Consider the following 115,343-nt stretch of genomic DNA (forward strand, 5'->3'; position numbering starts at 1 on the left):
TTTGTTATTATACTTCTATTATATCAAATTAACGCGGTGAATTGTTAAAGTTTATGCAAAAAAATCAGGCTGCCGAGACTTTCTCGACAGCCTGAAGCTGGCTTAAGCCAGCTTTTTTCATGATAGTATTTGACGACTTAGCTCATTTCGTAGGTGTAACATCAAAATTAATAGAGCCATTTCCATTATGATTGTGCGCTTTAATTGATTTCGTTCGCCGATATTTTCATTATATCAGCGCTTTACCTGGCTTGGTCGCCGTTAAATATCGCATATCAGCGACCTACAAAATATATCGACGACTCAGCATTTTTATCGATGACGTACAATAGTCTGTGTAAAGGATCCCTTCCGGTATAAAAAAAGAAGGTAAGGTACAACCTTTTAGTAACCAAAACCAAAAAAAGGATGTGCCTTACCTATGTCTAATAGTATGTCAGAAAATAATTATTTTAAACCCCTAGAAGAGCTTGTATTAAATTTTGTGAAAGATCACTTAGAAGAGATTATGAAAGAAGAGATGAAAAACTTCTTTGACGTTGAACACCCTGAATTAAAAAATAGTAAAAATGGATTTTATGAACGATTATTAGATACGCGTTATGGTCGCATAGATGATTTGTCAGTTCCCCGTGATCGCGAAGGTTGTTTTCAAACCGCTTTATTTGACCCTTATCAACGACGAGAAAGATGGTTAGGTGAGACGATCATTGAAATGTACAGTAAAGGGGTTAGCACACGTGAAATCGCTCAGTTTATTGAGCGAATGCTTGGCGATTCGTATTCCGCATCAACGATAAGCAATATCACAGATGTTGTCGTAGAAGATATTCAAAAGTGGCAGAAGCGCCCATTGAGTAAACGGTATTCTGTATTATATCTGGATGGAACGTACCTTAAATTGCGACGACATGATGTCGCGAGTGAAGTGATTTATGTCGTTGTTGGTATAACAGAAGAAGGATATAAAGAAATCATTAGCTTTCAAGTAGGAGGACAAGAAAGTTCTTTGGGTTGGAAAGAAGTCTTAGCGGATTTACGTGATCGTGGTGTTGAAGAAGTATTATTAGGGGTTTTTGACGGTTTAACAGGCTTAGACGCCAGTTTTAAAGAAATGTTTCCTAAGGCGGATGTTCAACGTTGTGTGACACATAAGGTGCGCAATACGCTACACAATGTTCGTAAGACAGATCGTGAAACACTCGTTGAGGACTTGAAAAAAGTTTATCGTGCTGATACGACAAAAGAAGCGCTAGCTTATTTTGATGATTTCAAAGGTTCTTGGCAATCCATTTACCCTAAAGTCATTGAATCTTGGGAAGACGATTTAAATGAGCTACTGACATTTATGAAATACCCTAAAGAAATACAGCCCCAAATCTATACAACCAATACGATAGAACGCACCATGAAAGAAATCAAAAAACGAACACGATCCATGAATAGTTTACCTAGTGAACAAGCAGTCGAAAAGATCATTTATCTAGTGACTCAAAATTTCAACGAACGATGGGCCAAACGTGTTATTACAGAGTTTGCGTCGGCAAGAGAAAAGTTATCTAAGATGTTCAAAAAACGTTACGAAGCTTAATAAAAGAGGTTGACCTTAACCTAGCTCGGCTCCTTATTCGTTGGTTTGACATGGAGCCTCTGTGGGCATGAGTTTGAAGCCAAACCGCCAGATTTTAAAAAACTTGGCTACACCAATCAAGGCTATCATGCCCACCACTCCATATAAAACCAACTATGAGGAATGATCAACGTGTGGGTGCTCCTTACACAGACTTATTGACACTACCTTTTTATCGGCGCCATCTGGAATATAACGGCGCCATTTTAATTTTTTCGGCGCGCGCTGATATATAACGGCAAGCGCCGTAATATCAGTTATATCGGCGACCCACAGCAATTTTATCGGCGACCCGTTCTCAATCACTCAACCAAATTCTACAACAAGCTCTCCCGATTTCCTTCTTTATAACCACGCTTAAATATCTCCTGCACATTACTAGTCGTCACATACGCGTCTTCATCGATTTTTTCGATAATCCGACGCAACTGAACGATTTCGCGCTTGTTAATCACGACATATAGAATATCGCGGTCATCTCGAACGAAGCCGCCTTTTCCGTTCAAAATCGTCACTCCGCGTCCTAGTCGGCCCATTAAATCATCAAGCAACTCATCCGAATTTTTCGAGATAATCATGACTGCAGTCCGTTCATCTGCGCCTTCCACAATTTTATCGATAATCTTTGCTCCGACATATACCGCGATTAACGTGTACATCGCTTTTTCCATGCCGATGACGAAGGATGATGCTGCGACAACAGTAATATCAATAACGAGCATCGCCTTGCCCACGCTCCAACCGAGCAGCTGATTGAGCAAGCGAGCCAAAGTCGTCGCACCGCCTGAAGTTCCGCCTGCTCGGAAAATGATCCCCAAACCAACGCCAACTAGCAAGCCAGAAAATAGCGCCGCTAATAACGTATCGCCTAACACACGGCCAAACGGATACGTCACTTCAAGTGCGACTGACATAAACACAATCGTGAGCAATGTATAAATCGTCGTTTTTAACGAGAAAAATTTATAACCAATCGCGACCAAACTCATATTCAGAATGAAGTTCATCAAACCAGGCGACCAGTCGAATAAATAGTAAAGAACAACGGTGATCCCGATGACACCACCTTCTGACAATGTGTTCGGAATCGCGAAATAGTTAATGCCTAACGCGAAAATAATCGAGCCAGTCAACAAAATCCCAATATCTAAACTAATTCTTTTCAAAGCACCGCCCCTTTCGCACGCTGATCATTAAAACAAACCTCTTTTAATTGCAACATGATGCGAAGAGATTTGCAATGTGGATCAGGTTATGACGACTAATCCAATACATCAGCTCTATCCTCACGTCCAACGATCACTAGATCCGTCATATTCAAAAATAATCCCGTCTCAACAACACCGACTAATGATTTCAACTGATTATGCAACCACTCAGAATCCTCAATTCTCTCAAAATGACAATCCAATATATAAAGCCCATTATCCGTCACAAAAGGCTCACCACCTGTCTCTCGTAACACCGCTTCACAGCCAAACGCTTCAATCTTTCCCTGCGTCTGTTCCCAGCCAAACGGCACGACTTCCACTGGCAAAGGAAAAGCTCCTAACTGCTCCACTTGCTTCGACTCATCTGCCACTACAATAAACCGATCAGCAGCGACATCCACAATTTTCTCCCTCAATAAAGAACCGCCGCCACCTTTCAACAGTTGAAAATTAGGATCCACTTCATCTGCCCCATCGATCGCTAAATCTAAGTTGGATACCTCTGAGAAATCCGTCAACTCAACACCATACTCCCGTGCCAGTTTCTCCGTTTTAACCGAAGTTGGCACACCTTTTATATCTAAACCATCTCGAACTCGCTCACCTAATGCTTCAAGCACGACATTCATCGTTGATCCAGTACCAAGCCCTAAAACCATTCCATCTTCAATATACTCAACTGCTTTTAGTGCAGCTTGTGTTTTTGGGTTCATCATTACCGCCTCCTTCAGATAATTCTATTTTATCAACTTTATAAAGAAAAAACATACTATATTCTTCCATTAGGGATAGTACCGATATTATCAGCATATCAGCGCCTCACGAGATTTATCGGCGCCATCCAAAATATTTCAGCGCCTCAACAAATATAACGGTGCCCGCTGATATATATCGACGACCTTGAACATTTTAACGGCGACTTAGGTTTAGGAACAAAAAACGCCTGCCCCATTAATAACAGAGCAGACGTTCATCATTATCTTGACCTAATCACGAGAGTTCTCGCGATCATATCATGCAACGCTTGTTTTTTCGCAGTTAAACCAGCCATGATAAAGCCGATATACAGAATAAAAGCTGATAAATTCAAGGCTAATCCACGACCAAATCCGCGTGCAAATGAAATTCGGTCTCCATTCATGTCGGTTACTCTAATTCCAATCATTTTCTTACCAGGTGTTGCTTGCCATTTCGATGAGTGGAAAATACCCGTATATAATGCATTAAACACAAGGCCGATCAAAAAGGTGAATCCTTGAAAAGATGCAAATGCTTCTTCAGTTTGCATTGCATTAGGTTCGCTTGCCATAACAATAAAAGCTAAAAAAGTTCCGATAAAAAACAACGGAACCGCTAAAATGACACCATCTAATATATACGCAACTGCTCTTAACCAAAAACCTGCATAGTAATGAATTCCTGATTGGGCTTGTTGTAAACGCACACCGCACTGAACGCACATTTCCTGTTTTTCGGAAGTCTCTGAACCACAACTCTGACAATAATGATGACTATTTAATGGACGCACACCACAATTCGGGCAAATCTCTGTCTTATCCGATACGTGATGCCCACATTCTCGACAATACATAAGCTTATCCCCTTATTAGAAAAATTCCCATTCTTCAATACTCTTACCATCAGCTACTTTCTTCGACACTAAATACGCATCTATAATAGCAAAAGGTGTCGTGATAATAGCTGATAATCCAAACGTCATAAAACCTAATACCATGCTAATAGCTAAAACAGCAAAACCTTTCTTAATCTGACCAATCACCATTTGACCTAGGCCAGCGACAAAGAAAGACACCAACGCCATTAACCATGGTGGCTTGCTATCGTCACCTGTTGAAATAGATGTTGACACTTTCTTATGTACTCGAACTCCACAATTCACACACATTTCCTGATTAGCATTAATCGATTCACTACAATTATAGCAATAGTTCACTTCACGAAATGGGCGCACACCACAATTCGGACATAATTCCGCCTTATCCGAAATTGATGAAGCGCAATTTGGACAATACATTTTAACACCTCCTTTTTTACTAGTTTATACCAAAAATTATTTTGTTGGAAGGTGCTTCAAAAAGAATTTGTTGAATATTGTAGAATTCATCTCCCCACCCACTATCTTAAGACCCTTTCCGATATTAACAATCTACTACTCTTTTAATTAGCAATCTCAAAAAACTACCGTTCCAATTCGACTTATAACAACTAAAATCCTATATTTGTGTTAAAATTCTATGTCAAATAGCTTATAATGATATTAATCATATTGATTTGGAATAGTTTTGAAAAGGAGGGTGTTGAATGGCATATAGAGTTTTATTAACCATATTCGTGATAATTACTCTAATAATCGCTAACCCTGTCCAAGCTGAAGAACAAGATGACGAATCAACTAATGAAACCGATACAGAAAAAGAAGACAATTCTACTAAAGACGACACCTCAACAGAAGATGGTACAACTCAAGATGAAGAATCACCTAACAACAATAATGGTGAAGAAGAATCTCCTGACCAAACTGAAAGCGATGAAAATGACCAAGAGTCCAGCGATGATGAAGAAAATAGCTCATCAGATGAACAAGGAAACACTTCAGAGCAAGACTCATCTGATTCAGATGAATCTAATGACTCAACTAATGAATCCTCAAATGAAGATTCTACAGCTGAAGAAGACGATTCTTCGGATACAGAGACATCCACTGATGACAATTCGACCGAGACCGATACAAATACATCCAATCAAAATGACTCCAATGACACCCAAGATTCGAATGACCAGCATAATGAATGGAATAACGACAACAATGATTCAACTAGCGATTATTCAAATTCAACAAATAACTCAAACGATACAAACGAAACTTATGAAAGCACCGAAGAGAATACATACGAACAAACCGAGGAACTAGAAGAATCAGATGACATCACAGATGAGGAACTACCTGATGAAACTGACAATTCCAACCGAGAAGAACACTATAACAAAGACCTTGATGATCTAGCTCTGCAAGATCAAAACATCGAAGACCATTCACGCCCTATATCGAATCAAATGACAAAGATGCATGCCTACTCTCAAAACAAAACGGCTGTAAGTGGTGTTTTTGCACAGCGACAAGCCTCAAGCCCTGGATCAACCCACACCATGATGCTAGTCTTTAGCTTAGCCATTATCCTTACTATATCAGCATTATTCCTTGTCGTTCGTCAACATAGATATAATAAATGACCTGCTACTTCTTAGCAGGTCATTTATTATTAAAACAGTTTAAATAGAAACGTTTAAGACTTTTTTATCAGTTTAATTTCTGTCATGTTCAATTTAAAAAAATTGTTAAAAAAACATAGATTTTAGTGATTTACCGTGATAGAATGTCATTTGTTAGAAATTATTTAAGGGGGTCTCTAAATGAACAAGAAAATGTTAAGCGCTTTCATATTATTCGTAACGATGTCCTTTATGTTAGTAGCATGTGGTGGCGGAGATAGCGAATCAGAAGGCGGAGAAGGAAATGGTGAAGGTTTAGACACTGATATTGCAACAATTGCAACAGGTGGTTCATCAGGTCCGTACAACATTATCGCAACAACATTAAGTGAAGTTTACACAGAAGAACTTGGTGTCAATTCACGTACACAGACAACTGGTGCTTCAGTTGAAAACATGAATCTATTAAAAGAAGAAAAAGTAGAAATGGCTTTTGTTATGAGTGACGTATTAAGCCAAGCAGTTGAAGGTGTAGAAAACTTCGAAGGTGAAGCGATTGACAATGTTCAACAAATCGCAACGCTATATCCTAACTATGTTCAGGTTGTTACAACAGCTGACACTGGCATTGAAACATTAGGTGATTTAGAAGGTAAACGTGTCGCAGTCGGTGACCAAAACTCAGGTGTTGAAGTTAATGCGAAAACACTACTTGAAGGCCACGACATTACGTATGATGATATCGAAGAGGATTACTTAGGTTATGCAGAAGCTGCTGATGGACTACGTTCTGGACAAATTGATGCGGCATTCCTAACAAGTGGTCTACCTAACTCTTCTGTCCTAGAATTAGCTGAATCAGTTGATTTAAAGATCGTTACAATTGAACAAGATCGTGTTGAACAAATCGCTGAGGACAAAGATTACTTTGTACCGATGGAAATTCCAGCCGATACATACGGTAACGACGAACCGATTGAAACGGCTGCAATTATGAACGCACTTGTTGCACGTTCAGATTTAAGTGAAGATGATGTATACAAGTTTTCAAATCAACTTTTCAACAACTTAGATCAACTAGTCAACTCACACCAAGCAGCATCTGACATTAGTGTTGAAGGTGCTCAAGAAGGTATGGTCGCACCTATTCACCCTGGAGCAGAACGCTTCTACAATGAACAATAAGGTGTTACTAGGGAGCGCTTTAATACTAGCGCTCCTCTTTTTAACCTTTTATCATCAGAATGTGACCGTGATTGAAACAGATGACGACACCTATTATCTCAACGATAAATCATTCACTTTAACATGGATTCATTCAGTTGAAAACGAACCGTGGTATGAGGTGTATGAACGTCAAGATAATCATTTTGTTCTTACAGAAACCTACTTCAAAACATTTGGTGCAGGTGTTCCATCAGATGGAGAAATCATTGAATCGGATGACGATTTTATACATATGAAAATAAACCGTTCAATGGATGAAGTAAATATTATTGTTTCAGAAAATGCTGAAACGACCTTAATAACAGGTGATAAAGAAATCCCTTTATACAACCTTGTCGATCACAACCATGAAGTGTCAATTAATACACGTCATCTTTACTTTTGGAATATGTGGGGAGGTACATTTATATGAGTCAAGTAGATGAGAAAGTCACCAATGATAAGCAAAGCCAACAGCCCGAAAACGATCAACAAGAAGTTCTTGAAAAGTATGATCGTCAATCAAAGGTAAGAGATTTCGATAAAAGTAGATTTATACTTTGGACTTTCTTTATCATTGCTGCCTTTTATTCGATTTATCATTTATGGGTTCAATTCAATCCAATGCCGGCATTGCAACAACGATCAATTCACGTTGCGATAGGTTTAGCTTTAATATTCTTATTATATCCGACGTTTGCCAAACAAAACCGTGAACGTGTTCCTTTCTATGATTGGATCCTTGTTGGACTTAGTTTCTATACATCGGTCTACATTCTAACGGAATATACAGCAATCGTTACAGAGCGTGGCGGTATTCCGAATACGATGGATACCATTGTCGGTATACTTGCTGTACTTCTTGTATTAGAGGCAGCACGACGAGTTACAGGTCTTATCTTACCAATCGTGGCACTCGTTTTCCTAGCTTATCCATTCTTAAGCCATATGGATTTCATGCCAATGCGCTTAACGACAAGAGAATTTGATCTTGGTGATATCTTTGGTCAAATGTTCTTGAAAACAGAAGGACTTTATTCCACTGCGATCGGTGCTTCGGTTAACTTCATCTTTCTATTTATCTTATTCGGTGCTTTCTTGACGAAATCTGGATTAGGACAATTCTTTAACGATATTGCGATGGCTTTAGCAGGTCACAGACAAGGTGGTCCCGCGAAAGTCGCCACCATATCCAGTGGTTTTATGGGAAGCATTAATGGAGCTGCCGTTGCCAATGTCGTCAGTACAGGATCATTTACGATCCCATTGATGAAGAAAATCGGCTACAATAAAAATTTCTCAGCCGCTGTTGAAGCTAGTTCATCCGTTGGTGGTCAGGTCCTACCTCCAATCATGGGTGCTAGTGCCTTTATTATGGCAGAGACGACTGGCGTGAACTACGGAACCATTGCGCTCGCTGCTTTAATTCCTGCCGTTTTATATTACTTGGCTGTTATTATGCAGATTCACTACCGAGCTGGTAAGAATGATCTAAGAGGGATTCCTAAAGCTGACCTCCCTCGAGTCAAAGAAGTCATGAAGGAACGCGGACATCTATTAATCCCGATTGTAGCCTTAATCGTGATGCTTTTCCAAAACTTCCCTGTTGGTCATGCTGCTTTTTGGACAATCGTGACAACAATAGTTGTCGCATCTTTACGTAAGAAAACACGCATGAACTTTTCAGATATTATGGAAGCCCTTGTCTTAGGTGCTAGACAATCATTAGCCGTTATGATCGCCTGTGCGGTTGTCGGTATTATCATTGGTGTCGTTAGCTTAACAAGTTTCGGAACCATCATGACATCATCGATCCAAAGCCTTGGGGCAGGATCATTATTCTTTACACTATTCTTTACGATGTTAGCATCCATGCTATTAGGTATGGGGCTTCCATCAATTCCAGCGTACATTATTACAGCGACAATGGCTGCACCAGCCCTATCAGAGTTTGGTGTCCCTGTTCTAATCGCGCACATGTTTGTATTCTATTTCGGTATTTTCGCAAACGTCACACCACCTGTTGCCTTAGCAGCATTTGCAGGAGCCGGCGTTTCGGGTGGAAATCCAATGGTCACAGGGTTCCAAGCCTTGAAATTATCACTGGCTGGGTTCATCATCCCGTACCTATTTGTCTATGAGCCAACGCTCTTAATGATTGATACGACAGGTGTTGCGACAAACGCTACCGAATTCGGACTACCACCAGTGTTCGATATCCTACTCGTAACAGGTACAGCCATCATCGGGATCATTGCTCTCAGCGCTGGACTTGAAGGATTCTATAAAACTAAGATTAATCCGATATTACGTATTCTATTACTAGGTGGCGCAATTTTATCCGTTGTACCAGGCATCATGACAGACGTTATTGGTCTTTCCTTAGTTGTCATAATCATGGCCATCAATTATGTCAGCTTTAAGAAACAACAAGTGCAGACAACTTAGTGACTGGTCAATGATGATTGATTCCAAAACTTTACTCCTCATATAAATGAAGCCCTTATTCGGTATAACAGGCCGAATAGGGGCTTCTGTTATGAGGAAATGAATATAAAATTTTTTTCCTGAAGTTTCTTCTCTCATATTGAAAAATATTTAAATTTATTTGTCAGTATTCAAAAAAGTCGCCGATATTTCAAGCATATCGACGACTCAGAAATTTTATCGACGCCATCTGAAATTTAACGGCGCCTCAGCGCATATATCAGCGCCCGCTGATATATATCGGCGAGCGTGGGTAATTTATCGGCGACTTAGCTAAAATCATATAATATAATCCGACATTACCTGAATGTTATGTTGCAATTACTCAAGCAATCCTATTAGAGAATCAATTCCAACAAATACATTCTCTCCTTTTATCAATCTATTAGTATAAGTAGTGCGTGACCTAATAATCTGTTGTCGTTAATGAACTCTGGTCAGTTAGTTAGGCTGTATAATCTTATTTATAGAAATTGTTTAATTCTATTGGATGGTTACAGAAGTTCCTATTATTTCTCGACACAAAATGTTAAAATTTCTTATAACAATCCAATATGTTAAACACTGCAAAATGATAGGTGATTAGATGCCCTTAAATTATGTCAATTCAATTCCACTGCATTATCAACTAGCAAAAGAGATTGAGGATAAGATATACAGTGGTCAATATAATGAGAAAATTCCAAGTGAACGTGAATTAATGGATGAATTCCATGTCAGTAGAAGTACTGTTAGACAGAGTGTTTCGCAATTAGTGCAGGCTGGTGTCTTGGAAAGAAAAAGAGGAATGGGAACCTTCGTTAAGATTAAGCCTATTCATGATTGGCTTGGAAATTTAAAAAGTACAACTGAAACAATTGAAGAAATGGATATGATTCCAGGTGCCAAATTAATAGAATCAAGATTAGTAGAGTTAGATGATGAATTACAATCGATCACTGGTTTAAAGAAAGCCTACTATTTCAAAAGATTACGTTATGCCAATCATCTGCCATTAGGAATTGAATCTCATTATTATCCGATTGAACTAGGTAAGAAACTCATCCAATATGATTTAAATAAAGAGTCCTTTTATCACTTAATTGAGGAAAAGCTCGGTGTTAAATCTTTCAATGCTGATCAGAATATTACTGCTAATATTATTAGCGATGAAGATGCAAAGCTTATGAATGTGTCAAACAAGCTATGTATGCTTCATACTAATCGTAAAATTATTGATATTAATGGACAATTTGTCGAGTATGAGGACGCTGTCTATCGTTCAGACATGTATTCCTTTAATATTAGCCTGACTCGCGGTTTTAATATTGAATAATAGAAAGGCCATCTCCTCCCGGGAAGATGGCCTTCAACTTTAGCTCAAACGATTATACACTTCTTCTCCATCAATAATCGTTCGAGTTACTTCAATATCTTTTATTTCACTTAATTCTACATCATAAGGATTATGAGATAGTGTGACTAAGTCAGCCTGTTTACCTACCTCGATACTTCCCGTTAAATCTTCTTCAAAGTTTAACTTCGCTCCTTCAGTGATCATCGTCCGTAATGCTGTTTCCAAATCAATGATTTGACCTTCTCCTAACACATAACCATTCCGCGTTAAGCGATTAACCGCTGCCCAGACTGAAAACAATGGTGATATTGGTGTGATTGGACAGTCAGAGTGCAATGTATAAAGTAAACCTTTATCACTTGCCTCTTTTAATGGATTAATCCGTTTTGCACGATCTGGACCTAAGAAAATATCGCGATGACGGTCACCCCAATAATACACATGATTAATAAAGAATGAAGCTGCTACGCCTAGACGTTTCATTCGATCAAGGTCCTCAGGTTTTGCCGTTTGTACATGCTCAATTCGATGACGATGATCTTCTCTTGGATATTGGTTAAGAGCGTATTCATAAGCATCGAGTATCGAACGAATAGCCCGATCTCCATTACCATGTGTGGTGATTCTGAATCCACGTTTATGATATTCTAATACTTCTTCCTTAAAATCATCTTCATCATGAATGAAATCACCTATTACTGAAGAATCGTTATAATAAGGTTCTCTAAGTGCACCTGTCATGCCCTGGATGGATCCATCCTGAAACATTTTAACACTATCTAATGAAACTAAACCATCAGACTTGTCCAATAAATACTGATTTAATTCTTCTGGTGTATAGTTGCCAAAAGGAGTACCTTCTTGCATTAAATAATGCATAATCATGACCCGTGTTTTAATAGGATTCACTCTATCTCTGGCTGCTTTTAAATGAACCTCTAGTTCTTCCATATTGAATATGGCCGCATCTGAGTTGGTTGTAATCCCTTTAGTTAAGTATTCATCAGAAGCTTGTTTTAAAATATTGACTGATTCATCAGTGCTTCTTTCAGGTAATGCGTCTAAAAATGGCTGCATAGCACCTGGTTCATATAACACACCATTCAATAATCCTTCTTCGTCTCTTCCAAAGTGACCCCCTGGAAAATCTTCCACTTGGTCATCTAAACCTACCATTTCAATCGCTTTCGAGTTCACATAAGCCAGATGTCCTGAGATATGTCTGATATAAAGTGGATGATGAGGCGCAACATCATCTAATTCTTTACGATTCAGATGACGCTTATCAGCAATCATCGTGTCATCATACCCAAACCCTTCAATCCATGAACCTGATTCCACTTGTTTAGTTTGTTCACTGATCGCATTTAACACATCACTAACTGTTTCATTTGGAGGTACATTACAATCTATTTGTTCCTTTGTTTTTGCATACATGAAGATATGGTTATGTGTATCGATAAACCCTGGAATCATCGTTACTTGATCTAAATCGACAACAGCTGCATCGCTATTAGACTCCACTTCATCTTGTGGAGGTTCAGAACTTTCCCAAACGCCTGTTATCACACCATCAGCTACTGTGAGCGAGCCATACATATGATTAGAAGAATCAAACGAGTAGATTCTACCATTCTTATAAATTGTATCTGCTTTCACCATTTAATCACCTTCTTAAACATCATTTTATTCAGTTTTTTCATTCTTATAAGCAAAATAATAAGCTGTTGGATCCTCATCTTCTGAGTGGTCAGTCATTAAACTCACAACCACTAAAATAATTAAAGACACTACTAGTCCTGGGACAATCTCATGTAAGCCAAACGGTTTTCCTGCTAAATTCCAAATTAGTGCAAAAATTAAGGAACCAACCACACTTGCAATCATGCCTGTCTTCGTTGCACCACGCCAATACATCGCTGCTAAAACAGGGAACACCATTGAAACCGCTGAAAGTGATAAAGCATACGTGTAAATCGCGATAATGTCAGAGATTAATAGAGCAATTAATAAACCACCCACAGCCATAACAGCTACGGAAAGACGAGATACTTTTAAGATTTTCTCACCACTAGCATCAGGATTCATCCATTTTTCATAAATGTCTTTCGAGATATTCATTGCACCACTTAACAAGAATGACGTTGCCCCTGTTAAGACAGCAGCAAATAACGACACCATAAAGAAACCACCAATAGCAGGGTGAAAGACAGTCGCAAGAAAATCTGTATAAACGGAATCAGGATGCGTATCTAACGGAATAGATTGACGAGCAATCACACCAATTCCAACTGCAAAGAAACCAACAACTGATGTCATAATAAACCCAACTGTCACAGCACTAACAGCTGTCTTCTCCGATTTAGCAGCTGAAATACGTTGCCACGACGTTTGCCATACTAGATAGAATGGCCCGAAGATAATGAGATAGTTAAGCAATTCTGTACCACTTAATCCTGTGAAGTTAAGTAATTCGCTTGGCGTATTTTGTACAACCGTATCAAATCCACCAACATAATTTAGACCAACGATAAACATTAAAATCAACCCAACAATGATTAAAACAGACTGTACCGCATCAGTCCAGGCAACACTCGGTAGACCTCCCATTAGAGTGAAGGACACACAGACTAAAAAGCCAATAATCATGGCCCAGAATAGTGGAATATCGACAATCGTCGTGAAAATGGAACCCATTCCAACAATCTGCATACCAAATGTTGGTGTCATATAAAGAATACTGATGACCAACGCAGGGATTAACCCTGCTGCTTTACCGAAACGTCTTACGAATAGATCAGGTATCGTATACAACTTCAACTTTCGAATCGTTTTACCAAGTAAGAATACGAGTAAAATTGAGAACCCAGCGACAGGTAAGGTAGTTAAAAACCAAGCCGTACCGACCTGGAATCCTTCTCCAGCTGCACCTATGACGGCGGCAGACCCCATAGAAGTCGCAATAATGCTACCACTGATTGGGAAAAAACCCAGGCTGAAGTTCGCCATTGTATAATCATCACTACTTTTAATTCTACGAGAATAATAAAATCCTAACCCCATAATTCCGGTTAAGAAAACAATTAACCATATTAAATACCACGACACAAATAACAACACCTTTCGACTATGATTGCTAAAATTATTAGAATATTTACATAGTCATTATTATAAAGAATGCATTTTTCGTGGTTCAATGAAGTAGGAATGTCCGAACCAGTAGACCAACTGGTTCGGACGTCTTAAAGTGTTATTTAATAAAAAAGAATCGGACTACCCAATTGTTAGCCCGATTCAAAATTAATCTCTCGCAAATATATCTCTAGTGTAAACCTTATCATAAACATCATTTAATTGATTAGATAAACGATTCGCCACAATCACATCCGCATAATCTTTAAACGTCTCAAAATCATTCATCACTTTTAGCCCTTCGAATTTATCCATCCCAAGAGAAGGTTCATAAACGACAAGTTCAACTTCATTAGACATCAATCGTTTAATCACTCCATGAATGGCTGATTGGCGAAAGTTATCAGAATCCGTCTTCATGGTGAGACGATAAATTCCCACTACTTTCGGGCCTCTTGATAAAATCCGTTCTGCAATATGATCCTTACGGGTACGATTTGATTCAACGATGGCTTTAATGAGGTTATTCGGAACACCTTCGAAACTTGCACGTAATTGTTTCGTATCTTTTGGCAGACAATAACCACCATAACCGAATGATGGATTATTATAATGATCACCAATACGTGGGTCTAGCCCTACTCCTTCAATAATTTGTCGCGTATCTAAATCATTAATCTCAGCGTAGTTATCAAGTTCATTAAAGAATGACACCCGCATCGCGAGATATGTATTGGCAAACAACTTAATCGCCTCAGCTTCAGTTGAGTTCGTAAATAATGTTGGGATATCTTCTTTGATAGCCCCTTCAACAAGCAGACTCGCAAATGTTTCTGCTCGTTCAGACTGTTCACCTACAATAATTCGAGATGGATAAAGATTATCATAAAGTGCCTTTCCTTCCCGTAAAAACTCTGGTGAAAAAATAATGTTATTGGTATTGTATTTCTGTCGTAATTCTTCAGTATAGCCAACTGGTATAGTCGATTTAATAATCATCAACGCTTGCTCATTTATGGACAGAACAGTTTCAACAACCGTTTCAACTGAAGACGTGTCAAAGTAATTCTGTTCAGGGTCATAGTTTGTTGGTGTTGAGATCACAACAAAATCAGCATCCTGAATAGCTGTTTGTTGATCAGTCGTTGCATTTAAGCGCAAGTCTTTAGTTGATAAAAACTCTTCGATCTCATGATCTGCGATTGGTGATTGTTGATTGTTAATTAAATCAACCTTCTCTTGAACGATATCAAGTGCTGTGACATTGTTATGTTGAGCTAATAGAACGGCGTTCGATAGCCCGACATAGCCTGTACCTGCTATTGTGATGTTATGCATAGTTTCACCCTTTTAATAGTAAATTTAACTATTTTGATTACATTAGTACCAATATAGAAATGGACTATTTATGAATAGTTAAAGTTAAATTGAATCCAGCCTCTTTCTAGCGTCTCATTAAATATGAAGCTTTTTATATTATACAAAAATTCATTGTAAACATAAAAAGAAACACATAATTATTCTAATCAATGAAATATGCAGAGTCTGCGATTAAAAGCTTAATAAGTTACTTATAACTAAGTATTCTCATAAGATACAAATCAACAACTTTAATTTAATGTTTACGATATAACATAACGTGACTAATGCTATTCATTGAAAATCCATTCGAAATATTCAATCTAGATTGATAAAACGAGGGGCAAGACTTCTATTTCACCAAAAACCAACCATTAGTTAGATCTTCTCGATTATAATAAAAACGCTCTCCATCATCATATCTCACAACCTTCTTACCAACGGATTCAACAATGGCTTGTCCTGCACCTGTATCCCATTCCATTGTTGGTGCATATCGTGGATAATAATCGGCTTCGCCTTCAGCAACTAAACAGAACTTCAGTGAACTACCTGAAGAAACAGTCTCAACCTCACCATGTTCTGCTTTCAGTTCTTCAATAAACGCTTCCGTTTCTTCTGACATATGAGAACGGCTCGCTACAACGTCCACAGCGTCTTTTGATTGCTCTAAAGGTAGCTTATGACTTAGCTCTTTAACATCCTCGTCTGTTTTAAGCTTGGCTTGAGAAGCATCATTCAGTTTAAAAGCACCTTCACCAACAACTCCAACATAAAGAATATCTAACGCAGGAGCATAAATAACGCCAACAGAAGGATAACCACCATCAACAAGCGCTATATTAACGGTAAATTCACCGTTTTTCTTAATGAATTCCTTCGTCCCATCAAGTGGATCGACTAAAAAGAATTGTTTCCAATTCTTGCGTTCTTCATATGAAATGTCATCGCCTTCTTCACTTAAAATCGGAATCGAAGGAAAGCTTTCTTTAAGCTCTTTTTCAATCACTGCATGAGCTTGCTCATCCGCAATTGTTAAAGGTGATTCGTCTTCCTTATAAGCAACATCAAAGTCTTTCTTATAAATCTCCATAATCTCTTCACCAGCATCAAGTGCAATATTTGCTAACTCTTTAATCATCTTTTACGCCTCAAAGTGTCCGTTTTGTTTTAAGTAATCAACGACTTGCTGAACGCATTCTTCTAATGAATTTTGATCAGAATGAACGACTAATTCAGGATTCTTAGGTTCTTCATATGGATCATCGATACCAGTAAATCCTTTGATTTCACCTGCTCGCGCTTTTTGATATAGACCTTTAGGATCGCGTGATTCACATACTTCTAAATCGCAAGCGACATAAACTTCAATAAATTCGTCGGCATCCATGATTCCGCGTACTTTATCACGGTCTCTACGATAAGGTGAAATGAAAGCTGTTAACGTTAATAGTCCAGCATCAGCCATTAACTTAGCAACTTCCCCAACTCGACGGATGTTTTCTGTGCGGTCTTCCGCACTAAATCCTAAATTATTATTAAGTCCATGACGAACATTATCACCGTCTAACCGAAATGTATGTAAACCTTGTCGATACAGTTCATTTTCAACTTCAACTGATATAGTTGATTTCCCTGCACCAGACAATCCAGTAAACCATACGACAGCACTTTTTTGTCCTTTTTGTTTTTGGCGTTCTTCTTTGACTACTTTTGAATCATGCCAAACGATATTTTCTGATTTTGTCATTATAATCCTCCTAAATCCACACTTGTGAAATAATCGTTGTTGTCACAATCATCACAATGATTGAGAGTGGTAGTCCCACTTTAATATAGTCATGAAATTTATAACCACCCGGACCATAAACGATTAAATTCGTTTGATAACCAATTGGTGTTATAAAACTAGCAGATGCTGCAATTGCTACAGTCACAGCTAACCCAATAGGGTCAATATTCAGCTGCCCAGCCATCTCAATAGCAATGGGAAGCATTAGCACAGCTGCTGCTGCATTGGTAATGAGTTCAGTAAATAGATTCGTTAATAGATAGACTAACACAACTATCGCCACTAAACCTAAAGGTTCGACTAGATTCAACGTTTGTTGTGCTATGTAATCCGCTAGACCAGTCTTGGTCATGGCGGTTCCGACACCAATCGCACTGGCAATTAACAGAAGCACATGGAATTGTATATACCTTTTGGCTTCTTCTGGTGTTACAACTCTACCGATAAATAGTAGTAAAACAGCCAACAACATAGCCTTAAACATACTCAATAAGCCTACCGCAACTAACATAACCATCGCAATTAACACGATGATCGAGAACCAGCCTTTAACAGGATCTTCATTTAATTTCTTCGGAGTACCTAAACTCGAAATGACGTAAAAATCATCGGAATGCTGATGATTATCGATAAAATGATCACCTGTGAGTAACAGCAATGTATCCCCAGGCTTTAAAACAATATCACCGATTTTACTCTGAATACGTTCATTATTACGGTGAACAGCAATCACACCAGCATCATACCGTGAACGAAATTGCGATTGTTTAATTGTTTTATGAAGTAATGATGAATCATGTGAGACGACAGCTTCTAACAACTGCGTCTGACCATCACCATTTTTAAGATCCTCTAATTTCAGATCTGTCCCTGTCTCCAGATACAGCCCTTTCATTTTCTCTAAATCAGCAATCGTTGAGATTAAGCCTGTGAAGATTAATCGGTCATTAGCACGAATTACCGTATGTGAACTAACGGGGGATATAATCTCGTTATCACGCAGGATCTCGATTAAAAACAATCCTTCTAAATCACGCAAGCCAGCTTCAGCAACTGACTGATTCGTATAAGGAAAATCATTACCTACCGTTAATTCAGCTATGTATTCCCGAGTATTTTCCCGCATTTTATCTTGAAAACTCTTATACGAAGGCAAAATCTTAGGAGCGATCAAAGTCACATATACTAATCCAATCAATGTCACAGGTACACCGACAATCGCTAACTGTAAAAATGAAAACCCTGCAAATCCGTAGTCCTTTAACATGCCGTGAACTACTAAGTTCGTCGATGTCCCCATCAAGGTAATCGTTCCACCAAGAATCGTCACATAAGACAATGGTATTAACAGCTTAGAAGGAGCAATCCCTTTATCCTGACACCACTTACGTAATACAGGCGTGAACGTCACCACAATCGGTGTATTATTAAGGAAAGCTGAAAACAGTGATAGCGGAGCGAAAAATTTCCCCGTCACACCTGTCATCGACCGTGTATTTTGAAGCCACTTACTAACCAACCGATCGGTAATGCCACTTTTCTGAACAGCACCAGCCACAATAAACAATAAGGCAATCGTTAACATTCCTTCATTCGAGAAGCCTCTAAGCGCTTCGTCAGGTGTTAAGATTCCGGTTAACAACAAAATACCTAATGCTGTAAAAACAACCATGTCTGGCCGAGCTACTTCAAAAAGTAACCCGACAAACATGGCTATAATAATCAATAAAACAAAGACCATTTCAATAGTCATTGGGAACGTTCCCCTTTACACTTGCTTCATGCCTTTAATCAATACATCAGCTACTTCAGGTCTTGAGAATTCTTTCGGTGGACGTTCGCCATTACGAAGCAACTCACGAACTTTCGTACCACTTAAATGAGCATGGTTTTCTTTATCGTGAGGGCATGTCTTAGCTGACGCCATGTTCTCACAAACCATACAATAGAAAGCATGTTCAAATTTAAAAATCGTCATGCCCAATTCGTCTTCGAATTGTTCAATGAAACGTTGTGCGTCATAAGTACCATAGTAATCGCCGACACCAGCGTGGTCACGTCCAACAATGAAGTGCGTACAACCATAATTTTTACGCACAATTGCGTGAAGTACAGCTTCTCGAGGGCCTGCATAACGCATCGCTGCTGGATAAATAACTAAGCGAACACGATCTGCAACATAATAATTATCAAGAATCACTTGGTAACTTTCCATGCGTACATCCGCAGGAATATCATCAGACTTCGTTTCACCGACTAATGGATTTAATAGTAGGCCATCAACAGCTTCTAAAGCCGTTTTTTGAATATGCTCATGCGCACGGTGTACAGGATTACGTGTTTGGAATCCAACAACCGTCTTCCAACCTAATTCCTTGAACATTTGACGTGTTTCAGCCGGCTTCATATAATGTCCTTCAAAATCACCGTGATCAGGGCGATTTAATAAAGTGATCGGACCACCTATGTAAACATCACCACGTTCGAATAGTTTCTTTACGCCTGGATGCTCTTCATCAGTTGTCCCATATACATTTTTAGCTTCTTTCTCTTTATCAGCCTCGAACTTTTCCTCAACTTTTAGCGTTGCATAGATCACACCGTCAGCACCTTTAAGTGCGATGTTTTCGCCAACTAGATACTTGTCAGCTTCTTCTTTCGTAACCGACAATGTAATCGGAATACTCCAAACAGTGCCATTAGCTAAACGAGTATCACGGACAACATTTTCGTAATCTTCTTTGCCCATAAATCCAGTTAATGGGCTAAAACCACCAATACCTATTAATTCGATATCCGATACTTCCCAATCATTAACTTCTAATACCTTTAAGTTAGCTGCTTCTTTTAAAGCTTGTTCACGCTTATTAGCAGCTAATTCACGATTCACTAATTCGCCACCATGAGCTGCGATTAATTGTGTCATAGTAACCTCCAGATTATTGTTGAATAATATTGTTGTTATTACCAATATTGATTATAACATAGAATATTTGATTGACATTAACACTATATTACAAATTAAACTATTCATGTAATCATTTTTGAACTTATTTCTTGTGTAGACCTTAAGATAGACATCATCTAATTATTCTGATATAAAATTGACCACAATGACATCTGTGTAATCTTTAAAAACGTCAAAATCATTCAAGACCCTTTACCTTCAAACTCATCTTTACAATCTTCTATTTATACCCGTATTTTTTCATATGTTTTTCACAAATGGAATTAATTAGTTCTAAATTATTTTTCCCAAAAAAATCTTCATGACTCATATCATTGTTTCCTTTTGGTTGAAACTGGTGATCTAATTTACTACTTATATCATTAATCTCTGGTAAATCTAATTTTTTTGCTAGATTTTTTATTTCTTTATTCTTATCCATTTTAAATTCTTCATATCTTAACAAAACAAATTCATCCTGATATTGTTCATAAACTTCAATTGCTTTCACCCAACGTTCAGCCATTTTTCCTATATCATTAGAGCTTTTAACATGTAAAAAATTATTTGTAATCGTTAGTTTCCAATCTTCACTAACAGTTTCCCATAACTCAGGTGTATCATATTCAAAATTTTCAACATGTCCAGGGAGGTTTAGGCGGTTTAAAATACTTCTTATATTATCGCGTGGATCTCGTACAATAAAAACATTTTTTCTTGAATTGAAAATATTTCTTATATCTTTATATAGAAAGGTAAAACTAGGTTCTTTTATTAAAGAAGGGGAAAAATCATATTTATTCTTCTTTACAAATGTTGAAAATGAGGTGTTTCCTGAATGAATATTAGACTGAATTGGCTCATATATTCCTTTAGTATCTATAGTGACAGATTTATCACTCAACCCGGCAAGTAAACCTACTATTGCAGAAGTACCACTTTTTTGATTACCTAAAACAAATATTGCATCTTTATTTATTTCTGAAGTCATGTTTTTATAGTTTTTTAAAACTAAATTATAAGCTTTTAATACTATTTTTTTTAGCATTATATCACCCTCTTACTATGAATTCATTAGAACCTGTTTATTTGAAATTATGTATTTAATTTCCTTTTGGTATACTAAAGTAAGTACTATACCCATTGCTATACCTAGAAAAATATTTTCCCAAAAAGATATCCCTATTACAGCTAAACTACTATAGACGAATAATAAACCAATCATAAAATACATTCTCCCAGCGGTATACGGTACACGATAATAATAATAAGAAATAAAGGTTCTTAACGAAAAGAAAATAATGATTGATATAGCGGTTGCAATAGCCGCACCTATCGCTCCGTATTCGGGTACCAGTAACCAATTTAATGTTATATTACTTCCACAAGCAAGTGTTGAAATTAAAATATGCCAATAAGTCTTTTTTACAAAATTAATTCCCATTACAGTGGTTTCAGATATAGTGAAAAAAACAGGCATAAAGATCAAAAAAGGCACGATTATTGCAGCTTCTTGAAATTGTTCCCCTAATAGCATAGCTATTACTTCTCTAAATGCGATGCTGATTATACCGACTAAAAGCATAATATATGCCACTAAAGAATTAATCAATCTAAAGAACTTTCTATTCTCTGGCTCATTCTCATATTTTTCAAATGCAACTGGAGTCCAAAAATTACTGAATGTAGTCCTAAGTATCATTACTAGAGCAACTAATTTCATAGCTGCAGAATAGATTCCTAGCTCGTCAAAATCACTCCATTGACGCAAAGCTATTTTATCAAATGATTGAAACAATAATGAAATAAATACCGTAAAAACAAAAGGGGACCCATATTTGAATATGCTCATTTTAGTATGTCTAACTTGTTTGGTAGTTTCACTTTGATAAAACCAAAAATCTTTTGTTGAGTAAATAGCTACTATAATTAATAATAATATCGTTACTATTCTAGCACTTACTAAAGTTTGAAAGTTATCCCCTATTAAATAGAAAAAAGATAAAATCAGAACAAAATCAAATGCTCTTTGAAGCATTTGTAGAACCGAGTAAATGTTTCCTTTTTGTTGCATTCGTACAACTAGTTGAGCGTAACGAAAAATTAGTTGAGTTATAATCCCTATATTCAAGTACCATACATAGCTTATATTCGCTTCTCCAAAGACAAAAGAGGTAATAGGTTTATAAAATAAAAATGTTCCTATTAATATTATGATAGTTGTTAGAATCGGTATCTTCATTGAATTATATAAAAGATCTGTTCTTTTTTCTTTTTCTTCTTCGTAAAAGAATCTAATAAAGGCCTGGTCACTCCCGAATATAGCAAAAACCATACTCATTTGAACAAATAATTCATACATAGAAAATTTACCAAATGATTCTGGTGTAAGAAGACGAGTTATAACCATTGTAGTCACTAATCCAATAATCATCCCTATCCAGCTACCGTATGAAAACTTCAAAAAATTTTTAAGCAAGTTGTCTTTCATGATTATCCTTCTATCCTTTTATAATATAGTATTCTAGTATGCAACTAAAAATATGAGTTCAAAACTAATTAAATACTACCAGTTCATCAATTTAGAAATTATTCTCAAGACTATAGTATCGATGCTAGCCGACATCTTTTGTAATTTTTAGTTTTATCAATTACACTACTATAGTAGAATTTGTATCATAAACGATTAATTCTACACTTCCGCGCACCAAGGAATTTTAATTTTTTGACTGGTACGAAAATAACTCATCAGTAAATTTAGGTCTATGTTGATTCTCAAAATGTTAGTTAGACTTTAATAATACTGTCTAAGACTAAATGCATCAACCTATCAACGTTCAAAGGTTAGCTATAAGTCTATATTTCATGATTAATCAGTGGTAATATTTTCAGCTTTGTGATTCTTTATACTATTCCAAAACCAGTTCTTACCTTATGTCATAATTGTCTCTCACATGTACTGACTAACATTAGTAATAACCTTATTTCCCTAATGTCATTTTTCATCTAACTATACCACTTAGATCAATTTATCGTATATTTTTTTCATTCTCTCTAAATATTTATCTTCGGAAAAGTTTTTTATAACGTTATTACGGATTTCTATTCTTTTATAATTTCTATAATTATTAAGCATATACTCAATACTCTTAGCAATATCCTCAGAAGAATGTTGAGCAAGTACTCCTACTTGTTCACCAACAAAGGTTTCAGGACCACCAGAATAAGTTGCAACTATCGGCAAACCACAACTCATTGCTTCAACAATAGCTACTCCGAATGTTTCTATTTTGCTAGTTGAAACAAAAAAGTCTGACTCATTAAACAACTGAACTAAGTCTTCATTATTTATTGTTCCAATAAATTCAACATTATCAATTAATTTTAACTCGTTACGTTTATTAATTAAGTTATCTTTATTAGGTCCATTTCCTGCAATTTTAAGCTTAAAATCGTATCCTTTTTGTTTTAGTATAGCTAGATTCTCTAATAAATCTACATATCCTTTTTTATCATTTAAGTCTAAACTACCTACAGTCACTAATTGAGGAGTTTCATTATCAACTCTATCGTTCATAATTTTAAATTTATCAGTAGATACAATGTTGGGTACGACTTCTATATCTGTATTAACATATTTATTCATTGTTTCTTTTAATGGTTGGCTTACAGCTACTACCTTAGCCGCATTAAGCAAAGCCTTTTTGATTTTAGGACCATAATATAAGCTTTTTACCTTTCTTTCAAAAAAGGTGGCATGTTCTACAATAATATATGGTATATTGTATATTTTAGATATCTTGCGAACTAACCAACTGCGATAACTAGAAAAATGAACTTCTATTAATGAAGGAGCATATTCTTCAATAATATAAGATAACAATTTTAATGCATGCTTATCTAATATAACACTTCTTATTTTGGGGATTCGTGAATTCAGTTTTATGACGTAGTGCTTAAAATTCTCTTCTTCATAACAAGTCACTTCACTTTCATCCTTAGTTACTTCAACTGAAACGACTATTATATTATATTTTTTCTTTAAAATTTCTGTTCTGTGTTTAACAAACATAAAATTTGCAGGTTTGTTTTCTGTCGGAAAATCCGAAAAAAGGAGGATCGTTTTTTCATTATTCATAATTTCACTTCCACTTATCATAATAATGTTCTTCATTTACCAAAACGCTATTTAATATATTGATATAGTTATCCTTAACAGTCTGAAATATTTTGACTTCATATAATATTATCACCTGGTAATATTAAAGTTAATACACTTATGGACAGAGGATTTCCTTATAAAAAACTATATTCGATTAACAACATAACATGATGATGTACAATAATTAGGTAAAAAACTTTGCTCTATAGAAATGGGTAGAGTATTTTCGTAGTTATTATATAAATCAACTCGTAATAGGAGACCTTCTATCCTATGTCTATAAGAATTGATCAAACATCTTTAAAATAATCTAGATAATTCAGCCTGTTCTTTAATCCAAAAATTGAATCCAAAGTGAAGAGAAAAATGAACCAATTCTCCAAAAAACCATACTGAAAATTATAAGATCGTAGTTATGGTTATCAACTCGGTTTGTAATTCGTATTATGGACGGAAATGTTCCAACTTTAATAAAAAATTAGCTCTTTAAAACCATTACAGTATATCAGAAAAATTTAAATCGAAAACTTCATTGAGCGCAAGCCAAGTCACGTCTATACTCTTTATATTATTTATAACTTGACTAATTTGATTTCAGAAGACATTATATTTGTACATAGCAGAAGTGTTAACTCAAGAAAATAGGCTATTCTTTATATTGATGGCAAATAACCCTTGAAGATAATATCTGCGATATTGTCTACGTTGTAATCGGTGTTATAAAAAGAAAGTATCTTTAGAATATCGGTTTCTTAAATTAAATGTTAGAAGCCGCCTTTAATTCAGGAAAAGTACCCCTTGGAATATTTAACGGCACCCCAAACCTGGTTGAAATAACTTGAATCATCCATTCTGTCAACTATAGGTGAGAAGATAAAATAAACAGCTGAATTTCTGTTATAATACCTATCAATAGAATCATTCTAAATTCGTCCAGATGTAGAAGTGATTTTCATGTCTTAATCATCTTCTATCTGAAGAGGTAACAGAGATACTAATCTATATGGATTCAAAAGAGTATAATAACAGGTTTCTTCATAATTCAAAATTGTGGAGTTTTAAAAAGCAAGTCCTTAGTTACACATGTGTTGGAAAAGCGATAAGTATCACGAGCTGATCCTTAAAGTGGCTACCCCTTCTCGGAAAATCTTTTCTACTGTTTTATACATTGTTTTATGACTGCCACCACAGTTACTCTCACAATATATTGAATAGATATAAACTTAGCTCATTAAATTTAAAATAATTTGAATAACTCTCTCTTGATCTTCTTCAACTAGATTAGATCCTGATGGTAAACAAAGTCCCTTCTCAAATAATTCATCTGATACACTTTTACTATTATAGAAAGGGTAATAGGTATATGCTTGATATAAAGGCTGTAAATGCATTGGTTTCCATACCGGACGTGCCTCAATATTCTCTTCATTAAGGGCTTCAATTATATCATCACGTGACACTCCTGTTTGGTAGGGGTCAATCGTTAAAGCAGTGAGCCATCTATTAGACATACTCTCTTCAAGCTCAGGTTGAAATTCAATACCCTCTAACTGATGAAAAGCTTCAAAATAACGTTTAAACACAGCACGTCTTTGTTTCACACGTTGATCTAATACTTCTAATTGTCCTCTTCCAACGCCTGCAACTATATTACTCATACGGTAGTTATATCCCAGTTGACTGTGTTCATAATGTACAGCAGGGTCACGAGCTTGAGTCGATAAAAACCGGGCTTTTTGAATAGAATATTCATCATCAGAAACCAGAGCCCCACCGCCTGAAGTTGTAATGATTTTATTACCATTGAATGAATAGATACCATAGTGACCAAAGGTGCCACTTTTATAATTCTTGTATTCACTGCCTAGTGACTCGGCAGCATCTTCAATAACTGGGACATTATAAGAATTACATACCGACATAATTTCATCCATTTTTGCGCTCTGACCATATAAGTTCACAACAATTACCGCTTTAGGCAATTGATTAGATCGATCGTAATCTTGTAACGCTCTTTCTAATGCCAACGGCGACATATTCCAACTATCTGGTTCAGAATCAATAAAAACAGGTGTAGCATGTTCATATAGTACTGGATTTGCAGTTGCTACAAAAGTTAAAGAAGATAAAAATACATGGTCTTGTGGTTCAACTTCTATAATTTTCAATGCCAAATGAATGGCTGCAGTTCCAGATGACATAACTGTTGTATGTTTAATCTTATTATAATCGGACAACGCTTCTTCAAAACCATTCACGTTGTTGCCAAGAGGAGCTATCCAATTTAAATCAAATGCTTCTTTAATATATTTTTGTTCATTCCCTGACATATGTGGGCTAGATAAAAATATTTTGTTCATTTTTTCCTCTTTTCTGCAAAAATTTTAGACAATTTTTATGCACATATTATTTCAATATAGGAAAAGGAGTATTAATAAGTAATATATTTATATATACTTCAATTACAACTCAAAACTTCGGTTTCTGTTCAAATCTCCTTAGAAATAGTTCATACCATTTATAAAACTACTGAAAACATTAGAGATGACTATCACTTCTTCTCAATCAATCTAATAATTTAAAGAGTCAATTTTAATAGTAGTACCTTCGCACATTACTCTATAGTAATTTAATAACAGATCAACACTATGGTGAAATAGTAAATTAATATGAATTTCTTTATATACTATTTTTCATGTTTAAACATTCTACGAATAATGTATTCTTTAAAATTTAAAATTCCTTTGATTAAAGAATATTTCCATGGCAAAACTGAATTAAAATCTAGATCTTTTTTTATGTCAATTTTCCCTTTTATAATAGTCGGGACTTCTTCTCCAAGATCATATAGATAAATATCATCTCCAGTTTCATCAAATATAATATTAACATCATGTGGTTTAAAACTTAGTGAATATCTTTTTATTACATTATAATTCATCCTCTTTTTAGTTAAGACATACCTTTTATAGAAATTATGATTTTTTGTTCCATACAAATCTACACATAAATTTGAATTATTAATCCCTAAGTAACACTCACCTATCTCCATATTTTCAAAAAAAACATCATATTTTATTCCATTCTCGAAATCAGTAAATTTATAATCTTTAATTCCATGAAGTAGAGGTACTTGATACATATTGCTTTGTTGTTTTGCATGTTCACCTATTTCAGAAGCATTTGTAGATAATGATATATAAGGATATACAAAAAACTTATTGGTTTCAACTATATATTTCATGTAAAATTTCTTCCAAGAAGTTTCAGGCCAACTATATATTTTGGAAGGCATATCATAACCTGTCTTCAATGTATTATTGTTTTCATACCACGACCTAAAATCATTCCACATTTCTTTTGACCAACATTGCCCCCAAGATTGGGCGCTTTGTATAAAATATACATCGGAATGATCTTGCATTGGAGCAAATGGCTTTTCTGCCATTTCGTTAATTAGTGGTGAATACAATGATATACCAGCTATTTTTGAATCATTTTTATAATAATTCAAAGCTTCTTTCGAGAATTTGTAAAAATTCTCTGCAGGAACAATGTCGTCTTCAAATATAATTACAGCTTCATAGCTATTTGTTAGATCACCACACTTTAAAATATGATTTCGTAATCCTTGTCTTTCCTTGAAGGTTCTTACGTATTTGTTACCAACATTCCAGTTATAATTATCTGCAATTTCCTTTACTACTTTTTCTTTATCACTTTTATCAATACTTATTATTAAATCAACATTATCATTGCCATAGTATGAATTTTTTAAAGCCTTAAGTAACCGTTCTAATGAAGAAGGTCTATTATAAGTTACGACCACCACTGCTATGTCTGAAATAAAGATAACCTCCTTTATACTAGATTTAAGATTTTATTTACAAATTCAAAGTACTATTTTTTTACCTATGGTCTTTTCCCACAATAGTATGAGTATTACAACTAAAACAATTAACTTCGTAGCACTTGTTGTTAATATCAATTTACCAATCGGCAATGAAAACATTTGTAATACTATTAAAAAATTTATTATATAAACAACACTCCTAGAGTGCATTGATTGATATGTATATTTAGATAAAAATCCTAATAGAAAGCAAAAAAGCAATAGACCAATATAACCATAATTCTCAATTAATTTCATAGAATCTGGTGTCCATTTGACACCAACATCTATCAAACTTCTAACAGATTGAGTTAAATTAAGATTTGAATTTAACATACCAGGAAAGAAACCCGAAATAAGGTTAGTTGAAGAGCTAAACCATATTTCTTGTATATAAGTGGAAGTGTAGAAAAAACCGAATCCTAAGTAATTAAAAATAGAAAGAATAAATATCGATAATTCTTGTGAAATTTTTGGTAAAATTTCATTTGAATTATATTGAATATCATTTGTGATATGTTGGTTAAATTCTACTCCTCTGAGTCCTAACATAAAATTAAAGATAAAAATCATTATCAATATAACAAAAGTTATTTTTAAATAATTTGATAAGTTTAGTTTTTTTGTGGCATATATTTTTTGTCTAACAAAAATTATGAAAATTATCAAAATTACTATCTCAAACAATTCGAAATTCGTGCCTCTTGCTTGTCCAAAATAAATATGTGGGATGGAGATCATTATAATAAAAAATAAATTGAATTTACTTATTTTTTTATTATGTGTAAAAACTGTAATGTAACTGTAAATTAAAACGAATTTTATTATAAAAAGCATGAGAACGTAAGGTATCTTAGACAGATTAAACTGTGATAAGTTATTCGTTCTGAAATATTCTTGATATTGATTATATTGTGAACCACCATCTAAGAATAACTGCATCAAACTGATTGGAGTTTGCCCTGTATAATAATTAGTAGCCAGTATTGAAAAAACGTTTACAATAATTATTACAAACATTAGCTTCATTTTACTTAAACGAAACAATAAAGGCTGAGTGTTTTGTGCTTTCCTATTAAAGTTTGTCTGTTTAAGATTAAATGATCTTATCCCTAAATTAAAAAAAATGTAGTTTAACCACAACATTATTATTGAGGGAATAATATAAAATAATGATAATGTTGTTGAAAATATAGCAAGTAATATGTATATCGAAAATAAAATGTATAAGAATTTCACTATTTTTAATGTGTTCATATATAACTCTTCCTATTTAAAATTAAAATAAACAAACTTAACTTTTTGATTTATTGTCTTAGTTTTTGTATTTCTGTAAGAAACTTCTTTGATATTCTATCTTGATTATGATTGGATAGAAACCTTTCTCTAGATTTTCGTATTAATTTTTTTTGTAGTGTATCATTATTTAAAAAATTCCTTAGGTTTTCTTCTATATTGTTAATGTTTGTGATGCAATAGCCAACATCTTTTAAATATTCAACTGAAGCTATATCATTTGGACCTACAGCTAAAATAGGCTTTTCGAACGATAAATATTCTGGAATTTTGGTAGACATCGAAAGTCTTGTATCTTCTATATCCTTCACCTCAAATGATTCTACATGAACTAATATATCTGAATTATTCAAAACTTTTGTTAATTCATCCCTATTTAATGATCCACAAAACTCACTAGAATCTTCTCTATTCAATTTACTTAAAATCTTCTTATTAGGTTCATTATTAGAATAAATATACAATTTGACTGGTTTGTTTAATCGTTTATTAATTAATTCAATTGCTTTCGCTATTTCTATTAAACTCTTATGTCTGTTGTGTTGTAGTCCGCCAGCGTAAACTAGTGACATTTCAGATTTATCTTTTTGATTATAATTTGCTTTTTTAAAACTTGTAGTTGAATTCATAAATACTACACTATCTTTATCAAAAATTTCGTGATATTTATACCTCATTTTTTCTGAGATAGTGATAAACTTATCAGATGAGTATATTACTTCATTTAATTGTTTTCTGATTTTCTTCCTTCTAATATTTTCAAGCCAAGATGAATTGGTTCTAGGTAAAATATAATCATCAGTTACATAGGTTATTAATTTTGCATTAAATTTATTTCTTACAAAATTAGTAATGTCATAAGCGAATGAACTATCTCCTGCACAAAACAAAATTACTTCAGGAGAAACTTCTTCAAGCCAATCATTCAGTCTTTTACTATTCCATTTATTTTTTAGCCAAAAACTTTCTCTCAATAATCTAAAAGATTCTTTTGTTTTAATTAAATTTTTAAGATTATTTGAATCAGTTTTTTCTTCTCGTTTTTCACTTTCGATTTTTCCCACTATTTTTCCGACATCATTTCTTTTTAAAAAGAAACTCTGAAACATTTCTTCATCAGTTATCCTAAAGAAATTGTTACAATTATCACTCTGAGGAACTTCTTTACTTAGGTATAATTGTGAGATATTCTCCTCCGGAATATCTTTGATGAGCGAGTTCAAAGTTTTCCCATTATTGCGTGTGAAACTTAATGCATTATTACTTATTATAAGCAGATTAGGAAAGTCATTACTCATTATTTTGCCATACCTTTCTATTAACATAATCAGTATAAGATAAAATGATTCTTACAACTTTCTCAGAAACGTTAGGCATACTATAATCATTTACCAACCTTAAAGTAGTACTATCTTGATCATTCAAAACTGTTAACCCTTGTAGGATTCTTTCTTTCTTTAACCCTATCATCATAACTGATGTTTCTTCCATTGCCTCTGGTCTTTCATGTGCCTCTCTAATATTTAACGCTCTAAACCCTAATATAGAAGATTCTTCACTAATTGTACCGCTATCACTTAACACAGCACGCGAACTTATTTGTAATTTATTATAATCATTAAACCCTAATGGCTTTAATGTTTGAATTAGTGAATGTAATGGAACATCATTAGATTCAATCATTTTCATAGTCCGAGGATGAGTACTGATTATTACCGGTATTTTAAAATGTTCAGCGATATAATTTAAGCTTTCCATTAAGTCATTAAAATTTCGCTCTGAATTAATATTTTCTTCTCGGTGAGCTGATACAAGGAAATAGTTACCCTCTTCAAGCTCAAGTTCCTGTAATACATCAGAATTCTTTATATCGTCTTGTCTTGAGTTTAAAACTTCATACATAGGGCTACCTGTTTTAATAACTCGATCTGCTGATAATCCCTCATTAATCAAATATTCTCTAGCAATACTACTATAAGTCAAATTAATATCAGCAGTATGATCCACAATTTTTCGGTTTGTTTCTTCAGGCACACGTTGGTCAAAACAACGATTTCCTGCTTCCATATGAAAAATCGGGATTTTCTTGCGTTTGGCTGCAATGGCCGTTAAACAACTATTTGTATCACCCAACACCAATAGTGCATCTGGATTAACTTCATCCAAAACGGGGTCAATAGCGATAAATATATTTCCTATTGTTTCTATCGCTGAACCTTGTGCTGAATTCAAAAAGAAATCTGGTTTTCTTAAATGGAAATCTTTAAAAAACACTTCATTCAATTCATAATCATAGTTTTGACCTGTATGGACAAGTGTATGATCAATTGCATCTGATTGTTCCAGTTTATTAATAACAGTTGACAATCGAATAATTTCAGGGCGAGTACCTACTACCGTCATGACTTTCAACATTTCCATTTTATTAAACCTCCAAATAGTGCGTATCAGGGTTATCAGGGTCAAATAGTTCATTCGCCCACATTAATGTTACCATTTCTGTGTCTCCTAAATTCTCGATATTATGCGTATAACCGACTGGAATATCAATCACTTCAAGTTGTTCACCTGAAACATGATATTCAATTATCTTGTCGCTTCCATATTGACGGAATCGGATAACACCTTCACCTGAAACTACTAAAAATTTCTCGTTTTTTGTATGATGCCAATGATTCCCTTTAGTTATGCCTGGTTTGCTAACATTCACTGAAACTTGTCCTCGATCAGGCGTCTTCAAAATCTCAGTGAAAGAACCACGATGATCAACATTCTTCTTCAATGGGTAACTAAAATTATCAGTATCTAAATAACTTAAATAAGTACTATAGAGTTTCTTTGTAAATTCATCAGACAAGTCGGGAACAAAATAATTATTTCTGCTATCTTTAAATGACTGTATTAATTCAACTATATTTCCTAAAGTAACACGATGAACAGTAGGCACTTCACAAAAATAATCAATTTTGTTCGGACTGTTATTTAAAGCTTGAAGAAATTCTTTAACGACATCGTCAATGTAAACAAGTTGCATAACTACATTGGGATCATTTACTTGAATAGGTATATCGTTAGCAATGTTATAACAAAAAGTAGCCACAGCACTATTATAATTCGGTTCACTCCATTTACCGAACACATTAGGTAATCGATAGATATATGTACTAACTTGGTGTCGCTCACCATAATCAAACACTAAATCTTCTCCTGCTTTTTTACTTTTTCCATAAAGATTATCCTGTTCAGCCTGTATAGAAGAGGTGATTAAAATTGGGCTACGGTTATTATGTTTCTTTAACTTATTAAGCAACTCATTAGTTAAATCATAATTACCTTCCATGAACTCCTCGTCACGTTCAGGACGATTTACTCCAGCTAAATGAAAAATAAAATCAGCATTATGACAATAGTCTTCAAGATCATCTAGTGAACTATTACGATTAAACAATAATAATTCATCATGACCTTGACTTTCCAATTCAGCTATCAAGTTTTTAGCAATAAAGCCATTTGATCCTGTTATCAAGATTTTCATGATTTATGCCATCCTTTCAATGCCTCTTGTACAACATCTAGAGTTAATAGTTTTTCTTTAACCTGGTCTATAGACAATCGTTCTGTATTATGAGAATTATACTCATCATCAGTAGATAATTCTTCACTACCTTCAACAAAATACTTATCATAATTAAGGTCTCTAGTATCTGCAGGAACACGATAGAATCCACCTAAATCTTCAGCTACAACATGTTCTTCTTTAGTTAGTAGTGTTTCGTATAATTTCTCGCCATGCCTTGTACCTATAACTTTTATTTCATTATCAGCATTAAACAACTCTTTTAATGCTTTTGCTAAATCTCCAATCGTTGAAGCTGGAGCTTTTTGAACCATGATATCTCCAGATTCAGCATTTTCGTATGCAAAAATCACTAACTCAACCGCTTCTTCTAATGTCATGAGAAACCTTGTCATTTCGGGATCTGTAATTGTAATAGGTTGATCATTTTTGATTTGATCAATAAATAACGGTATCACTGAACCACGAGAAGCCATCACATTACCATACCTAGTACCACTAATCAAAGTTCTTTCCGGATCAACTGTTTTGGATTTCGCAACAAACACTTTCTCCATCATCGCTTTCGAAATCCCCATAGCGTTTATAGGATAAGCTGCTTTATCCGTAGATAAACAAATAACCTTTTCAATTCCTGCTTCGATGGCTGCTTGTAATACATTTTCAGTTCCTTCAACATTTGTTTTAACGGCTTCCATTGGGAAAAATTCACACGAAGGCACTTGTTTCAAAGCTGCAGCATGAAATATGTAATCAACACCGTACATAGCATCTTTAACGCTTTGTTTATCTCTTACATCACCTATGTAAAATTTAAGTTTGTTATTTTGATAATGTTTACGCAAATCATCTTGTTTCTTTTCATCACGTGATAAAATTCGAATTTCTTTCACATCTGTTTCTAAAAACCGTCGCATAACAGCATTACCGAAAGATCCTGTCCCACCTGTTATTAAAATTGTTTTATTAGTAAACACTTTTCTCACACCTCAATAAATTGATCTAATAATTTTTGATAAGTATTTCCGACAATTCCATTTATTTTAGCGATTTCTTCATCACTCAAAGTTTCATAGCCTTTACCTATACTTTTTGCAGATACTTCTGAGCATATAGATTTTAATTTATCATAATTATATTCAATATGGAGTGAGTCTAAAATAAATTTGATTTGTTTTTCAGGATTACGAACTAAATCATTATATTCCACTGCTATATATTTACTTTCTTGCATTTTTAATAAGGAGTTCATAGTATTACTCACTGATTTTTTCCATTGTTTTGCAGAGATTTCTACTGCACTTAATTTTTCAGCATCGTTTTCAAAACCGGTATATTTAGGTCCCCAGTAGGATAATCTTTTTTCATTATTCCAAAACTTTTGCAGTCTATTTAAAAGGTATTTTCCCCCATAATAAGGTATATCTTGTTTAGGAATAAACCTAGCTTTCTTCGCTGTATACTTTAGGTCTAAACTGGCTTTCCACCTCTTGTCTGCACTTGCGATTACATCGATAGGGTCTCTGAAAATGAATAAATATTTGGCATCTTCCACGATTGAATCTACGAAATCAACTCTTAATGAATTTGCACATGTTTTTTCTATAACATGATTAACTTGATATTTGTCTTTCACCCATCTGAATTGTTTGTTTATATACTCTTTATTTTTACTGTTGATATTTTCAATCGAAAGTTCATCATGTTCTATAGTTTTATTGCCATAACGCCAGATATAATTGATTTCATCACAAGGCCATGTCGCAAAGTCATTAAGTTCTGTTAATAAGTCCCTTAACATATTCGTCCCTGATCTCGCAGCACCAATAATAACAATATTCATAATTAATCCTCGACTTTTTCTATTATATTCTTATATGCTTTATCAGTTGTTAGATGATTCTCAAAATAGTTTCTACCATTAATAGATAATTCGTCTCTTAAATCTTTAGAAGATCTCAATTTCATTAAATTATTATAATATATATCTATATCTCCTGTTTCGGACCATAACCCACACCTTGCTTCTTCTTCAATTAATTTGCGATAATCTGTATTAACATCCGTCGCAGCTAAGACTGGTATTCCAAGCCTCATTAAATTCAAGGTTTTTGATGGTATGTTAGGGATTGTATAATTCCTATTCAAGTTCACTAGACCAATATCACTTAATTTTAAAAGTTGGTCATACTCTTCTGTAGGAACAAAGTCAAATAGTGAAATATTATCTAACTTCTTATCTAAAACTAGATTTTTTATTTTTTCTTTCGCAATCCCTTTTCCAATAATTAAAAAATGTACATCATCCACACCGTTTAGTTTTAATCTTTCAGCTAATTTTACTAAAAACTCTAACTCATTGGCTGGGCTAATATTTCCTCCAAACGTTAGTACAAACTTTTTATCAATGCCGTATTTCTGTTTAATTTTTTCCGCTTGCGTAGATTCTAGACGTTCCACATTATATACAGAAGACCAGTTTTCTAATTTAAAAAATTTACTCTTATCTACATTATTATTTTGTTGAATATAATTTATATTCCCTTGTGACATACATCCTAGATAATCAGATGTTTGATATAGTTTCTTTTCAATATACCTAAAAGCCTTATAAACTATATTTTTGTCCATCATTCCTATATCAACTGCATTTTGTGGAAAAATATCTTTCACAACCAATAAGTATTCAGCATTAGGATGTTTTTTCTTTAATTTTTTCACAGTATAGTATAATGTGATTGCTGGAGTTGGATAAATAATTAGATCAAAATCAACATCAGAAAAATAGTCCTTTATAGCTTTATTAAAATGCAATGGCAATTGTATCGCCGTTAAACCTTTTTTGAACTTATTAACTCCGAAATAATCGCCGGCATTAATCCATAGTATCTTATGATTTGATTCTTCTTGAACGAAGGTCCTATCAGCATTTTTATGTTCTAATAAGGCTGCCACATATACATTATGTCCTTGTTCAGCAAATTTTCTACTCAAATCCTTATACATATGTTCTCTACTTGGATCATAGGGGTAATTTAACATTAAAAATAATACATTCATAAAAGTTTTCAACCTGCCTTGTGATCATCAATCAATCTATTGCTTTCAACTATTTTAGCATAATATTCATCAATATCTATAACATCTTCCCTGAGCAGATAATCACCTAAATCTTCTGCTGTCTCCATTCCTTCTGAAGATATACCTTCACGTTTGAAGACATTCATAGCAGTTATAAGAACTATTTTAAGGTCCAAACTCCAAGATTGTTCTTTCAAATACTCTAAATCTAATGACAACTTATCTTCCCATGTAACACTGTTTCTTCCGTTTATTTGAGCCCAACCAGTTAACCCAGGTCTTAACTCATGTCTTTCTCTTTGTGCATCTGTCATAAAGACCATATCTTTAACCAGTTGCGGCCTTGGGCCTACAATAGACATATCACCTTTAGTAATGTTTATTAGTTCAGGCAGTTCATCAAACGATGTTGACCGTAGAAACTTCCCAAATTTAGTTAAACGATCATCATCTGATAATAATTCACCTTCACTATCTTTTTCATTTGTCATTGTCCGAAATTTGTACATAGTAAAAATAGTTTCATTTAAACCTGGGCGTTTTTGTTTAAAAAGAACTGGTGACCCAATTTTCACTTTAACAAGAATAGCTAAACTTATAAGTATAGGGCTTAGTATAAAAATAGATATTAGTGCAACTGTGAAATCAACAAACCTTTTAACCCTTTTATTATACATACTGTTTTTTTTCATGTTGTATCACGACCTTTTGTTCTATTTTATTTTATAATTATCTAGAACAGTAGACATAAACTCCAAAATATCATCGCGAACATCGTCACGTTCCAATGACATTTCTATCGTGGTCTTCAAGAACCCTTTAATCTCACCCACATCATACCTACGCCCTTCAAAATCATAAGCATAGACTGATTGCTGTTCATTTAACGCCTGAATTGCATCTGTTAGTTGAATTTCGTTACCAGCGCCAATTTTTTGTTCGCCTAAATAATCCATCACTTCAGGATTCAAGACATAGCGACCCATGATTGCCAGATTAGAAGGTTCTTGGCCTAGCGCTGGTTTTTCAACAAAGTTATTGACTTGATAAAGACGTCCATCTTGTTCTAATGGATCAATAATACCATAACGATTCGTTTCACCTTCAGGGACGGTTTGCACGCCAATAATGGATTTTCCAGTTTCATCGTAATTGTTAATCAATTGTTTTAGACCTGGTGTTTCAGCGCGGACGATATCATCGCCTAATAAAACCGCGAATGGATCGTCACCGATAAATTTACGTGCGCACCAAACCGCATGTCCTAATCCCTTAGGTTCTTTTTGTCTTATGTAATGCAGGTCTACATTAGAAGATTTTCTCACCTTCTCTAACAATTCATATTTCTCTTTTTCGATCAGTGCGTCCTCTAATTCATATGAATTATCAAAATGGTCTTCAATCGCTCGTTTGCCTTTACCTGTTACGATAATAATATCTTCAATGCCTGATTCAATCGCTTCTTCTACAATGTATTGGATCGTCGGTTTATCAACAATAGGTAACATTTCTTTAGGCAAGGCTTTTGTCGCTGGCAAGAATCGGGTTCCTAGCCCAGCTGCTGGTATAATAGCTTTTTTGACGGGTTTCATTGTTGGTCACTCCTAAATCATGTTTTCCAGAGTATACTGCTCTTCATCAGATTTAATCATTGTTAAAAGCATTGTTTTCAGTTCATGTTCTTCTGCGTATGTGAGTTTTTGTATATCTTGGTGGATATAAGCGGTGCTGTCAAAAGTACATTTACCTACGTGTATTTTCGGGAAGATTTGTTCTTCAGATATTTCGTCTTCCCCGAGTAGTTCTTCATACATTTTCTCACCTGGGCGGATACCAGTGTATTCAATTCCTATGTCATCTTCTTGATACCCTGACAAACGGATTAAATTCTTCGCCAGATCGACGATTTTGACTGGTTCACCCATGTCGAGTACGAAAATTTCTCCACCTGATGCAAGTGACCCCGATTGAATAACGAGTTGGCTTGCTTCTGGAATGGTCATGAAATATCGGGTCATTTCAGGGTTTGTTACAGTCACAGGCCCACCATTTTGTATCTGGTCTTTAAATAATGGAATCACACTGCCACGGCTACCAAGGACATTGCCGAAACGAACTGCTAGATATTTCGTTTCACTTTGTTGAGATAGGTTCTGGATAACCATTTCGGCAACTCGTTTTGTCGCCCCCATCACATTGGTCGGGTTAACGGCTTTATCTGTTGAAACTAATACGAATGTGTCAACATGATATTGATCTGCCGCTTCAGCAACATTCTTCGTCCCATACACATTGTTTTTAACCGCTTCACGTGGATTAAACTCCATAAGTGGCACATGCTTATGCGCGGCTGCATGATAAACTACATCCGGACGATATTGATTAAATACTTCAAAAATGCGCTCCTGATCCTTCACATCAGCAATAACAGGTGTGATGGAAAAACGACCGTCATAGCGCTCTCGCATTTGCCGTTCGATTTGATAAATGCTGTTTTCACCTTGTCCAAGCAACACCATGTGGTCTGGTTCAAACGGTCCGATCTGTCGGCAAATTTCAGATCCAATTGATCCCCCTGCTCCAGTGATTAAAACTGTTCGACCTGTAATATTATCAGCAATGAGATCTAAATCAAGTTCTACAGGGTCCCGGCCCAATAAGTCTTCTACTTCAACATCTCTCAATTGATTGACAGAAACTTTACCTGTAACGAGATCCTCGAACTTCGGAACTATTTGAGTTTTCGCGTTCGTATTTGAACATTCATCAATAATCTCATTTAATCGATTTTTATTTAAAGAAGGAATGGCGATCACAATATGCTCGATTCGTTTTTTTTCAACGATAGAATAAATCTCATCTATAGTCCCTTCAACTGGTATTCCGTGAATTTGCATTTTAACTTTTGTAGAATTATCATCAACAAAAGCTATTGGCTTGAGTTCACTTTCGTCACTTGTCTGCAATTGACGCGAAACCATAGCGCCCCCAGCTCCTGCACCTATAATCAGGGTTCTCTTCCCTTGCTTCAGACGGCCTTTCATGATCTCATCACGAAGAATTCGCCAAACAAACCGAGATCCTCCAATGAGCAATATGTGTAACATCCACGTCACAGCCAGTGTTCTTATGTATATAACATCAAACAACAACCACTGCATGATAAAAGTAGTAGCTATTGAATAGGTCACAACTTGAAAAATCGCGACTAATTCACCAATACTTGCATATTCCCAGACTTTATTATAGAGACCTTTGAACATTGCGAATAAATGATGTAAAGCAACTAGTGTAATGGAAGAAAATAAAATGACAGGGTTATCTATGAATGATTGGTTGTATAGGATGATTGTACTAATAAATATGGCACCAAGCACTATCAGTGTATCTAACGCTATTAAGCTTGAAAGCCTCTTCTTATAGGTCAATATCTTGTCACCCCCTTCAATTCAATCAACATAACTCTAAGCATTAATATAGGACAATAGATTTATACCTTTTCCATACACCCATGTTAGCATATGGAAATTTTGAATTCAATATTTTGTGACATTATCTTTCATTATATTGACATTGTTCAGTATAATGTTATTAATTATTATAATTCTATTTTTAGAAATTGGCAATTTTTCAACAAAATCTACTAAACTTTGTGTTATAATTTAGCCTGTAATTTAATTAACGGAGGATTAATGATGGAAGAAACCATTTCACTACAAGAAATTTGGCAAACACTGAAAAAACGCATGAGGTTGATCATTCTTATTACAGTCTTAGCGATGCTAGCTAGTGTCATTGCAACAATGTTCTTTATGACACCTCAATATGAAGCGAACTCACAATTTATCGTGTCACAATCTGAAACAACTCAAGAACAACAAATCACTCAAGGGGATATACGCACGAATGTTGAATTAATTAATACATATAACGTGATTATTCAAAGCCCTGCCGTTATAACTGATGTGATTGATGAACTTGACTTGGGATTATCAGCCGGGCAATTATCTAATCGTATTAACGTCAATAATGCAGAAAACTCTCAGGTTGTTAATGTTGGTGTCACAGGACCTGACCATGAACAAGCTGTCGATATTGCAAATACAACGGTATCAGTCTTTATGGAAAAAGTTCCTGAATACATGAACGTCGATAATGTGAGTGTATTATCGGAAGCTACTCACGACAGTAATCCCTCACCAATTAGCCCGAATTTAACGTTGAACTTGGCGATCGCCATGGTCTTAGGAGTCATGGTCGGTGTCGGTGTTGCTTTCTTACTCGAATACTTAGATACAACAATTAAGACCGAAGATGATATCGATAAGACATTAGAGCTTCCGGTAATGGGGATGATTTCAACCTTTAATTTCGATGACGATGAACAACAAACTAGTCGCAAAAAATCAAGAAAGGGTGGTCCTTTTGGCGCGTAAAACAACTGTTCAACGAGCACAGCAACACCGCAGTTTGATTACACATGAACAACCGAAATCACCAATATCAGAGCAGTTCAGAACACTTAGAACGAATTTACAGTTTTCTGCTGTTGATCAGGATCTGAAATCGCTAATTGTTACATCATCCCATCCTGCTGAAGGAAAGAGTTTGACAGCTGCTAATTTGGCAGTCACGTTTGCCCAACAAGGTAAAAAAGTATTGCTCGTCGATTCTGATATGCGTAAACCCAGTACTCATTTCACCTTTCGAATTAATAACACGATGGGATTAAGCAATGTACTAGTTGGTGACTTCTGTTTAGAAACGGTGGTTCAGGATAGTAAGGTGGATAACCTAGATGTCTTAACATGCGGACCCGTACCACCAAATCCAGCTGAATTAATTGGTTCGAAGGCTTTCGCTCAATTAGTAGAACATGCTAAAAAGTTATATGATATGGTCATTTTCGACACCCCTCCTGTTTTGGCTGTTACAGACTCCCAAGTATTATCACAGTATGTGGATGGCGTATTGCTTGTCGTTCGGAGTAAGGTAACCGATAAAAACGAGTCGGTTAGAGCTAAAAATCTTTTAGAACAAACTCATGCTAATATGCTTGGCGTAGTACTCAACGATCGATCCATCGAAAAAAATAGCTTTTACTACTATTATGGTAAGTAGGACTAAAGTCTAGTTCACGAGAATGAACTAGACTTTTTTTGTAATAAGGTTGCTAATTTTGTCGAAAAATTATAAACTGAGTTAAAAGTATTAATAATAAAGAAAAGATGAAGGGAGAGGTTAGATGATTGATATACATAGTCATATCCTCCCGGGAGTCGACGATGGTGCAGAGAGTACTGCTGATAGCATAGCCATGGCTAAAGTCGCTCAATCCGAGGGAATTAATACCATTTATGCAACACCGCATCATTTAAACGGACGATATGATACGGAACCAAAAGTGATTGAGGAAAAGGTACATAATCTAAATGAAGAATTTAAGAAACTTAATATAAATTTAACTGTTTTAGAAGGACAAGAAATACGAATCAATGGAGAGGTTCATGAGGATTTACAAAATGGATCAGCTATATCATTAGGAAATCAATCCATTTATACTTTAATTGAATTTCCATCAAGCCATATTCCACAATTCTCGAAATATACCATTTATGATTTGCAGCGAGATGGCTATTTACCGATCATTGCACATCCTGAGCGTAATGCCGGTATTTCTAATCACCCCAACACACTATATCGCTTAGTAAAACGTGGAGCCTTGAGTCAACTAACAGCTGCAAGTGTGGCAGGTCATTTCGGTAAAAAGATTCAAAAATTGTGTTTTAAATTGATTGAAGCTAACCTAGTCCACTTCATTGCTTCAGATGCCCATAACACAGACTCACGTGGATTCTTCATGGAAGAAGCATTTGATGTGATTGAAAAGCGGTACGGATACGGTTTAGTGGAACAGTTTAAAGAAAACGCTCATGCTGTAATGACTAATGAAATGGTCATTGCAGACCCACCCGTTGAAATAAAGAAAAAAGGCCTTTTAAACATATTCTAAGCCATTACAAAACCGATGCCTTAAGCAGGCATCGGTTTTTAGTAGTTACTAAATTTTATTTTCTAAAACAGTGCGAAGTAAAATTAAAATCAATGTATAACACCCGATATTAACTTTTCATCCATCTAATGCATTTAAAATTTCGGATTAACTGGTATCTCTAGCATTTCTGGATAATATTTTTCGAGTATCATTTTTTGTATATTCCTCTCACCCATATATTTCTTATACTTCATAACAGTAAACAAAAACTCTCTATTGTTATAAGGTGTTATTTCCTCTACTGCGATGTCTTGCTCTGCAGGGTACATCGAACCCCAATTAGCTATCCATTGCTCTATAAAAAACAAGTCAGCTATAGGAACGTCTAGTTCTATTGAAAAATTCAGTGCATCTTCGTACCACTTATTAAATTCATTACTCACAAATTTTGCATCAGGAAATTTAAGTCTTGTTGATTTAAGGGAAAAAACATTCGCATCAGAATTTATAAAGCCATCTCGAGTAATTTCCCCAACATTTCCATTGATAATTATCTTATTGCTTTTATTATCTAAGTGATATTGAACAGTTCTATGTTTCGGTAAATTTCTTCCCAGCATTACATTCTCTTTAATAGCATCTTCAGCTTCTTTAGATAAATCCGGTAACGATTGAATATGATTGAGTTTAAAGTCAAAAGAATTCGCTAATTGTTTAGGGACCCTTATATCTTGATCGTTTTCGTTTAATACATTTTTACTACTTACAAAATGCTCTATATTTCCATAAGAATGCAAGGAATATGCCAATAACAACCTGCTATCCCAACCAGCAGTCACACCTTGCATCAAAAAAAACCTTGAAGACAGACTTGATATGGAATCTTTTAGCAAGTTGTGAACCCTATCAAGCGTAACACTTGAGTCACTTGTCTCAATATTATCTAAGCTTATTGGCAGCCTACTAGTGGTACGATCATTAACATCTAAATAGTGATTAGGTAATAATCGATAAATACTAGAATAAATTGTTTTATCACCTATCCAAGCTCTTTCAGTTTTTTCGAAAACATGCGAATTAACAAACTCATCCATATCCTCTGACATATTCACACTTGCCCCTAAATGTTTTGCTATTAAATTAGCTGATGAAGAAACCACTTTTTGATTGTTAGTAGAATAAAAAATCCGTCTCATTCCACAAGCATCATTAAAAACAAACATTTCATCTTTTTTAATCCAAATTATAGCCCATCTTCCACCTAAATGAAATGTGTTTTGAAAAAGATCTGAAAAACCTCTACTATTATTTAATAGTCTCTCAACTATTTCCCTATTCGAATCATTCTTATTATCCGGATCTATTGCTATACCAATCAATATTAGCGTGGTTTCATCATCAGAAATTGATTCAACATTTAATGATTGGTCATAATACAGTGTATACAATTCATTTATATCTATTTTCAACCAATCATGTTCAATATTCATAGGTTTCTCTGTTAATACAAATTGTCTTTTATTAACTAAATTCGACATTGTTAGCCTCCAATTTAGTCTGTATTCACCATTAAACTTTTCTTTTGAGTAATATAAATTTATTATCACTAAGCGTAATATATATTTCACATAATAAATAAAATATTGATGAATAGTATATTTTACTCTAAAGCAAACCTAATATCATTTTGTAATAAGTTTTTAAAAAATTATACTCAATTGCTAAACTCAGCAAACCTGCACTGCTTTGATATAAATACTCCTCTTGCATCATCTCAGGTAAAACGTTGGTTCAATTCAAGTTTCCCCGTTTTATTTAGTTATAAACGTCTCCAAAAGAAAATAATTAAGCTAATAGATATTAATTAGCCCTAGACCTTAATAATCTTTGAAATTTATGTATACGGTCAAACTCTTTTTGATAATCATATTTGATATAGGCATCTTCGTTCAACCCTTCATAATTAGGCCACTTATATACACCTGAATACGTAGGTACATCTAATCCCTTAGTTATTTGAAAATTCATTCTTACTATTACAGCTAGATATTCTTGATATTCAAAGGCGTCTTGTAAATATGACTGCTTACCATCTAAAATGTCATTAATAAGCAAGTTCAGTGTTTTTCTTGCTGTAACAGCTTCATCCATAACTAAATCCCAATCTGTTTCCGTTTCTTCAATCAGTTCAATAAAATACAAAAATCGTGCTTGATTATATTTGATGAATCCTTTCCACATTAGATCATCTTGTGATTGTTCTAACGCTTTCTCACTAGCACTTTTAGCTTCATATAAGTAAGTTAAAATCAATTCTTTATCGTGATGTGATAAGGAATCGCGATTTTGAATAATGGTTTTAATTCCGTCAATCTCTAAAATATCATAACCATCTAGTGGCAGGTTTTGATATAAGAGGTCAATTGCTTTCTTATTATAAAATAAGCTTAGATAATTATAATAAACTGTACTTGTGACAGGATTCCTTAACAAAGTTCCTCTTACTTCTAATATCTTATAAACTGGCTTAATATTTTCGGTATGGGTTAACTGTTGATAATTACTGATCGCTTCAATAAGATTGACCGTTTCTCGAATTAGTATTAAATTGCCTGTACTTATCGTCATGAGGTCCTTTTCTTTCTTTTTGATCAGGCGAATAATGTGCTCCATCCGATTAATATTAGCTTGATGGTGATGATTTTTGGAATTAAACAAAGAGGGAAATACAATAATTAAGTCAATAAAATATTGTAGTTGATCCGCAAATTCCACAGCTGTTTTTTGAGTGCTTTTTAAAACGCTTCTCTAACTGATCAAACAAAGCTTCACTTACTTCTTCAGAGTTTTCCTGATCATATTCACTAATTATTTTGTGAATAGACGTTGTATACAACTCATTCTCTAATACATTCCCATCCATTTTCGTAATCGTATAGAAACTATCGATCGACAGATACGTTTTAACAGATATAATAAACGCAATGAATGAAATCACGATTGAAACAACTGAAATATTAAAATCAACAAATTGCACCGTACCATCGAGGTGATAGGCTTGATAACCAACAATAATTGCTAAAAAGATCGCAATAAGACTGGTAGCCCAATAAAATATTAATCGTTTCTTCATCTTCATAAGCATGTTCCTCTCATAAAAAAATCTAACCAAATTTGAATGGTTAGATTTTCATCATAATTGTATACTATTATGTCATTTATTTTGTTTTACTTCCAAGGTTTTTGGTTAATTTTTTCATTAAAATTAACACAGGCTTCTTGCCACCTAAAACCAGACCAGCCATCTCTGCAATGATGTGCACTAAAAATAATGCAATCAGGATAAACAACACACTTGAAGCGATATTTGAATAACCAAATAATATGGCTAGAGTGCCAAACAAAGCACTTAGTAAATAAATAGTCAGTACTGCTCCGCGATGAGAAAAACCTGCATCTAATAACTGATGATGAATATGTTTCCTGTCTGCAATCATGACACTTTCTCCATTTTTTAAACGTCTAATAATTGTAAAGAATGTATCGACAATTGGAACAGCGATGACTAACAAAGGAATGATGAAACTAAAAAGCGTGACATTTTTAAATAACCCTAGCATTGAAATAATTGCCACCATATAACCTAAAAACAACGAACCAGAGTCGCCCATATAGATCTTAGCTGGATAAAAGTTAAAGTATAAGAAACCAAAGTTTGATCCTAATACAATGATTGACAAGAAAGCAGCAGCCAAGTTGCCTTCAAGAAAAGCCATAATAATAATGGATGTCAAAGCAATGTTAGTTACACCTGCAGCTAGGCCATCTAACCCATCGATTAAATTAATGGCATTTGAAACAGCTAAAATCCATAAAATCGTAACAATGATACTTAAATTATCTAATTGGACCTCACCAAACAATGGGATGTTAATTTTTTCGATTAATAATCCTGATGACACAATCATAATCGCACTCAACCCTTGTCCAGCAAGTTTATAAACTGGTCTTAAGCAAATTAAATCATCAAGAAGACCTGTAATTAACATGATAAAAGCACTTATAATGATTGCTGTCTGATGTTCATGCTCAGGCCAAAAAACAACATAAGCTAACAGCACTCCGAAAAATATCGAAATACCGCCTAAATAAGGAGTTGCTTCACGATGTATCTTCCTTGCATCAGGATGATCAACTATCCGAAATTTAATCGCTTGTTTTCTTATAATTGGTGTTATAACTAATGAAGTTGTAAATGCGATAAAAAAGCTTATAATTAATATGGTTAGATTCATAATTAACCCTCGAGTCTTATTGAAATTCACATTAATATTAGCACAAACTTTGTTGTAATTAAATGAATTATAGTGTATTTTTAGATATAATGGTTTACAATTTATGAGAATGAAATTTATAATGTTATAATTGGATAGAATATTTTACTTCAAAGGATGAGTAATATGAAGAGAATTGAACAACGCAAACAAAGACGTCGAAAAAGACTTAAAAAATTTATATATATTACATTGGCATTACTCGTGTTAGTTGGAGGTGCAATAACCTATTACGCTTTTCAAACGTACCAAGCGGCAAGTAGTTCCTATGATGATTTAGGCCGGGAAAAATCCGAAAAAAGAGATGAAGCCGTAGATATAAGTAAAGATCCGTTTTCTATTTTAGTCATGGGGTTAGAAAACTACCAAGAGGATGACCCTGGAAGAACAGATACGTTAATTCTATTAACTTATGATCCTGAAGATCAATCAGTGAAAATGGTGAGTATTCCACGTGATACGCGGGTGGACTTCGCTGGCATGGACCGAACTGATAAAATTAACCATGCTTATGCCTATGGGGATAAAGAAATGACGATTGATACAGTGTCGAAGTTCTTAGATATTCCTGTCGATTATTATGCGACTGTCGATTTTAATGCATTTACACGAACAGTCAATGTCTTAGGTGGCCTAACTGTTGACGTACCGTTTGACTTTGAACAAAAATCAATGGCGCCCAATTCTTACATGATTGATTTCCAAGAGGGTGAACAACATTTAAATGGTGAAGAAGCGTTAGCATTTGTTCGCATGAGAAAAGAAGATCCTAGAGGTGACTTAGGTCGAATTGACCGTCAGCAAGAGTTTCTAAATTCTTTAGCAGATGAAGCGATGTCTTTAAAATCTATCTTTAAGAGTAAAGAACTTGCAAATGTCGTTGGCGAAGAAGTAACAACAAATGTACGTATTCGAGAAGGCATACAAATGCTTACCAACCTAAATAATTTTGATAGTAGTAATATAGATTCACTAACACTAGAAACTTATAATGAAAGAATTGGTGGCATTAGTTATCAAATCCCCGTCCAAGAATCATTAACTGAAGTCAAACAAAGCCTAAAACAACACATGGAGATAGGTGATACAGAAGAAACTTCTCGTGAAGGGGAACAAAATGCCCAAGCAAGTGAAAAAGATAATAAGGATAACCATTATTAAATTTAAAACGGAGTGTCCCTTCTTTGGGCTACACTCCATTTTTTTATTATAATATATAAATCTAAACATGATACTTGCTTTAACATAATGATAATCTTCCATATTCAAAGTATGGCTATTTTATATTATGTGTTATCAGTGAGAATACAATAATAATATTTTTAAATTAAGTTTCAATCCTTTTAACTCTCAAATCATATAATATAGGATAACTAAACCTCACTTGTTAAATACTGTTTTTTGAAAAAATATAAAAAGTAAAATGCTAATCCCCGTTTATATCAAACAAGTTACCATTACATAATTAACAATTACATGAGTAATTTAATCATCTAAAGTTAATGATATAATAGAGTGAGATTTAATAAATATAAACTTGGAGGTTAATTATGAAAAACTACGATTCTTTAGAAGCGTTTAAATATGGATTCCTTATATCGGAAGAATTACCAAGCAATCCTGAAAAGCTGGAAGGCTGGTCTTATAACAATTTATCTAATTATCATATCTATTCACATCCATCTTTAAAGATACAGACTATTAAAACTAAATATGGGCATGCTGTCATTATAGGTGATATCTTTGTTGCAAAAGGTAATAAATCAATTCATAAGATTATTAACAAGCTAATTAATAAAGAAGATTGGGATGCATTTGACAAATTATCAGGAAGGTTCGCCATATTTCTTATCTCTAAAAGTTCTGCAAAAGTTCTGCACGATCCCTTTGGATCTAGAACTATCTATTACCGCCAAGAGGAATCATTTGGGGTATCATCTCATTCAACGCTTTTAGCTGAAGCATTTAATGAAAGTATAGACGAAAACGCCAAAAGCTTTATAAAATTACCTGAGTATGCTCAGCGAGGTACTGGGTATCTTCCAGGTGATGCAACAATGTATAAGAACATCAAATTATTAGTACCAAACAACTATTATGACGTATGTTCAAGAAATACTGTTCGATATTGGCCAAGAAAACCTATAAAAAAAACCTCATTTAATAAATTTTTAAAAGAATGCGATGAATATTTTCAAAACTTCAATTCGTATGTTAACAAACACTATTCATTATTATTAGGGCTGACAGGAGGAGTGGATTCCCGCGCACTTATCGCTGGTTTAAATCAATCTAATTCTCAGATTAGATTGATAACATGGAGTGGTAAAAGATTGCCTGAAAGCGAGTTTCCAATAGTAGAAAATATGAAATCCTATCTAGACTTACCTCATTTCTACATGGACCCTTCACCTATCCCAGATAGCGAAAATTTTCAAAAATACCGCAATCTAGCCTCAGTATCTACTGGATACTCTCGAGGTGGTTCTATACTAACGGGTCACATGAGTGAGTTAAATTTCCTAAATAATGAAGTATTCGTTCGTGGATGGGGTGGCGAAATTATTAGAGGCTTTTATAATAGGCATAACCAACACGTTTCAAATAGTCTTTCAGAAGATTTTTTCCAATATTACAAAGGAGGTAAACTTAAAAACCCGAGTTATGAATTTGAGTCTTTCACTCGCCAAGCTATTCAAGGATTCATATCTAGAGGAAATTATGATAAAGAATTATTCAATATAGACGTAAGAGACCTTTATTATTGGGAGCAACGCATGGGGACATGGGGAGCTAATATGCTAAATGAACTTGACCCTGTAATTTATTCATTAATTGGCCTTAATAGCCGTCCTCTGTTTGAAAAGGCCTTCGGACTCAAAGAAGATGAACGGTTAGGAAAAGATATAATGATAAATATTACAAAACGCTATGATGTTAAGTTAGCCAAAATGGGCGTTGTTTCTTAAAAAATTCATTTGATAATATTATATTTAATAAGTAAAAGACTGGCCAGAGTACACAACACATCAATACTCAGGCCAGTCTTTATTTTCACTATTTTATTGTGTTTAAGGGACGTACCTTAGGAGTAACATTAAACATTTGGAAAATATTATCTTTTACAATCTTTAACTCCTCATCAGAAAAGTTATCGGAGTTATCTAAAGTACTAGATTTTATTTTCAAGTATGGAATCTGATCTAGCTCATATTTATAAATCCAAGGCGTTAAGAATAGCACTTCTTCTGCAGTTGCAACTTCATTTGGTACTAAAAGGTCTAAATTTTTATTAAATAACAATTTATATACTTCTGATGTGATTCTTGAATCTGGATTATTCTCATAATTAGGATAATGAAACACAGCTATATCCTCAGATCCATCGAGCTTTTCAATATAATTTTTAATTTTATCTAATTGGCTTCTATCAGATAAATCTACAACTATTATTCTTCTATAAGTCTTTTCTACCTCTTTTTCTGGAAGTATTGGTCTAGGTTTTGGAAATCTATAATGTCTTCCAGCCGGATTCAAGTACAACTGATTAACCTCTTCAAAGGAATCATGCCACCATTCAAATGCCTCACGATAATTTCTTCGCAAGCCAAATTTTATTGTTCTTGAATTTGTTGTGCTTGTACTAGTTAACGAATTTTCATTAGATAAAGATATAGAAAGTGGGACATTAGGAAAAACTCTAGCAATACTATCTGAACCAAATACTTTCTCAATTCTGAACAGATATTCAGTATCGCCTGCTACACGTACAGAGTCCCATCCTCCCAGCATCTTTACTACTTCCTTTTTAACTAAAAGTGAAGAGGAATTCATTGTTAAAAATTTTCCTCCAATTAGTGAAGTACTATTTATAGGAGTAATATCTTTAAGAGCTCTTACTAAATAACTAACAGAACCTATGCTTTTCTCATCCTTTAAGATTTCTTTAACTTGAATTTCAATTTTTTGTGTATGTGACCAATCATCACTATCATGTACCGTTATAAAATCGCCTGTAGCATAGAGTAAACCTGTATTTCTTGCAGCATATGCACCTTCATTAACTTCCTTTTGAATTAATTTTATCCTTGAGTCTTTTCTTGAATACTCATTAACTACTTTAGCAGTATTATCTGAGCTACAATCATCAACAACAATAATTTCTAAATTTTTCATAGTTTGATTTATTAAGCTGTCTAAAGCCACATATAATAAATCTGCAGCATTATACGCTGGGATAATAACAGAAACCTTATAATGTTCAACACTGGATGGTTCTAATGGCGTGTTGTAAATATTTTCTAAGTCTAATGGCTTTTGTTCTTCTATTTTCTCTATTTTTTGAAAGTTATTTTTTTCATATAATAGATTATACCACTGTAAACGATCATTTTCTATTTCTGACAGATGTGACATTGCTAAACATAATTCAGAGAGCATTCCTCTTGAATTAATCGCTTCCCACACTATTCGTTTAGCCTCGTCAATCTTATTTAATTTTTTTAAAATCTTGATTTCTATTATGATATTTGAGATATAATTACCAGAAGTTTCGTGATCTTTTATGAATTGAATTTCATTTAATGCATTTTCAAACTGTAGATTATCATAATACCATTTCACCAATGATTTTGCAGCTTTTATTTTGTTGTTCATTGTTTCTGACTCATCATTTCTTATAGACAATAAACTCTGAGAAGCGTATGATGCAAATCCACCCCATAATTTTTTGTCAAGCTCATTTACACCATGTGACATTACCTTTGAGTTAATAACACTACTTGAGTTGTTATTATTGGAAATAATTTTTTGTTTATTCTTTCTTTTGACTCCTCCTAACAATCGTAATGGCCAAGATAATTTCCAAGAACGACTTTTGCTCAACTTTTCAAAATTCTTTTTGGCTTTAGCAACTTGTTTTTGTTGATTGTCTAATTCATTCTTTTTCTTTTGTAAATTTAGATTCAATTCCTTCTCGAGGCGAATTAATTCTAATCTTCTTATATCTTCTTCTTCTATTCGTTCCTTTAAATAATTTGAGGAAGCTATAATTTGATTAATTTCATAATTTGAGATATCTTCATTTTTATTATTCACATTAATTACTCCTTACACTTCCGAAGTTCTATTTTTTAAATATTTGACCAATTTTTCTGTAAAATGCCGTTAATTTCCATGACGTGCTATTAAGTATCTTTTCATACTCTTTCAAGAAGTATTGTTTATTTTTTTTGGCTTTAATGATTTTTTGATCATTCATTTTAACTTTTTGTCGTAAATCTGCTACCTTTTGTTCAAGTTTCTCATTATTTCTAATTTTTTCTTCAAGCTCTGAATGATTTCGATTATAAGTCATTTCTTCTTTTGTAAGTTTGAAATAGTATTCTTGTTGATTGATTAAAGTTGATAAATTTTCTTCCATTGCTTCAAGCCGTTCTGAATTATGTTCTATAAGATTAGTATCCAAGTAATTTGCACTCCTCTCTTCACGCGACAATTCTTTTACATTATCATGAACTTTTTTGTAATTTATTTCTTGGGAATAATCATCAAAAAAACAAATTAAACGTTGATCAATACCCTTATCAGGTCTTCTTAAAGGTTCTCGAACAACAATTGAATAGAGTGGATCTCGTCCTGTCCACTCTTTTAATTTATCTAAATTAACTGGGTCATTTACATGTTCCTCTTCAACGCCCTGAGGCCAATTATAGGGTACAGAGATTAACACCTTGTTTGATAAATCAAATAATTTTTGAGCAAACTTTTTAGGATGTTCAATATGCTCTAAAACTTGTAAACAAGTAACAAAATCAAATTTTTGATTACTTTTGTAGCTAAAAAAATCTTCTACTATAGGTATGACGGTTTCAGAAGAATACGGGTTGCATACATCTAATGTATATTTGTATGGAATCCAGTAGAATCCTTCAATATATTCCGCATTTGATGATCCTATATCAATCATGCTATTAGCTTCTTTACCAAATGCTTTAACTAAAAAGTCAACATACTTATAATACATCATATTATTCCTATTGGTCCAATAGTTATTAGTAGGCATACTAAAACACTCCTAAAATTGACTTTAACTCTATCATATAATGAATATTGTTTTTTGTTAATATATTTAGCACATTTTAAAAGCAAAAAAGTGACCTAACTAAATTAGGTCACTTTTTTGCCTTCTAGTTTATTTGTTCCAACCAATTGTTCGCAGTCCAGTATTCTGAACCATTTACTTCAATCTTATACCAATTGTATTCTGTTCCATCCAATCCTTTAGTTTCATTAATTATATCTTCATTAGAATCAAGTTTAGCGACAACTAATTCATTATTTGCTAAACCTCCTGCTTTGTCTCCTGCAGGATCAAACCGATAATTAATCCCATTGTCCGAATTCACCATAAATAAATTAAGGACTTTAACATAATCACCTGAAACCCAGCCTTCTTCATCATTTACTTCTATTAAATACCAACCATCTTTGTTATATCCATGAATAGAAACTTCTGTTCCATCACTAAGAGAAGAAATTGCATTATAATTTGTACTAGGTCCTTCTCTAAAGTTTAGACTTCCTTTAACTTCAACTTCACCTTTAACATTGTCTGGATACTCATTAATAACAATCTCATCTTCTTGTGAAGGAGGCGGAGGCACTTCTCCATTAGCATTAGGCTGATTTAGATATTGTGGTACATCAAATTTATTCGCTACATCATGTGCATTATTTCCAAGCATATCACTTAAGAAATTAGCTTGTATTTCTGCCCACCTTATATGTGTTGCATATTGTCTTCTTCCACGATCAACATTTCCACCAGATACATCTGGATCCCATTTCATTTTATATAAAGTATTTTGCCCTCTAGCTAAATAACTGTTAGCTATTTCTTGAGCACCACCATGTATTGCTTCGCTTGGGCTAAACCATTTTTCATCAAACGCGTATTTTGCACCTCCACTAATAGGACTGTTATCAACCGCTCCATACCCATACATGTTATAAACAATATGATCAACATCTTGATGGTTAATGTCTTTAATAATATTTCCTTCTTCATCTCTCACAACTTCACCATTAGCATTCACACCAATGCCTGAGGCCAACGTAGAAGCTCCATTTCCAGTTTCATGAAGAGCATGGGCAATTAAATAAAGTTCGTTTACATTATAATCTTTTCCTGCTTTTTTAAACGCCTCTCCAGTACCTTGTAGTATACCTTTCCCAGATAAAAAGTTAGTGTTTAATTCATTAACTGTGTAACTTGTTGTTTCATCTAATAGCATAAACTGTAAGTAGCCAGATGTACCTTCTTTGAAGTTAGATGGATTCAAATAATATTCAACATTTGCACGATCTGCAGATACAGCACCTGCCCCATCATATTTAGGGTTACCATATTTCATTTGAATATCGACAGCTGAATCAAAAGTAACATCATACTTAGTTGTAGTAATGTTTATCAACTGGTCTGGTGCTTGTTTACTTTGTGCTAATTCTAAGTTTTCTACAGCTGCATTCACTACATATGAAGGTACACCTTCCGAACTAGATAAATTTTGGTAACGCAGTATTGCTGATTGAAAATTGGATTGTTTATGTTGTTGAAATGCATAATCATAATAATCTAAAGAAATATCTTCTATTGCTTCAAGGATATTATTACTAGTTGGGTGAATTTTATAAGCATCTTTAATTAAACCAAATCGATTACTAATAGTTCTTTCACTGTAGGTTGTATCTATCAACTTCTTATCTGTTGGTATTACATTTCGGTTTTCTGCATATCTTAATAACAATTCCGCTAGCTCAACAAGGTCGGGCGATATACCAGAAGCAGAAATTATTTTGTTATATCTGAACACAGCATTTTCAAAATTCCCTGTGTTATGACGGTTATCACGAGCCCAATCCAAGTAATTCTTTGATGTCTCATTTAAACCTTCAACTATTAAACTATTATTTGGATAAAGTACATATGCTTTACTGAAACCTTCAAATTGCCCGCTTATCGTTGGTCTTTCATAGATTTTATGAAATAAATTCTCTGTATCATCAATCTTTCGACTACGTTCGGCAAATGAAAGTTTAGCTTCCGTTTTTTCTTTTAATTGTGTATCTAAATCTGGTAAATTTAAAATCTTTTTATATCTTTTACTGGCAGTATTGAAATTAGATTTATTATGCTGATCCGTTGCCCAATTAATTAAGTTTTGAGCACTTTTCATTAAATGACTGTGTAGCATTTGGTCACGTTCATATAACCAGTATCCATCTAAAAATGCTTGTAAGATACCTGATGCCGTGTCTTGATCATTGGCATAATTTATATAATCCTTCTTAGACGGTATGGTAGAAGACTCAACTGCATATTCAAGACTTTTTTCTGTCTTATTTTTTAATTCCTTGTCTATTCCCTCTATTGCAAGAATTTCTTCGTAATAGCGTTGTGCCTTGTCATATTGTGCTTTGTCATGAAATGACTTTGCTTCATCATACAAACTTGAAACTAATTGAATCATTGAATTCTGTATATCAGATTTCAAAGAATTATTAATAAGCTCAATATTTAAGATCATTTCATAATTGTTGTAAGCCGTTAATGTTTCTCCCTGACTTTGTTTTTTATGAGCCCAATTATATAATGATGATGCACTACTATTAACCCCCTCTATGAATCTACTATTATTTGGGTAAAATTCATGACCTTCTAAATACAATTCTAATTTTGTAGAAGCCTGATATGCATTATTAGCTTGTTCTAAGATGGCGTTTGCTGACCGTTTACCTTTATTTGCATCAGCATATAATTGTTCTGCTTTATCAATAAGGCTTTGATCGACGTATTTAAAATCCAGCACTTTTTCGTATCTAGCCTTTGCGGTTTTAAAATCAGATTCATTATGTTGTTTTAAAGCCCAGTCTATCAAATTAGACGCAGCCTCATTCATCAATTCTACATCACTAATTCCAGGGTATAGTACAGTGATATCCTTAGCAACTTCAAATTTTCCACTAACTGTTCTATTCTCATTATACTCTTCAATAAGTTGTTCATATTGAGGAATATTAAGGTTGTTCTCCGCACGATCAAGGTGTAAATTAATAGAATCTATTAACTTTTCACTAGTTTTTTTAGTATTTAGTATTTTATTATAACGGTCTATCGCTATATCATACTCACCAGTATTATGTTGTTTACGCGCCCAATTCAACAAAGATAAACTACTCTCATTCAGACCTTTAACTAGTGCTGAATTATTAGGGTAATGAGAAACCCCTTCTTGATATAGCTCAACTTTACCTGAAGCTGTCCATTCATTTCTTGCTTCATTTAATATGATTTCAGCTGGTCTTCTCTCGGCTTTCGCATCTTCGAGATACTGTTCTGTAGTCGATTTTAGTTCATTCTCTAAGGATGGTGATCCTAAAATTCTGGAGTATCTTACCTTCGCTGTCTCAAACTCATGGTTTTTATGTTTTTTTTCAGCCCAATCAAACAAATTATGAGCACTGTCATGCAAACCATTTTCAATCTTGGAATTATTTGAGTAGTAATTGTATGCTTCTATGAAAGCATCTAACCTTCCCGAAGCAGTTGTTTTCATCATAGCCTCTTTGTACATTTGATTAGCTGTTGGGTATGCATTACCATTAGATGCATATTCTAATTTGAAATTTGCTTCTTCCAATAAGTTGTCTCGTATATTTTCTAATTCTATTATGTATTGATAATGATCAACCGCCTTAGAGTACTCACCATCTTTATGAATACGAGACACCCAGTTCAGTAGATTTTTCACGCTATCATTTAGCCCATCTACTAGTAATTTATGATTAGGATGCTCATTAAGTGCCTCTAAAAATGTTTCTACACGAGCACCCGCAGTATAATGTGACATAGCTTCATCATACCAAGCCTGTGCTGATTTTGATTCAGATGAAGAGGTTGTTTCGCTTTCATTATCTTCCTGATTAGATGTTTCATCCGCCAATGAGGAACTGTGTGGAAAAAGCAAAACCAATAAAACAGTTAAAATCGTAAAAATATGTCTAACTTTCTTCATAAGGTACACCTCCTAATAAAAAAGATTTGAATTCAAAATTAGACAATATAAAAGTGTATACAATAAATCACCTTTCGATTTAGCTTCAGCTTGTTACTATCCATATCATTATATTATAAAATGAATAGTAAAAAAATTCATGTGAAATTCGACTTAATTTTACAAAAAAACCTTATAAGCAACAGGATGTAATTCCTATTACCTATAAGGGTGAATCTATAATATCCTCAATTTTTATAAGCTCCAGTAATAGTAACCTTTAGTCTGGGCCTCATTCCTATTAAACAATTCCTTTACATCGATTAGCACTTTCTTATCTTTATCATTGAAATAATTATCTAGCAAATCTAAGTTAAACTGTTCTTTTATCTCTTTGTGATTTACAGCAACAACCATAGCATTTAAGTTATGCAGATCTTCTTTGGTGGCTAATTCTAGGCCAAACTCTTTCTCGACTTCATTCTCATCAGCTACTGGGTCATAAATCACAACTTCAATTCCGTAATCTCTTAGTTCATTTACAATATCAATAACTTTAGTATTCCTTACATCGGGACAATCTTCTTTAAATGTAAGACCAAGAACTGCTACTTTACCACCATTAACTTCTTGTTTTGCTTTTATCATTTCTTTTACGACGTTGGATGCTACATGTTTACCCATTCCATCATTAATTTGACGTCCTGCTAAGATGATTTGTGAATGATAACCTAATTGTTCTGCCTTATAGGTGAAGTAGTATGGGTCCACTCCTATACAGTGCCCACCCACTAATCCAGGTGTGAATTTAAGGAAGTTCCACTTTGTCCCAGCAGCTTCTAAAACTGCTTTAGTAGGAATGTCCATTTTGTTTAATACCATAGACAATTCATTCATAAAAGCAATGTTTATATCTCTCTGAGAGTTTTCGATAACTTTTGCTGCTTCAGCAACTTTTATAGATTCAGCTTCATGAACCCCAGCCTCTATAATAGAAGTATAAAGATCCGAGATTTCCTTAAGAGCATCTTCATCTGAACCTGAGACAATTTTGGTTATCTTAGTCAATGTATTAACCTTGTCTCCTGGATTTATACGTTCAGGGGAATAACCGACCTTAAAGTCCTCACCGAATTTAAGGCCTGATTCATTTTCAAGATATGGAATGCAAATTTCTTCAGTTGTACCAGGGTAAACTGTAGATTCAAACACTACAATTGAACCTTTTGTTAAATGTTTCCCTATTGTTTTACTGGCACCAATTACTGGGTCAAGGTTTGGTGTTTTATCTGTGTTAATCGGGGTTGGAACAGATACGATGTGAAATTTACATTTCTCTAAATCCATTGGATTACTTGTGAACTCCATAGTCGTATTTGATATTACACTGTCACCAACTTCTTCTGTTACATCAACTCCATTACGATATGAAGCTAATTTATCCTCGTTGAGATCAAACCCTACCACTTCATAATATTTGGCTAATTCAACTGCCAAGGGTAACCCAACATAGCCTAAGCCTATGACTGCTATTTTTTCATCTTTATTTTTTATTTTTTCAAATAATGACATTTTAGCACCTACCTACTTATTTTTCTTGTTTATTATACTATATCTAGCAATTATTTGTTTAAATAACGACATCTAAAATGTTTAATTATCTCGGCTAGTATTAAATAATTCATTAGCTTTAAGCTCAGATATAGCTCGATAAATTTTTGTTGAATGTTTATCACTCTTAATTGTGGTTTCATTAGATATTATATTAGGGAGATATTCTTGTTTATATTTCAATAACTGATCGTCAATAATAATGAGGTGGCTACATTCTAGGAATTCGCCATAAACAACAAATTGAATACGTTTCCCGTCCAATATTTCTCTTATATTATCACAAACTTTACCACTTTTCCTCGCATTTTCATAGCTATGGAGTTGCACTAATCCGACTTTTTCATAATGCTTCAGCCAATCTTTAACTTCTTCGTCCAATTTCTTACTCTCATCTGTGAAATCAGAAGCAATTATAACATCGAAGTACCTGAAACCTTGTTCTTTTGTATCCTTAGTAAGCCATAATGGTTCTGGTACTGAATACGGACGTTCATTTAAAGGGAATGGCATGTATAAATTGCCTGAAGAATGATACCTTTCAAGCGCTTCAACATATTCTTTCCTAATCCCTTTAAAATATCCGTTATACCCAAATGCTGAATTTCCAGTTAGTGATGCGACAGCTTGCTTTGGTAATGATAATGGACCTGTATTTAAATCCTTCACTCTGTTATTACCAAATGCATTGACTAATCTTCGTTTAAATTCTCCATCTGCAGCAAATCGAACACTATCCCAAAAGCCAATTGTATTAATGACTTCAGCTTTACGAAACATGATAGAAGACATATTCGAAAAAATGTATCTACCAGGTAATCCTCTTCGATAAAACTTTAGGTTTTCAGTTAATCTTGCGTGTTCGGATGAATTAGCAACCATTTCTGGATTATCAATCAAGTGCCTGGCTTGAAGTTCTATTTTTTCTGCATGTGACCAATCATCAGCATCATTAACAGTGACAAGATCGCCTGTAGATTTTTGTAAACCTATGTTTCTAGCTACATATGGTCCACTATTTTCACCTGTAGTATAAAGTTTTATACGCGAATCTTCTTCCTTTAATCGATTTACAATTTCCTTCGTCTCATCCTGACTACAGTCATCAACAACGATAATTTCAATGTTTGTCCAAGTCTGTTTTTGCATTGATTCAATAGCTGTTTGTATACCTTCTTCAGCATTATAAGACGGAAGAATGATTGATACCTTAACATCAGTATTTTTACTCGGAATAGATGGATTCTTCATGTCTAATTGTTCATATGACACTTCATTCTCTGTATTTCGGAAAGTAATTGGTTCTAGGTCATAATGCTTGTAAGCTTTATTAATCCAAACAATTTTTTCATCTATATTTGACATTAAATTTGATTTGGCTAAATAAAGATCTGGATGTTCCTGATATGAGAGTACTCTATCTAAAATTTCATTCGCCCTATCTTGTTCATCTAATATATCTAGGCATTCCGACATTAGTATAGCTACTTTTCTTAGGTCATCAACATTAGAGTGGTTTTTTACATAAAACCTTAAATATTTAATTGCCTTTTTAGCTTCATTGGCTGTGTAATTATTAGCATGCCAAAGGGCAAGTTCCCACGCAGCCTTTTTTCTTTTAGTAATAGATCCTTCATCATTAAGATAAATATCTTGTAAATCTTCTAATGCTTTGTCATAAAAACCTAAGTTATATAGTTTATATTTAATTTCATCCACTTGTTTTTTATCCTTTTCATTTTGGCTCCTACCAAAATACCGCTTCAACATTTTTTTTTGACGTTCACTTAGCATCCCACTTAACTTTTTCCGCTTTTCATCTGACATCCTAGAAAATATTACAGAATCAAAAAGCTTGAATAATTGCTTTTTCAAGAGTTAATTACCTCCTAACTTGCTTGTGTTAAACAGATTCGCTATAGTGTTTAACAACTTCTTCAGATGGTCCATCCATAATAACTTGACCTTTTTCCATCCACAACGTTCTAGTACAAACTTTTTCTACAAAATTTAGATTGTGTGAAACTATAATTACAGCCTTTGCACTTTCAATTAATTCTTGAATACGCTCACTAGCTTTTTGTTGAAATTCAATATCACCAGTAGATAAAGCCTCGTCAATGATAAAAATATCAGGTTTTAGAACAGCAGCAATACTAAAGCCTAGTCTAGATTTCATACCACTAGAGTATTCTTTCACAGGTTTTTCAACTGCTCTTCCTATCCCAGAAAACTCAATAATCTCATCATATTTCTCTTGCACGACTTTTTTTGGTATACCTAGTAACATCGCATTCAAAAATATATTATCTTCTCCTGTAAGTTGTGGGTTAAAACCTGTCCCATATCCCAAAAGAGAAGATGTTTGTCCATTAATAAAAATTTCACCTTGGTCTGGACTATAAATATGTGTTAACACCTTACATAGTGTACTTTTTCCTGCTCCATTATGACCGATAACTCCAACTATTTCACCTTCATAAACAGTAAGATCTAAATTACTTAACGCCCAGAATTTTTTCTTATCTAAGTTGAAGCTAACACCTACATTGTTAGCTTTAATTACTTCTTCACCTTTTTCTTTTTCAGCCGTTTTATCTAATTGTAAAATTTTCTTTTTCTTTGGCTTAGGCTTTGTTGTATTTTCTTGATATTCTTTTATTAGTGTTGACGGATCCCCCGTTTTTTTAACTTTTCCCTTTTCCAACCAGACAAGCCTATCACAATTCGCTTCTGCATACTTCAGACTGTGTGTAACTATTATTACCATTTTTGCTTGCTTAACTAATTCTTGCATCTTTTGTGCTGCTTTTTTACTAAATTGTCGATCACCTGTATTTAAGGCTTCATCTAAAATCAGTATTTCTGGTTGAAGATGAGAAGCTACACTAAAACCTAACCTTGCTTTCATACCGCTTGAATAATACTTCATTCGTTGATCGAAGAAACTTTCCAAATCGGAGAAATCATGAATTTCCTCTATATAACTCTCAATTTCACTTTTCGATATTCCCAGCATCATTCCATTTAAATACACATTTTCTCTTCCTGTTAATTCGGGGTTAAATCCCATTCCAAAAGAAAATAATGCTGTCACATTGCCTTTCACTTCCATGCTCCCTGAATCCTCGGTAATAATTTTAGAAATCACTTTACTTAAAGTTGTTTTCCCGGCTCCATTAGAACCAATTATTCCTAAAATCTCACCTTCAACACCTTCGAAAGAAATATCTTGAAGGGCCCATTTAATTTTTTCCTTTTTATTTTCCTTTTTAGAAAAAATTTTAAATGCTTTGGATTTTAAGTCATCTTCTTCTCTTGATTCAAAATAAACACTTACTTTATCTGCCTTAACAACTTCGTTAGACACATTATTTTTTTTCATAATAATATTCACTCTCTTTTATAGGGCCTTAATGATTTTATGTTCATTCTTACGATAATAATTAATCATTATAACACATACAGCCAATGAAACTATGAGTATTGTTGTTAACCCTGTGAACTGAGGCTGTGAATTATACATTAGGACATCTCTATAGGCATCTACTAATACAGCAATAGGATTGTAGTCAACCGCCCAACTATAATCTTCTGGTAATCGCTGTTCTGTCCATATGATAGGTGAAGCATAGAAAAATACTCTAATCACATGCGTTAACAAGTTATCAATATCCCTTACAAAAACAGTTATATAGCCTAAAACAAAGCCTACAGCCATTAAAAACAAAATGGTTATAAGTACTATTAATGGGAGGTAAATAACTTCCCATCCAGGAATTGTTCCGTTTATAAGTAAAAATCCTGCTACAACAATTAATCCGAACATAAAGTTAAATGTTTGGGAAACTGTAAATGATAAGGGGAAAATTGACTTTGGTAAATATACTTGATTAATAATTGAACTATATCGTAATATCGATTTAGCAGAACTATTAATACTAGAACTAATCCATCGCCATACCACAAGGCCAATAACTAGATACACTGCATAGTTTTCTCCACCTCTCCCAAGTACTATGACAATTAGGAAGTAATAAACCACAACGCTTAACAATGGATCTAATAACCACCAAAAATAACCTAAAAAGCTATTTCTATGTTCTGCTTTCAACCCTGACTTAACTAAGTAAAATAATAAGTCCTTTCTTTTTACGATTTCATCTATATAATTTTTCATTTAACATGACACCGCCTATATTTATCTTTCGTTAATCTTCATTTTTGACTTTAGCGCATTATGCAATCCATGGAATGTATAATGTAAGAAGTAATAAGAGCTTATCAAAAGATTTTTCTTTTCAATTTGCCTGTATACATACCATTGCCCTTTAGCAGCCTTAAATTTATTGCTAGATACAGTATTCTGTCCAAGTCTATACTTTGCTAAAATTTCGGGTAATCCATAGGCACGATAACCTTTTCGTGTGATTGTTAACCAAAGAGCATAATCTTGTCTTCGTCTAATATTTTTCATTTCAATATTGTCGATCTTTTGTCTATCTAGCATTACAGTTAAACAACCTATAATACAGTGCTTCATAAGATCATGATACCCGACTGACTTTGGCGTTTTAGATATATTATTCGTTAGAGTCCCATCTAACCTCATCCGTTGATATTTTGTAAAGGAGAATGCTAAATCATTTTTTTCCATGAATGCTAGTTGTTTTTCAAGTTTTTCAGGGTACCAAAGATCGTCACTATCTAAAAATGCTAAATACCTTCCGTTAGCATTTCGAATCGACTTATTTCTTGCAACTGCAGCTCCACTATTTTCATCCAACTCATATAGCTTAATCCTCGAATCAATCATTTGATACTGTTTAATAATATCAACCGTGCTATCACTTGAGCAATCATCTACAATTACCATTTCCCAATTACTAAAAGATTGTTTGATAACAGATTCTATTGTCTCAGCTATAAATTGTTCGGAGTTATATGTGGGTGTAATAACTGAAACTATTGGTGTTTTCTCCTTGTTTTCTGTGAGCATTAATATCACCTATTATTGGGTTTTCGTCCAATCATCGTACAATTCCACTAAACGATTTGCTTGTGATTGCCAGTTCAATTCACTAATTACAGCCTTTTTTCCATTCAGGCCCATTTCATGAACTTTTGACGGATTACTTACTAGATAATCGATTGTGTCTCTTATTTCATCATCATCATAAGGGTCAACAGCAATTCCACATTGATGCTTATTGACGAATTCTTTCCATGCACTGAAATTTGAACAAATAATCGGAATGCCTGCGTTCATATATTCAAAAAACTTTGTTAGTTCTTTCTTCTGATAATGATCCGTTGGAGGAAAAATAGCTAATCCAGCCAACCAATTTCTACTCAAATACTGCCTATCAATTTCTTCTTTTTCAATGAACTTATTAATCCCAGTAATATGAATTCTTTCTTTAGTATCCCCTGCTATTCTATAAATTTCTTCAGCAAACTTTAATGGACATTTTCCAACAAAATGAACTCCTATTTCAGAATGCAAATCAGGAATTTTTGCGTGGATTTGTGCCCCACGTTGGATATCAACATTACCAGTATATAGCAATCGCTTTTCGATTGGCTTATCCTTACGCTGATGTTCAATATATTGTTGATTCACAGTTGGATAATTAAGAATCCATTTGCCTTTGGGATAAATGTTTTGATAATATTTTTCAGCAAGTATAAATTCAAATCCTTTGGTGAATATTTTTTCAATTGATCTAAAGCTATACTTAATAATCTTTTTCACAAACTTATTAAGATAATCTTTCTTAACAAGACTTGTTAAAAAGTCTTCATGAACATCATATACCACAGTATTATTACGTCTTTTCAAAAGTCTAGCTACAAAAATTAACTCTGGATCATGAAAATGATACACATCAGCTTTTAATTTTTTTGCTTTTTTATAAACTTCAATTGAACCTAGAATCATTCTCTTTAATTTACTTGAATAATGTTTAATAGGTACATGAGGTACTAAGATGTCTTCGTTTTCACCGGTACTTGGTGCCAAAAGAACAACATCATAACCAGATTCGTACAATGATTTGCATTCTTTATGGTAAATTCTCGGATCAAACGGATGGTGTACCGTCGTCATATGTACGACTTTTTTATTAGATCTCATTTTAATTATCCTTTATTTCTCTGAATAGTTTTTAAAAAAACAGTTTCATATTGTTTAACTATTTTAACGGCTTCAAACTCTTTAGATCTTAACTTTCCATTTTCAGAAAGACTTTTAAGACTTTCATCATTTAAATTTAGAGCTTTGTTCATTCCATCAGCAAGATCGTTTTCGTCACCTACATTTACTAGTATTCCGTAATTACCGTTATCTAAAACCTCTGAAACTCCAGGTTCTGCATTAGTTGAAACTATAGGTAATCCAGCTGTTAAGGCTTCTGCAAGAACATGGCCGAACCCCTCTCTTTCAGAAGAAAGTACGAAAACGTCCGACACTCGAAAAAATGGATAGGGATTTTTTTGAAAGCCTAAAAAATTAACTTTTTCTTCAATATTTAAATGCTGTGTTAAGATTTTTAGATCATTTTCTAGAGGCCCTTCTCCTAAAAGTAACAACCTTACGTTAGCTTTCCCACTAACTTTAGCAAATGCTCTTAATAAAGTTTTGTGGTCTTTATCATCAACTAAACGACCTGCAGAAATGAATTTAAATTCTTCGGTTTCAACCAGCATATTGTGATCATCCGGTAATTTATCAAGCATCATCTCTCGAATTTGCTTAATGTCTATTGGATTATAAATCACATCAATCTTATTTTTCGATAAGTTATATTTATTCACTAAGTTAGTTTTAACTCCCTCAGAGAGTGCAATTACACGAACTGAAAATTTATAGAAAAGACCATAAATTTTTAACTTTAAATTCTCACTTCTTGTTCCGCCTAGTAAAGCTGCCTCTCTCACAATATTACGAGCATTTGTGAATGACAAAAGTCTTGCCAGGATAGCAATTATATTATAATTAGGTATAGTACTAAAAACAATATCTGATTTACTTTCCTTAATGATCTTGGCTAAGGGGATAATAGACTTTCTTAAACGTTTAGTATCCAATTTAATAAATTTAATATCATCACTTAAATAAGGTTCATAACTCCCATCATAATTGCATGTAACTAAAATAGGTCTAAACTTATTTCGATCAATGTTATTTAATATATTCAAAAAGGTTCTTCCTGCACCGCCTGAACCAAGGTAATAAATAAAAAAGACAATGGTAATTCTTTTATCCATCATACTACTTCCTTTATATTTCGAATTATACTTGTAAATTATAACATATTGGTATACTTGAAAATATTCTACTTAATACTCACTTATTATAAACACATAAATTGCCTGAGTATAATTAGTATGGTACCCAGGCAATTTAACTATTACATTTATGATTCTTTTGTTACCTATTCAAAGCTTCTTTTGCAAGGTAAAGGCCTACTGACCTATTTTCATTCCAAATTGATGGCCAATAACTTAATGGCACAGGCTCTCCATAAGTATAAGGGGAAATTTCTATTGTCATTCCTGGTAGGTTTTTATCTTCCACAAACCAGTCTTTATACCCTCCACCACTAGGGTTCGGTGTAGGATCTACTGGTTCATAACCCGTTATTGTGCCAACATTAGAAGCTATTTGTTCATCTCTATAGAAAGTAGACGATGGATTATTGTAATGCCAATAAATAATCTCACCAGATGAATGATAAGCTACAGTAGTCATAAAATCATGCGAATTAGTGAAGTCAGCTAATGCTTTTGTTTCAGGTTCACTCAAAGGCTTATATCCTTTATATCTTTCTGATGAAGGTGTGCCAGAATTATCCCTTATGTTTTCCCAACCAGCTGGATATTGTCTATTTAGATCTACACCTCTAACATTTGCTTTCCAACTAGTGAAATCTCTGCTACCATTATTCAATTCTATAACTTTACTTGGGTTACTTGCAGAATAAGCACCTTCTTGTACTAGCATAACGCCATCAGGGTTTACCATTGGTACGAACCATATTGAGACATTATTTAAAAGCCCTCTCACGTCATACCCATCTACATTTTGATTCAATTCGTAAGATTCAGCATAAACATCCATCATTTCCATTAGAACATTTGTCGTCATATGTTCCCTAGCATGGTGTGAGCCATTAAGAAAAATTTCTTTGTCACCATGCCCTAATTTAACAGCATATAAATTTCTTCTATCTACTGATTGACCTATAATCTCTGTTTTAACTAAATCTGGATACGTATTTTCTAGAAGAGTAATATCGTTTGCCATTTCTGAATAAGAATATTCCCCACTACTATTTATTATATCACCAATAGGGTGAATTCTATCACTGTTTTCAGCAAGAGAAAGTTTATCTCGAACTTCTTCTTTTAAGGAATTATTTACATGCTTCAAATTTAAAATCTTGTTATAACGATTTATAGCTGTATCAAATTGCCCGGTTTGATGTTTTTCTTGAGCCCATGCATATAAATTCTTAGCATTACTATTCATTAATCTTTTGATTTCTTCATTTCTAGGATGAATTTTTATTCCATTTTCAAGATAATTCAATCTAGTTGAAGCTTTTACCGAATTTTCTACTTTAGTAATGGTATCTGATACCGAATCAATAACTTTACCTTGTTCAGATAATTGAAGTTTAAATTCTGCTTCAGCTTTAATTTTCGAAGAAACAGTATAACTCTTTATCACCTTTTCATAACGTTTCTTTGCTACTTCGATACGCCCAGATTGATGTTGACTAGTTGCCCAATCTAACAATGTAATCTGGCTATCTTGTAGAACCTCTTGCAATCTTTTACTCTCTGGGTATAATGTGTATCCTTCGTTAGCAATTTCTAGATGTTCTGATGCTATACCCGAATTTTCTATTAGTGATATGAAGTACTTTTCTTCAGGTAACTTTTGATTATCCTTAGCATATTCAAGTTTGTTTTCAGCTTCTGATTTTACTAACTCGGAAACTATTGGACTATCAAGAACCTTTTCATATCTATTTCTGGCTGTTTCAATCTTTCCTTCTTGATGTTGATCTGTGGCCCAATCCAATAAATTAGATTGACTAGTTTCTAATATTTGATTCACTACCTCACTCTTTGGATATAAGACATACGCCTCTATAGCTATTTCTAACTGTTGAGATGCTATGTTAGTGTCATTAAAATCCTTTTCAAAATCTTGAACTGTTGGCAGTATTTCTCCATTTTGGGCATATTCTAATTTCTTCGTGGTTTCTTTTTCAGTCTCTTCACTTAAAACAGGAGCATCAAGAATTGTCTCATAACGATTTCTCGCTGTTTCGATGTCTCCTTCTTGGTGTTGACCTGTGGCCCAATTTAATAGATTTCTTGATGCTTGAATAACGCCCTCTTCGAAACGGTCATCTTCAGAATACAATTCGTAACCTGTCGAATATAATTCTAGCATTCGTGATGCTGTTTTTGAATTCTTCGCTAAATTATACTGTTGATCTGGTGTTCTTTGGTCTTGGGATGCATAATTTAAATGATGGTTAACTTTGTCCTTTAATTCATTACTTACTGATGTAATACCTAAAATACGTTCGTAACGGTTAACCGCCGTCTTATATTCAGTAGCTTCTTGTTGGCTCTTAGCCCATTCAAACAAAGAGGATGCGCTATCTTCCAGACGTTCTATTATATCAGTGTTATTTGGATATATCTGTTGAGCCTCTTCATACAATTCGACTAATGATGATGCTTTTCTTAGCGTGTCAGCTTGCTTTTTAAAATCCTGAATTGTCGGTAGCGTTTCTTGAGCTTTAGCATATTCTAATTTCTTCGTGGTTTCTATTTCAATCTCTTCACTTAAAACTGGCGCCTCAAGAATTGTCTCATAACGATTTCTTGCTGTTTCAATGTCTCCTTCTTGGTGTTGACCTGTGGCCCAATTTAATAGATTTCTTGATGCTTGAATAACGCCCTCTTCGAAACGGTCATCTTCAGAATACAATCCGTAACCTGTCGTATATAATTCCAGCATTCGCGATGCTGTTCTTGAGTTCTTCGCTAAGTTATATTGTTGGTCTGGTGTTCTTTGATCTTGGGATGCATAATTTAAATGATGATTAACTTTTTTCTTTAATTCATCACTTACTGATGTAATACCTAAAATACGTTCGTAACGGTTAACCGCCGTCTTATATTCAGTAGCTTCTTGTTGGCTTTTAGCCCATTCAAACAAAGAGGATGCGCTATCTTCCAGACGTTCTATTATATCAGTGTTATTTGGATATATCTGTTGAGCCTCTTCATACAATTCGACTAATAATGATGCTTTTCTTAGCGTGTCAGCTTGCTTTTTAAAATCCTGAATTGTCGGTAGCGTTTCTTGAGCTTTAGCATACTCTAATTTCTTCGTGGTTTCTTTTTCAATCTCTTCACTTAAAACAGGCGCCTCAAGAATTGTATCATAACGATTTCTCGCTGTTTCAATATCTCCTTCTTGATGTTGACCTGTGGCCCAATTAAGCAATAATTTAGCAGATCTATGTACACCTTCAATAATTTGATCATTTTCAGGGTATTGCTTATAAGCCTCAATATAGGATGCTAACATCCCGGAAGCTGTTCTTTTGGAATCAGCAAGCTCTATCCATTCATCTACAGATTTCTGAGATTCATTTTTTTCAGTATTTGAGTCTGTGACTTCACCTTGTTTGTTCGATTCTGTATGCTCTTCTTGCAAATTAGAGGAAGTGCTATTGTCCTGTTTACTGGAATTTTCATTTTCTTCTTGTGTATTTGATTCTGTGTTATCATTCTGGTCCTTCGTATCTTCTGTTGTTTCCTCTCCACTTGATTCTGTGCTATCATTCTGGATTTGCGGATCTTTTGTTGCTTCTTCTCCACTTGATTCCGTGTTATCATTCTGGGTTTGCGGATCTTCTGTTGCTTCATCTCCACTTAATTCCGTGTTATCATTCTGGGTTTGCGGATCTTCTGTTGCTTCTTGTGCTTGAATTTCAAAAGTAAAAAACAAACTTAATACAATAATACAAACAAATAATTTTTTCAACTAAATTCTCCTTTATAACTAAAGTTTATCAAATTATCAATAATAGATTAATAGTACATTTTCAACATTAAACACATATACTTAAGCATTTCAAAAACAAAATTTACTCTACTACCCTTTCCATAAACTTCAACAAATCATCACGTATATCTTCACGTTCTAATGACATTTCAATCATCGTTTTTAGATACCCTTTAATTTCACCTACATCATAACGACGTCCCTCGAAATCATAGGCAAAAACAGATTGGTTTTCATTCAAACGTTGTATTGCATCTGTTAATTGAATTTCATTGCCAGCTCCAATTTCTTGATCATCTAGGTAATCCATGATTTCAGGGTTCAGAATATAACGTCCCATAATGGCTAGATTTGATGGCTCCTCACCTAATACAGGTTTTTCAACGAACTGGTTCACTTTATATAAACGACCATCTTGATCAGTCGGGTCGATAATACCATAACGATTTGTTTCACCATAGGGCACTGTTTGCACCCCAATCACCGATTTACCAGTTGCTTCGTATTGATTAATAAGTTGTTTCAATCCTGGTGTCTCAGCTCTCACAATGTCATCACCTAACAGAACTGCAAATGGGTCATCACCGATAAATTTACGTGCACACCAAACAGCATGCCCAAGTCCGTTCGGTTCCTTTTGGCGAATGTAATGGATATCTACATTTGATGATTCTTTGACTTTTTCAAGTAGATCGTATTTTTCCTTCTTCTCTAAGGTTTCTTCCAATTCTAATGATTGATCAAAGTGGTCCTCAATTGCACGTTTTCCTTTTCCAGTCACGATAATAATATCTTCAATTCCTGATTCTATGGCTTCTTCCACAATATATTGAATCGTTGGTTTATCCACTATCGGTAACATTTCCTTTGGTAATGCCTTGGTCGCGGGTAAAAAGCGCGTCCCCAAACCTGCCGCTGGTATAATCGCTTTCTTTACTTGCGTCAAGTATAGTCCTCCTTAGCTATCTTTAATAGATATCTTTAAGTTAATTCGCATCGATATGTTGTTGTACAGCTTTTCGAACACGCGATCGTTCTTCTTCTGACACAATATAATACCAAATGTCATCAATCATTTCGCCTCGACCACTTATGTCTTCGTGGACTGTCTCATCTCTTGTGCCACGGTATTTGGTAAAGGTTTGACGCATTTCATTCATTTGCATATTCGTTTTAACATTATCGCCAACTGCATTTAATAAATCATCAATTTTAGTAAATGATTCAAAAGACATCGCCTGTTTGACCATAGAATTAATAACTTCCTGTTGACGGTCATTTCTCCCCAAGTCACCTTCAGGGTCTTTCTTTCTCATACGAGCATAAGCTAACGCTCTTTCACCATTCAAGTGCAGTTCACCTTGATCGAATTGGTGATTGTCTTGGGTGAAAGCAAAATCATTATTCACTGTCACCCCACCTAGAGCATCAACTCCATCTTTTAAGCCTTCCATATTCACTCTTGCATAAAAATGAACTGTCGTATCTAAAAAGTTTTCAACGGTTTTTACAGAAAGGTCTGAACCGCCAAATGCATAAGCGTGATTAATTTTATCCATGCCTCGTCCTGGGATTTCGACACGGGTATCTCGAGGGATACTCAACATCATCATTTCATTCGTTTGAGGGTTCAAGGAGGCAAAGATCATGGTGTCAGAACGCCCAGAATCATTATTACGCTCATCTACGCCCAATAAGAGAACATTAATTGTTTCCTCTGCTTCCAACCTTTTTTTGACCTCTTCTTCTTTTTCTTGATCGTCGTCCAAGGGTTCATACATGGTTGTAACAGTATCATCTACTTGTTTATATAGGTAGGCACCATACACACCAACGGCCAACACCATTAGACCTAATATAATTAGTGTTGGTTTGATCCATTTTCTCTTCTTACGATTTTGTTTGCGTTCCACACGACTCGCCATGTACACTCACCTTTCGTTATTTGCTCTTATTAAATTATACTATAAAATAAGACAGTTTAATATTGTCATTCCATGTATTTTCATGGTAACTACTTATCAGACGAAATAGAAGCTTAATGTGTTTCATCTATAAAGAATATCAAATTAAAATTTCTACACGGACTCTGTCAAACAAAGTATATTATTCACTTAGAGGTTTACTTGCAAATTAACCTGATTTCAACATCTTTTAACTAATCTCACATCGAACTATTTGATAATACTCTCTTTCCTTTGTAACCTATAAAAAACGCGCTGCCTCATTGTGGACAGCGCATTTTTTATATTTTAAATTCAACTTTTCAAAACAATAACTTCGTTTATTCCTTCTTACGGCGTTTCGTAAATTTAGCCGATAAGTCGTCGAATAACGTGTAGACGACTGGAATTAAGAGTAGCGTAAAGAGCATCGAGACGGTTAGGCCGAAGATGATAACCACAGCGAGTGGTTGTTGGGCTTCTGCACCTTGACCGAGTCCGATTGAGAGCGGGATCATACCGAGCACGGTCGTCAGTGTCGTCATTAGGATCGGACGAAGGCGGTTTGCGCCGGCTTCGAGTACCGCTTCAAAGCGCTCTATACCTTTCTCTCGTAATATATTAATATAGTCGACCAGCACGATCGCATTGTTCACGACAATACCGGCGAGCATGATAACCCCGATAAAGGCTGGGATACTGAACGGTAAACCGGTGATAAATAAACCGCCGATAATACCGACAACTGTCGCTGGTAACGAGAACATGATCGTGAATGGATGCAAGAAGTTCTCGAACTGGACAGCCATGACAGCGTAAACTAAGAAAATCGAGAAGATGAGCGCAACAGCTAAGTCACCAAATGCGTCTTGCATATCTTGCGCTTCACCGCCCATGGAATAGTCATAACCATCTGGCATTTCTAGATTTGAAAGTTCTGCTTCAATATCACTTGTCACGCTTCCTAAGTCACGGTCGATTACATCACTTGTGACGTTAATTTGGCGCTCTTGGTTTTGACGCGTTAACGTCGTTGGCCCTTGGACTTGTTCTAGTTCAGCAATGTCTTGAAGCGTCAATTGGGCTCCAGTTGGTGCTTGAATCGTCATATTCCGAATGTCCTCAATTGAATCACGACTATCTTCAGGTGTCATGATACGAACATCTAATTCGTCACCACCACTTCTAAATTGAGTGGCAACTTGCCCCATCATTTCTGACCGGAGTTGGCCCATCACTTGTTGCTGGGTGAGGCCATATTCGCTTGCAACATTTTCATTTAGCGTGATTTGCATTTCCGGACGACTTTCTTCGGCTGATGTTGTTGGGTTGTGAACACCGTCTACCTCTGACATGATATTCACGAACTGATCGCCTAGTTGCTGTAGCGTATCATAGTCATCGCCCGTGATTTGAATTTGAACAGGATTGCCTCCACTAATGCTAGCGCCCATCGCGCTAACAGTAATATCAGCACCTGCAATGTCTTCTGTTGCGTCGTTCCAATCTTGCATCACTTGTTGTGTCGTTCGATCGCGTTCACCTGATGGGATTAATTGGACCATGTAGGAAGCTGTATTATTCGCACCTCCCATGCCCATACCACCAGTAGCGCCACCACCGCCACCAACTGTGACGAAGTTGGATTCAATCACGTCTTGATCTTGATCTAAAATGTTATTTACACGATCAACGACCTGGTTCGTTGTATCAAAATTTGTGCCACTTGGTGTTTCTACTGAAATCTCAATTTGGCCTTGGTCGGCTTCAGGAATAAAGGCCGCGCCAAGTTGTGGGATAAGTAGTAAACTACCAATTATGATCGCGAGCGTTCCAAAAATCGTCGTCTTACGGAAGCGTAGCACTCTACGTAACGCTTTTTGATAAATACTTGCAACGCCATCTAAGAATCGGTCAAACCAGTAACGACGTCCACCTTGATCAACGGCTTTCGTCAGTAATTTCGACGAGAGCATCGGGATCAAGGTCACGGAAGCTGCGAGGGACGCAATGAGCGCAAACGCTACCGTTAAGGCGAGCGGCGTAAAAATTGATGATGCAATACCTTCAACAAAGACTATTGGTAAAAAGACCACTAAAGTCGTCGTCGTTGAAGCTACAACCGCAGGCGCGATTTCCGATGCACCGAGCCGGGCCGCTTCCTTAATCGGGTAGCCCCTCTCCCTGTAGGTGTAAATATGCTCCAGTATAACAATCGAGGAGTCGACCATCATACCAATTCCGAGCGCGAGTCCACCCATCGTTAAGATGTTCACCGTTTCTCCGGAGAAGTACATGAGTGAGAAAGCGGTAATCACCGCAATTGGAATCGATAAACCAATAACTAGCGTCGCACGGAAACTCTTCAGGAATAATAAGAGAATCATTACCGCAAACGCTGCCCCGATGATAATATTTTGGAAAACAGAGTCAATCGACTGGCGAATGAATTCAGCCGTGTCGAAAACGACACTGACATCGACTGCTTCAGGTAGATTCGTTCGCACATCATCTAATGAGGCTCTAACTTCGTCTGAAACGGAAACCGTATTCGCATCTGTCTGTTTTAAAATACTTGTCACGACAGCTTGATCACCATTCACGAGTGTGCGCTGGTTTTGGTCCGTCGTGGTTCGTTCAACAGTGGCGACATCTGATAACTGTAGGAAATCACCTTCGCCTGTTTGAATCAAGGTTTCACGGATTTCTTCAATTGATCCATAATCACCTGGCATTCGTAACTGTAATTCTTGCGTGCCACGGTCCACGACGCCAAGTGAAGCCGACTGATTGGCCGATTGGACGCCTTGCATCACATCTTGTGTCGTTAAGCCAAATTGACTGAGTCGCGCATCATCTAAAACGACCTGCACTTCTTCAGATTGACCGCCTTCAATGTTGACAGAGCCAACGCCTGATTGTCGACTTAAGAGTGGTTCGACTTCATTTTCAGCTAGATCATTAAGTGTCGCTTGGTCAGATCCTGTTAGACCTACCCACATAACGGGCAATTGTTGGGGATCAAAACGAAGCACGCTTGGGTCATTCGCGCTGTCAGGTAAAAAGCCACGAACTTGATCGACCGACTCACGGACATCTAGCATGGCCTGGTCCAGGTCGGTATCCATCGAGAATTGAATCATCACCATTGATGATCCTTGTTGGGATTGAGCTTGAATGGTTTCGACCCCTTCAATCGTGCCGACAGAGTCTTCCACTGGTTTCGTTACGAGTTCTTCGACTTCTTGAGGAGCCGCATCGTCATAAGATGTCGCAACCACTGCGATTGGTAATTCAATATCCGGGTAAAGATCAACGGGTAAACTCCGGAATGAAATGAAGCCCATCGCTAAAATCGCCAAGACGATCATAATGACGCCGACTGGTCGTTTAATCGATGTATTCACTAATCGCATACGTTATTCCTCCTCAACGACACGAACATTCGAGCCATCTTCAATCGTTAATTGACCACTTGAAATGACCGCATCGTCTGCTGCGAGTTGTTCATCTTCTACTTCAATCGCTGTTTCGGCGGATTGTTTTTGAATAATTGAAACGTTAACTTCTTTTGCTTGCCCATCTTCCATGATAAAGACAAATGATTGGCCACTGCGCTCAATCACCGCTTCAGTCGGTACAATTAAAGCATTTTCCGCTACGACATGATCGAGTTGAATTTGGCCAGTTAAACCTGATGGAATCGTGTCATCGGGTTGGTCAGCTTCTGCTTCGACATTAAACATGCCGTTATCACTTGTGCTGCTCGCTACATATGTGATTTCTGCTTCACCTGTAGCATCAGCTTGTGACACGTCATAAGTCACCGTGTCGCCTTCAGAGAAAAGATTGCGGTTTGATTGTGTGACCTGGAATTGGAAAATCATCGGGTCACGGTCGATCACCATTCCTGCAGGTTCTTCTGTTGTTAACATGTCACCTTCTGCATAATTAAAATTTGTTAATAAACCGTCCATTGGCGCTACTAACTCTAGTAAGCCACGTTGTGTTTGGTATTCTAATAACACATCGTCTTCTTCCACTGTTTCCCCGCGCTCTGCCATGACTTCTTCAACTTCACCAGCAGCTTGAGCCATGACTGGCGATTGGTCATTCGGCATAACACGCGCTGAGAACGAACGGGTTTCTGTGAAATCTTCTTGTTTCACTGCCACCGTTTCAACTGGCGTTTCTGTTTCAACATCTTCTTCTTCATCTTGGCTTTCGCCACTACATGCCGCTAACACCATTAGAGCTGCGACAAGCATAATCATCCATTTTTTCATATTGAACACCTCTATCCCTTTCGTTTCTCTCGTAGTTCTTGAATATCATCACGAATCGCGTCGTATTGTTCTAAATTAATTAATAGCGAATCAATGACGACTGATTCTGGTTCTGGTTTGTTTAATTCATTTTCGATGGCTGTTAAAACACGTGACGCTTCTGGCCGGTCTTTTGGATCAAGGTTTAAAATGTATTGCCGAACCGTTGCGACCAGTAGCGATTCGTCAGTTAAAAACTGCGGTGTCTGCTTGATCGGTGTTGGCTCCCCTTCACTAATAACATCTTGGCAAATTTTATAGATCCGTTTCGTCAAATAGTGCGGGAGTTGATTAAGATCAATCGCATTTTCGTCAATAAGTAACCAATTCATATAACTATGAATTAATCCGTCCGTCATGACAACAACATCGTATAAATACGGTTTAATGGCTTCACCTTGAATGGCTTGAATATTTTGTTCGAGCCAGTAATAATGCTGCTGTTTCACCTCTGTCATGAACCATTCCATATCCCGGTCAATCGGAACTTGTTCTTTCAGGACCATTTGAATCAGCGCTTTATGACTCAGCAAAAAGTGAAACACAACGTCCAATTGGTATGTAAAGGAATCCATTGCATTCGAAGCTTGCCTTGTTTCCTCAGCCATAGCTTCCTCAATTTGCGTATAATAATAATCATAAATCGCACGTAATAAATCATTTTTGGATGTGAAATAATTATAAAACGAGCCTTTCGCGACCTGCGCCTCATCAACAATCTGCTGAACAGACGTCTCATGGAAGCCTCGTTCTGCGAATAAATCAATACTCGCTTCAATAATCATCCGCTTCTTCTCTTGCATGCTATCATCCCTTTTACTATAGAATGACCAGTCAGTCACTTCTTCACTTTATCAAATACATGTTGTGGAAACAAGACTAAAGTCTTGATTATATTATGACAATTGTATGAGAGTTATTGTTTGGGATGAAGTTCTTTTAATTCAGTGGATGTGCGCTCAATTAATTGGGGTAGCGCTCATTTATTTTGTGAATCGGCCAATTAATTGGGAGAGCGCACATTTATAATGCGAGTCGCTCGTTTAATTTGGATGGCGCTCATTTATGATGTGAGTCGCTCTTTTATTTCCGAGAACGCTCTTTTATGATGTGAGTCGCTCTTTTATTTCCGAGAACGCCCATTTTTGCCGGAACTCGATCTTTTATTTCGACCTACTCTATTCATAAAAGTATCAACAATTAAAAAAGCAGCGGTTGCCAGGCAATCCGCTGCAATTCTTATTATTGTTATCGTCCTTCGTTTAGTTTTGTAGCAATACTATTAATTTAACTTATATCATCTTTTTTGTTGAAATATCCAATTAGTGATCCAGCATGCTGCATTTGTTTCTTATAAGTTGAGACTGTGATTTCTAAATCAACTTCTTTACGATTTGTTAAGACGATTGTTTTGAAAAAATCACCTTTTGCGCTAGGTTTGATGTCGAGGGCGTATTGGTATGAAAACCAATCGCATCGATCACGTTGCTTCATAGTGGTGGGCATAAAAATGCTGTGACTATTGATTTCAATTGGAATTGGAAGTTTCGTCTTACTCCGGAGCACATCTGCTACCGCTTTTTTACGTCCATCGTAGGTTGTTATACCTTTGCGTTTACACGATTCATCTAGGATTTCCTCGGGTGTTTGTTGGCATAAGTATTCGGTATGACGTTCGTAAATCCAACTTTTATAAGTCGACTCTCCGAAATGTTTTATAACCATAGTATTTTCAGTGATAATGTAATTATTCAATTTTCTGATATTTTTCATCATGCTTGTTCCCTTCATGGTTTAATTTAGACTCATTAAGCAAAAAACGATAACAAATGGTGAAAACAACTTTATATTACTATACTAATTCAAAAAGTGGAACTTTTCGACTAAAGTTGTCAAAATAAAACAATTATTTTGTCGACTTTAAGTTTTCTACAAATTGTCCGATATTATATATAAGAAATGTGAGGTGAGTTTATGGATGTAGCTGGAGCATCAATTGCGATGAGTACGATGCAAGCAAAACAACAATTTGACGTTGGATTGGCTAGTAAAATGAAAGACCAGATGGAACAACAAGGTGAAGCGTTCAACAAGCTGGTTGAGTCAAGCCAAGTCCCTTCTCACCCTAATTTAGGTCAAAGTATTGACTTAAAAGGTTAATGAAGAAGAAAAGGTCCGAAGCATTAGCTTCGGACCTTTTCGTTTATTCTTCTTCGTTTTCTCCATCCATCTCATCTTGCATCTGGTCAGATTCACCTTGTCCACCATTTTGGTTCTCCTCACCAGTTCCGCTTCCACTGCCATTGCCGTTGCCACTTCCGTCGCCATTTTCACCTTCTTGTTTATTTTGATCCTTATTCTCGTCATCATTTTCGCCTTCTTGCTGCATGTCTGACTCTTCTTCAGGGGCATCTGTGCCACCATTTTGTTCATCTTCTGAATTACCACACCCTGTGAATAGAGAAATCGACATGATACAAACCAATAATAACTTCCATTGTTTTTCCATACATAAACCTCCCATAAACATTTTAAGGGTAGTATGTGTAAACGATAGGAAATTATTTATAAAATAAGGATTTTTGTTGAATTAAAAACCACCATGCTCATCATGGTGGTTTAAGTCGTTATAATTATGAGTCCTCTTCTGGGTCGACAATCGCAAACATAATTTCAGCTTCACATGCGACTTCACCGTCAACTGATGCGACAGCTTTTCCTTTTCCGACTGGGCCTTTCAACTTCACAAGATCAACTTCCAATTTCAGCGTATCACCTGGTTTAACTTGGCGCTTGAAACGGCATTTGTCGATGCCTGTAAACATACCAAGTTTACCTTGGTTTTGCTCAAGATTTAAAATTGCAACAGCACCGACTTGAGCTAACGCTTCAACGACTAAGACACCTGGCATGACCATGTAATTCGGGAAATGCCCTTGGAAAAATGGCTCATTTGCAGTCACATTTTTATACCCGACAGCTCGTTCGCCCTCAGACAATTCAGTAACTTGATCGACTAATAAAAAAGGATAACGATGCGGGAGAATACGTTTAATTTGTTCGATATCTAACATAATGGCCTCCTCTTACTTACCACGAATGTAATCATACATGTTTTGCCATAAATCTGGATCTAATACGCTACTTGGGTCTTCACCTTCACCAACAACCCCGTAACCTACTACTAGACCTAAAATGGCAGCAACAATCGCTAAGATAATCACGAGTAAAAAGCGGACCCAAACAGGCAAGTAACGTATACGACCTTTACGTTTCTTCTTGTTTTTCTTTTTTTCCTCTTTGGCTGCTTTGCGTTGTGATTTTTCTTGATTATTCGATTGATCATCTGTTTTAGCCGTTTGGTCTTCTTTCATATGCTGATCTTCATTCGTCTGTTTAGGTTTAGGATTATACTTTTTAGTCCCTTTGATTTGCCTGGACTGTTGTTGATCTTTTTCTTCCGAAGCCATAAGCCTACCTCAATTCTCACTCTATCTCATATTACTAATCGAACTCATCATTTGATCACCAATCGTCAATGACTTGGCGTTAAATTGATAAGCTCGCTGCGCTTCAAGCATTTGCGTCATTTCCTGACCCATGTTGACATTCGATGATTCTAAAGAACGGGTCATCAAGTTCGCCTCATCTGGTGCGACACCTGCGACGACATCTTCAATCGGTTGGCCAAGTTCTGCTTCATTAATGGAAAATGAGTTCTCATCAACAGGTTCTAAAATGCGTGAATTAGCAATATCGACCACTTCAATTGTGTCTTCTACTGCTGTTTCACCACCACGTGTGACTTCAACTTCACCATTTTCATTAATTGAAACATCGTCAAAACCACCATCGAGAACGACGGCACCATCTTCACCATTCGCAGGGTAACCTGCATTTGTCGTTAACATCATATCACCGTTTTCTTGTTCAGACAAATAAAAATTACCCGCGCGTGTGAAGCGTTCTTCTACCCCGCCTTCTTCACCTGGTCCATTAATAACGAAAAAGCGGTTATCGTTTTGAATCGCAACGTCTAGTGCTCGCCCAGTTTCTTGAGCAGAACTTGAATCCATGTTCATATTAATATTGCCTAGACCTGCACCAGACCCAACGCGTATGCCATCTGGTGTTAAACGAGGTGAATCAGCGTCGTGACCCGCAACATTATCCACTTGGTTATGTAAGAGTGATGAAAATTCGGCTTGGCGTGCTTTGTAACCGGTATTGTCCATGTTAGCTAAGTTATTCGATGTTAAATCGATTCGTTGTTGCAGCTGATTCATTGTTGATGCTGCATTATACATATTACGCATGGTTTAAAACGCCTCCTCTACTGGCGATTAGCGTAAACGACCAATCTGGTTCGCTGCTAATTCCATACTTGTGTCAAATGTCTTCACGACTTGTTGGTTCATATCAAACATGCGGTGAGCGCGTGTCATATCTGCCATCACTTGTTGCTCATCCACATTCGATTCTTCTAAATGGTTTTGTTGAATTTGAAAGCCAACACCATCAGCAGCACGTGCGTCCACAGCTGCTACATCTCCTTCATTCGCAAAAAGATTGTCGCCTTCTTTCACAAAATCATTCGTATTTTCATGATAAGCCATACCAATCAACGTGTTATCAAACGGTGAAATCACTTCACCATCTTCTGTTACCTCGAATTGATCCGTTCCCGTTTGAATGGTATCGCCGTCTTCATCTAAGACATAATGACCTTGGTTCGTCGTCAAAAAGCCTTCCCCATCAACTGTAAAATTGCCGTTCCGTGTAAAACGGACATCGCCATCCTCGTTTTGGACTTCAAAAAAGACTGAGCCGTTCTCATCTGGCATATCGCCATTTTGAATCGCTAAATCCGTTGATAGGCCTGTCTGACGGATATCACCTTGCGTCTGTAGTGGGACATCTTCTTGCATATAAACGCCAGAGTTAATCGTACCAACTGTATTTTGAAACGGAAGTTGTAAGCCGTTTTCAGTCGGAACATCACGAGATTCTACATTTTGGATTAGCATTTCTGGAAACGCTCGAAATGTTGAACGGTCTTGTTTGAACCCAGGTGTTAAAGCGTTTGACATATTATTACTGAGTGAATCTTGATGACGTTGGTTAGCCATCATACCAGCTCCGGCTGCATTAAACCCTCTTAGCATGGTGTTCCTCCTCTAAGAAAATCTTGATTAAGATTAAACAATTTTGTCTTTCGGTAACTTATCAATATTCTCAAGCATAATGCCTGTTCCTTGTGCGACACAGTTCATTGGTTCTTCCGCAATAAAGACAGGAACTTTCAATTCTTCTGCAAGCAGTTGATCAATACCGTCTGTAAGCGCACCGCCACCTGTAATAATGACACCGCGGTCAATAATATCAGCTGATAATTCTGGTGGAGTTGTTTCGAGAACGGTTTTCGTTGCTTGTACGATCATCGAAACTGACTCTCGTAATGCCTCTTCGATTTCTTCAGAATGTACCGTAATGGTTCTCGGTAAGCCTGAAACTAAGTCACGTCCACGAATGTCTAAGGATTCATTACGATTACCTGGGAAAACCGTGCCAACATTGATCTTAATATCTTCAGCTGTTCGGTCACCGATTAATAATTTATATTTGCGTTTGATATACTGCAAAATTTCGTGGTCAAATGTGTCACCAGCCATCTTAATCGACTGGGATGTGACAATATCACCCATACTGAGGACTGCAACATCCGTCGTACCGCCACCGATATCGACGACCATATTTCCGCTTGGTTGGAAAATATCCATACCAGAGCCTACTGCCGCAACTTTCGGTTCTTCTTCTAAGTAGATCTTCTTACCGCCTGATTTCTCAGCCGCTTCTTTGATCGCTTTTTGTTCGACTTTTGTTATGTTTGTTGGGCAGCATACTAAAATGCGCGGTTTTGAAAACATGCCACGTACATTAATTTTTTCAATAAAATGGCGTAACATCGCTTCAGTCACGTCAAAGTCAGCGATCACACCATCTTTAAGTGGACGAATAGCCTCAATATTTCCTGGTGTACGACCGACCATTTTGCGCGCTTCATCGCCGACTTCTAAGACTTTGCCCGTGTTTTTATCCATTGCAACAACAGATGGCTCGTCTAACACAATCCCTTTACCTTTAACATGAATCAATACGTTCGCCGTTCCTAAGTCAATCCCGATATCTCTTGCAAACATGTAACCTCGCTCCCCCTGCTTTTTTCCTATATATTCACGTTTTATATACATTAATTCTATTCTATCATTTTATCACTATTTTCCTATCATGTCATGCCCTTTTTCGTATCATTGTGACAATTTACTATATGATAAAAACAAGAGCACCTGCCGTAGCAAGTGCTCTTGTTTTTGATTGAGGTGTTTCGCCGTATGTGGTTCTGATTTCGCCGTATGAGTACTGTTTTTCGCTGTATGAAGCAGAAAAATCGCTGTATCTGTGTTGTTTTTCGCTGTATAATGTGGGGTTTTCGCTGTATTCGGGTGATTGATCGCCGTATCATGAAGCGATTTCGCTGTATCATTCACCAACAATCGTCTCAAAATGACGTAAATGGAGATCCGTCACGTCCTCAGGCTGGAACGTGTTATGCACATAAACTTCCGCAACAGCTAGGCTACGCGCATCGTCCACTGCTTCAAGCGCGACCACTGCTTCATAAATCCGTGTCATGTCGTCTGTTATTTGCTTCGGATATTTAAGCATCAGGGATTCATCTCTCTCTGCCAGCGTTCCGAGTTTAGCTCGAAGCTGCTCTACTGCATTAACGACAGGTTCGGCAATCTCTGCGACTTTACCTGTCATAGCAGTTAATCGTTCACTCATTTCTCTCAAAAATGCCTCGTGCACACGGTATTTTTTCATTAACCGCAAAACTTCTAAACCTAAAATATTCGCTGTTCCTTCCCAAACAGTTAACACTTGGGCATCGCGCAGTAATCTTGGTGTGACAAAGTCTTCTATATAGCCGTTTCCGCCGTGCATCTCAATCGCTTCATGAGCAAAAGCAATTGATTGGTCAGCGGTTTCTTTTTTCAATAAAGCGATATACAGACGGAGCATCGCTTGGTCATGTTCACTCGGCTCACATCCTTTCGGCATCACTCGGTCGAATAATTGAATCATTTCGAATGACGCACGCATCTCGACTTCCCATTTCACCGCTAGATTCACGAGGGTTTCTTGGACCATTGGATAATCGACGAGTCGACCGCCAAACGCTTCTCGGGAAAAAGCGTAATCCCGCGCTTCACGGTATGCACGGCGCATAATCCCGAGCGATGCTACCGTATTACAAACACGCGATAGATTAAGGGCTTCCATCATATATTTGAAACCTTGCGAAGCATCGCCGACCAGGTAAGCCGTCACCCCGTCGAATTCCACTTCCGCTGATGGTACCGCGCGCACGCCGAGTTTGTCTTTTAAGCGACGCACAGATAGCTGCCCCGCTTCACGATTTTCTTCCCAAGGCACACAGAACAAACTTAATCCCTTCGTCCCAGATTCAGCGCCTTCAATTCGGGCGAGCACCATGGCCACGCCACACATGCCGGCATTACTAGCAAAATATTTTTCACCGGTAATTCGATAATGATCACCTTCTTGAACCGCTTCAACGACATTCGCGCCAACATCTGATCCACCTTGGCGTTCGGTTAAAAAAGTCGCTCCCTCGTAAAGTTCTGTGTCGCCTGTTGCAAGCACATGCGGTAGAAAGCGCTCGCGGACGTGATCATCGGCGTAATGATCAAGTAAATATGCGGTCGCTTGGGTTAAGGTGACTGGACAATAAAACCCAGGTTCGGACTGAGATAATAAATAGCCTTGCGCAAAGGAATAGGCGTAATTTCCTGGTTGACCCAGTTCAGGAATCGGTTTATGCACGTAACCGACGATCCCAGTTCGGTACGTTTCGTCAACGGTTTGCTTGTAGCCTTCATTCACCCAAATACGACTGACGTCATTGCCCCATTTGTCGTACTTGATTAATTGTGGCTGACCCGTTCGATCGGTATGGGCTGCACGTTCGTCAATGTCGGTCGCCACACGCTCTCCGAATTCTGTTAGCGCTTGGTCCGCGTATTGATACAAGTTTTCTGGTAGTTGTTCTCGTAAAATCGATTGTATGACAGAGTCGTCATGGTAGAAATTCGGTTCGGTCATGATGTCGAAACCTCCTCACGTAATTGTTGTCGGAGTAATTTACCTGTCGCATTTCGAGGCACTGCATCAACCACTTGATAGAGTTTTGGAATTTTGTAGCTTGCGAGTTGATCTTGGAGAAATTCGGTTAAGCTCATTTCAATCGCTGGATCATCCTCCGTCGTTACCACAAATGCTTTCACCGTTTCGCCCCATTCAGCATGTGGCACGCCAATCACTGCGACATCATCGACATTCGGATGCTGCATGATTACCTTTTCAATTTCAGTTGGGAAAACGTTCACGCCACCTGAGATGATCACGTCTTTCTTACGGTCGATCACCCAGAAATAGCCGTCCTCATCTTGCATGCCAATATCACCTGTATAAAGCCAGCCATCAACGAGCGTTTCAGCTGTTTTCTCAGGGGCTTTATAATAAGCTTGCATCGTTCCTTCTCCTCGCAAAATGATCTCGCCTGGCTCACCTCTCTGAACGTCTTGACCATTTTCATCAACTAAACGAATCTCGCAATTTAACGCTGCGCGCGAGCCAATACTTCCAGCTTTCTCATCATGTTCTTCAGGTAATAATAATGTGCCATTCGGTCCCGCTTCAGTTAAGCCATAAACACACATGAGCCGGTCGGTATCAAACGCCTTTTGCACGAATCGTACTTCATTTGCTCCAAGAGGCGCCCCGCCGTAGACCCAGTATTCCATCGAGGATAAATCGTACTGGCTCACTTCTGGATGTTTCGCTGTCATCAGATAAGCCACGGGCGCACCAAAGAAATGCGTCACCTTCTCTTGTGATACCATTTGCAGAAGTAAATCTGGCGTGAAAGTCGGCGCTAAGACATGCGTCGCCCCAACATATAAACCAGCCGCCATAAACAAATGCAAAGGCGCTGAGTGACTGAGTGGCATCATGTGAAGTACGCGACTGTCTTTATTCATCGGCATCTCGATACAAATCATTGTCGCGACTGTTAAAATGCTACGATGCGTAAACACAACCCCTTTTGGATTCCCTGTAGTACCTGAAGTGTATAAAATCGACGCTTGATCATCCTCAGTCGCATCACAAGTTACTGGCGTTGGGTCGCCTTCTAATAATTCGGCAAAACTCATCCATTTACCGTGTGCATCACCCGTTTTAATCCACGTTAACGAATTCTCATCCGCAAGACCTTTCGCTTCATCAAACAATAATTCATGCGTCGCAAAATACGTCGCTTCACTATGGTCGATAATATACTGCATCTCGGGCTGGGTGAGTTTGGCGTTAATCGGGATGACAATACCCTTTAAACGAATGACTGCGATGTATAGCATCATAAATTCAGGAACATTCGGCATGTGAATGATTAATTTGTCACCTGGTTGAAATCCTAATTGCGTTAATTTGTTCGCAATGGCATTCACCGAATCATCCCACTGCTTATAAGAAAAACGAGATTGTTGCGCAACTAAAGCCTCATGCTCGGGAAATTTACGTGCTTGATGGGCCAATAATTCAGATAGATTCATGATTCATCCTCCTCCAATTGATTTAATTCGTCGTAAAACACTTGCATCAAGGATTCCATTTCGCCTTTCATCGCTTGCAGTTCATGAATTCGTTGGTCGACTTCACTAATCTTCCCCTCGCCATATTCGATCGTGCGTCTTAACTGTTCACGTCCAGTCGGATCTTCGTCGAATAAGAGCACCATTTCTTTGATTTCATCTAGATTGAAACCATATTTCTTACCACGAAATATGAGCTGTAGCTGGGTCACTTCTTTTTTCGTGAATTGACGGTAGCCACTGTCATTCCGTTCTGGTTTCAGCAGGCCGATTTCTTCATAATAGCGAATCGTTCTAGTTGTGACATTAAAATAGTTAGCGAGTTCCGAGATCGAATAGCGAGTCATGTTTACCCTCCTTTTATTTTCAAAATATTCTTATATTTAAAGTTTAACATTGACGTTAACGTGAAGTTCAATCATTTTTCTAAAACAAGTTGTCCTAACATGACACATAAAACGAGCCTGCCTCGTCTAACTATGGCAGGCTCAAGAAACTAGACGCTACTTTTCTCGCTGTACTTCTTTTTCGTCGCTTCACCACCTCGCAAATGTCTAATCGACTTATGGTAATGCAACACGTATTCAACTTCTTTGGCTAGGACGGGATTAATCGTAGGTAAACGCTCAGTCAGATCTTTATGGACGGTGCTCTTTGACACGCCAAATGACTTCGCGATAACTCGGACCGTTTGACGTGTTTCCAATAAATGCTCAGCGATCTTGATTGTTCGTTCTTTGATGTAATCATGCACATCACTCGCCTCCTGAGGTGTTGACACTTAAGGTGTTGATGGTACATTTTATTCACGGATTTGTGTGATTATGCTAATGGGTGGAAGTTGGATGTTTATCAGTTTCGCTGTATCAGGGACTGGTTTCGCTGTATAAGCGAGAAGTTTCGCTGTATCGAGCACTGATTTCGCTGTATCGGGCACTGATTTCGCTGTATAAGCGAGAGATTTCGCTGTATCGGGCACTAATTTCGCTGTATGAGTGAGAGGTTTCGCTGTATCCGGCAAAATATTCAATCATTCAAACGCGGTCGCACTTTCTTAGTAGATTGCCAGTTAAACAAGAAAAAGCCCCGCATTCGCAGGGCTTTCTCTTCCATTATTTGAATTGTGGATTAACGGGTTCACCGTTTTCGAGTAGTCGGAAGTGGACTTTTGTCACGTCTTCATCAGAATAAACATTTGATCCTGAATGACCAATGACTTCACCTTGAGTAACGTCAGCGCCTTCTTCTACTGAGACTTCTGAAAGACTTGCGTAGAATGTTGAGCGTTCTTCGTCGTGTTCGATCTCAATTGTTTGGCCGAGAAGTTCGTCCTCTTCAACTGAGACGACGGTTCCGCTTAGAGCTGCGATCACGTCAAATGATTCATTGTTTTGAGATGTAATGTCAACGCCTTGGCTTTGGTAGTACTGATTATTGTAAAAAATGAGCGCGTCTTCTTGTTCTTCTGCTGAAGCCTCTGTGTCGTAGAATGGTGTCATGACTTCTACATCGTCACCAAGTAACACTGGCATGACAAGATCTTCTGATTCTGCTACAACTGGTTCAGCCGCTTCATCGCCACCTTGTGCTTCTTGATTTTCTAAATCATTTTGCTCGACACTCCAGTTGAACTCATCGTCTCGTTCAGCTTCGTCATTACCGACAAATTGAAACGTGAGTACACCTGCTAAAACAACCGCGACGAGCGTGACGTACAAGGTCGGGTAAAACCAGCGTTGACGTGTGAGTTTCTTCCACTTCGACTCACGGAACATGTTTCTTTCCTTCATTTTCATCACCTCAGCAACCATTCTGACCGGAAAAGGTGATGAATATACCTGTTAAATGAAAAATTTTCTATTTTGTGGCGACAAATGTTTGTAACGGTTCAACAGAAACATCCTGATAGTAATGATGAACAATGTCTTTATAAGTAGAGCCTTCTTTTGCCATACCGTTCGCACCGTATTGACTCATGCCAACCCCGTGACCGTATCCATTTGTTTTAAAGATGATGTGCTCAGCTGTTGTTTCTACTTTGAAATCGTTTGATCGTAAACCTAATTGTTCTCGCACTTCGCGACCTGAGAATGTTTCATTGTTAATCATAACGGTATCTACTCGACCACTTTCTGTCCGAGTGAGATTCGATATATTTAATATAGATTGTTGTAAACCTAATTTTTGAGCGACTTCAGCATGGGTAAGAATCGCTTGATCATTAAACACAGGAGAAGCTTCATCCCATGGACTTGAAACACTCTTTAAATAAGGGATTTCATTTTGCCAATAATCTTCTGCATTTTCGGTAAAGCCGTTACTTGTCGAAAAGAATGCAGCGGTAATGGGTTCGCCATCATAAGTAATGATTTCGCCTTCTGTTGCTTGAACGGCTGATTCTATCTTTTGCATGTGGTCTGAATAATCAACGCCCCACATGTCACGTAATTCTTTTTCAGAATGGAAGACTTGATCATCGACCGTATCTTTAACATGAAAAGCTTGGTCAGATTCAGTGTGCGCCATCTTATTGGCAATATAAGTTCTCGCAGCTAGCGCTTGGGCTTTTAAAGCTTCCATTTCGAACTCTGCAGGAATTTCTGAAGCGACTACTTGCGTCACGTATTGTTCTAGCGGGAGTTCTTCAATTTGTTCTGATTCGGTACGCTTAATTTTTACCGTAACGCTCTTCTCATTTTCTTGGGATTGTTCATTAGTGTCGTTTGACGGCGGTGCGGCTTCGGTTGGCGTATCATGAAAAGGTAACACAATCATTGTCGGAACCATTACAATGACAGCAACTAGGATCATAGCAATCATCATGCTTTGTTTTTGCAACCATATAACCTCCTTTAATTACGGGCTCTATCATTAGCCTATTCAATTAAGGAGGTTACTAGAACACAAAAAAGAAGGACTCACGTGAGCCCTTCTTAAATCAATCGACTATAATATAATAGATTAGTTCGACTGTACCATAGTATCTTCATTCATAACGAATGGATCATTCACACGTTCAATGTCAGCACCTAATCCTTGAAGTTTTTCAACGAATTCAACATAACCACGGTCTAGATGTTGAAGTTCTGTTACCGTCGTATGGCCGTCTGCAATCAACCCTGCTAGGATAAGAGAGGCAGCTGCACGAAGGTCGGTAGCTGATACTTCAGCACCCTGTAGATGAGTCGGACCATCTACAATTGCGCTTCGTCCTTCAATTTTCGCATTAGCACTCATGCGTCTAAATTCTTCAACATGCATGAAGCGATTTTCGAAAACTGTCTCTGAAATGACACTCGTACCATGAGCACGCATTGTTAATGTCATAAGTTGCGCTTGTAAATCTGTTGGAAAGCCTGGATATGGCATTGTCTTAATATCAATTGGTTTTAATAACTCAGTCCCAATGACGCGCACTGAGTTATCAAACTCTTCAATCTGAACGCCCATTTCTTTCATTTTAGCAATTAAAGAACGTAAATGAGCTGGAATCGCACCTTCAACGATGATATCACCATTTGTAATTGCACCAGCAACCATAAATGTACCTGCTTCAATACGGTCAGGAATGATGTTGTGTGTAATGCCTGTTAACTTTTCAACACCTTCAATTTTAATCGTTTCAGTACCTGCACCGATCACTTTACCGCCCATTTTATTAATAAAATTAGCTAGGTCTACAATTTCTGGTTCGCGTGCACAGTTTTCCATGACCGTCGTACCTTCAGCTAAGGCTGCTGCCATCATAAGATTTTCAGTAGCACCAACGCTTGGAAAATCTAAATAAATACGAGCACCTTGTAAACGATTTGATGAGAAAGCTTCAACGTAACCATTACCTACTTCTACGTTAGCACCCATAGCTTCGAGCCCTTTTAAGTGTTGATCAATCGGACGAGAACCAATCGCACAACCACCAGGCATCGCGACTTTTGCGTGACCATAGCGTGCTAGTAAAGGTCCTAATACAAGGACTGAAGCTCGCATTTTTCTAACATATTCAAACGGTGTGACCGTTTTGAGATCTTGTTCAGCATCAATATATAATGTACGATCATCACGTTCTACATCAACGTTCATGTATCGTAAAACTTCACCAATTGTATCTACATCCGCTAAAGGCGGAACATCTTCAAGTACTGTTTTCCCTTCACTTGCCATTATACTTGCTGTAATTACAGGTAATACTGCGTTTTTAGCACCTTCTACTTTTACTGCGCCATTTAGACGATTACCTCCAGATACGATGATTTTATCCAATATCTTTCCCTCCGTGTCGATAGTCCGTATATTATTTAATATTCAATTATGAGGATTGGTGTGCCGATTGTAACTGTATTTTTTCGGTCGTCCTCTTCGCGAATCGCTAACTGAATATTAATATGCTCTTTTTCATGTGGTATACGTTGTTGTAAATTAGGTGTGTAACCACTTACTACAGTCAATAATTCTTCGTGCATTTGCGTTTTTAAATCTACTTCAAAATCTTGAATAACTTCTTCTAAAAACAAATTCTTATCGAGTTTACTATCAAATGAAGCTTGAAAGAAAGTGAAATGAGTCCCATTTTCGCGAAAAAGTGATAAATTTCTTTTTTCCAACAATTGTTGTACATCTTCATGAATCTTTTGATTCCATTTTGATGTTTCAACTTGATAGATTAATTGACTACGTTTAGGTGATATTTCAACCATTGATAACGATTCGTCAATTATAGAACGTTTATGGTGGTCATTACCCTGGATTTGATCTTTTAAGACATTTTTATATGAATTTAGTTCTTTTTTACTAGAAACCAATTTCATTGTTAAGCCAAAAGTAGTTTGTTCTGATTCCCAATCTGTTACATAGTTTGATAGATTTGATACATCAAGTTGAGCATCAGAATAACCTTCTGTTGGCGTTGTCATTAAAACAAATGTCATTAATACTAAAATAAATCGCATGGACAATTCCCCCTATTATCTTAAGGGTTGTCCATGCTGCTCCTTTTTAAACGTTAATATTATAGTAAATATGGTAAACGTTGTGACCAATTAATAAAGTCTAAAAAGAAGTTACTGACGGTGGTACCTAATGCAATTGATAATAAAATCCATAGTAATTTGCTTTCGATTTCTTTATTCTTTTTGAATAAAGCTTGGATATTGATCGCTTCAAGTGCTTTCCAAGCTAATATAATAAAAATAATGTGTGAAGTGATGCCAATTAACGCATCAATACCTTGCTCCATTAACATTATAACACCTCTTCAAGTTTTTTCGTAGGTAATTTTCGACATTTATATGTATTTCCCGGGAAATTTCAAAGGGATATTCCGAATAAATAGCATACAATGTCATATTTTCTCATATTATGATGTGTTTGGCTAGTGTTGAGGCTCTTCCTTTTTAAAATGAATACACGGCTGATATTGAACAATTAGCTCGCTATATTTAACAGTTCAACTCAATTGTTAAATAATCCTGTTAGATTGTTAGACAATCCCACTCGATTGTTAAACATTCCCGCTAGTTTGTTTAACAATACCTATAGAATGTTAAACAATTCGTCCGGATTGTTTAACATTTTCACTGATGTAGAGGCAAAAAAAGATCTGACCAGCTGGGTCAGATCTTTTTTATTGATTGGCGATGTCTATACGGTTAATCGCACGGTTAAGCGCTAATTTTGCACGGTTGAAGTCTATTTCATCTGATTTAGTTACATTTAAGCGTTGTTCTGCACGTTGTTTAGCAGACTCAGCACGATCAACGTCAATTTCAGAAGGTCGTTCAGCCGCTTGCGCTAAGATCGTCACTTTATCAGGGCGGACTTCTAAGAAGCCTCCGCTCACTGCTACAAGGTCAGTATTGCCTTCTTTTTTAAGTCGAACTGCACTAATGGTTAGAGGAGCAACTAATGGAATGTGACCTGGTAAGATACCAAGTTCGCCACTTTCTGCTCTAACACTTACCATATCATATGAATCTTCTAGTACAGGGCCGTCAGGAGTGACAACACTCACAGTTAGTGTTTTCAATCTTACCCCTCCTTGGGCTCGAATTAAGCGGCAACTAAATGCCGCTTAAAGTCCCATTATTGTTCCATGTTGTTTGCTTTTTCGACAACGTCTTCAATACGTCCAACTAGACGGAACGCATCTTCTGGTAAGTCGTCATGTTTACCATCAAGGATCTCTTGGAATCCTTTAACTGTTTCTTCAACCGGTACATATGAACCTTTTTGACCGGTAAACTGCTCGGCAACGTGGAAGTTCTGCGATAAGAAGAACTGAATACGACGTGCACGAGAAACGACTTGTTTATCTTCATCAGAAAGCTCATCCATACCTAGGATTGCGATGATATCTTGTAGTTCTTTATAACGCTGTAGTGTCTTTTGCACTTCACGCGCTACGTTATAATGGTCTTCACCAACAATATTCGGGTCTAGTGCACGAGATGTTGAAGAAAGTGGATCCACCGCTGGGTAGATACCTTGCTCTGTCAACTTACGCTCCAAGTTTGTTGTTGCGTCTAAGTGTGCGAAAGTAGTTGCTGGTGCTGGGTCTGTATAGTCGTCGGCTGGAACGTATACAGCTTGGATCGATGTGATCGAACCAGTCTTCGTAGATGTAATTCGTTCCTGCAACTGACCCATCTCTGTTGATAGTGTTGGCTGATAACCAACGGCTGATGGCATACGGCCTAATAGTGCTGATACCTCTGTACCCGCCTGTGTAAAACGGAAAATGTTGTCGATGAATAAAAGAACGTCTTGTCCTTGTTCATCACGGAAGTATTCAGCCATTGTTAGACCTGTTAATGCTACACGCATACGTGCTCCAGGTGGTTCGTTCATTTGACCAAACACCATAGCTGTCTGCTTAATAACACCTGAGTCACTCATTTCATAGTAAAGGTCGTTACCTTCACGTGTACGTTCACCAACTCCGGCGAAAACGGATATACCACTGTGCTCTTGGGCAATGTTATTGATAAGCTCCTGGATTAAAACGGTTTTACCTACTCCGGCACCACCAAATAGACCAATCTTACCACCTTTAATATAAGGAGCAAGCAAGTCTACAACTTTAATTCCTGTTTCAAGAATTTGTGTTTCCGTCGCTAACTCGTCAAACGATGGTGCTTGACGGTGGATGGAATCATGGCGATTCTCTTTAGAAACAGGCTCTTCTAAGTCGATGTGTTCACCTGTTACGTTAAACACACGGCCTAGTGTCGCTTCACCTACAGGGACACTGATTGCTGCGCCTGTATTTTCTACAGCTGTACCACGGACTAAACCATCAGTTGAGTCCATTGCAATCGTACGAACTGCATCATCACCAAGGTGTAGGGCGACTTCTAATGTTAGGTCTTTTTCGCCTTCACCTTTGACGATTAGGGCGTTATAAATTTCAGGTAGTTCACCATTGTCGAACTTAACGTCGACGACTGGGCCTAGTACCTGTGTTATACGTCCGTTACTCATCCTTTTCCCTCCTAACTGCTCATATACAAAAACGATCTAATCTTGTGCTGCTGCACCACTAACAATTTCTGAGATTTCTTGTGTGATGGCTGCTTGTCTTGCACGGTTATAGGATAACGTGAGTTCATCAATGATATCTTCTGCGTTATCAGTTGCATTACGCATAGCGGTCATCCGAGACGCGTGCTCACTTGCCTTACCATCTAATAAGGCGCCATACACAAGGCTTTCAGCATATTGTGGCAATAAGACTTCTAAAATTTGTTCTTGATCTGGTTCATACTCGTACATGCTCGTCTGTGACTCACCAGCTTCGATATCAGTCAGTGGTAATACTTTTGTTTCTTTTACCTCTTGACTAATAGCACTAATAAAGTGGTTATAGATTAAGTTCAACTCATCTATTTCTTCATCAGCGAAAAGACCGACGGCATAATTCGCGATTTCTTTGATTTCTGCGAATGTCGGTTGGTCTGGTAAGCCTGTGACTTCGTGTGCGATTGGATGATCAAGTTTTCTACAAAAATCACGCGCAACTTTACCAATTGGAACAATCGTGTATTCGTCTTTTGACTGATGACGCTCTTCAATCGCTTCAGTCAGTTTACGTAATACGTTTGTGTTATAGGGTCCAGCTAAACCACGGTCTGAAGCAATCACAATATAACCCGTTTTCTTAATCGGTCTTGAGGTTAACATGGGATGGCTGACTTCGATATTACCTGAAGTAATGCTTGAGACGACTTCCTGAATTTTTTCCATGTATGGAACGAAATTTTTCGCATTTTCTTCAGCTTTTCTTAACTTAGAAGTTGAAACCATTTCCATTGCTTGAGTAATTTGCTTCGTCTTCTTGGTCGAGCCTATACGCGTTTTTATCTCTCGTAACGATGCCACAACGTCTCACCACCTTTATTTAGAGACTTGCTCCTTATTATTTAGATACGACAAATGTGTTCTTAAAGTCGCTAATAACTTTGTCGAACGCATCTTTATCTGGTAATTGACCTGTTTCACGGATATGGCTTAAGACCTCTTGACCATGTTGTTTCATGTAAGCATGAAGTTCTTCTTCAAAACGAACAACATCTTCAACTGGAATACTATCTAAGAATCCGTTAACTAGGGAATAAATAATCGCAACTTGGTATTCAACACGTTGTGGTTTGTTAAGTCCTTGTTTAAGGATTTCAACTGTACGCTGACCACGATCTAGCTTCGCTTGTGTCGCTTTATCAAGATCAGAACCGAACTGTGCGAATGACTCAAGCTCACGGAATGACGCTAAGTCAAGACGTAGTGTACCTGCAACCTTCTTCATCGCTTTGATCTGTGCAGAACCACCAACACGGGATACAGATAGACCAGGGTTGATCGCTGGACGTACACCGGAGTGGAATAAGTCAGACTGTAAGAAGATTTGTCCGTCTGTAATGGAGATGACGTTTGTCGGGATGTATGCACCGATGTCACCTGCTTGTGTTTCAACGAATGGTAGGGCTGTAATTGAACCGCCACCTTTTTCATCACTTAACTTCGCTGCACGCTCAAGTAGACGAGAGTGAAGGAAGAAAACGTCACCTGGGAATGCTTCACGTCCTGGTGGGCGACGTAGTAATAGTGAAAGCTCACGGTAAGCTGCCGCTTGCTTCGTTAAGTCATCATAAACGATTAGGACATGTTTACCGTTGTACATGAACTCTTCACCCATTGATACACCTGCATATGGCGCTAGGTATAGAAGTGGAGCTGGTTCTGATGCACCCGCATTAACAACGATTGTATAGTCTAATGCGCCGTTTTGACGGAATGTTTCGACAACACCACTAACGGTTGAGTCTTTTTGTCCAATCGCAACGTAAATACAAATTACGTCCTCTTCTTTTTGGTTTAAGATTGTGTCCACGGCAACAGATGTTTTACCTGTTTGGCGGTCACCAATGATTAACTCACGCTGACCACGACCAATCGGTACCATGGAGTCAATAACTTTAATACCTGTTTGTAACGGTTCTTCAACTGATTGACGGTCCATTACGCCAGGTGCTTTTGCTTCAATTGGACGCGTTGTCGTTGTTTCAATTGGGCCATTACCATCGACAGGTTGACCAAGTGAGTTAACAACACGTCCGATTAGATCTTCACCTACTGGAACTTGCATGATACGTCCTGTACGGCGAACTTCGTCTCCTTCACGAATTTCTGTGAATGGACCTAGGATGACGATACCAACGTTGTTCTCTTCTAGGTTCTGAGCCATACCCATTACACCGTTAGAGAATTCAACTAGTTCACCAGACATAACGTTGTCAAGACCGTGGGCACGAGCGATACCGTCACCAATTTCGATAACTGTACCGACATCATTGACTTCTATATCTGAATCATAATTTTCAATTTGCTGCTTGATCAGCGCACTGATTTCTTCAGCTTTGATGCTCATCCATTTCACCCCTATCTTTACTTGTTTGCAGATACAACGCTCTGCTCAATGCGTTGAAGTTTACGAGCAACTGTACCGTCGTAAATTTGGTTTCCGACACGTACTTTTAAGCCGCCGATAATACTTTCGTCGACAATGTTACGGATGCGAAGGGTGTTTTTGTTTAACTTTTTCGCAAACGTTTCTCGAATTCGCTCTTGTTCTTCGTCTGATAGCGCATGAACAGAATAAACTTCCGCCTCTGCAATGCCTTCTGCTTCATTCTTCATTTCCACAAAAGACGCAATAATATCACTGATTTCGCTAATTCGACCTTTATCAATTAAAATGAACAAGAAGTTTTTAACTGCTTGTGACGCATCTTTAAATACGTCATTCACAAATTGTTTCTGGTCGTCTTTAGATACGCGTGGATTATCAAAAAAAGCTAATAACGTTTCATCATGTTCGAAAACGTGACGAACGGTCGCTAATTCTTCTTCTAATTGAGGTAAGTTAGTCTGTTCTTTTCCTAATTCAAACAAAGCAACGGCATAACGATTAGCTACTGCTGATTGACTCATTTGTTCTCGCCTACTTGTTCTAAGTATTCGTTAATCAGCTTTTGTTGTTCATCCACCGTTAATTCTTTTTCAATAACTTTGCTTGCGATTTGAACAGATAATGTACCAACTTGCTCTTGTAATGCTTGGACAGCACGCTCTTTCTCTTGCTCGATTTCTTGGCGTGCATTATCTTTAATGCGTTGTGCTTCATCTTTTGCTTCAGCAATCATCGTCTGTTGTTCAGACTTTGCTGTTTCTTTCGCGTCTTCGATGATTTTCTGCGCGTTTTGACGTGTGCCTTGTAGCTCGTCTTGCGCTTCGTTCATGAGACGCTCAGCTTCTTGTCTATTTTTTTCTGCAGTATCGATCTCGTTTGCGACATGTTCTTCACGTTCTTGCATGACGTTCATTAATGGGCGCCAAGCAAACTTCGTGATCACTGCTAAAAGAATGATAAACATGACAAACTGGATGATCATACTACCAGGGTTAAATCCCATTTCTGCGTTTAAAATAAACAAACGTGGGTCTAGCACAGCCTTCACTCCTTTCGCCTAATCATTCATTTAAGGCTTAAAAGGAAAAACGTCTCCAACCGCAATTATGCGAAAGTTCGGTTTCCTTTTAGTCATCTTGTTACAACCTAACATAAAGGAATGGCGAAGCTTCAAAGATCACTTCGCCATTATGTCAATGTCATGCAATAAAGACTTATTACATGACCATGAATGCAATAACTACGGCAATGATCGGTACCGCTTCTACTAGGGCAACACCGATGAACATTGTTGTTTGTAAGGCACCACGTAATTCTGGTTGACGTGAAATACCCTCTACTGTACGACTTACGATTAAACCGTTACCTACACCAGCACCAAGTGCCGCTAAACCTACTGCAATTGCAGCTGCTAATGCTCCTGACATTGAAAATTCCTCCTCTTGGATATTAAAAAGTTAGTATTATTTTATAATGTTAATGGTCTTCGCTCACTTTATGAGACATATAAACCATGGTTAACATCACGAAAATAAATGCTTGGATACCACTAATGAATAGTTTGAACCCTTGCCATAATAAGGCTGGTACAACACCAGCGACTGTTTCCATTGCACCTGTGGCCATAAAGCCGACAAGTAGCGTTAATAATACCTCACCTGCATAGATGTTACCGTAAAGACGCATACCTAGCGTCAATGTGTTCGCGAACTCTTCAATAATTTTTAGTGGGAACAAAATCGGAATTGGTGAGAAGAATTCCTTAATGTAACCTTTTGTCCCTTTCAGTCTAACACCGTAATAATGCGTTAGTGCCACAACCATAACGGCTAGTGTCAATGTAACGCCTGGGTCAGCTGTTGGTGATTTCCACCAGAGTTCGCCATCGTAAACAACCATGAACATAATACCAAGAATGTTGGCGATAAATATGTACATGAGAAGCGTTAAGCCTAATGGAAGGAATCGTCTACCTGTCTTCCAATCCATAGTACTCGAGATCATGCCTTTCACGAAATCGACAATCCATTCCATGAAGTTCTGGAATCCCGTCGGCTTACGTTGTAAGTTGCGACTACCAATGACCGCTATAATAAAGACGATAAGAGACGCAACAAATGTCATGATAATGTTTGACAAATTGAAATCCAGCCAACCGATTCCAAAGACATTTTCGATTGTAGGAGAACTGTGATCCACATCATTCACCCCTTTTCGTAGTGGTAGTCTCTTTGTGATGGAATATAAAATCTATCATAATGACAATATAAGGTGTCATTAAACCTATAATTCCTGCGAGTAAATTGAAATGTTCGGGAAATCGCATAATGACGACGACCACTAAAATGGCCGCGGCAAAGCGTGATAATGACCCGAAGGACTTCGCTGTTTGGTTGTTCGCTGCCTTTTCACCAATCACATCGACACGCTTTTGCAATAAAAAGAGATTGAATAATCCTATTACTAGTCCTAATATTAATCCTGCAAAAACTGTTTCGTAGTCTGTAAAACCCCAACCGGCAACTGAAATCGCTAACGCGTAAAGCATCCAACTTCGTTGACGGTTTGCCATAGTGGCGTAATCTGTCATGATGTGTCGTCTCCTAAATACTGATTAGCTAGCTTGATCGTGCCATAGACACCTGCGGCTAAGCCAATGAACAACCCGATAATTAAAAAAAGAGGGCTTGTCTGAGTGACGCTATCAAGCCATCGCCCTGCAAAGATCCCCACGATAGTTGATCCGGACAAATGACTGAGAATAACGGTTGTGATGGCCATCCCTTTCACGGGGTACTTCATAAGCGTAACCTACCAATCACATAAAATCAGACAACGATATGTTGAATTAGACCTATTCATTTAAGACGAGTTGTCTAACATTCGTTAGCATTTTTCGTCTTTAAGCCTAATCATTCCACACTAGATTAGCATACAATAGCACCTTTTATAAGTCAATTGATATTAAGGCGAAAATAGTTCGTTTTTTTGACATTCTTGTGACTTATGGTCGATGAAATTCTAATCTTTGATTGTAGGTTTGTTCATTGTCTGTTGCTTGGATCATGACATAGTATAATCCGCTCGACCACTGGGATATGTCAACTTTTTGTTCATGTTTTCCTGAGGATACATCTGACTGTTCTGTAATGGTTTGAGCGTGAGTGAATGATGAATCATACACATCGATTGAAAGGGCTTTCAAAGAATCAGCTACATAATAGGTTAACATGGCTTTATCTTCGGTGAAAGGTTCAACAGCTATCTCTGCATTGATTCGAGGAAAATCTGCAGACCCGCCGACAATTAAATAGGGCAAATTGACTGTCTCACTATCCAATTTTAATGAAAGATAGCCTTCATGAACACCCTTCATCTTGAATTTTTTGTGAAAATGCGCTTGAATCGGGAAAGTTTTTTCTGAATGAGCTGGAATTGTTGTTGAAAGTGGGATCTCCCAATTGACCTGTTCATGGCGCTTTGGAATATTCCAAGTGACATCTAGTGGTTCCCCGCCCGTATTATGAACGGTAATAGACTGCGTTTTTGATGGCTGATCAGCTTGGTGATAACCAAATTGAAGTTTTTTCGATTCGATGTAATAAGTTGACTCAAATAACGATTGTACATCTAACCACCCACTGCCTGCTTCGCTTGGGCGACTATTTTGGCTGAACGGATTCGCATGTGATAAAAGTTGTTGTTTTAATTCTTCCGGCGTTGCATTCGGCTGAGTTTGTTTCAAGAGAGCTAATACGCCTGTCACATAAGGCGCAGCCATGCTTGTCCCTTGAAAGTTGGCGTAACCACCTGGAATTGTGCTCATAACATTGACGCCTGGAGCTAATAGATCTGGTTTAATCGTCCAATCACTTGTCACAGGTCCACGTGCGCTAAATTCAGCAATCCCGTCTTTAATGGCTTGAGTTGATGTTTCGATCCATGTTTCGTGTTCCCGAAGTTGTTCTGCTTCTTCACGCGTGATAACAATGACTGGGAGTGTGGTTGGCGTCACCGACCAATCATTCGGATCTTCTTTCGTTACAATGATTAACGCTTCTGCTTTGGTTTGAACGGCATCGGTGATGAGTTTAGTATAGGATCTGTCTTTTTTGGTTGTCATTAAAATTTTCCCTCGTAGATTAGCGGAGCCGCTTGCTTCCGTTTTATATTGATAAGGAAAGCGTTCATCTATCGGCCATGTTCCACTTTGCGGCATTTGTCTAACTGGTATGGTTTTACGTCCAAAGATCTCAATCATCGCTCGTGATTGATCGGTATAACCTGCACCAACGGTTATCGCTTTTTGAGCCGTAGCGGGTGTCGTAACAGTCCAATCCTCTGGCCCATTATTGCCTGATGCAACAACGATTAAATGACCTAAATCAAATGCTTGATTAACAGCTTTTGAAAGAGGCGTATCAGGTGAATTGATGTTCGTTCCAAGTGATAAATTAATAATATCCATATCATCTTTCACTGCTTGTTCAAGAGCTGCTAACACATGAGCCGAGGTTCCGACACCACCTGGTCCAAGCGCCCGATAACCATAAATCGATGCATGAGGGGCAACCCCTTTCATATCACCGTTAGCTGCGATAATCCCTGCTACATGCGTTCCATGATTGGTTGGCATGCCGTCTTTTGCCGTTGATTCCATGGGGTCCTCGTCAAAATCAATGACATCGAACCCCCCTTGATACTGGGCGCTCAAATCAGGATGGGTATAATCAATTCCTGTGTCGATCACTCCGACTTTGATGCCTTCTCCAGTCGCATCAGTCGATTCAACTTGGTAATTAGGAAGATCATTGGGGAGTGATTGGGTTTGATTTTGAATAGCGGGCGAATCATAGGATTGTGCGCGATTATAATCATTCACCCATGACTCTTGGTGAAGGTCTTTAATATCGTCTTGGGCGCCTTTAATCGCTACGGCTTGTAGCAATGTATCGTATGTATAAAGCACCTCAAGAAAAGGATAATCTTGCTTAACCTTCTCGGTTATTTGTTCGGGGTCACCATCTATTTCGACAATCCACGTCATGTCTTCAGCTGAAACGGTTGATGTTGTTATAATGATTGTTAGTGTGAGAGCAAATAAAAAACGCATACGACCACTCCTTCGCTTGTTAGGGTTAGCGAAAGATGATGGGGTTATGCGCCAACTTGAAATGGGAAATGCGTTTTTTAGTGAAGTATATTAGGGCCAAAATTCATGTTATTTCACAATCGCCGCACATTGTTTCATAATCTTGTGGGATTGTTAAACACTTCAGCGAGATTGTGAAATAATCCCGGCAGAATGTTTAACAAAGTTGAGCGTTTGTTTAACAATCGTGCGAGAATGTAAAAAACGACAGCGCAGTGGCTGTCGTTTTGTCTTTATTTCGTTCCAAACAAGCGATCTCCAGCGTCGCCTAAGCCTGGAATAATATAACCTTTTTCACTTAGTTTTTCATCTAAGCCAGCGACATAAATATCAATATCAGGATGGGCCTCTTGTACGGCTTCAACCCCTTCAGGCGCTGCGATTAGGCACATTAAACGAATATGCGTCGCACCACGTTTTTTAAGGGAATGAATCGCTTCGATCGCTGAGCCACCTGTTGCTAGCATTGGGTCTGTCACAATCAGTTCACGTTCATGAATATCAGATGGTAACTTAATATAATATTCAACTGGTTTCAGTGTCTCGGGATCGCGGTATAAGCCGACGTGGCCAATCTTAGCGGCTGGGATCAAATCAACAATACCATCGACCATGCCTAAGCCAGCGCGGAGGATCGGGATAATCCCAACTTTTTTACCAGCTAGGACGTTCGATTTTGAGGTGGCGACAGGGGTTTCGACTTCAACTTCTTCAAGCGGTAATTCGCGTGTAATTTCAAACATCATCAGTGCAGACACTTCATCGACAAGCTCACGGAAAGCTTTTGTGCCTGTTTCTTTATCACGGATGAAGGTTAACTTATGCTGAATCAATGGATGGTCAAATACGTAAACTTTACCCAAAACAAACAACTCCTTTAAACAATATCTCTTGAATTTTACCTAAAACTGACGAATGTTGCAATGTGCACACAGAAAAAAGTGGCGAGAATTTCTCACCACTTTTAGATTATGAATACATCGGAAAACGATCAGCTAGTTTTTGAACACGCGCTTTAGCTTCTTCTAATTTCGCTTCATCTTCATGATTATTTAATGTGAAGGCAATGATTGATGCAATCTCATCCATTTCTTCTTCGCCAAATCCGCGTGTAGTGACAGCAGCTGTTCCAATACGAACGCCACTTGTGACAAACGGGCTTTCTGGGTCGAATGGAATCGTGTTCTTATTCGTCGTGACGCCAATTTCATCCAACGCCGCTTCTGCCACTTTACCTGTTAAGTTAAGCGGACGAACGTCTAGTAATAATAGATGGTTATCTGTACCGTCAGAAACTAAGCGAATACCTTCTTGTTTTAAAGCTTCACCAAGGCGTTTCGCGTTGTTAATAATTTGCTTAGAATAGTCTTTAAAAGATGGGTCAAGCGCTTCTTTGAAGGCTACCCCTTTTGCTGCAATAATATGCATGAGTGGTCCACCTTGCATACCGGGGAACACATTGCTATCAATCTTCTTCTTGAAGTCTTCTTGGCATAAAATTAAGCCACCACGAGGACCGCGTAATGTTTTATGCGTGGTTGATGTCACAAAATGAGCGTATGGTACTGGGCTTTGATGCAGTCCTGCTGCAACTAAGCCAGCGATATGAGCCATGTCGACGAGTAAGTATGCACCGACTTCATCAGCGATTTCACGGAATTTTTTGAAGTCAATTTCGCGTGGATAAGCTGATGCACCAGCGACAATCATGTTCGGCTCCACTTCTTTCGCCTTGTCTAACAGTGCGTCATAATCGATCGTTTCACTGTTTTCATCAACGCCATAGTCAACGACATTATACAGTTTACCACTGAAGTTTACAGGGCTTCCGTGTGTAAGGTGACCGCCGTGGTTTAAATTCATGCCTAAAATCGTATCGCCTGGTTTTAGTGCGGCAAAATAAACAGCCATATTCGCCTGAGCACCAGAATGCGGCTGGACGTTGGCGTGATCAGCACCGAATAATTCTTTGGCACGGTCTCGAGCTAGGTCTTCCGCAATATCAACGTATTCACAGCCACCATAATAACGGCGATGCGGGTAACCTTCAGCATATTTGTTCGTTAAAACAGATCCGGCCGCTTCCATTACCGCTTCAGAGACAAAGTTTTCGGACGCGATTAATTCAATTTTGTCGTGCTGACGGTTCTTCTCCTGGTTAATCGCCTTAAGCATGTCTGGGTCTACTTCGTTTAACTGATTGTGTAAATGTGTCATGAGTAAAGCCTCCTTATGTATATAATGTCAGCAATTGATTGCTGACATAGATTACGTGTGATAGATGGCGCGTTCACCGCCGATTAATTTCGGCCGCGTATAAGCGTAGGTCACATGTGCGTCGCCAAGTGTTTTAATCGGAAATCTAATCGGGACAGCGACAGGTTTTAAATGCATGCCGATCAATGTGTCCCCGATGTCCATGCCTAGGTCAGCTTGGATCGATTCGATTAAAACGGGCTCGTCCATATGGTGATAAGCATAAGTTGCCATGGAACCTCCTGCCTTCGCATGAGGAACGGCACTAACTTGCGGAATCCCAAGCGTTTGTTGCAGCGATCGCTCTAATACAATCGCACGGTTTAGATGCTCACAGCATTGAAACACAACGTGAACACCCGTATCTTGTTGAAACGCTTTCAGTTCTTTATACAAAATTTCAGCGAAGTCTGTGCTTCCAGCTGATCCGATTGCTTCGCCTTTAATCTCACTGGTCGAACAACCGATGATCATGATTTTGCCAGGCCTAACTGTATAGGATTGTCGCCATGCATCCATCACCGATTTGACGTCGGATTTAAACGTCTCTAAAGACATGCGAATCCCTCCTCACCTGAGCACTCTTCTACTTCAAAGTATAACAAAAAATTCTGAATAGGTATATGTTTTTTATTCGACTAAGTTAGCCATACGTTTATTAGATTTTTGCTGGAATTTCTGAGGCTGAAACAAAAAATAATAATGCAAAGTGAAACCCAAATAATATAATTAAAAAATCGTTCGAGTTTTCTGCTTGAATGACGCTCCATCAAAACACTTCGCTTGGTTCTACGTGACATAAGCTCAACATCGGCTCTGCTGAGGCAATCGCCGTGTTTCCTTTACCGGGGCACGGCTCGAGCCTCCTCAGCCCAAAGGCGGGGATTGCGGGGTCTCGAGACGCGTGCTGTTCCCGCAGGCGTCTACGTGTTTTGATTCCGCTTCATAAGTAGTTAACTGATATGATTTTGAAACATTCGTCTTTTGCACAATTGAATATCCTTTTGTCCCATCCTAATAATTAAACTGACTAATTTAATAACTTCACAGCAGAAAAAACCGAAGCACCCCTCAGAGCACCTCGGTCATCAATCCATTATTGGTTTTCGTACGCCATCATTTTTTCAACACGATTCGCATGACGCCCGCCTTCATAGGATTCTGACAAGAAAGTCGTGACGATTTCGCGTGCTAGGCCTGGACCAATGACGCGTTCACCCATCGCAAGAATATTAGCGTCATTATGTTGACGGGTCGCTTTTGCGCTAAAGACGTCGTGAACAAGGGCACAGCGCGCCCCTTTTACTTTGTTGGCTGAAATGGACATGCCAATGCCTGTCCCACAAATGACGATGCCGAAATCAAATTCGCCACTTGCTACGCGCTCAGCTGCTGGGATCCCGTAATCAGGGTAATCAACGGACCCTTCGCAGTCGCAACCTATATCTTCAAATTCAATATTCATTTCTTCTAATAGATTTGCAATGTCTTCACGTAAGTTTTGACCGCCGTGGTCTGATGCTAAAATAACTCTCATGCTTCTTCCTCCATTTTCTGTGCTAATAAATCAATATAGTACTCTAATTGTTCGCGTGTGTTTTCATATGTTTCAGTATCAAGCCCAATTGGATCAGCAATATCATGTTCAGGCTCATCGAGGAATTCTTTTAACGTAAACACTTTATCATCAAAGCTCGTGTATTCTAGTTTTAACGCTTCTTTATGTTGGCTTGTCATGGTTAAAACTAGATCAGCCCAACTTAATAATTCACGGGTAACAGGCTGTGAGATATGATCTTGAATCATGCCTCTTCCTTCCATTGCTTCGATTGCTTTGTCGTTGGCGTGTTGACCATGTGGTGCCATCATGCCGGCTGATTGCACATCAATTTCTGGATATTTCTCTTTCATAATTGCCTCAGCCATTGGACTGCGACACGTGTTGCCTGTACAAACAAATAATACACGATGCAACGCGCTTCCCCCCTGACTCCTACTTTTCATCCATTTCTATTCTACTTGAAAAAGCGCGCCTTGTCATGTCATTTACCACACCATCTGTAAACCTAACACCGTCAACACAAGCCCACCGAATGCTTCAGAATAAACGCCAAACCATTTCCGACTATGACGAGCCAACATTAAGCCTAACCAACTTAACATCATACTCACGAGGCCAAACATGACCGCAATCACAAAAACATGTGCACCAATCATGCCAATCGAAACGCCTACTGAAAAGCTATCTAAACTAACTGTAAAAGCAAGTACCATTAAGCCAAAAACAGATAAAGGCCTGTTCACATCATGTTGCCAAAACGTCGAGATCACCATTTGGATACCAATCGCTACTAGCAACCAACCGCCAATGAGTTGAGCCATTTGACCAAACTGTTCTGATAAAAATTCACCAAATCCAATGCCAGCTAAGGGCATCATGACATGAAATGCCCCAACAAGTACGATAAAGTATAGCCACCATCTTAATCGTCGGTGGGTCATGCCAACAGTTAAACTGACGGAAAATGCGTCCATCCCGATTGCAAAAGCTATTAACACATAAGGAACGACACTCTCATAAAAAAACATCACACGCGAGTCCTCCTAAACGTCGAGCATTCTAGTTTAATCTATGCTCGTCCGTTTCTGTTTAGAAGAACGCGTATGATGAATCATTCAATTGTTTCGCTCGCTGCTTTTTCCAGACGATTCATTAAAGCTTCGCCGATTCCATCTTTCGGGAATGCTTCAGCCAGAATAACCTCATAATCTGAGTCATCAATCTGACGTAGACGGTCATATAAATGACGCGTGATGGCTAGTAAATCCTCTTGTGAACCAAGTCTATAGACGTGATCTTGATCCAATTCCGTCGCGCGCTCATCACTCACCATAAAGCCAACTCGATTGCCTTCTTGTTGTAAGTCATGCGCCACTTGTTTCATGCGTTCAGTTCCACCATTTACAATCCAAATCGGACAATCAGGTGCGTAATGTTTATATTTCATCCCCGGAGAACGTGGTGCATCATCCTCTGCTTGTAAAGACGGTGCTAGATTAACAGGACCGATTACAGCTTCAATTTCCGTTTGTGTGACGCCACCTGGCCGCAAAATCATCGGCGGATCAAGTGTCATGTCTATAACTGTTGATTCAACACCCACGCCCGTCGTTCCACCATCTAATACGCCATGAATTTTTCCGCCTAAATCATGCAAAACATGGTCAGCCGCTGTTGGGCTCGGTTTCCCTGAACGATTGGCACTAGGCGCTGCAACAGGTATGTTCGCAGCTTGAAGCAACGCCAAAGCAACGGGGTGATCCGGCATACGAAACCCTACTGTCGTCAAACCTGCTGTTACGTTTTCTGCAAGTTTTGATCTAGCAGGTAAAATAAGCGTTAAAGGCCCTGGCCAAAACGCATTGATTAAGGCTTGGGCATCCTTTGATACGTCCGTTACATAATCATATATCAAATCGCTCGAACCAACATGCGCTATGAGCGGATTATCAGCTGGGCGACCTTTTGCTTGAAAGATTTGCGAAACAGCATGATCATTCGTCGCATCTGCTCCTAAGCCGTAAACCGTTTCAGTCGGAAAAGCTATCGTTTCACCTTGTTTTAAACGCTCAGCCGCTTCTTGGATCGCCTGATTATTAAGTTCCTCATGACTTGTCCAATGTTTCGTTTCCATCGTCGTACTCCTTTTCTCTCGTCCATCGCTAATTTATATTATGGAAGGAAAACGACGAAAGTGCAATCGTCATGATGTGGTTTGAACGTTTAAAGATTTTACATACCAATAGCCTTGCTGATCTTTGTTTTCAACAGGCGCCTCTTCTGATGGTTTAAATTGATTCATTTCGAGTAACACTTGCTTACTCGGATCATCGAGATGCGTGTATAAATTATGGAAGTTCGCTTTGACAGCGTAATCCCCAATCCATTCAAACATCATTAACATAAGCGCAGGATTAGAGCCACCTTTTACCCACAGGCGTCTCAACCATGCATCTTTTTGACTAACAGGGTCCAATACGAAGAAAGCGATCGCCTCATCGTCAATCAACGTTAGATAACCGTAATCCCATTCCCATTGGTGGACCGGCTTTTGTTCCTCCGTAAAAAAATGATTTAACACGTCTTCAGATACATCCTGAATCGGTTCTATTGTCAACATTTAGAACGCCTCCTTGCCTTTTTCTATTAAGCTATGAGACGTTCTCACAATTTATGCTTAATTAAATAGATTCTTGAGCCATTCCCAGATGAAAAAGGTGGTTTCCCGTTCCTCTTCTTTTTCTGACTCAGCCTCTTTTTGCTTAGATCCCGTATCTTCATCATGCTCTAAAACTGCGCCACCATCAGAAAACTCTACAAAGCATAACGGCGGAAATAAAACACACCACCAATTGTCACCTTCACCTTCTCCAAGCGTGATTAAAATGGCTTCGTATTCACCTGCAGGATAAACAAAACGGTCGTAAACTTTATCCGGAAACATCACCTCTCCAAATTCTACTGAAACGGAATCTTCTGTATTTTGATCTACAATCGCTTCGATTTCTGGCAAGTTTTGTTTAATCGTTGCTCGCGCCTTATCTATTGATGTTAGTGTTTCAACCCACTCCGTAATTTGTTCACTGACCTCATCTCGAATTTGGCGTTTCTCTGCTTGATCCTTTTCACTATTTGAATCCGCTAAAATCCGAAGTCTAATCGCTTCATCTGGAATCACCACAAAATCAGATTCCTCTTCTTCATCAGCCACTGTATCTACCAAAAAAACCGGCATTAATATAAGTCCAATTAATACTAAAATAACAACTCGCATCCCCACTCAACCCTTTCTCGTAATCTTGTAATCTCATCATTTCCGAGATTTCATGCAGATATACATCTAGATTTATGATAGAATGATTGAAATTGATTAGGGTGATTGAGTCGGGCGCACATATTGGGGTCTGAGTCGCACATTTAATAGTCGAGGGCGCTCTTTTATTTTTGAAGTCGCCCAATTATTTCAAAAAGCGCTCTTTTATTTGATTAAAGACACTATTATTTCAAAGGGCACTCATTTATTTTGTTAGGCGCACTATTCTGGAAGGAAATTACTCATTTATTTTCATTGCCACACAATTAATTGAAATCGCGCTCAATAACATCAATCATTACACCGCCCAAAATAGTCATCTCATATTATTAAAGGAGGAGTTTCAATGTTTACATACACAATCGATGATGAACTTTATTTAAAATTGGTCGATGATAGCGACTTGGGGGAACTTTTTGCTTTAACCGATAACAATCGTGAACATTTGCGGGAGTGGTTGGCTTGGGTTGATCAAACAACTAAACCTGAGGATACAGCACAGTATATTAAAGCCTCGAAGCAGCTTTATGCCGACAGCAAAGGAATGAATGCAATCATCGTATTCCGAGGTCGTATCGCTGGCGTCGTCGGTTATAATTTATTGGATTGGAAAAATGGCGTCGCGCATATCGGCTACTGGTTAGCTGAGTCATATCAAGGCTTCGGCATTATGACGAAAGCGACATCTACCTTAATGGCCCACGCATTTGACCAACTTAATATGAACAAAGTGGAGATTCGGGCAGCAAGTGGGAACACGAAAAGTCGCGCAATCCCTGAGCGACTTGGCTTTACAGAAGAAGGAACAATCCGCGCTGCCGAACGCTTAAGCAGCGGTGTCGTTGACCATACAATCTACGGCATGCTCCAAGATGAATGGCTCACCAGTTAATTTGTTTAACAATGCGTGGAGATTGTTTAACAATTGAGTGAGATTATTTCACAATTGAGCTGGATTGTTTCATAAACGAACAAGATTGTCTCACAATCGAGAAGAATTGTTTCATAATTGAACAGGATTGTCTCATAAAATAAGAGAGCGCGTTCCTTTTCAAATAGGGAACGCGCTCTCTTATTAATTCCATAAAACAATACGGTCTTTACCATTTATATCTTGTATGACTCGAACGTCTGCGGCAGAGTCATAGGATTGAATCAATGCAGGGACGCTCTCACCTTGATCGTAGCCAATTTCAAAGGCAATCAGCTTCGGCCTAACATCAAGTTGCATAACTTGCTTCACGATTGTGTCATAAGCAGCGAGTCCATTCATTTCAGCAAATAAGGCTTCAGCTGGATCATGGAGCGAGACAGTTTCCGATAATGAATCGCGTTCAGCATGCGGGATATAAGGTGGATTCGATACGATGATATCAGGCGTAGCTCCCTCATCCAACACAGGTTTCAAAAAATCGCCTGACGTCCACAAAACATCTCGCTGTAGTCGCTCACCATTTGAACGCGCTACAGCCAATGCGTCTTCTGACAAATCCGTTCCGATCACCGTTGCGTCTTTCAATCGACCTTTTAACGAAAGAGCGATAATCCCACTTCCTGTGCCGACATCAACGATCACCTCACCGCCGTTCACTTCATTTAGAACAGCCAAAACTAACTCTTCTGTTTCTGGACGGGGAATCAAGACACGCTCATCTACATAAAACGTATCATCAAAAAAGTCCACTTCATTCGTAAAATGTTCAACTGGTTTTCCTGTTACAGCATGATCATGAATCCAAGTGGCAAACGTGTTAGCCACATCTTGATCTAGCACATCACGCCCCATTGCTAGCCACTGACTTTGACTAACACCCAACAAATACCGCAACAACAATTCACCAACACGCGGTTCGCGGTCATGTTGCTCTAAAAAAGAAGAAGCCCAGTTTCGGGCTTCTTGCACCGTGTTAAACGTCATATTACTCACCAAGTTCTTCTAATTTCTCTGTTTGTTCTTGAATGAGAAGGGAATCGATAATTTCATCGATTTTACCTTCCATCACTTGATCTAACTTATTAATCGTTAAGTTAATGCGATGGTCTGTGACACGGTTTTGTGGGTAATTGTACGTACGGATGCGTTCTGAACGGTCACCTGTACCGACCGCTGATTTGCGGTTTTCATCATATTCTTCTTGCGCTTTTGCTTGTTCCATCTCATAAATACGGGCACGAAGAACTTTCATGGCTTTTTCTTTGTTTTTAATTTGTGATTTTTCGTCCTGACATGACACGACAACACCAGTCGGCTCATGTGTTAAACGGACAGCTGACATCGTCGTATTAACACTTTGACCACCTGGGCCACTTGAAGTAAACGTGTCGACGCGAATATCATTATCCTGAATATTTACTTCAACTTCTTCTGCTTCTGGTAAAACAGCGACAGTTGATGTTGACGTATGAATCCGACCGCCAGATTCCGTATCAGGAACACGTTGAACGCGGTGAGCACCGTTTTCAAATTTGAAACGAGAAAATGCTCCTGTTCCATTAATCATAAAAATAATTTCCTTAAAGCCGCCAACTTCGGCTTCGTGCGATTCGATCACTTCAATGCGCCAACCTTGTGATTCCGCATAACGTGAATACAAGCGGTACAAGTCGCCTGCAAATAAAGCGGCCTCATCACCACCAGCAGCACCACGGATTTCCATGATGACGTTCTTATCATCGTTTGGATCTTTCGGAATCAATAAGAACTTAAGCTCTTCTTCCATTGGTTCTACTTGTGGTTCTAATTCTTCTAATTCTTCTTTTGCCATATCAATGACATCTTTATCTGATTCTTCTGAGATCATTGTTTTCGCATCTGTGATTTGTTGTTGAAGATCTTTATATTCGCGATATTTCTCAACGACTGGTTGAATATCAGCTTGTTCTTTTGAATATTTACGTAACTTATTAGAATCGTTAATAACTTCAGGATCCATCAATAAATCCGTCAGCTGGTTATAACGATCCTCCATATGTTGTAATTTTTCGAGCATACGACGTCCACCTCTAACATTTCGTTAATTATTCCACATTATATCATACCATAGAATATGAAAAAATTTCGTCCATTACACCGTTTTTCGAATAACAATTGAAAACCAGTCGAGATTACGGTCAATCAAGACTGGTTTTCAAACATCGGATTTAATTTTGTGACGAGCGAGCTTTAAGTTGATCGTTGGCTGAACGTGGGTGATTCGGCACTTCGTGATGATGACGACAACGAGGCTCGTACGATTCAGATGCACCGACTAAAATAACTGGATCATCATAGGAAGCAGGTTTGCCATCAATTAAGCGTTGTGTCCGACTGGCTGGTGAACCACAGTAAGGGCAAATCGCATTTAATTTCGTGACGTTTTCTGCCATCGAAAGAAGTTGCGGTAAGGCACCAAATGGTTCGCCGCGGAAATCTTGATCTAATCCAGCCACAATGACACGTACACCTTGATCAGCTAAGTACTGAGCGACTTCAATCACTTGATCGTCAAAGAATTGAACTTCATCGATCCCGACCATATCCACATTGTCGTCAATATTATCGTAAATATCTTGGACATCATCAATTGGGCGAGCGATAATCGAATTGCCGTTATGAGAAACGATGGATTCTTCCTCATAGCGATTATCGATTGCTGGTTTAAATACGCGTACATTTAAATTGCCGTATGTTGCTCGGCGCACGCGGCGGATTAACTCTTCTGATTTACCAGAAAACATACTGCCACAAATGACTTCAAGCCAGCCACTGTGTTTCATTACATACATCATGATTTTCGCACCTCATTTATACAAACTTTTACATTTTTCGCAAGATGGTGATTAAAAAGGGCGGCCAACCTTGTCGCTGACTGCCGAATTATGATTGCTATTTCACTAATAAAAATAAAAAAGCTGACCGTCTTAGCTAAATGACCACACGGTGAAATAAGGTTTGTTAGATCATCTCGTATGGTGTTTAGCTGAAAGATACGGTCAGCTCCTTTAATTGAATCTTCGTTATTATGACATGTTGTATTTCTTCTTGAAACGGTCTACACGGCCACCAACTTTGTCGGCTTTTTGCTTACCAGTGTAGAACGGATGGGAAGCTGAACTGATTTCAACACGAATTAATGGGTACTCATTACCGTCTTCCCATTCAATCGTTTCATCAGATTCTAGTGTCGAACCACTTAGAAATTTGAAATCAGAGCTTGTATCTAAAAATACAACCTGACGATATTCCGGATGGATATCTTGTCTCATGCTTAACACTCCTTCTTGCCCTGAATCCTGTGGAAACAGAGTTGATTAAAACCGTTCGTTAACCGATTGTTAACTTCCAAGTCATACAGAGTGATTATATCAACTCAAGTTTTAGATTGCAAGGTCCGCAATCAATTCTTATTGTTTACCTTTCATTTCATCGTCCATAATTTTGAAGAATTCATCGTTATCCTTCGAGTTACGTAGACGACGCAAGAAGCGGTCTAAGAAATCATGTTGATCTTGCATCGTTTTTCGAATCGCCCATGTCTTATCAAGATGTTCTTTTGATAAGAGAAGCTCTTCTTTACGAGTACCTGACTTAAGCACATCAATCGCTGGGAAGATGCGGCGTTCAGCCATGCGGCGATCAAGATGTAATTCCATATTGCCTGTTCCTTTAAACTCTTCATAAATGACGTCATCCATGCGTGAGCCTGTATCGACTAAGGCTGTTGCTAGTACTGTCAAGCTACCACCTTCTTCGATATTACGGGCCGCACCAAAGAAACGCTTCGGACGGTGGAATGAAGCTGGGTCGATACCACCAGATAACGTCCGTCCACTTGGTGGAATCACTAAGTTATACGCACGAGCTAAGCGTGTAATACTGTCCATTAAAATAATCACGTCTTGTTTATGCTCGACTAAACGCATCGCGCGGTCTAACACAAGCTCGGACACTTTAATATGATTTTCAGGCACTTCATCGAACGTCGAACTAACGACATCGACGTCTTCAGCTACTGACCGTTCAATATCCGTCACTTCTTCTGGTCGTTCATCTATTAGCAAGATAATTAATTTTGAGTCGGGATGATTTTGTTTAATGCTATTAGCTGCTTGTTTTAAAATCATTGTCTTCCCGGCTTTAGGTGGCGCAACAATGAGTCCACGTTGGCCAAAACCAACAGGCGCCATCATGTCCATAATTCGGGTAGCTAAAACATTTGATTTTGTCTCGAGATTCATTTTACGATCTGGATATAAAGCGGTTAAGCCTGGAAAGTGAATCCGTTCTTTGGCACTTTCAGGATTGTCCCCATTAACCGCATCGACATGCAGTAGACCAAAGTAACGTTCATTTTCTTTCGGCGGACGAGCTTTACCAGAAACTAGATCACCATTTCTTAAATCAAAACGGCGAATTTGTGAAGCGGAGATATAAATGTCTTCTGGGCTTGGCGCATAGTTAATTGGACGTAAGAAACCAAAGCCTTCTGACTGGATAATCTCTAAGACGCCGTCAACAAACAGTTTACCGTCTTGTTCCGTTTGCGCTTTTAGAATCGCAAAAATTAATTCCTTTTTGTTCAGTTTCGCATAATAAGAAACGCCAAATTCACGAGCTAGCTCGTACAGTTCTTTTAAATTCTTCGTTTCTAATTGTGCGATTGTCATTTGATTTGACACAAAAACACCACACTTTTATGAAATTTTATTCGTTTATATATTGGAAATAAGTTTGTTTGGGTTGTCAATTCTATGTGAGAAGAAATAGTTATATGAGGTATAACTGTTATATTGTATCGTGTTTTTACGTTTTAGGCAAGGTGTTCAGTTGGTGTAAAAGGGAAGTCTGCATGTAGTACTGCAGACTTCAAATATTCATAGCTTTTCTAATGACCGTTGTCGATATTGTGATTCGCTTTCGGTGGACGCTTTCCGCGGGCACGGCTCGAGCCTCCTCGGCCTAAAAGCGTGGCCTGCGGGGTCTCGAGACACGTGCTTTTCCTGTGACGGCCCGGACGGCCTAATGTCGACGTTGGTCACAGGACGTGACCGCACTTAGTCGACCAGGAGTCGCCACCTTCGCTTCTCACAATTCAACAACTATGAGCTTTAACTAATACGTCAAATCAACGCTCAGTTATAACAATTCTATATTCACTAATCTTTCATCACTAAATCTGGTTTCTTAGCTAGGCTGTGAGTGCCGTCGATGAAGCGGACTGTGCCTGATTTGGCGCGCATAACTACGGTTTCTGTTGTGGCTTTATCGCCTTTGAATTGCACACCTTGTAAGAGTTCTCCGTCTGTAATGCCCGTTGCAGCGAAAATAGCATCCTCGCCACCGCATAGGTCTTTCATCGTTAAGATACGGTTCACGTCTTCAATGCCCATACCTCGGCAACGTTCTGTTTGTTCATCATCAACTGGTTTTAAACGGCCTTGAATTTCGCCACCTAAACACATTAAGCCAATCGCTGATAACACGCCTTCTGGTGCACCGCCTGTTCCCATTAGCATGTCCACACCTGTATGGTCAAAGGCAGCGTTAATAGATGCTGCTACGTCACCGTCAGGAATTAATTTAATACGTGCACCTGCTTCACGAATTTCTTGAATGAGTTGATCATGACGTGGTCGGTTCAAGACAACGACAACCACATCTTCTACGTCTTTTCCTTTAGCATCAGCGACAGCTTTCAAGTTATCAGCTGTTGAAGCGTTTAAGTCGACTTTTCCAACAGCTTCAGGACCGACTGCGATTTTCTCCATATACATGTCCGGTGCATGAAGTAATTCGCCACGGTCAGCAATGCCTACAACGCACAATGCATTCCAAGTACCAAGTGCAACAATATTCGTTCCCTCAACAGGATCAACAGCAATGTCTACTTCGGGTCCTTGGCCTTGGCCCACTTCTTCCCCTATGTATAGCATCGGTGCTTCGTCTTTTTCCCCTTCGCCGATCACGACAGTCCCTTGCATCGGTACCGTATCGAAGACTGTTCGCATCGCTTCTGTTGCAGCGCCATCAGCTTCTTCTTTCTCACCTCGTCCCATCCATCGAGCAGACGCTAGCGCAGCCGCTTCAGTCACACGAACAACTTCCATCGATAAACTTCTTTCCATGGTTATGACTCCCCTTTTTATAATGCTCTAGTCAGTGCTTTACGCATTTTGGAATAACTTTTTATCTTCTTCAGACATTTGCTCGCGCCATACAACAGCTCCGAGACTTTTTAGTTTTTCTGTAATTTGGTCGTAACCTCTCTCAATATGATCAAGGCCTACGACTTCTGTGACGCCATCTGCCATTAATCCGGCAATGACTAAGGCCGCACCAGCGCGCAAATCACTCGCTTTAACTTTCGCGCCTTCAAGCGGAGATTGTCCAGATATCACAGCAGAATTGCTTTCAACTTTGATATTTGCATTCATCCGTCTCAATTCATCGATGTGCTTAAACCGTGCTTGATAAATCGTGTCGGTCACAATACTCGTTCCATGTGCCTGAGTTAATAACGATGTGAAAGGTTGTTGCAAATCCGTCGGGAAACCTGGGTAGACGAGTGTTTTAATATCGACACTATTTAACTTACGGTTACCACGGACAACAAGATAATCTGCTCCTTCTTCGATTTCTACGCCCATTTCACGTAACTTAGCCGTTAACGATTCGAGGTGA

The 115,343-nt window shown here is 37.3% G+C and carries 104 protein-coding genes (1 of these 104 running past the window's edge); 13 read left to right on the forward strand and 91 right to left on the reverse strand.

Translation table 11 applies throughout. The features are described 5' to 3' along the window. The first annotated feature begins 421 nt into the window (after window positions 1–421). The gene (locus FHR85_RS05580; RefSeq protein ID WP_167261884.1) at window positions 422–1,591 is read left to right on the forward strand and encodes an IS256 family transposase; all 1,170 of its coding nucleotides are present in this window, start codon (window positions 422–424) and stop codon (window positions 1,589–1,591) included. A gap of 356 nt (window positions 1,592–1,947) precedes the next feature. Here the strand turns inward: FHR85_RS05580 and FHR85_RS05585 are convergent, their stop codons facing one another. The 4 genes from FHR85_RS05585 to FHR85_RS05600 all read right to left on the reverse strand — a co-directional run bounded on the left by FHR85_RS05585 (window position 1,948) and on the right by FHR85_RS05600 (window position 4,876). Then, window positions 1,948–2,796, reverse strand: a complete 849-nt coding sequence (locus FHR85_RS05585) for a YitT family protein (RefSeq protein ID WP_167261885.1) — start codon at window positions 2,794–2,796, stop codon at window positions 1,948–1,950. Window positions 2,797–2,891: 95 nt separating this feature from the next. After that, the gene (gene rpiA, locus FHR85_RS05590) at window positions 2,892–3,554 is read right to left on the reverse strand and encodes a ribose-5-phosphate isomerase RpiA (protein WP_167261886.1); all 663 of its coding nucleotides are present in this window, start codon (window positions 3,552–3,554) and stop codon (window positions 2,892–2,894) included. A 263-nt stretch (window positions 3,555–3,817) separates the two neighbouring features. Continuing rightward, window positions 3,818–4,432, reverse strand: a complete 615-nt coding sequence (locus FHR85_RS05595) for an RDD family protein (protein ID WP_167261887.1) — start codon at window positions 4,430–4,432, stop codon at window positions 3,818–3,820. 15 nt (window positions 4,433–4,447) lie between these two features. Beyond that, complete coding sequence (locus tag FHR85_RS05600) at window positions 4,448–4,876, reverse strand: zinc ribbon domain-containing protein (RefSeq protein WP_167261888.1); 429 nt, start codon at window positions 4,874–4,876, stop codon at window positions 4,448–4,450. 287 nt (window positions 4,877–5,163) lie between these two features. Between FHR85_RS05600 and FHR85_RS05605 the strand changes: the two genes are divergently transcribed. The 5 genes from FHR85_RS05605 (at window position 5,164) to FHR85_RS05625 (ending at window position 11,080) form a co-directional block, all read left to right on the forward strand. Then, the gene (locus FHR85_RS05605) at window positions 5,164–6,093 is read left to right on the forward strand and encodes a midas domain-containing protein (protein WP_167261889.1); all 930 of its coding nucleotides are present in this window, start codon (window positions 5,164–5,166) and stop codon (window positions 6,091–6,093) included. Window positions 6,094–6,273: 180 nt separating this feature from the next. Then, window positions 6,274–7,257, forward strand: coding sequence for a TAXI family TRAP transporter solute-binding subunit (locus FHR85_RS05610; protein ID WP_167261890.1), 984 nt, complete (start codon window positions 6,274–6,276; stop codon window positions 7,255–7,257). Continuing rightward, window positions 7,247–7,711: a DUF1850 domain-containing protein gene (locus FHR85_RS05615; RefSeq protein WP_167261891.1), complete on the forward strand. Its 465-nt coding sequence runs from the start codon at window positions 7,247–7,249 to the stop codon at window positions 7,709–7,711. Before FHR85_RS05610 ends, FHR85_RS05615 begins: the two co-directional genes overlap by 11 nt. Next, window positions 7,708–9,726, forward strand: coding sequence for a TRAP transporter permease (locus tag FHR85_RS05620; RefSeq protein WP_167261892.1), 2,019 nt, complete (start codon window positions 7,708–7,710; stop codon window positions 9,724–9,726). Before FHR85_RS05615 ends, FHR85_RS05620 begins: the two co-directional genes overlap by 4 nt. 625 nt (window positions 9,727–10,351) lie before the next feature. Continuing rightward, a complete protein-coding gene (locus FHR85_RS05625) occupies window positions 10,352–11,080 on the forward strand; it encodes a GntR family transcriptional regulator (RefSeq protein WP_167261893.1) in 729 nt (242 codons plus the stop codon). 39 nt (window positions 11,081–11,119) lie between these two features. On the opposite strand, the gene FHR85_RS05630 is transcribed toward FHR85_RS05625, so the two are convergent. The 22 genes from FHR85_RS05630 to FHR85_RS05735 all read right to left on the reverse strand — a co-directional run bounded on the left by FHR85_RS05630 (window position 11,120) and on the right by FHR85_RS05735 (window position 39,767). Then, complete coding sequence (locus tag FHR85_RS05630) at window positions 11,120–12,763, reverse strand: amidohydrolase (RefSeq protein WP_167261894.1); 1,644 nt, start codon at window positions 12,761–12,763, stop codon at window positions 11,120–11,122. A 24-nt stretch (window positions 12,764–12,787) separates the two neighbouring features. Beyond that, complete coding sequence (locus FHR85_RS05635; RefSeq protein ID WP_167261895.1) at window positions 12,788–14,209, reverse strand: sodium:solute symporter family transporter; 1,422 nt, start codon at window positions 14,207–14,209, stop codon at window positions 12,788–12,790. 192 nt (window positions 14,210–14,401) lie between these two features. Beyond that, window positions 14,402–15,571, reverse strand: coding sequence for a nucleotide sugar dehydrogenase (locus tag FHR85_RS05640; protein ID WP_167261896.1), 1,170 nt, complete (start codon window positions 15,569–15,571; stop codon window positions 14,402–14,404). A gap of 373 nt (window positions 15,572–15,944) precedes the next feature. After that, window positions 15,945–16,733 carry a 3'(2'),5'-bisphosphate nucleotidase CysQ gene (cysQ, locus tag FHR85_RS05645; RefSeq protein WP_167261897.1) on the reverse strand — a complete coding sequence of 263 codons (789 nt, stop codon included), beginning with the start codon at window positions 16,731–16,733 and terminating at the stop codon, window positions 15,945–15,947. A gap of 3 nt (window positions 16,734–16,736) precedes the next feature. After that, window positions 16,737–17,342 (reverse strand): adenylyl-sulfate kinase, encoded by a 606-nt coding sequence (gene cysC / locus FHR85_RS05650; RefSeq protein WP_167261898.1) that lies wholly within the window; start codon window positions 17,340–17,342, stop codon window positions 16,737–16,739. A gap of 10 nt (window positions 17,343–17,352) precedes the next feature. Further along, on the reverse strand, window positions 17,353–19,137 hold the full coding sequence (locus tag FHR85_RS05655; RefSeq protein ID WP_167261899.1) for an SLC13 family permease: 1,785 nt from the start codon (window positions 19,135–19,137) through the stop codon (window positions 17,353–17,355). A gap of 15 nt (window positions 19,138–19,152) precedes the next feature. After that, window positions 19,153–20,310 (reverse strand): sulfate adenylyltransferase, encoded by a 1,158-nt coding sequence (gene sat / locus FHR85_RS05660; protein WP_167261900.1) that lies wholly within the window; start codon window positions 20,308–20,310, stop codon window positions 19,153–19,155. Window positions 20,311–20,572: 262 nt separating this feature from the next. Continuing rightward, window positions 20,573–21,379 (reverse strand): sulfotransferase domain-containing protein, encoded by an 807-nt coding sequence (locus tag FHR85_RS05665; RefSeq protein ID WP_167261901.1) that lies wholly within the window; start codon window positions 21,377–21,379, stop codon window positions 20,573–20,575. Window positions 21,380–21,394: 15 nt separating this feature from the next. After that, on the reverse strand, window positions 21,395–22,822 hold the full coding sequence (locus FHR85_RS05670) for a lipopolysaccharide biosynthesis protein (protein WP_167261902.1): 1,428 nt from the start codon (window positions 22,820–22,822) through the stop codon (window positions 21,395–21,397). Window positions 22,823–23,350: 528 nt separating this feature from the next. Next, window positions 23,351–24,469: a glycosyltransferase family 4 protein gene (locus FHR85_RS05675; RefSeq protein WP_167261903.1), complete on the reverse strand. Its 1,119-nt coding sequence runs from the start codon at window positions 24,467–24,469 to the stop codon at window positions 23,351–23,353. A gap of 1,247 nt (window positions 24,470–25,716) precedes the next feature. Beyond that, on the reverse strand, window positions 25,717–26,853 hold the full coding sequence (locus FHR85_RS05680; RefSeq protein ID WP_167261904.1) for an aminotransferase class I/II-fold pyridoxal phosphate-dependent enzyme: 1,137 nt from the start codon (window positions 26,851–26,853) through the stop codon (window positions 25,717–25,719). 326 nt (window positions 26,854–27,179) lie between these two features. Next, entirely contained in the window at window positions 27,180–28,322 is a 1,143-nt protein-coding gene (locus FHR85_RS05685; RefSeq protein ID WP_167261905.1) for a glycosyltransferase family protein, read from the reverse strand. 63 nt (window positions 28,323–28,385) lie between these two features. Beyond that, window positions 28,386–29,642, reverse strand: coding sequence for a hypothetical protein (locus FHR85_RS05690; protein WP_167261906.1), 1,257 nt, complete (start codon window positions 29,640–29,642; stop codon window positions 28,386–28,388). A 50-nt stretch (window positions 29,643–29,692) separates the two neighbouring features. Next, on the reverse strand, window positions 29,693–30,979 hold the full coding sequence (locus tag FHR85_RS05695) for a glycosyltransferase (protein WP_167261907.1): 1,287 nt from the start codon (window positions 30,977–30,979) through the stop codon (window positions 29,693–29,695). Further along, on the reverse strand, window positions 30,972–32,102 hold the full coding sequence (wecB, locus tag FHR85_RS05700) for a non-hydrolyzing UDP-N-acetylglucosamine 2-epimerase (RefSeq protein WP_167261908.1): 1,131 nt from the start codon (window positions 32,100–32,102) through the stop codon (window positions 30,972–30,974). Before wecB ends, FHR85_RS05695 begins: the two co-directional genes overlap by 8 nt. A gap of 4 nt (window positions 32,103–32,106) precedes the next feature. Next, window positions 32,107–33,216, reverse strand: coding sequence for a capsular polysaccharide biosynthesis protein CapF (locus FHR85_RS05705; RefSeq protein WP_167261909.1), 1,110 nt, complete (start codon window positions 33,214–33,216; stop codon window positions 32,107–32,109). Continuing rightward, window positions 33,213–34,235 carry an SDR family NAD(P)-dependent oxidoreductase gene (locus FHR85_RS05710; RefSeq protein ID WP_167261910.1) on the reverse strand — a complete coding sequence of 341 codons (1,023 nt, stop codon included), beginning with the start codon at window positions 34,233–34,235 and terminating at the stop codon, window positions 33,213–33,215. Before FHR85_RS05710 ends, FHR85_RS05705 begins: the two co-directional genes overlap by 4 nt. Before the next feature lie 5 nt (window positions 34,236–34,240). Beyond that, on the reverse strand, window positions 34,241–35,101 hold the full coding sequence (locus tag FHR85_RS05715; RefSeq protein WP_167261911.1) for a sulfotransferase family protein: 861 nt from the start codon (window positions 35,099–35,101) through the stop codon (window positions 34,241–34,243). 2 nt (window positions 35,102–35,103) lie between these two features. Next, entirely contained in the window at window positions 35,104–36,318 is a 1,215-nt protein-coding gene (locus FHR85_RS05720) for a glycosyltransferase family 4 protein (RefSeq protein WP_167261912.1), read from the reverse strand. 8 nt (window positions 36,319–36,326) lie between these two features. Further along, complete coding sequence (locus FHR85_RS05725; protein WP_279588347.1) at window positions 36,327–37,031, reverse strand: sugar transferase; 705 nt, start codon at window positions 37,029–37,031, stop codon at window positions 36,327–36,329. Between the two features lie 21 nt (window positions 37,032–37,052). Next, window positions 37,053–37,931 carry a UTP--glucose-1-phosphate uridylyltransferase GalU gene (galU, locus tag FHR85_RS05730; protein WP_167261913.1) on the reverse strand — a complete coding sequence of 293 codons (879 nt, stop codon included), beginning with the start codon at window positions 37,929–37,931 and terminating at the stop codon, window positions 37,053–37,055. Between the two features lie 12 nt (window positions 37,932–37,943). Next, the gene (locus FHR85_RS05735; RefSeq protein WP_167261914.1) at window positions 37,944–39,767 is read right to left on the reverse strand and encodes a polysaccharide biosynthesis protein; all 1,824 of its coding nucleotides are present in this window, start codon (window positions 39,765–39,767) and stop codon (window positions 37,944–37,946) included. A 267-nt stretch (window positions 39,768–40,034) separates the two neighbouring features. Between FHR85_RS05735 and FHR85_RS05740 the strand changes: the two genes are divergently transcribed. The 3 genes from FHR85_RS05740 (at window position 40,035) to FHR85_RS05750 (ending at window position 42,352) form a co-directional block, all read left to right on the forward strand. Next, the gene (locus FHR85_RS05740; RefSeq protein ID WP_167261915.1) at window positions 40,035–40,775 is read left to right on the forward strand and encodes a YveK family protein; all 741 of its coding nucleotides are present in this window, start codon (window positions 40,035–40,037) and stop codon (window positions 40,773–40,775) included. Further along, window positions 40,765–41,460 carry a CpsD/CapB family tyrosine-protein kinase gene (locus FHR85_RS05745; RefSeq protein ID WP_243864173.1) on the forward strand — a complete coding sequence of 232 codons (696 nt, stop codon included), beginning with the start codon at window positions 40,765–40,767 and terminating at the stop codon, window positions 41,458–41,460. The genes FHR85_RS05740 and FHR85_RS05745 overlap by 11 nt, the downstream gene beginning before the upstream one ends. Before the next feature lie 124 nt (window positions 41,461–41,584). Then, window positions 41,585–42,352 carry a tyrosine-protein phosphatase gene (locus FHR85_RS05750; RefSeq protein ID WP_167261917.1) on the forward strand — a complete coding sequence of 256 codons (768 nt, stop codon included), beginning with the start codon at window positions 41,585–41,587 and terminating at the stop codon, window positions 42,350–42,352. Window positions 42,353–42,486: 134 nt separating this feature from the next. Here FHR85_RS05750 and FHR85_RS05755 read toward each other — a convergent pair whose 3' ends face one another. From FHR85_RS05755 to FHR85_RS05770, 4 genes are all read right to left on the reverse strand, one after another. Continuing rightward, window positions 42,487–43,872 carry a hypothetical protein gene (locus FHR85_RS05755; protein ID WP_167261918.1) on the reverse strand — a complete coding sequence of 462 codons (1,386 nt, stop codon included), beginning with the start codon at window positions 43,870–43,872 and terminating at the stop codon, window positions 42,487–42,489. 322 nt (window positions 43,873–44,194) lie between these two features. Further along, window positions 44,195–44,962 carry a hypothetical protein gene (locus FHR85_RS05760; protein WP_167261919.1) on the reverse strand — a complete coding sequence of 256 codons (768 nt, stop codon included), beginning with the start codon at window positions 44,960–44,962 and terminating at the stop codon, window positions 44,195–44,197. 112 nt (window positions 44,963–45,074) lie between these two features. Then, window positions 45,075–45,473 carry a hypothetical protein gene (locus tag FHR85_RS05765; protein ID WP_167261920.1) on the reverse strand — a complete coding sequence of 133 codons (399 nt, stop codon included), beginning with the start codon at window positions 45,471–45,473 and terminating at the stop codon, window positions 45,075–45,077. A gap of 79 nt (window positions 45,474–45,552) precedes the next feature. Next, window positions 45,553–46,629 (reverse strand): glycosyltransferase family 4 protein, encoded by a 1,077-nt coding sequence (locus FHR85_RS05770; RefSeq protein WP_167261921.1) that lies wholly within the window; start codon window positions 46,627–46,629, stop codon window positions 45,553–45,555. Between the two features lie 165 nt (window positions 46,630–46,794). Between FHR85_RS05770 and FHR85_RS05775 the strand changes: the two genes are divergently transcribed. Together FHR85_RS05775 and FHR85_RS05780 are read left to right on the forward strand one after the other, a co-directional pair. Continuing rightward, window positions 46,795–47,829 carry an LCP family protein gene (locus tag FHR85_RS05775; protein WP_167261922.1) on the forward strand — a complete coding sequence of 345 codons (1,035 nt, stop codon included), beginning with the start codon at window positions 46,795–46,797 and terminating at the stop codon, window positions 47,827–47,829. 389 nt (window positions 47,830–48,218) lie between these two features. Then, window positions 48,219–49,637 carry an asparagine synthetase B family protein gene (locus tag FHR85_RS05780; protein WP_167261923.1) on the forward strand — a complete coding sequence of 473 codons (1,419 nt, stop codon included), beginning with the start codon at window positions 48,219–48,221 and terminating at the stop codon, window positions 49,635–49,637. Between the two features lie 88 nt (window positions 49,638–49,725). Here FHR85_RS05780 and FHR85_RS05785 read toward each other — a convergent pair whose 3' ends face one another. The 17 genes from FHR85_RS05785 to FHR85_RS05865 form a co-directional block, all read right to left on the reverse strand. Next, on the reverse strand, window positions 49,726–51,765 hold the full coding sequence (locus FHR85_RS05785) for a glycosyltransferase (RefSeq protein ID WP_167261924.1): 2,040 nt from the start codon (window positions 51,763–51,765) through the stop codon (window positions 49,726–49,728). 28 nt (window positions 51,766–51,793) lie between these two features. After that, window positions 51,794–52,732 carry a methyltransferase domain-containing protein gene (locus FHR85_RS05790; protein WP_167261925.1) on the reverse strand — a complete coding sequence of 313 codons (939 nt, stop codon included), beginning with the start codon at window positions 52,730–52,732 and terminating at the stop codon, window positions 51,794–51,796. A 124-nt stretch (window positions 52,733–52,856) separates the two neighbouring features. Further along, the gene (locus tag FHR85_RS05795; protein WP_167261926.1) at window positions 52,857–56,744 is read right to left on the reverse strand and encodes an SH3 domain-containing protein; all 3,888 of its coding nucleotides are present in this window, start codon (window positions 56,742–56,744) and stop codon (window positions 52,857–52,859) included. A gap of 234 nt (window positions 56,745–56,978) precedes the next feature. Beyond that, window positions 56,979–58,295, reverse strand: a complete 1,317-nt coding sequence (locus FHR85_RS05800) for a nucleotide sugar dehydrogenase (protein ID WP_167261927.1) — start codon at window positions 58,293–58,295, stop codon at window positions 56,979–56,981. A gap of 81 nt (window positions 58,296–58,376) precedes the next feature. Then, entirely contained in the window at window positions 58,377–60,209 is a 1,833-nt protein-coding gene (locus FHR85_RS05805) for a glycosyltransferase family 2 protein (RefSeq protein ID WP_167261928.1), read from the reverse strand. 28 nt (window positions 60,210–60,237) lie between these two features. Continuing rightward, entirely contained in the window at window positions 60,238–61,719 is a 1,482-nt protein-coding gene (locus FHR85_RS05810; protein WP_167261929.1) for an ABC transporter ATP-binding protein, read from the reverse strand. Between the two features lie 18 nt (window positions 61,720–61,737). Continuing rightward, the gene (locus tag FHR85_RS05815; RefSeq protein WP_167261930.1) at window positions 61,738–62,514 is read right to left on the reverse strand and encodes an ABC transporter permease; all 777 of its coding nucleotides are present in this window, start codon (window positions 62,512–62,514) and stop codon (window positions 61,738–61,740) included. Between the two features lie 21 nt (window positions 62,515–62,535). Continuing rightward, window positions 62,536–63,333: a glycosyltransferase family 2 protein gene (locus FHR85_RS05820; RefSeq protein ID WP_167261931.1), complete on the reverse strand. Its 798-nt coding sequence runs from the start codon at window positions 63,331–63,333 to the stop codon at window positions 62,536–62,538. Between the two features lie 12 nt (window positions 63,334–63,345). After that, window positions 63,346–64,470, reverse strand: a complete 1,125-nt coding sequence (locus FHR85_RS05825) for a glycosyltransferase (protein WP_167261932.1) — start codon at window positions 64,468–64,470, stop codon at window positions 63,346–63,348. 5 nt (window positions 64,471–64,475) lie between these two features. After that, window positions 64,476–65,603, reverse strand: a complete 1,128-nt coding sequence (locus FHR85_RS05830; RefSeq protein ID WP_167261933.1) for a glycosyltransferase — start codon at window positions 65,601–65,603, stop codon at window positions 64,476–64,478. Window positions 65,604–65,766: 163 nt separating this feature from the next. Beyond that, window positions 65,767–69,414 (reverse strand): M14 family zinc carboxypeptidase, encoded by a 3,648-nt coding sequence (locus tag FHR85_RS05835; RefSeq protein WP_167261934.1) that lies wholly within the window; start codon window positions 69,412–69,414, stop codon window positions 65,767–65,769. Window positions 69,415–69,517: 103 nt separating this feature from the next. Then, window positions 69,518–70,381 (reverse strand): UTP--glucose-1-phosphate uridylyltransferase GalU, encoded by an 864-nt coding sequence (gene galU / locus FHR85_RS05840; RefSeq protein ID WP_167261935.1) that lies wholly within the window; start codon window positions 70,379–70,381, stop codon window positions 69,518–69,520. 40 nt (window positions 70,382–70,421) lie between these two features. Continuing rightward, window positions 70,422–71,360, reverse strand: coding sequence for an LCP family glycopolymer transferase (locus tag FHR85_RS05845; RefSeq protein ID WP_167261936.1), 939 nt, complete (start codon window positions 71,358–71,360; stop codon window positions 70,422–70,424). A 359-nt stretch (window positions 71,361–71,719) separates the two neighbouring features. Continuing rightward, window positions 71,720–74,794 carry an efflux RND transporter permease subunit gene (locus tag FHR85_RS05850; RefSeq protein ID WP_167261937.1) on the reverse strand — a complete coding sequence of 1,025 codons (3,075 nt, stop codon included), beginning with the start codon at window positions 74,792–74,794 and terminating at the stop codon, window positions 71,720–71,722. Between the two features lie 3 nt (window positions 74,795–74,797). Continuing rightward, on the reverse strand, window positions 74,798–75,664 hold the full coding sequence (locus FHR85_RS05855; protein WP_167261938.1) for an efflux RND transporter periplasmic adaptor subunit: 867 nt from the start codon (window positions 75,662–75,664) through the stop codon (window positions 74,798–74,800). A gap of 11 nt (window positions 75,665–75,675) precedes the next feature. Beyond that, window positions 75,676–76,506 (reverse strand): TetR/AcrR family transcriptional regulator, encoded by an 831-nt coding sequence (locus FHR85_RS05860; protein ID WP_167261939.1) that lies wholly within the window; start codon window positions 76,504–76,506, stop codon window positions 75,676–75,678. Between the two features lie 484 nt (window positions 76,507–76,990). Beyond that, window positions 76,991–77,479, reverse strand: coding sequence for a competence protein ComK (locus FHR85_RS05865; protein WP_167261940.1), 489 nt, complete (start codon window positions 77,477–77,479; stop codon window positions 76,991–76,993). Window positions 77,480–77,677: 198 nt separating this feature from the next. On the opposite strand from FHR85_RS05865, the gene FHR85_RS05870 reads away from it, so the two are divergent. Beyond that, window positions 77,678–77,863, forward strand: coding sequence for a YjfB family protein (locus FHR85_RS05870; RefSeq protein WP_167261941.1), 186 nt, complete (start codon window positions 77,678–77,680; stop codon window positions 77,861–77,863). Window positions 77,864–77,906: 43 nt separating this feature from the next. Here FHR85_RS05870 and FHR85_RS05875 read toward each other — a convergent pair whose 3' ends face one another. The 37 genes from FHR85_RS05875 to spoIIR form a co-directional block, all read right to left on the reverse strand. Next, complete coding sequence (locus tag FHR85_RS05875) at window positions 77,907–78,212, reverse strand: hypothetical protein (RefSeq protein ID WP_167261942.1); 306 nt, start codon at window positions 78,210–78,212, stop codon at window positions 77,907–77,909. A 124-nt stretch (window positions 78,213–78,336) separates the two neighbouring features. Next, on the reverse strand, window positions 78,337–78,777 hold the full coding sequence (fabZ, locus tag FHR85_RS05880; protein ID WP_167261943.1) for a 3-hydroxyacyl-ACP dehydratase FabZ: 441 nt from the start codon (window positions 78,775–78,777) through the stop codon (window positions 78,337–78,339). A gap of 12 nt (window positions 78,778–78,789) precedes the next feature. Next, entirely contained in the window at window positions 78,790–79,173 is a 384-nt protein-coding gene (locus FHR85_RS05885; RefSeq protein ID WP_243864174.1) for a DNA-directed RNA polymerase subunit beta, read from the reverse strand. 21 nt (window positions 79,174–79,194) lie between these two features. After that, window positions 79,195–80,019 carry a flagellar hook-basal body protein gene (locus FHR85_RS05890; protein WP_167261944.1) on the reverse strand — a complete coding sequence of 275 codons (825 nt, stop codon included), beginning with the start codon at window positions 80,017–80,019 and terminating at the stop codon, window positions 79,195–79,197. A 27-nt stretch (window positions 80,020–80,046) separates the two neighbouring features. After that, window positions 80,047–80,868 carry a flagellar hook-basal body protein gene (locus FHR85_RS05895; RefSeq protein ID WP_167261945.1) on the reverse strand — a complete coding sequence of 274 codons (822 nt, stop codon included), beginning with the start codon at window positions 80,866–80,868 and terminating at the stop codon, window positions 80,047–80,049. Window positions 80,869–80,901: 33 nt separating this feature from the next. After that, window positions 80,902–81,903, reverse strand: a complete 1,002-nt coding sequence (mreB, locus tag FHR85_RS05900; RefSeq protein WP_167261946.1) for a rod shape-determining protein — start codon at window positions 81,901–81,903, stop codon at window positions 80,902–80,904. A 108-nt stretch (window positions 81,904–82,011) separates the two neighbouring features. After that, the gene (locus FHR85_RS05905) at window positions 82,012–82,251 is read right to left on the reverse strand and encodes a hypothetical protein (RefSeq protein WP_167261947.1); all 240 of its coding nucleotides are present in this window, start codon (window positions 82,249–82,251) and stop codon (window positions 82,012–82,014) included. Then, the gene (locus FHR85_RS05910) at window positions 82,244–83,890 is read right to left on the reverse strand and encodes an acyl-CoA dehydrogenase family protein (protein WP_167261948.1); all 1,647 of its coding nucleotides are present in this window, start codon (window positions 83,888–83,890) and stop codon (window positions 82,244–82,246) included. Before FHR85_RS05910 ends, FHR85_RS05905 begins: the two co-directional genes overlap by 8 nt. Next, complete coding sequence (locus FHR85_RS05915; RefSeq protein WP_167261949.1) at window positions 83,887–85,401, reverse strand: class I adenylate-forming enzyme family protein; 1,515 nt, start codon at window positions 85,399–85,401, stop codon at window positions 83,887–83,889. Before FHR85_RS05915 ends, FHR85_RS05910 begins: the two co-directional genes overlap by 4 nt. Beyond that, entirely contained in the window at window positions 85,398–85,787 is a 390-nt protein-coding gene (locus tag FHR85_RS05920; RefSeq protein ID WP_167261950.1) for a MerR family transcriptional regulator, read from the reverse strand. Before FHR85_RS05920 ends, FHR85_RS05915 begins: the two co-directional genes overlap by 4 nt. Window positions 85,788–85,936: 149 nt before the next feature. Next, complete coding sequence (gene spoIIID / locus FHR85_RS05925; RefSeq protein ID WP_167261951.1) at window positions 85,937–86,194, reverse strand: sporulation transcriptional regulator SpoIIID; 258 nt, start codon at window positions 86,192–86,194, stop codon at window positions 85,937–85,939. Window positions 86,195–86,242: 48 nt separating this feature from the next. After that, the gene (locus tag FHR85_RS05930) at window positions 86,243–86,461 is read right to left on the reverse strand and encodes a hypothetical protein (protein WP_167261952.1); all 219 of its coding nucleotides are present in this window, start codon (window positions 86,459–86,461) and stop codon (window positions 86,243–86,245) included. 91 nt (window positions 86,462–86,552) lie between these two features. Next, on the reverse strand, window positions 86,553–87,230 hold the full coding sequence (locus tag FHR85_RS05935) for a M23 family metallopeptidase (RefSeq protein WP_167261953.1): 678 nt from the start codon (window positions 87,228–87,230) through the stop codon (window positions 86,553–86,555). Window positions 87,231–87,297: 67 nt separating this feature from the next. Then, window positions 87,298–88,278 (reverse strand): stage II sporulation protein D, encoded by a 981-nt coding sequence (spoIID, locus tag FHR85_RS05940; RefSeq protein ID WP_243864175.1) that lies wholly within the window; start codon window positions 88,276–88,278, stop codon window positions 87,298–87,300. Window positions 88,279–88,401: 123 nt separating this feature from the next. Further along, on the reverse strand, window positions 88,402–89,700 hold the full coding sequence (gene murA, locus FHR85_RS05945; RefSeq protein ID WP_167261954.1) for a UDP-N-acetylglucosamine 1-carboxyvinyltransferase: 1,299 nt from the start codon (window positions 89,698–89,700) through the stop codon (window positions 88,402–88,404). A 35-nt stretch (window positions 89,701–89,735) separates the two neighbouring features. Next, window positions 89,736–90,386 carry a YwmB family TATA-box binding protein gene (locus FHR85_RS05950; RefSeq protein WP_167261955.1) on the reverse strand — a complete coding sequence of 217 codons (651 nt, stop codon included), beginning with the start codon at window positions 90,384–90,386 and terminating at the stop codon, window positions 89,736–89,738. 59 nt (window positions 90,387–90,445) lie between these two features. Further along, entirely contained in the window at window positions 90,446–90,673 is a 228-nt protein-coding gene (locus tag FHR85_RS05955) for a DUF1146 family protein (RefSeq protein WP_424923980.1), read from the reverse strand. A 387-nt stretch (window positions 90,674–91,060) separates the two neighbouring features. Then, entirely contained in the window at window positions 91,061–91,462 is a 402-nt protein-coding gene (locus FHR85_RS05960; RefSeq protein ID WP_167261957.1) for a F0F1 ATP synthase subunit epsilon, read from the reverse strand. A 56-nt stretch (window positions 91,463–91,518) separates the two neighbouring features. Next, window positions 91,519–92,916, reverse strand: a complete 1,398-nt coding sequence (gene atpD, locus FHR85_RS05965) for a F0F1 ATP synthase subunit beta (protein WP_167261958.1) — start codon at window positions 92,914–92,916, stop codon at window positions 91,519–91,521. 36 nt (window positions 92,917–92,952) lie between these two features. Then, window positions 92,953–93,813 (reverse strand): ATP synthase F1 subunit gamma, encoded by an 861-nt coding sequence (gene atpG, locus FHR85_RS05970; RefSeq protein WP_167261959.1) that lies wholly within the window; start codon window positions 93,811–93,813, stop codon window positions 92,953–92,955. A gap of 37 nt (window positions 93,814–93,850) precedes the next feature. After that, the gene (gene atpA / locus FHR85_RS05975; RefSeq protein ID WP_167261960.1) at window positions 93,851–95,359 is read right to left on the reverse strand and encodes a F0F1 ATP synthase subunit alpha; all 1,509 of its coding nucleotides are present in this window, start codon (window positions 95,357–95,359) and stop codon (window positions 93,851–93,853) included. Window positions 95,360–95,376: 17 nt separating this feature from the next. After that, window positions 95,377–95,922: a F0F1 ATP synthase subunit delta gene (locus FHR85_RS05980; protein WP_167261961.1), complete on the reverse strand. Its 546-nt coding sequence runs from the start codon at window positions 95,920–95,922 to the stop codon at window positions 95,377–95,379. Beyond that, window positions 95,919–96,440, reverse strand: a complete 522-nt coding sequence (atpF, locus tag FHR85_RS05985) for a F0F1 ATP synthase subunit B (protein WP_341770936.1) — start codon at window positions 96,438–96,440, stop codon at window positions 95,919–95,921. Before atpF ends, FHR85_RS05980 begins: the two co-directional genes overlap by 4 nt. Before the next feature lie 178 nt (window positions 96,441–96,618). Further along, window positions 96,619–96,828, reverse strand: coding sequence for a F0F1 ATP synthase subunit C (gene atpE / locus FHR85_RS05990; protein ID WP_167261962.1), 210 nt, complete (start codon window positions 96,826–96,828; stop codon window positions 96,619–96,621). Window positions 96,829–96,877: 49 nt separating this feature from the next. Next, window positions 96,878–97,600, reverse strand: a complete 723-nt coding sequence (gene atpB / locus FHR85_RS05995; RefSeq protein WP_167261963.1) for a F0F1 ATP synthase subunit A — start codon at window positions 97,598–97,600, stop codon at window positions 96,878–96,880. 1 nt (window position 97,601) lies between these two features. Next, window positions 97,602–97,991 carry an ATP synthase subunit I gene (locus tag FHR85_RS06000; RefSeq protein WP_167261964.1) on the reverse strand — a complete coding sequence of 130 codons (390 nt, stop codon included), beginning with the start codon at window positions 97,989–97,991 and terminating at the stop codon, window positions 97,602–97,604. Continuing rightward, window positions 97,988–98,203 carry an AtpZ/AtpI family protein gene (locus FHR85_RS06005; RefSeq protein ID WP_167261965.1) on the reverse strand — a complete coding sequence of 72 codons (216 nt, stop codon included), beginning with the start codon at window positions 98,201–98,203 and terminating at the stop codon, window positions 97,988–97,990. Before FHR85_RS06005 ends, FHR85_RS06000 begins: the two co-directional genes overlap by 4 nt. A gap of 202 nt (window positions 98,204–98,405) precedes the next feature. Beyond that, window positions 98,406–100,514 (reverse strand): S8 family serine peptidase, encoded by a 2,109-nt coding sequence (locus tag FHR85_RS06010; protein WP_167261966.1) that lies wholly within the window; start codon window positions 100,512–100,514, stop codon window positions 98,406–98,408. Between the two features lie 272 nt (window positions 100,515–100,786). Beyond that, window positions 100,787–101,416 carry a uracil phosphoribosyltransferase gene (gene upp / locus FHR85_RS06015; protein ID WP_167261967.1) on the reverse strand — a complete coding sequence of 210 codons (630 nt, stop codon included), beginning with the start codon at window positions 101,414–101,416 and terminating at the stop codon, window positions 100,787–100,789. A gap of 106 nt (window positions 101,417–101,522) precedes the next feature. Next, window positions 101,523–102,770 carry a serine hydroxymethyltransferase gene (locus tag FHR85_RS06020; RefSeq protein ID WP_167261968.1) on the reverse strand — a complete coding sequence of 416 codons (1,248 nt, stop codon included), beginning with the start codon at window positions 102,768–102,770 and terminating at the stop codon, window positions 101,523–101,525. Between the two features lie 51 nt (window positions 102,771–102,821). After that, on the reverse strand, window positions 102,822–103,367 hold the full coding sequence (locus tag FHR85_RS06025) for a TIGR01440 family protein (protein WP_167261969.1): 546 nt from the start codon (window positions 103,365–103,367) through the stop codon (window positions 102,822–102,824). Window positions 103,368–103,905: 538 nt separating this feature from the next. Further along, a complete protein-coding gene (gene rpiB, locus FHR85_RS06030; RefSeq protein WP_167261970.1) occupies window positions 103,906–104,346 on the reverse strand; it encodes a ribose 5-phosphate isomerase B in 441 nt (146 codons plus the stop codon). After that, on the reverse strand, window positions 104,343–104,783 hold the full coding sequence (locus tag FHR85_RS06035; RefSeq protein WP_243864176.1) for a low molecular weight protein arginine phosphatase: 441 nt from the start codon (window positions 104,781–104,783) through the stop codon (window positions 104,343–104,345). The genes rpiB and FHR85_RS06035 overlap by 4 nt, the downstream gene beginning before the upstream one ends. 72 nt (window positions 104,784–104,855) lie before the next feature. Beyond that, on the reverse strand, window positions 104,856–105,398 hold the full coding sequence (locus FHR85_RS06040) for a manganese efflux pump MntP (RefSeq protein ID WP_167262042.1): 543 nt from the start codon (window positions 105,396–105,398) through the stop codon (window positions 104,856–104,858). 83 nt (window positions 105,399–105,481) lie between these two features. After that, entirely contained in the window at window positions 105,482–106,504 is a 1,023-nt protein-coding gene (locus FHR85_RS06045; protein WP_167261972.1) for an L-threonylcarbamoyladenylate synthase, read from the reverse strand. Between the two features lie 69 nt (window positions 106,505–106,573). Beyond that, the gene (locus FHR85_RS06050) at window positions 106,574–106,990 is read right to left on the reverse strand and encodes a hypothetical protein (RefSeq protein WP_167261973.1); all 417 of its coding nucleotides are present in this window, start codon (window positions 106,988–106,990) and stop codon (window positions 106,574–106,576) included. A gap of 57 nt (window positions 106,991–107,047) precedes the next feature. After that, window positions 107,048–107,644: a stage II sporulation protein R gene (spoIIR, locus tag FHR85_RS06055; RefSeq protein ID WP_167261974.1), complete on the reverse strand. Its 597-nt coding sequence runs from the start codon at window positions 107,642–107,644 to the stop codon at window positions 107,048–107,050. A gap of 385 nt (window positions 107,645–108,029) precedes the next feature. Between spoIIR and FHR85_RS06060 the strand changes: the two genes are divergently transcribed. Next, a complete protein-coding gene (locus tag FHR85_RS06060) occupies window positions 108,030–108,575 on the forward strand; it encodes a GNAT family N-acetyltransferase (RefSeq protein WP_167261975.1) in 546 nt (181 codons plus the stop codon). Window positions 108,576–108,758: 183 nt separating this feature from the next. On the opposite strand, the gene prmC is transcribed toward FHR85_RS06060, so the two are convergent. The 7 genes from prmC to FHR85_RS06095 form a co-directional block, all read right to left on the reverse strand. Continuing rightward, window positions 108,759–109,601, reverse strand: a complete 843-nt coding sequence (gene prmC / locus FHR85_RS06065; protein WP_167261976.1) for a peptide chain release factor N(5)-glutamine methyltransferase — start codon at window positions 109,599–109,601, stop codon at window positions 108,759–108,761. Between the two features lies 1 nt (window position 109,602). After that, window positions 109,603–110,673 (reverse strand): peptide chain release factor 1, encoded by a 1,071-nt coding sequence (prfA, locus tag FHR85_RS06070; RefSeq protein WP_167261977.1) that lies wholly within the window; start codon window positions 110,671–110,673, stop codon window positions 109,603–109,605. Window positions 110,674–110,824: 151 nt separating this feature from the next. After that, complete coding sequence (locus FHR85_RS06075; RefSeq protein WP_167262043.1) at window positions 110,825–111,448, reverse strand: thymidine kinase; 624 nt, start codon at window positions 111,446–111,448, stop codon at window positions 110,825–110,827. A 234-nt stretch (window positions 111,449–111,682) separates the two neighbouring features. Further along, window positions 111,683–111,928, reverse strand: a complete 246-nt coding sequence (locus FHR85_RS06080) for a type B 50S ribosomal protein L31 (RefSeq protein ID WP_167261978.1) — start codon at window positions 111,926–111,928, stop codon at window positions 111,683–111,685. A 138-nt stretch (window positions 111,929–112,066) separates the two neighbouring features. Next, window positions 112,067–113,329, reverse strand: a complete 1,263-nt coding sequence (rho, locus tag FHR85_RS06085) for a transcription termination factor Rho (protein ID WP_167262044.1) — start codon at window positions 113,327–113,329, stop codon at window positions 112,067–112,069. Window positions 113,330–113,818: 489 nt separating this feature from the next. Further along, a complete protein-coding gene (gene glpX, locus FHR85_RS06090; RefSeq protein WP_167261979.1) occupies window positions 113,819–114,787 on the reverse strand; it encodes a class II fructose-bisphosphatase in 969 nt (322 codons plus the stop codon). Between the two features lie 39 nt (window positions 114,788–114,826). Further along, window positions 114,827–115,343: the 3' end of a UDP-N-acetylglucosamine 1-carboxyvinyltransferase gene (locus tag FHR85_RS06095; RefSeq protein ID WP_167261980.1), read on the reverse strand. The gene runs 770 nt beyond the window's last position; only the last 517 of its 1,287 coding nucleotides appear in the window; the start codon falls outside the window, past its right edge; its stop codon occupies window positions 114,827–114,829.

The sequence above is a fragment of the Alkalibacillus almallahensis genome (assembly GCF_011761495.1).
GTDB classification, from domain to species: Bacteria; Bacillota; Bacilli; order Bacillales; family Alkalibacillaceae; genus Alkalibacillus; species Alkalibacillus almallahensis.

Coding starts and splice junctions, on each gene's coding strand:
- FHR85_RS05775 (WP_167261922.1), top strand. CDS start 46,795: ATGAAGAGAATTGAACAACGCAAACAAAGACGTCGAAAAAGACTTAAA.
- FHR85_RS05955 (WP_424923980.1), bottom strand. CDS start 90,673: ATGGAGCAAGGTATTGATGCGTTAATTGGCATCACTTCACACATTATT.
- FHR85_RS05950 (WP_167261955.1), bottom strand. CDS start 90,386: ATGCGATTTATTTTAGTATTAATGACATTTGTTTTAATGACAACGCCA.
- FHR85_RS05890 (WP_167261944.1), bottom strand. CDS start 80,019: ATGCGTAATATGTATAATGCAGCATCAACAATGAATCAGCTGCAACAA.
- FHR85_RS05820 (WP_167261931.1), bottom strand. CDS start 63,333: ATGCTCACAGAAAACAAGGAGAAAACACCAATAGTTTCAGTTATTACA.
- FHR85_RS05725 (WP_279588347.1), bottom strand. CDS start 37,031: ATGAAAAAAAACAGTATGTATAATAAAAGGGTTAAAAGGTTTGTTGAT.
- FHR85_RS05580 (WP_167261884.1), top strand. CDS start 422: ATGTCTAATAGTATGTCAGAAAATAATTATTTTAAACCCCTAGAAGAG.
- FHR85_RS06010 (WP_167261966.1), bottom strand. CDS start 100,514: ATGCGTTTTTTATTTGCTCTCACACTAACAATCATTATAACAACATCA.
- FHR85_RS05980 (WP_167261961.1), bottom strand. CDS start 95,922: ATGAGTCAATCAGCAGTAGCTAATCGTTATGCCGTTGCTTTGTTTGAA.
- sat (WP_167261900.1), bottom strand. CDS start 20,310: ATGACACAATTAATCGCAGCTCATGGTGGCGAATTAGTGAATCGTGAA.
- FHR85_RS05625 (WP_167261893.1), top strand. CDS start 10,352: ATGCCCTTAAATTATGTCAATTCAATTCCACTGCATTATCAACTAGCA.
- FHR85_RS05640 (WP_167261896.1), bottom strand. CDS start 15,571: ATGCATAACATCACAATAGCAGGTACAGGCTATGTCGGGCTATCGAAC.
- FHR85_RS05610 (WP_167261890.1), top strand. CDS start 6,274: ATGAACAAGAAAATGTTAAGCGCTTTCATATTATTCGTAACGATGTCC.
- FHR85_RS05875 (WP_167261942.1), bottom strand. CDS start 78,212: ATGGAAAAACAATGGAAGTTATTATTGGTTTGTATCATGTCGATTTCT.
- atpA (WP_167261960.1), bottom strand. CDS start 95,359: ATGAGCATCAAAGCTGAAGAAATCAGTGCGCTGATCAAGCAGCAAATT.
- FHR85_RS05860 (WP_167261939.1), bottom strand. CDS start 76,506: ATGCAAGAGAAGAAGCGGATGATTATTGAAGCGAGTATTGATTTATTC.
- FHR85_RS05765 (WP_167261920.1), bottom strand. CDS start 45,473: ATGAAGATGAAGAAACGATTAATATTTTATTGGGCTACCAGTCTTATT.
- fabZ (WP_167261943.1), bottom strand. CDS start 78,777: ATGTTAGATATCGAACAAATTAAACGTATTCTCCCGCATCGTTATCCT.
- FHR85_RS05760 (WP_167261919.1), bottom strand. CDS start 44,962: ATGACGATAAGTACAGGCAATTTAATACTAATTCGAGAAACGGTCAAT.
- FHR85_RS05670 (WP_167261902.1), bottom strand. CDS start 22,822: ATGAAAGACAACTTGCTTAAAAATTTTTTGAAGTTTTCATACGGTAGC.
- cysQ (WP_167261897.1), bottom strand. CDS start 16,733: ATGATTAAAGAGTTAGCAAATATTGCACTTGATGCTGGTGAAGAGATT.
- FHR85_RS05850 (WP_167261937.1), bottom strand. CDS start 74,794: ATGCGATTAGTGAATACATCGATTAAACGACCAGTCGGCGTCATTATG.
- FHR85_RS05790 (WP_167261925.1), bottom strand. CDS start 52,732: ATGCCTACTAATAACTATTGGACCAATAGGAATAATATGATGTATTAT.
- FHR85_RS05740 (WP_167261915.1), top strand. CDS start 40,035: ATGGAAGAAACCATTTCACTACAAGAAATTTGGCAAACACTGAAAAAA.
- atpD (WP_167261958.1), bottom strand. CDS start 92,916: ATGAGTAACGGACGTATAACACAGGTACTAGGCCCAGTCGTCGACGTT.
- FHR85_RS05795 (WP_167261926.1), bottom strand. CDS start 56,744: ATGAAGAAAGTTAGACATATTTTTACGATTTTAACTGTTTTATTGGTT.
- FHR85_RS05815 (WP_167261930.1), bottom strand. CDS start 62,514: ATGAAAAATTATATAGATGAAATCGTAAAAAGAAAGGACTTATTATTT.
- FHR85_RS05830 (WP_167261933.1), bottom strand. CDS start 65,603: ATGGATAAAAGAATTACCATTGTCTTTTTTATTTATTACCTTGGTTCA.
- FHR85_RS05595 (WP_167261887.1), bottom strand. CDS start 4,432: ATGTATTGTCGAGAATGTGGGCATCACGTATCGGATAAGACAGAGATT.
- FHR85_RS05695 (WP_167261907.1), bottom strand. CDS start 30,979: ATGAGTAATGACTTTCCTAATCTGCTTATAATAAGTAATAATGCATTA.
- FHR85_RS05750 (WP_167261917.1), top strand. CDS start 41,585: ATGATTGATATACATAGTCATATCCTCCCGGGAGTCGACGATGGTGCA.
- FHR85_RS05845 (WP_167261936.1), bottom strand. CDS start 71,360: ATGGCGAGTCGTGTGGAACGCAAACAAAATCGTAAGAAGAGAAAATGG.
- FHR85_RS05690 (WP_167261906.1), bottom strand. CDS start 29,642: ATGAACACATTAAAAATAGTGAAATTCTTATACATTTTATTTTCGATA.
- FHR85_RS05620 (WP_167261892.1), top strand. CDS start 7,708: ATGAGTCAAGTAGATGAGAAAGTCACCAATGATAAGCAAAGCCAACAG.
- FHR85_RS05915 (WP_167261949.1), bottom strand. CDS start 85,401: ATGAATCTATCTGAATTATTGGCCCATCAAGCACGTAAATTTCCCGAG.
- FHR85_RS05780 (WP_167261923.1), top strand. CDS start 48,219: ATGAAAAACTACGATTCTTTAGAAGCGTTTAAATATGGATTCCTTATA.
- FHR85_RS05630 (WP_167261894.1), bottom strand. CDS start 12,763: ATGGTGAAAGCAGATACAATTTATAAGAATGGTAGAATCTACTCGTTT.
- FHR85_RS05770 (WP_167261921.1), bottom strand. CDS start 46,629: ATGAATCTAACCATATTAATTATAAGCTTTTTTATCGCATTTACAACT.
- FHR85_RS06080 (WP_167261978.1), bottom strand. CDS start 111,928: ATGAGACAAGATATCCATCCGGAATATCGTCAGGTTGTATTTTTAGAT.
- prfA (WP_167261977.1), bottom strand. CDS start 110,673: ATGCTCGAAAAATTACAACATATGGAGGATCGTTATAACCAGCTGACG.
- FHR85_RS06050 (WP_167261973.1), bottom strand. CDS start 106,990: ATGTTGACAATAGAACCGATTCAGGATGTATCTGAAGACGTGTTAAAT.
- FHR85_RS06045 (WP_167261972.1), bottom strand. CDS start 106,504: ATGGAAACGAAACATTGGACAAGTCATGAGGAACTTAATAATCAGGCG.
- FHR85_RS05885 (WP_243864174.1), bottom strand. CDS start 79,173: ATGGCTTCGGAAGAAAAAGATCAACAACAGTCCAGGCAAATCAAAGGG.
- prmC (WP_167261976.1), bottom strand. CDS start 109,601: ATGACGTTTAACACGGTGCAAGAAGCCCGAAACTGGGCTTCTTCTTTT.
- FHR85_RS05705 (WP_167261909.1), bottom strand. CDS start 33,216: ATGAAAATCTTGATAACAGGATCAAATGGCTTTATTGCTAAAAACTTG.
- FHR85_RS05715 (WP_167261911.1), bottom strand. CDS start 35,101: ATGAATATTGTTATTATTGGTGCTGCGAGATCAGGGACGAATATGTTA.
- FHR85_RS05755 (WP_167261918.1), bottom strand. CDS start 43,872: ATGTCGAATTTAGTTAATAAAAGACAATTTGTATTAACAGAGAAACCT.
- FHR85_RS05865 (WP_167261940.1), bottom strand. CDS start 77,479: ATGATGAAAAATATCAGAAAATTGAATAATTACATTATCACTGAAAAT.
- FHR85_RS05600 (WP_167261888.1), bottom strand. CDS start 4,876: ATGTATTGTCCAAATTGCGCTTCATCAATTTCGGATAAGGCGGAATTA.
- wecB (WP_167261908.1), bottom strand. CDS start 32,102: ATGGAAATGTTGAAAGTCATGACGGTAGTAGGTACTCGCCCTGAAATT.
- FHR85_RS05935 (WP_167261953.1), bottom strand. CDS start 87,230: ATGAAGGAAAGAAACATGTTCCGTGAGTCGAAGTGGAAGAAACTCACA.
- FHR85_RS05605 (WP_167261889.1), top strand. CDS start 5,164: ATGGCATATAGAGTTTTATTAACCATATTCGTGATAATTACTCTAATA.
- FHR85_RS05680 (WP_167261904.1), bottom strand. CDS start 26,853: ATGAACAAAATATTTTTATCTAGCCCACATATGTCAGGGAATGAACAA.
- FHR85_RS05655 (WP_167261899.1), bottom strand. CDS start 19,137: ATGACTATTGAAATGGTCTTTGTTTTATTGATTATTATAGCCATGTTT.
- FHR85_RS06040 (WP_167262042.1), bottom strand. CDS start 105,398: ATGTTTTTTTATGAGAGTGTCGTTCCTTATGTGTTAATAGCTTTTGCA.
- FHR85_RS05720 (WP_167261912.1), bottom strand. CDS start 36,318: ATGAATGTATTATTTTTAATGTTAAATTACCCCTATGATCCAAGTAGA.
- FHR85_RS05870 (WP_167261941.1), top strand. CDS start 77,678: ATGGATGTAGCTGGAGCATCAATTGCGATGAGTACGATGCAAGCAAAA.
- FHR85_RS05895 (WP_167261945.1), bottom strand. CDS start 80,868: ATGCTAAGAGGGTTTAATGCAGCCGGAGCTGGTATGATGGCTAACCAA.
- glpX (WP_167261979.1), bottom strand. CDS start 114,787: ATGGAAAGAAGTTTATCGATGGAAGTTGTTCGTGTGACTGAAGCGGCT.
- mreB (WP_167261946.1), bottom strand. CDS start 81,903: ATGTTTGCAAGAGATATCGGGATTGACTTAGGAACGGCGAACGTATTG.
- galU (WP_167261913.1), bottom strand. CDS start 37,931: ATGAAACCCGTCAAAAAAGCTATTATACCAGCAGCTGGGCTAGGAACC.
- FHR85_RS05810 (WP_167261929.1), bottom strand. CDS start 61,719: ATGAAAAAAAATAATGTGTCTAACGAAGTTGTTAAGGCAGATAAAGTA.
- FHR85_RS06075 (WP_167262043.1), bottom strand. CDS start 111,448: ATGTATGTAATGAAACACAGTGGCTGGCTTGAAGTCATTTGTGGCAGT.
- FHR85_RS05855 (WP_167261938.1), bottom strand. CDS start 75,664: ATGAAAAAATGGATGATTATGCTTGTCGCAGCTCTAATGGTGTTAGCG.
- FHR85_RS05615 (WP_167261891.1), top strand. CDS start 7,247: ATGAACAATAAGGTGTTACTAGGGAGCGCTTTAATACTAGCGCTCCTC.
- FHR85_RS06020 (WP_167261968.1), bottom strand. CDS start 102,770: ATGACACATTTACACAATCAGTTAAACGAAGTAGACCCAGACATGCTT.
- cysC (WP_167261898.1), bottom strand. CDS start 17,342: ATGACAAAATCAGAAAATATCGTTTGGCATGATTCAAAAGTAGTCAAA.
- rpiB (WP_167261970.1), bottom strand. CDS start 104,346: ATGAGAGTTATTTTAGCATCAGACCACGGCGGTCAAAACTTACGTGAA.
- FHR85_RS06005 (WP_167261965.1), bottom strand. CDS start 98,203: ATGAAGTACCCCGTGAAAGGGATGGCCATCACAACCGTTATTCTCAGT.
- FHR85_RS05675 (WP_167261903.1), bottom strand. CDS start 24,469: ATGAATAATGAAAAAACGATCCTCCTTTTTTCGGATTTTCCGACAGAA.
- FHR85_RS06000 (WP_167261964.1), bottom strand. CDS start 97,991: ATGACAGATTACGCCACTATGGCAAACCGTCAACGAAGTTGGATGCTT.
- FHR85_RS05825 (WP_167261932.1), bottom strand. CDS start 64,470: ATGAGATCTAATAAAAAAGTCGTACATATGACGACGGTACACCATCCG.
- FHR85_RS05910 (WP_167261948.1), bottom strand. CDS start 83,890: ATGACCGAACCGAATTTCTACCATGACGACTCTGTCATACAATCGATT.
- rho (WP_167262044.1), bottom strand. CDS start 113,329: ATGACAATCGCACAATTAGAAACGAAGAATTTAAAAGAACTGTACGAG.
- FHR85_RS05665 (WP_167261901.1), bottom strand. CDS start 21,379: ATGCTAAAAAAAATAGTATTAAAAGCTTATAATTTAGTTTTAAAAAAC.
- FHR85_RS05920 (WP_167261950.1), bottom strand. CDS start 85,787: ATGACTCGCTATTCGATCTCGGAACTCGCTAACTATTTTAATGTCACA.
- FHR85_RS05800 (WP_167261927.1), bottom strand. CDS start 58,295: ATGTCATTATTTGAAAAAATAAAAAATAAAGATGAAAAAATAGCAGTC.
- FHR85_RS06025 (WP_167261969.1), bottom strand. CDS start 103,367: ATGTCTTTAGAGACGTTTAAATCCGACGTCAAATCGGTGATGGATGCA.
- spoIIR (WP_167261974.1), bottom strand. CDS start 107,644: ATGCGAGTTGTTATTTTAGTATTAATTGGACTTATATTAATGCCGGTT.
- FHR85_RS06060 (WP_167261975.1), top strand. CDS start 108,030: ATGTTTACATACACAATCGATGATGAACTTTATTTAAAATTGGTCGAT.
- atpE (WP_167261962.1), bottom strand. CDS start 96,828: ATGTCAGGAGCATTAGCAGCTGCAATTGCAGTAGGTTTAGCGGCACTT.
- rpiA (WP_167261886.1), bottom strand. CDS start 3,554: ATGAACCCAAAAACACAAGCTGCACTAAAAGCAGTTGAGTATATTGAA.